Below are 113431 nucleotides of genomic sequence, written 5' to 3' on the forward strand. Positions count from 1 at the left end.
CCTGCGGACATCAGCATCAACGGCGCCAAGTACTACCAGAACAACTTCATGATCGACGGCGTGTCGATCAACAACGACCTGGACCCCGGCGCCCATGACTACAGCGCCGTACGCCAGTTCGACGCCGCGCCCAGCCGCTCCCACGGCATTGCCCTGGACGCCGACCTGCTCAAGGAGGTGCACGTCTATGACAGCAACGTGCCAGCCGAGTACGGCGGCTTCAACGGCGGCGTGGTGGACGCCATTACCCGCCAGCCGACGCAGGAATTGCACGGCAAGCTTTCGGCGTCCATGACTCGCTCCGCGTGGACGCGCTACCACATCAGCGACGAAGACCAGGACAGTTTCGCCAACAGCTCGGACGAGCAGTACCAGCCCGACTTCGACAAGACCACCGTGCGCGGCACCCTGGAAGGCCACCTGACCGACGACTTCGGCGTGCTGCTGAATTTCTCGCAGAAGCGCTCCACCATCGGCCTCAATGCCTACGCCGACGGCTACCAGAGCACCACCCAAGGCAACCAGAAAGACCAGACCCGGCGGCAGGACAACTACCTGATCAAGACCCACTGGAACATCAACGAACGCCTGACCCTGGACAGCTCGTTCACCTACGCCCCCGAAGACAACACCTACTTCGTCGCCAACCGCAATGACTCTGCCTGGACCACCCACAACGGCGGCTGGCAAGGCACATTCAAGGGTGTGTACGACGGCGATGCCGCCACCTGGACCAACAAACTGGCGGTGACCGACCTGACCAGCTCGCGCGAGTCGCAGGCCAACAACATCGCCTGGTGGTACTGGTCCGAAGCCAAGAACTGGGGCAACCCCACCAGCAGCAACGCACGCAGCATCGAAGGCTCGTTTGGCGACCTCAATCAGCGCCAGCAAAGCCTGAGCTGGTCGACCAAGGCCGACTGGTTCCCCTTGCAGGTGCTGGGCCTTGAGCACAACTTCACCACTGGCATCGAGCTGTCCCACACCCACGCACAATGGGAGCGCCCCGAGGAGGTCAATGCCATCACCAACTTCCGCCGCGACGACGGCACCACCTGCAGCAGCGGCGACAGCACCTGCTCGGTCAGCCCGCTGCTCAACGGCAGTACCCGCCAGTATGCGAGCACCTGGCTGGTGTACCAGGCCGGCACGATCGAAGTGGACGAAAACAAATACGCCTTCTACCTGCAGGACAAAGTGCAGTTGGGCAAGCTGGGCCTGCGCCCCGGCCTGCGCCTGGAGGGCGACGACTACATGGAAAAGAAAACCATCGCCCCGCGCTTCGCCGGTGACTATGACGTGTTCGGCGACCGCAGCACCGTGGTGGTCTTCGGCGCCAACCGCTACTACGGGCGCAACCTGTTCAAATACCGCCTGGCCGACGGCCGCAACGCCTTGATCACCACCAACACCCGCAGCAGTTACACCGGCGCCTGGACCAGCACGGTGCAGAAGAACACCAACAAGTTCTCGACCCTGGACATACCCTACGACGACGAGTTGATGCTGGGCCTGGACCAGCGCTGGCTGGCCGCCGACTGGCGCCTGAAATACGTGCGCCGCATGGGCAAGGACAAGGTGGTGCGGGCCAGCGCCAAGACCCAGGACCTGCCCGCCGACAGCAATTTCGCGACGACCTGGTACACCTACACCAACGAGGGTTCCAGCGTCAGCGACAACGTCAGCCTGACGGTGACGCCGGTGGAGGAAATCAAGTTCGCCGACACCAGCACCAGCCTGCAATTGGCCTTCGACTGGTCGCGCACCCAAGACGCCTACGGCGATTACGATTCGGTGGTTTCCGCCAGCCAGTATGTCGATGCCGACGTGATCTACGACGGCACGCGCATGAAGTACAGCGAACTGCCCGCGGCGAATTTCAACCGGCCGTGGACCGCGCGCCTGACCGCCGTTACCGAGCTGCCGCGCTGGCACCTCACCCTCAGCAACTTCCTGCGCTACCGCGGGCCCTATGACCAGATCACCAGCACCGGCGACACCGTCGACATCGACGGCGAAAGCCTGAGCGTCTACGGCAAGAGCCGAGTCGCCGGCGCGCCCACCTGGGACATGCGCGTGCACTGGGAGGTACCCACCGGCCCGCAGCAGGCGGTGTTCGCCTCGGTGGACGTGACCAATGTCATGGACAAGGTCAACGGCATCGTCAGCAGTTCGGGCAGTACCTCCTATGAGACCGGCCGCCAGTTCTGGCTTGAAGTCGGCTACCGCTTCTAACCGTATCGCCCTACTACACGAGATAACCTGATGAAATTATGGATGACGGGCCTGCTGGGCCCGGTGCTGCTGTGCGCCTGCACATCGTTGCCCACCGCCGGGAAGCCGGTAGCCTGGGACCCTGCCGTGGTGCAGGGCACCCTGGCCAACGGCTTGCAATACCGCCTGGTGCGCGCCACCGATGACCCCGGCCGCCTGGACCTGCGCCTGACCGTCAAGGCCGGCTCCGTGGATGAAAGCGAACAGCAGATCGGCGTCGCCCACCTGGTGGAGCACCTGGTGTTCTACAGCCACGGCCAACAGCCCGGCACTGTGCGTGAACGCATGCAGGCGCTGGGCTGGGAACAGGGCAAGCACTTCAACGCCCAGACCAACTACGACCGTACCCAGTACCTGCTCAGCCCCAGCCGTGGCGTGGCGCAGTTGGACCAGGGCCTGCAGGCACTGAGCGACCTGGTGTTCGCCGCCGACTACCGCGCCACCGACCTGGACCACGAGCGCGCCATCGTCGTCGAGGAGTGGCGCGGCGGCCTGGGCGTGGCCCAGCGCATGAACCAGCAACGCACCGCCTCGCAACGGGTGGGCTCGCGCTACCCGGCCCACCGTACCATCGGCAACGAAGCAGCCATTGCGCAGGCCCCGCTGCTGCAATTGCAGGCCTTCCAGCAACGTTGGTACCAACCACAGAATATGGTGCTGAACGTGGTCGGTGACATCGATCCGGCCGCCGTGCTGGCGCAGGTGCAGCGTAGCCTGGGCGCCCAACCGGGCAAGGCCCTGCCGCCCCGCGACAACCGCGACCTGCCGCTGGACAACCGCCTGAAGATCTTCCAGTTGCAGGACAGCCAGAGCGGCAGCAGCCAGGTGGCGCTGTTGTTCCGCCTGCACGAAAGCGCCAGCCGCCAGCCAGGCACTGAAGGCCTGCGCCAGCGCCTGATCGATCGCCTGACCCTGGCCGCGCTGGTGGCCCAGTTGCAGCGCCAGCCCAAGGCCGACGGCGTGCGCAGCCTGACGGCGCAGAAAACCACCATCGGCGATTACTCCACCGTGCTGGGTATCGCTGCAGGCGTCGAGCCGGGCCAGCATCGCCAGGCCTGGACGCAATTGCTGGAAGAAATCGAACGGGCGCGTCGTCATGGCCTGCAACGCTCGGACGTCAACGCCGAGCGCGAACAGGTGCGCGCCATCGCCCAGCGCATGCTCGCAGCACCCGACAGCCGCAGCTTCCAGCAGTGGGTCAACGACCTCAACGATGTTGCGATCACCGACAAGCGCGTGCAAAGCAAACACGCCATCGCCACCGCTTACCTGCAAGTGCTGGACAGCATCAGCCTCGACGATGTCAACCAGCGCCTGCGCCTGTGGACCGACACCCCGGACCAGGTGATGCAACTCAGCGCCCGGGGCCTCACGGCCGTGCAGATTCCTACCGTCAGCGAGATTGAGCAGCAGCGCGCGGTGTTGCGTCAGCAGCCGATTGCCGCTGCACAGCCACAAGCCAGCGCGGCCGTGGTTGCGCCCCTGCCGGAACTGCCGGCGCCTGCGGCCCCTGGGCATGTCACCCAGCGCCACTCGTTCCCCAACGAACACGTCGAACACTGGAACCTGAGCAACGGCGACCGCCTGGTGTGGCTGCGTCGCAATGGTGCCGCGGGCCAATTCCAGCTCAAGGCACAGTCGTCAGCCGGCTACGCCCTGAAAGACATTGCCCCATGGCGCGCGCAGATGGCCCTGCAATTGGCCCAGGAAAGCGGGCCGGACGGCTGGGACGCTTCGGTGCTCAAGCGCTGGCGCCAGGCCCATGCTGTGCCATTGTCCACGGAGCAACTGCCGCAACGCCTGACGATGAGCCTGAGCGCCAAACCCGATGCGCTGCCCCAACTGCTGCAAAGCTACCGCCTGAGCCAGGCGGCAACCCGGATCGCCCCCCAGCTCTTCAACGCTGCGACGACTGAATTGGCCGGCCGCCTGCCCCAGCAAGCCAACGACGCCGCTGCCGCGCGGCTGAGCGAGCTGCGCCACGGGCCTCAACCGACTGTGACGCCCCAAGCATTGGAGGCCTTGCAGGTCGAGGACCTGAACGCCGACTGGCAGCGCCTGGCACAGGCTCCCGTGACGTACTACTTGATGGCCGACGTGGAGCCTGCCCAGCTTGAGCCATTGGTGAACCGCGAACTGGCGTCGATCCCTCGCGGCCCCGCGTTGCTTGGCCAACCCGCCCTGCAACGTCCGGGGCAACGCACGGCCACCCTGGACATTGCCCTGGAACCCCGCGCCCGCGTTACCGCCGAGCGCTACAGCGCCCTGCCCTGGGCACCCGCCGACGCGGTCGGCATCGCCCTGCTGCGCGACCTGGCCAACCAGCAGCTCAAGACCGCCCTGCGCACCCGCGCCGCCGGCATCTACCGCCTGGACTTCACCGCCGAGCTCAACCCCGATACCCAGCGCATCGAAAGCCGCCTGGGCTTCACGTGCGACCCGGCACGGGTGGAGGAACTGTGGCAATTGGCGACCCAGACCCTGGCCCAGTTGCCGCGCAACCTGGACGTGGCGCAGCTGCAACGCCTGCGCCAACAGCTGGTGCTCAAGGAACGCCTGCGCCGCGACGACCCCGACACTCAACTGCGCCGCCTGATATTGAGCGAGCAGCGCTGGGGCGACCCGCGCTACCTGGGCCAGCAAAGCAGCCTCGTCGCGCCCCTGGACATCAAGCGCCTGCAGCAACTGGCGCAGCGCCTGGCCGCCGATGACAACAGCGTCCGCCTGCACGTACTGCCCGCCGCGCAAACGGCGGTGCAGCCATGAACGTGCTGCGCACCTTCGTCCGCCTGGCCAGCCCGTTCTGGCGCAGCCGCCAGCAATGGCTGGCCTGGGTGATGCTGGCCAGCCTGATCGGCATGGGCCTGCTGCTGGTGCAGATCAATGTGTGGATCAACGCCTGGAGCAAGACGTTCTACGACACCCTGGGCCAGTTCGACACCGCCGCGCTGTACGCCCTGATGACCCGGTACATCGGCTACCTGGCCTGCTACGTGGCGGTCACCGTGTACCTGGACTGGCTGCGCAAGGCCCTGGAAATCCGCTGGCGCCGGGCCATGACCGAACACACGTTGACCGCCTGGTTCCAGCACCAGGCCTTCTACCGCCTGGGCCTGGACCAAGGCCCCGACAACCCTGACCAGCGCATCGCCGAGGATATCGACCTGCTGGTGACGCGCAGCATCACGCTGCTGGTGTCGTTCGTGGCCAACCTGGCGCAGGTCGGCGCGTTCGTGCTGATCCTCTGGCAGTTGTCCGGCGTGCAGGAGTTCGAGCTTGGCGGGCATACCCTCACCGTGCACGGCTACCTGGTGTGGATCGCCGTGGCCTACACCGCCATGGGTACCCTGGTCACCCACTTCATCGGCGCCCCGCTGAAAGGGCTGGACTATGACCAGCAACGTCGCGAAGCCGATTTTCGTTCGGCGCTGATGCACAACCGCGAACATGCCGAACAGATCGCGCTGTACCGCGGTGAAGGCGCCGAGCAGCACTACCTGCGCGCGCGGTTCCAGGCGATTGCCGACAACTGGCGGCGGCTGATGGACCGGCAATGCCGGCTGGGGCTGTTCACCGTCAGCTACGACCGCGTCAGTCTGATCATCCCGGTATTCGCGGCGCTGCCCGCGTTTCTGGCGAAGACCATCACCCTGGGCGGCCTGATGCAGATCCGCAGTGCATTCAGCGCCGTGCAGGGCTCCCTGAGCTGGTTTATCAAGATGTACTGGCGCCTGGCGGAATGGAGCGCCACGGTGGAGCGGCTGGGGCAGTTTCAGCAGGCCATGGACAAGCATCGGGCACACACGGCGGCTGTGGTCGGGGCTACCCTGCGGCTGGAAGGGCTGCGCGTGCTGTACCCCGATGGGCAGCCAATGACAGCGCCGGTCACCGCATGCATCGCGCCAGGGGAATGGGTGCGGCTGGCGGGGGCCAGTGGCGTGGGCAAATCCAGTTTGTTGCGCACCCTGCATGGGTTGTGGCCGCATTTCGAGGGGCGCTGGCAGGTGCCACCAGGGCGTTCGCTGGTATTGCCACAGACGCCGTATCTGCCGGTACTGCCCTTACGCGAGTTGCTGGCCTACCCCGATGTCGAGGTGCCAGGGGATGAAGTATTGCGCCAGGCGTTGGTGGCGGTTGGGTTGCCGGTACTCGCCGAGGACCTGGCGCAGTGCGCGCAGTGGGCACGGCAGCTGTCTGCTGGCGAGCAACAGCGCTTGTCGTTGGCGCGGGCGTTGGTGCACCGGCCGGACACGTTGTACCTGGATGAGGCTACCAGCCACCTCGACGAGGCCTCGGCGGTGCGCTTGATGGGGGTAGTGCGCGAGGCGCTGCCCCGCTGCCGGGTTATTGGGATTACCCATCAGGGATGTTTGATGGCGGTGTTTGATCGCGCCATCAACCTGCATGGCACGCACCAACGGGCCCAGGCCCAACCCGCCTGAAAAGCGACAACCCGTAGCCGCTGCCGAAGGCTGCGCTGGCCCCCTGCCTCGCTGGAGATTTTCAGGGTTCACCCAGGCCAGCGCAGCCTGCGGCATCGGCTACAAGCGCTTGCCGGCCGGCTATTTTGTAGGACATTTCCCAAATACCCCCCGCCGCATTGCTCCTCACACCCGCCATCGCTAACCTCTACGCCCTGGCCATGCACCGCATCGGCACCGCGCGCGAACTGATGCAAAGCCTGAGCAGCCTGACCCTGAGCAACAGTGATGATCAGGATTTGAAGGCGGTGGTGAATACGGCGAATTTGTTGCTGGAGGAAGGGTGTGCGGTGGTGGAGGCGCGGGGGGCGTTTTTGCGGGGTGGTGCGCGTGATGGCAACCAGGTGCTAGCCGATGTTTTTTGATTGTTCTTGAGATCGAGCGCCGCCCGCGCGGCGCTTCGCGGCCGCAGGCCGCTCCTACCGTTTGTTTCGGGCCAATTATGGCAGTGATATCTCCCGGGACCGCTTTGTGCTTTCGCTGTAGATCTGTGTGAGTGCCAACAAGGCGGTCCCGGGAGATCCCGCAGACAAAACTGGCCCGAAACAAACGGTAGGAGCGGACCGTGTCCGCGAAGCGCCGCGCGGGCGGCGCGCGATTTTCGCGGCGCTGCAAAACCCAAGACAAGCACCCACCACGCTGCAAATCTCCAGCGCCCACACCGCCCAGCGCAGCCTGGCGGCAGCGGCTACGGTTCTGCGGCGCCCAGCAGTTGATCGGCGAATGCCTGCGCCGCCCACCCCGGCACCTCGTTGCGGCGGGTGATCACGCCGTAATCATCCAGCACCAACGGGAACGGCAGGTTCAAGCGCGTCAGCCTCCCCGCGCGGATGTCCGGTTCGACCATGGATTCGGCCAGCATCGCCAGCATGGGCGCGGTCTGCAGCAGTTGCAGGGTGGTCTGCATGGAGATGGTCTCCACGGTGTTGCCCGGCGAGGCCATGCCGGCTTCGGCGAAGGCGCGCTCCAGGCGCGCACGCATGGGCGTGCCGGCGGGGTAGACGATCCACGGCCAGTTGCCCAGCTCGGCCAGCGGCAGGTCGCTGTTGCCGGCCAGCGGGTGTTGGCTGCCGGCCACCAGGCACAGCGGCTCGGGGGCCAGGGCGCGAAAGTCGAAGAGCTGGCGGTGGCGGTCTAGGGTGAAACGTGCGATCACCAGGTCCAGCTGCTTGTGCTCCAGCAGGCTCAGCAGGTTGGCGCTGGTGCCCTCCAGCACGTCCAGGGTCAGCAGCGGCCAGCGCTGCTTGATGCCGACGATGGCCTGGGGCAACGCCTGGGAGGTGGGGGCAAAGATGGTGCCGATTTTCAGCAGGCCGTGGCCGCCTTCACGCAGGTCATTGACCTGGCCGACGAAATGGCGGGCGTCGTTCAGGGCGATTTGCGCGTAGCGCGCCACGTGCACGCCCAGGTCGGTGGGCACCAGGCTGCGCGGCAGGCGCTGGAACAGGTCGAAGCCGAGCATTTTCTCCGCCTCGCGCAGCATCTTGCTCACGGCCGGCTGGCTGATGCTCATCTGCTCTGCCGTGGCGTGCATGTTGCGCGTGCGCGCCAGGGTGTCGATCAACACCAGGTGACGAAAGCGCAGCCAGTTGCACAGTTGGTTGAAGGAAACATCCGCCATGCGATAACCCCCGGTTATTGAACCTTGAGGATATCTCATTGGCGCTTATCGGCAAGCCGTTCTAGGGTATTCGGACTGTGCCGGATAACAACAAAAGGACCACGCCCCATGAGTCTTGCCGGAAAACGCGTTCTGATCACCGCCGCCGCCCAGGGCATCGGCCGCGCCTCGGTGCTGGCCTTCCAGGAGGCCGGCGCCCAGGTGATAGCCACCGACCTGCGCATCGACAGCCTGCGCGACCTGCCGGGCATTCAGGCCCTGGCCCTGGACGTCACCGACGCCCAGGCCGTGCAGCAACTGACCGCCCAGGTGGGCACCCTCGATGTGCTGTTCAACTGCGCCGGCTTCGTGCACAGCGGCAACCTGCTGGCCTGCGACGACGAGGCCTGGCAGCGTTCATTCGACCTCAACGTGACCGCCATGTACCGCATGATCCGCGGCGTGCTGCCGGCCATGCTGGCGGCAGGCAGCGGCAGCATCGTCAACATGGCCTCGGTGGCGGGCAGCGTGAAGGCGGTGCCCAACCGCTTCGCCTACTCGGCCAGCAAGGCGGCGGTCATCGGCCTGACCAAGTCCGTGGCCGCCGACTATGTCGTCAAGGGCATCCGCTGCAACGCCATCTGCCCCGGCACCGTCGACTCGCCGTCGCTGCGCCAGCGCATCACCGAGCAGGCCCGCGCCGAAGGGCGCAGCGAGGCCGAGGTGTACCAGGCCTTCGTCGCCCGCCAGCCCATGGGCCGCCTCGGCACCCCCGAGGAAATCGCCCGGCTCGCGGTGTACCTCGGCTCCGATGCCAGCGCCTACACCACCGGCGGCGTGCACGTCATCGACGGCGGCATGAGCAACTAATCCCCCTGACCAGGAACTGACCATGAAACTGCTGCGTTACGGCCCCAAGGGCCAGGAAAAACCCGGCCTGCTGGACGACCAGGGCCAACTGCGTGACCTCAGCGGCCACGTGCAGGACATCGCCGGCGCCACCCTGGAAGCCGCCAGCCTGGCGAAGCTGGCGCAACTGGACGCCCGCAGCCTGCCGGCGGTGCCGGGCAGCCCGCGTATCGGCCCATGCGTGGGCCAGGTGGGCAAGTTCGTCTGCATCGGCCTGAACTACGCCGACCACGCCGCCGAATCCGGCATGGCGGTGCCCAGCGAACCGGTGATTTTCAACAAGTGGACCAGCGCCATCTGCGGGCCCAACGACAACGTGGAAATCCCCCGCGGCTCGAACAAGACCGACTGGGAAGTGGAGCTGGGCGTGGTGATCGGCAAGGCCGGGCGCTACATCAGCGAGGCCAGTGCCATGGACCACGTGGCCGGCTACTGCGTGATCAACGACGTTTCCGAGCGCGAATGGCAGCTGGAGCGCGGCGGCACCTGGGACAAGGGCAAGGGCTTCGACACCTTCGGCCCCATCGGCCCGTGGCTGGTGACCCGCGATGAAATCGCCGACCCGCACCAGCTGGACCTGTGGCTGGAAGTGGACGGCCACCGTTACCAGAACGGCAATACGCGCACGCTGGTGTTCCAGATTCCGGCGCTGATCGCCTACCTGAGTCGCTGCATGTCACTGCAGCCGGGAGACATCATCTCCACCGGCACGCCGCCGGGGGTGGGCCTGGGCATCAAGCCCAACCCGGTGTTCCTGCGGCCAGGGCAGGAGATGCGCCTGGGCATCAGCGGCCTGGGCGAACAATGCCAACGCACCACCCAAGCCGACTAACCCGTAGCAGCGGCCGCAGGCCGCGTCCAGTGCGCCACAGCGGTGGGCCGGACGCAGCCTTCGGCAGCTGCTACGGGGCATTGAATCGATAACAACAAGGAAAACATCATGCGCATTCTGATCACCGGTGGCACCGGTTTCATCGGCAAGCAACTGGCCCAGCGCCTGCTGGACATGGGCACCATCACCCTGCAGGGCCAAGCCGCCAAGCCCATCGAACGCATCGCGCTGTTCGACGCCTTCGAAGGCGAAGGCGTGCCCACGGACCCGCGCGTGGAGGTGATTACCGGCGACGTCAGCGACGCCACCACCCTGGCCCGGGTAACCGATGGCGTGGACCTGGTGTGGCACCTGGCTGCCGTGGTCAGCAGCGCCGCCGAGGCGGATTTCGACCTGGGCATGCAGGTCAACCTGCACGGCCTCATGACCTTGCTGGAGACCCTGCGCCAGCAAGGCCGGCAGCCGCGCGTGGTGTACGCCAGCGGCTTCGCGGTGTTCGGCGGCACGCTGCCGGCGGTGGTCAACGACGACACCGCGCTGACTCCGCAGTCCTCCTACGGCATGCAGAAAGCCGTGGGTGAATTGCTGGTGGCCGACTATGCGCGCAAAGGCTTCATCGACGGCCGCGTGCTGCGCCTGCCGACCATCGCCGTGCGCCCGGGCAAGCCGAACAAGGCCGCCTCGACCTTCTTCAGCTCCATCATCCGCGAGCCGCTGGTGGGCCTGCCCGCCGTGTGCCCGGTGCGCCCCGACACCCAGGTGTACCTGTCGTCGCCGCGCCGCGCGGTGGAAGCGATGCTGCTGGGCATGACCCTGGCCCCCGAGACCCTGGGCAGCCAGCGGGTGATCCCCCTGCCCGGCCTGACCACCACCGTCGCCGACATGGTCAAGGCGCTGGAACGCGTGGCCGGCCCCGAGGCGGTAAAACTGATTCGCTGGGAACCCGACGCCACCATCCAGCGTATCGTCGAAGGCTGGCCCAGCCAGGTTGAAGCCCCCTACGCCAGCGGCCTTGGCTTCAGCGCCGACGCCAGCTTCGACGCCATCGTGCAAGCACACATCGAGGACACCGCACCCCGCTAGCCGACACCGCTTGCACACGCCCCCACAACAATAACAAGGCGAGGCCACGCGACATGAACACACCCGATCCAGCCATCCTGGACATTGAAAAACAGACCATCAGCCGCGTGACCAAGCGCCTGGTGCCCTTCCTCATCCTGCTGTTCGTGGTGGCCTTCCTGGACCGCACCAACGTCGGTTTCGCCGCGTTGAAAATGAACCAGGACATTGGCATCAACCAGACCATCTATGGCCTGGGCGCCGGGATCTTCTTCCTCGGCTACTTCCTGTTCGAGGTGCCCAGCAACATCATGCTGCACCGCTTCGGCGCGCGGGTGTGGATTGCCCGCATCATGGTGACCTGGGGCCTGATCGCCGGCGCCATGGGCCTGCTGCAGACCGCCGGGCACTTCATCACCCTGCGCGTGCTGCTGGGCATCGCCGAGGCCGGGTTCTTCCCCGGGGTGATCTACCTGCTGTCGCTGTGGTTCCCCAGCCGCTACCGGGCGCGGATGATCGCCACCTTCTACCTCGGCGTGCCCATTGCCCAGGTGATCGGCGCACCGCTGTCGGTGGGGCTGATGCAGCTGGGCGACAGCATCGGCGTGGTGGGCTGGCGGCTGATGTACATCGCCGAAGGCGTGCCGGCGATTGTGCTGGGCGTGGTCTGCTACTTCTACCTCACCGACCGCCCCGCCGACGCGCACTGGCTGACGCCGCAACAGCGCCAATGGCTGATGGACACCCTGGAGCGCGAAGAACGCAGCAAGGCGCTGGCGGTGGACGCCGGCCTGAGCAAGGGCCAGATGATTCGCAAGGCCCTGGGCAACCGCCAGGTGTGGCTGCTGGCACTGGTGTATTTCGGCATTACCTCGGGCTCCAACGCCATGAACTTCTTCCTGCCCAGCGTGCTGCAGTCGTTCCGCGCCTCGTTCGGGCTGGACCTGGGGCTGATGCAGAACGGCCTGATCAGCGCCATTCCCTACGCCCTGGCAGCGGTGGCGATGATTCTGTGGAGCCGCCGTTCCGACCGCCTGCAGGAACGCCACTGGCACGCCGGCGGCGCCGCGTTGCTGGCATCGGTGTCGATCGCCTTGGCGCTGCTGATCAACCAACCGTGGATCATCGTCATCGGCTTCGTGCTGCTGGCCATCGGCGTGTACAGCGCCATCAACGTGTTCTGGGCCGTGCCGGGCCAGGTGCTGACCGGGGTGGGTGCCGCTGCCGGCATCGGCCTGATCAACTCCATCGGCAACCTCAGCGGTTTCTCCGGGCCGTACATCACCGGCCTGCTCTACACCACCACCGGCAGCTACACGCCGGGCTTCCTGGTGATCGCCGCCCTGGTGGGCGCGGCCGGCATCGGCATGATGCTGATGCCCCGCCGCCCGGCACCTGCGGCCGACGCCACCCTGATTGGAGACAAGGCATGAGCCACCCCGTAATCGCCTTCATCGGCACCGGCATCATGGGCGCGCCCATGGTGCGCTGCCTGCTGCGCGCAGGCTTGCCGGTGCGCGCCTGGAACCGCTCGCCGGCCAAGGCCGCGGCGCTGACCGCCGACGGCGCCCAAGTGCTGGACAGCGCCGCGGCGGCCGCCCAGGGCGCCGATGTACTGATTTGCATGCTCAGCGACGGGCCGACCTGTACCGACGTGCTGTTTGGCGCCAATGGCGCCGCCCTGGCCCTGCGCCCGGGCGCGCTGGTGGTGGTCATGAGTTCGATACCGGTGGACGACGCCACCGACCACGCCCGCCGCTGCGCCGAGTTGGGCCTTGCGTACCTGGACGCGCCGGTGTCGGGCGGTGAACGCGGCGCCCGCGAGGGCAGCCTGGCGATCATGGCCGGCGGCACGCCGCAGGCGTTCGAACAGGGCCAGGCGGTGCTGGCGGCCATGGGCCGGCCGGTGCTGGTGGGCCCGGCGGGCAGCGGTGAGCTGGCCAAGCTGGTGAACCAGCTGATTGTCGCCAGCACCATCGCCACCGTCGCCGAAGGCCTGCTGCTGGCCGAACGCGGCGGCGCCGACCCGGCCAAGGTGCATGAAGCGCTGATGGGCGGCTTCGTTGATTCGCCCATCTGGCGCCAGCACGGCAAACGCATGATCGACGACGAATTCACCCCTGGCGGCCCGGCCAAATGGCAGCTCAAGGACACCCGCACCGCCCTGGCCCACGCCCACGGCCTGGGCCTGAGCCTGCCGGTGGCGACCCTGGTGGACGGCCTGTTCAGCGCGCTGGTGGACGCCGGCGACGGTGACCTGGACCACGCCAGCCTGATCCGCCAATTGCGCCGCCACAACCAACTGCCTGCCTGACGCCCCGGAGCCTGCCATGAGCCAAACCCCACCCCGCCGCCTGCGCAGCCAACTGTGGTTCGACGACCCCAGCCACGCCGACCTGACCGCGCTGTACACCGAACGCTACATGAACCAGGGCCTGACCCGCGCCGAGCTGCAGTCGGGCCGGCCGATCATCGGCATTGCCCAGACCGGCAGCGACCTGACGCCCTGCAACCGCCACCACATCGAGCTGGCCAAGCGGGTCAAGGACGGCATTCGCGACGCTGGCGGCATACCCATGGAATTCCCCGTGCACCCCATCGCCGAGCAGTCACGCCGGCCCACCGCGGCGCTGGACCGTAACCTCGCCTACCTGGGCCTGGTGGAAGTGCTGCACGGCTACCCGCTCGACGGCGTGGTGCTGACCACCGGCTGCGACAAGACCACCCCGGCGTGCCTGATGGCGGCCGCTACCACCGACCTGCCGTCGATTGTGCTGTCGGGCGGGCCGATGCTCGACGGCTGGCACAAGGGCAAGTTGATTGGTTCGGGCACGGTGCTGTGGCATGCGCGCAACCTGCTGGCCGCCGGGGACATCGACTACGAAGGCTTCATGGAGATGACCACCGCCGCCTCGCCCTCCATCGGCCACTGCAACACCATGGGCACGGCGCTGTCGATGAACGCCCTGGCCGAAGCACTGGGCATGTCGCTGCCCGGCTGCGCGAGCATTCCGGCGCCGTACCGCGAGCGCGGGCAGATGGCCTACGCCACCGGCCTGCGCATCGTCGACCTGGTGCGCGAAGACGTGCGCCCCTCGCACATCATGACCCACGCCGCCTTCGAAAACGCCATCGCCGTGGCCTCGGCCCTGGGCGCCTCCACCAACTGCCCGCCGCACCTGATCGCCATCGCCCGCCACAGCGGCATCGACCTGAGCCTGGACGACTGGCAGCGGGTGGGCGAGGACGTGCCGCTGCTGGTGAATTGCATGCCGGCGGGCGAGTTTCTTGGCGAGGGCTTCCACCGCGCCGGTGGCGTGCCGGCGGTGATGCACGAGCTGGACAAGGTCGGCCGCCTGCACCGTGACTGCCGCAGTGTCAGCGGCCGCAGCATGGGTGAGATCGTCGCGGCGGCGCAGACCGTCGACCGCCAGGTGATACGCAGCTACGAAGAACCGCTCAAGCACCGCGCCGGCTTTATCGTGCTCAGCGGCAACTTCTTCGACAGCGCCATCATGAAGATGTCGGTGGTGGGCGAGGCGTTCCGCAGCACCTACCTGAGCGACCCGCAGCAGCCCAACTGTTTCGACGCCCGTGCCATCGTCTTCGACGGCCCTGAGGACTACCAGGCCCGTATCAATGACCCGGCGCTGGAGGTGGACGAGCGCTGTATCCTGGTGATTCGCGGCTGCGGCACCGTGGGCTACCCCGGCAGCGCCGAGGTGGTGAACATGGCGCCGCCGGCCGAGCTGATCAAGCGCGGCATCGACTCGCTGCCATGCCTGGGCGATGGCCGCCAGAGCGGCACCTCGGCCAGCCCGTCGATTCTCAACATGTCCCCTGAAGCGGCAGTGGGCGGCGGCCTGGCGCTGCTGCGCACCGGCGACACGTTGCGCGTGGACCTCAATACCCGCAGCGTCAACCTGCTGGTGGACGACGCCACCCTGGACCTGCGGCGCCAGGAGGCGCTGCCGGCCATTCCGCCCTCGCAGACGCCATGGCAGGAGCTGTACCGGCAACTGGTGGGGCAACTGTCCACCGGCGGTTGCCTGGAGCCGGCCACGCTGTACTGGCGGGTGATTCCTGAAAACGGCGCGCCGCGCCATTCTCACTGAGTGCAAGGACGGCCTTATGCCACTGACCATTGAAAATTCCCTGCCCCACGACTGGCAACGCGCCACGCTGATTGGCCGCGCGTGGTGCCCCGGCACCATCGCCGGCCCTGCCGTGGTGGTGATTCGCGACGGCCGTGTGCTGGACTGCACCGCCAGCTTCGCCACGGTGAGCGAACTGCTCAACCGCCACGACCCGCTGACCGCCGTGCGCGGCGCCAGCGGCACCGACCTGGGCAGCGTCGAGGCGCTGCTGGGCAATAGCGGCGAGCAGCGCGACGACCGCCGCCCTTCCCTGCTGGCGCCTATCGACCTGCAGGTGATCAAGGCGGCCGGGGTGACCTTCGCCGCCAGCATGATCGAGCGCGTGATCGAGGAAAAGGCTGCCGGCGACGCGCGCCAGGCCGAGCGCATTCGCGCACTGGTGCACGAGGTGATCGGCGACAACCTGCGCGACCTGCAACCCGGCTCGCCGCAGGCCATGCAGCTCAAGCAGGTGTTGATCGAACAGCACATGTGGTCGCAGTACCTGGAGGTGGGCATCGGCCCCGACGCCGAGATTTTTACCAAGGCGCCGGTGCTGGCCGCGGTGGGCAGCGGCAGCGCCATCGGCGTGCACCCCGGCTCGCACTGGAACAACCCCGAGCCTGAAGTAGTGCTGGCGGTGGACAGCCACGGGCGCATTCATGGCGCCACGCTGGGCAATGACGTCAACCTGCGCGACTTCGAAGGGCGCAGCGCCTTGCTGCTGAGCAAGGCCAAGGACAACAACGCCTCGTGCGCGCTGGGGCCGTTCATTCGGCTGTTCGACGAGCATTTCAGCCTCGACGATGTGCGCGGCTGCGAGGTGGGCTTGCGGGTAGAGGGCGAAGACGGCTATGTGCTGCAGGGCCGCAGTTCCATGGCGCAGATCAGCCGCGACCCCGAGGACCTGGCCGGCCAGGCGCTGAACGCCAACCACCAGTACCCCGACGGTTTCGTGCTGTTCCTGGGCACTTTGTTCGCCCCCACCGAGGACCGCGACCAGCCCGGCCAGGGCTTCACCCACAAGGCCGGCGACCGTGTCAGCATCCACAGCCCGGCGCTGGGCGGGTTGCACAACCACGTCACCGGCAGCGACCAGGCGCCGCCGTGGACCTTCGGCGTGGCAGCGTTGATGCGCAACCTGGCCCGCCGCGGGTATTTGTAGGCGCATCTGGCAGCGACTGTCTTTGTGGGAGCTGGCTTGCCAGCGAGTTTTTAGGGCCTCAACAGCTCGCTGGCAAGCCAGCTCCCACAACGACGTCGTAGCAAGCCAGCGCCCACACGGTCCATCACGCCACCGGCAACCGCAGGTTCAACCGCAACCCCGGGTTGAGGTTCTGCGCCCACAACTCCCCACCCTGCAACTGCACCCGGCAGCGGGCGATGGTCAGGCCCAGGCCAAAACCGTCGCCGCCCGGGCGGCTGGCGCTGAGGCGGGTGAAGGGTTCGAAGATGCCCTCCAGCGCGCCCTCGGCCACGCCGGGGCCCTGGTCATCGATCCACAGGTGCCAGTGGTCCGCCTCGCGCCGGCCGCCCAGGCGCACCTGGCCGTGGCTGGGGGAATGGCGGATGGCGTTGCGCAGGATATTTTCCATGGCCTGGGCCAGGCCGTTGAGGTGGCAGCGCACCCAGCAGGCGTCGCCCAGGGTGTTGGGCAACTGCTCGGGCTGCCAGCCGGACTCGAAGCAGGCATCCTCGCGCAGCATCTCCCACAAGGTACCGACGTCCACGGCGTCCAGCGCCAGTTGCGGGCGTTCGGTGTCCAGCCACACCAGCTCCAGGGTGTCGTCGACCAGTTGGCGCATGCCCTGCACCTCGCGCGCCAGGCGCTGGCGCAGGGCGTCGGCGTCGGCGTCGCTTTCCACCGCCACCTGCAGGCGGCTCAGCGGCGTGCGCAGTTCGTGGGACATGTCGCGCAGCAGCCGCCGTTGCAGCGCCACGGTGCGTTGCAGGCGGTCGGCCATGTGATGAAAAGCGCGGCCCAGGTCGCCCAGCTCGTCGCCACGGCGGCTGATGGCCGGGTCCAGCCGCGCACCCAGCTGGCCTTCACGCAAGGCATTGGCGTAGGCATGCAGGTGCGCCAGCGGGCCGATCAGCAGCCGGTACAGCAAGGCGCCCAACAGCAGCGCCAGGGCGCCGGGCACCAGCCAGTGGGCCACCACCTGCCAACCCACTGAGGTGGTGGGCACGAACCGCTCGGGCAGGCGCATCACCAGCTGGCCGCTGCCGGGGTCGACCGGGAAGGCAATCTTGATGATCGGCCGCTCGCGGGCGCGGTCGCTCATGGCCCAGTCCAGCTCGCGGGCAAAGCCCAGGCGGTGGCGCTCCACCCCGGTCAGGCGGCGCTCGCCCAGCGGCTGCAAGTCGGGGCCCAGCAGCACCGCCCAGCCCGGCTCGCGGGCGTTGAACTGCAGCAGCCAGCGGTCGATATCCGCAGGCCCGCCGTGGCGCCACACCGCTTCCGCCTCGGCGGCGTAGCCCTGCAGGGTGTGCTGGGCGGTGGCCGACAGCCGATAGCCCTCGCGCTCGAAATGCATGCCCCATGAACGGCTGACGCAGATGATCAGCAAAATCAGCACCAGCAGCAGCCCGCTCAGGCTCCAGAACAGCGAATGACGGCCGGGCAGTTTCATGGCTGGCTCCTCAGCACATAGCCCTTGCCCCACACCGTCTCCACCCGCCCCTCGAAGCCGATGGCCGCCAGTTTGCGACGCACGTGGCTGACGTGCAGGTCCAGCACCCGGTCCTGCAGCGAGTACGGGCGGTGCAGCACACGCTGGTAGAGGAAGGTCTTGCTCAGCACTTCCTCAGGGTTGGCCAGCAGGGTTTCCATCAGGCGGAACTCCACCGGCGTCAGCCCGGCGCGGGCCTGGCCCAGCACCAGGTCCTGGCTGCCGTCGTCGCAGCGGCGCAGGGCGCCGCTGTCGTGGCACACCGGCGGCGTGCGCTCGTAGGCCACGCGGCGCAGCACGGCGTCGATGCGCACGTCCATCTCACCCATGCTGAACGGCTTGGGCAGGTAGTCGTCGGCGCCCTGGCTGAAGCCGACGATGCGGTCCTGCTCGGCGCCCAGGGCCGACATCAGGATCACCGGCACGCGGTTCTGCCGCCGCAGCTGGCCCAGCAGGCTCAAGCCGTCGCGGCTGGGCAGCATGATGTCCATCAGGATCAGGTCGTAGCCGCGCCAGGTGCCCAGGTCGTCGCCACGCGGCACGTCGTTGCACACCGTCACGTCAAAACCGCGCTTGCGCAGGTGCTGCCCCAGGTGGGCGGCGAGCAGGAGGTCGTCTTCCACGGCGAGAATTCGCGGCGCGGCAACAGGCGGGCAGGTACTGGGAATCACGGGGCAAGCTCTCGGCGGACTACGGGGCAACTCGGATGCAAATTATAATTGTTATCAAATATAACCGAACCACCTTTACGAAATTTACAAACCCGCCGCTCAGGTAAATTTTGTAAATACGATTTACTCTCAATTACGACAACCTATCATCGCCCCCCGTCTGGACGACTGCCCCGCCCTGCGACATGGAATGCCGCGGCCGGGGCCTTAATCACTCAAGGGGAGTTATCGTCGTGCTTTTTCATGCCTCATTCAGTCGTCTCACGCTGGCCATCCTGGCGGCATCCGCATCGCCTGCCCTGCTGGCCGCCAACACCACCAGCGCGGCCGATGACACCGCCATCACGCTGGACAACACCCTGGTCACCGCCGAGAAAGAGCTGAAGCAGGCGCCGGGTGTATCAGTGATCACCGCCGACGATATCCAGAAAGCCCCGCCGGTAAACGACCTGTCCGACATCATCCGCAAGATGCCCGGCGTCAACCTCACCGGCAACAGCGCCAGCGGCGTGCGCGGCAACAACCGCCAGATCGACATTCGCGGCATGGGCCCGGAGAACACCCTGATATTGATCGACGGCTTGCCCGTGGAGTCGCGCAACTCGGTGCGCTACGGCCGCACCGGCGACCGTGACACCCGTGGCGACACCAACTGGGTGCCAGCCGATGAAGTGCAGCGCATCGAAGTGCTGCGCGGCCCGGCTGCCGCGCGCTACGGCAACGGCGCGGCAGGCGGCGTGGTGAACATCATCACCAAGCAGCCCACCCAGGAAACCCACGGCAACTTCAGCGTTTACACCGACATGCCCAAGGACAAGGACGAAGGCGCCACCAAACGTGCCACCTTCGGCCTCAGCGGCCCGCTGACCGACAACCTGACCTACCGGGTGTACGGCAACCTGAGCAAGACCGACCGCGACAGCAGCGACATCAACGTGGGCCACGAAGCCGAGGGCGAAGCCGCCGCGTCGGGTGCCGAGGGCGTGCGCAACAAGGACATCAATGGCCGCCTGAGCTGGAAACTGGACGACCGCCAGAGCATCGACTTCGACGCCAGCTACAGCCGCCAGGGCAACATTTACGCCGGCGACAACCAGTACAACCAGAGCCTGACCAGCAAGAAGGCCGCCAGCGCCGCGCCATGGGTGGGCCGCGAAACCAACGTGATGTACCGCAACAACTTCGCCATCACCCATAACGGCGACTGGGACTTCGGCACCAGCAAGTTCTTCCTGCAGTACGAACACACCCGCAACCGCCGCCTCGACGAAGGCCTGACCGGCGGCGTGGAAGGCACCATCGACTCCACCGATTTCTCCACCAGCGACTTGAAAAGCTATCTGGCCCACGGCGAGTTCAACCTGCCGCTGGCCACCCGCCTCCCCCAGGTGCTGACCTTGGGCGGCGAGTTCAACCGCCAGGAACTCGATGACCCGGCCTCCACCAGCCAGGCGCTGTCCTCGGGCAGCTACTACAACGGCAGCACCAGCGCCGACAGCATCGCCGGGCTGGCCTCGGGCACGCGCAGCAGCAAGGCGGCCGCCAACATCGGCTCGCTGTTTGCCGAGGACAACATCGAGCCATGGGAAGGCGCCACCCTGACCCCGGGCGTGCGCATGGACGACCACACCAACTTCGGCGTGAACTGGTCGCCCAGCCTGAACATGTCGCAGAAGCTCAACCAGGACTTCACCCTGAAGGCCGGTATTGCCCGCGCGTTCAAGGCGCCCAACCTGTACCAGCTGGACCCCAACTACCTGCTGCTGAGCTCTGGCAACGGCTGCCCCATCGGCAGCACCGGCAGCTGCTATATCCAGGGCAACGACGACCTCAAGGCCGAAACCAGCGTCAACAAGGAAATCGGCCTGCAGTTCAAGCGCGACGGCTGGGTGGCGGGCCTGACCTTCTTCCGCAACGACTACCACAACAAGGTGGTGGCCGGCACCGACGTGCTGGGCTACTCCTCGGGCGGCAACATGATCCTCAAGTGGGAGAACGCCAAGAAGGCCGTGACCCAGGGCCTGGAAGCCAACTTGACCGTACCGCTGGCCGACAACCTGACCTGGACCACCAACGGCACCTACATGCAGGAAAACAAGGACCTGGACACCGGCAACGTGCTGTCGATGATTCCCAAGTACACAGTCAACTCGATGCTGGACTGGCAGGTAAACGACAAGTTCTCCACCCAGCTGAGCATCACCAGCTTCGGCCGCCAGAAGCCACCAACCGTGGGCACCACCAAGGTCGATGCCGCCGGCGTGAACACCGATGAGGTGGGTGCCTACAGCCTGGTGAACATCAACTTCGGCTACCAGCTGACCAAGAACGTGCGCCTTGGTGCCGGCGTGAACAACCTCTTCGACAAAAAGCTGTACCGCGAAGGCAACTCCAACAGCGCCGGCGCCGCTACCTACAACCAGCACGGCCAGGCCGTCTACGCCAGCGTGGCCACTTCGTTCTGATGCTGTACAAATGTACCAAAGTGTAAAAATCAGAATGCGAATCATTGCTTATTGATATGATCACTGCCCCGCGGGCCTCCGCGGGGCATGCCCACATTCAACATGGAGTCTTCGATGAAACATCGCAACCGCGCGCTGTCCCCTGCCAGCCAACTGTGCAAGCTGGCCACGCTGATCGGCCTGATGAGCCTGGGCATGCAAGCCGCCATGGCGCAGTCGGCGTTCGACACCCCGGACCCGGACTACCAGGGCCAGATCATGGCCATGCCGGCCGAAGGCGGCGCCATTACCGCTGGCAGCGACGTGCAGCTGATGGGCCGTGGCTTCAAGCCGGGCCAGCACATCACCCTGACCCGCGGCACCACCGTGCTCAACGCCGAGGCCTACGTGGCGGACGCCCAGGGCGGCTTCAAGGGCGCGCTGAAAGTGCCGGCCGATGCCGCCGTGGGCCAGCAGCCAATCGTGGTCACCGTGAGCAACCCGGCCGCCGCCGCCGTGCTGCCGCTGAAAATTTCCCCGGTGGTGCCGCTGTCGGGCACCGAGCGTTTCAAGCAGACCAGCGCCAAGCTGGTGCCGGGCCTGTACCAGTCGGCCGTCAGCGCCAAGAGCGGTGCGGTGTTCGTGACCGCCGCCGTGGGCCGCCCGCCGGTAAAGGAATCGCAGCTGCTCAAGCTCAACCCCACCACCCTGGCGGTTGAAGCCCGTGTCACCCCAGCTGCCGCCCCGGGCCGCGAGCCAGGCAATGTGTACGCCGTGTACGGCGTGGGCGTGGACGACCGCAACGGCAACGTGTGGGTCACCAACACCCGCCAGAACAGCGTGGCCGTGTACCGCCAGTCCGACCTCAGCCTGGTCAAGCAGTTCGCGCCCGACACCGTCGCCCACGCCCGTGACGTGGTGCTGGACACCGGCCTGGACAAGGCCTTCGCCGGCGCCACCGGCACCTCGAACATCGTCATGTTCGACGCCGGCAAGCAGACCGTCGAGCGCACCATCGAAATCAAGTCGGCCCAGCGTGGCGAGCGCGGCGCGGCCTTCTCGGTGGCCAGCCTGCACCTGGACGCGCAGAACCACAAACTCTACACCGTGAGCCTGAGCACCAACGAAGCGGCGGTGATCGACGCCAAGACCGGCAACGTGGAAAAAGTGTTCCCCATCGAAGGCGTGAAAATGGCCATGGGCGTGGCCTACGACGCCAAGACCAACCGCCTGTTCGTGGCTGCGCAGAACAGCGACAACCTGGCCATCGTCGACGTCGCCAGCGGCAAGACCCTGCACCTGGTACCCACCGGCGCCGGCCCGCTGAACGTCACCTTCGACCCGGTCAAGCGCCTGGCCTACGTCAGCAACCGCGGCGCCGGCACCGTCACCGTGGTCGACCCGGACGGCAAGCTGGTAGCCAACCTGGACGACGGCACCTTCCCCAACCACGTCGCCACTGATGCGCAGGGCAATGTATTTGCGGTGAACAAGTCCAAGGGGCCGGATGACAAGGATGGTGATCGGATTACCCGAATCACTCAGATCCGCTAAGCCTCGAGGCAATCCACAATGGGACCGGGGGGCGGCCATCCGGCTTGGCCGGGAAGCGCCGCCCGCGCGGCGCATCGCCGTCCCGCAGCCCCTACATTTGTTGCAACGTGCCATGGCCTGTGGGATCGGCGTTGCCAGTCGAGTTGGGTGAGAGCCTAGGGTCTCATGCGGCGGCGGGTTTTCGCGTGGGAGCTGGCTTGCCAGCGAGCTTTTCAGGCCGCAACAGCTCGCTGGCAAGCCAGCTCCCACAGTATTTCACGCACGCTCCACACATTTCATATATAGCCTAAGGATGCTCCGATCAACTTGCCGCATATCCGCAGTTAGTCGAAACCCACTCGGCCCAACAGCGTTATCCGCTGAAAATCGAACGATGCCTTCTACAGGGAGGGCGTTTTCGCCCGCTCTTCTGTGTTAAGACCGTAACTCCCCCACATCCATCAGCTGATTTTCGAGCCATCCACAGATTCGACCGGACGAACAGCGTGCTGAGCTGAGCTGTGTTTTTCATCAGTCCACGAATGCGTACTTTCACGCAGCCAAACTAACGCTTGATTACCCGAAAGGGATGCTCAACCTTGGCCCTTGGCCTTGCTGAGCACGCTGCGTTTACTGAACGTGGAATACGTGCTGCGCCGCGCGGCGATTTGCCAGATGACTTCACGACTCCCCTGCTCCTCACGCTTCTCGACACCGGTGTATCCAGCTTCTGCATATATCCGTTTTCTTCGCCATTCAACAACTCGGCGATCTGCGTGACATCGGCTACTTTCGGTTGAAAATACCAAGATCACCACCTTTGCTGAGACGCTTCTAGGGCGTCGAAGCGCTAGTTGAAAGCGATTATGGGAGTCTAGCGGACATAACCTTAGGGATGTCGACCTACCAATTCTTGTAGTTGAATACTTCGGCAGAGCTCTATAAAAAGGTGCCTACTCTTTCAGGGCGCACCACGTTATCGCATTGATTCTGATGAGTGCGCCAACACCAAAAAGAGTAACGCCGACAATGGCATTCACTATGCTTTAGGAGACTCATATGAATCAAACAACTAACGAATCGTTCACCCTCGAAGCTTCCGCCATCGAAGCATTTGCTGACATTTTGAATGATGAAGGCCAGATGCGTGCCGGCTTTGTTATTCACGAATCCAATAATGCGATCACCGCTGACTTGGAAGAAATCAGCAAGTAATGAAGAAGCGTGCTATTCGCCCGCTCGGATAGCACGCACTTTATGCGTCCACACCCCCAATAGGCTAAACCATGTTTCGCATGACCTCAAGCTTGCGCAAGGCATCATTGTCCGAGACTTTGACACATGCCAGAATATTGGCGCAGCAGTTTGGAATCACCCGTGTTACGAATACAACTTGGCTGGATAAAATTGGCATTCCGGTCTTCGCCAGTATTCGCCCTGATGCCGTTGAAGGCTCGTTATGCGTCAGCGCGGGAAAAGGCATGCGGGCGCAGGAAGCGCAGGTAGGTGCCTACATGGAGGCAATTGAGTTTGCCATTGCAGAATATCGAAATAGAAATATTGAGGTGTTCCTGTCCACCCCACGCAAGGTCGCAGGTCAAAAAGGTTTTAATTACGACTTCGTAGACTTTTGCCCGATCCTAGGCGCGCCTATCGATCCCGATGGATTATTAATGTGTGTCCATGCACAGGATATTGTCAGCGGAAAAGTCTTTGCCGTACCTGCCGAGCTGATTTTTTCGCCGTTCAACGAAAACCAGGGGCAGCGTATTTTCGGCACCAGTACCAACGGGCTCAGTTCTGGAAACACGGTGGATGAGGCGAGCGTTCATGGTATCGCGGAAATCGTCGAGCGCGATGTCCAGGCCTTCAACTTTATGAAGGATACCTCCCGCTTGGTTCGACGTGATCGCGCAATCGAGACGCTCGACCCTCTGTTCCACTGTATCGAGCAGGCTGGCCTGAGCGCGGCGCTCAGGTATACGCCAAGCGTGATTGGGCTGCCTTACTTTCAAGGATTCATCCTAGAGCCGACAGACGATGCTCCTATCGCGATTTCGTGCGGCTCGGGTTTGCACCTGTGTCGAGACATTGCGGCCGTTAGAGGGCTGGCAGAAGCGGCGCAATCACGGCTGTCTTACATTCATGGCGGTAGGGACGATCTGATTGAGCGGTTCAAGTACTTCAGTTCCGACAGTCGCGAAGCTGAACTTGACGCTGTTGCCCGTTTGCGTCGGCATGTAAACGACACCCGCGAACCGATAATTTACTCGTCGATTGAGGATGCCAACCCGGAAATCCACAACATCGAGTCAGCATTGGAATGCTTACTGCAGCGTTTAAGAGCCCAAGGTTTCAGTCAGATATTGCGAGTGGTACTGAGTAAACACGATTCGCCGCTGGCAGTGGTCAAGATCGTCATACCAGGCATGGAATCATTCCAGCCAGCACTTAAGCGTGCAGGCCCTCGCCTGTCCCGCTATATCGCACAGTAGCGGCAGGAAAAAATATGAAGTTGCATTTATTTGTAGGGCCAACGGCCTCAGGCATGGAACAGACCTTGGCCGAACTAAATAAAGTGGTGGTACATCCACCCGCCAAACGCGGCGACATCCAGACGCTGGTGACTCAGCATAGGGTTGCTGGCAACATCGCTATTGTGGATGGCACTTTCCACAGCTTCCCTTCTGTCGGTCACATTGAAATCCGCAAGGCTATTCAGGACGGCTGGAAAATTTGGGGTTTGGCATCTATGGGCGCCATCAGAGCAAGCGAAATGCGCCTGCTGGGCATGCAAGGTCATGGAGTTGTTTACAGGCAGTATTGCGATGACCCCGAGTTCGACGACGACGAGGTGACGCTGGTTCACGAGGCTGACGCCCCCTATCGCGCGATGTCCGAGCCATTGATTCATATTCGCGGTTTTGTTAGCTCATTAGAGGCTCAGCAGCAAATATCGGTGGTTAATGCACGGTCGATTATCAGGGATCTGAAGGAGCGTTGGTACGTAGAACGGACCTTGCCCAGGCTGAAAAAACTGTTGCAGGCCACTGGCGAAATGACGATGCAGGAGATTGATCAAGCACTGTCCGGTTTCAAGGATTTTCGCGTCAAGGGTCATGATCTGAGGAACTTCTTGGCATCTCGTTGCTGGTGCTCGAAATACGGGGATTGAACTACGTATGAATCCTGAAAAATTTTTCGAAATGATTGGAGGCGTGCCTTTTATCGATGATGGAGTACGCTCCAGAACCTTGCTGGCCGCAGCCGCCTGCAGCCGTCGTAACTCGGCGCCAGATGCACATGACGCATTGACCGATTATCTGGACCCGGAAAATGCACGTGCACTGTTCAAGCGTCTGGCAAGCAGCCAGGTTGATGAGCTCGAGTCCACACAGTGTTCAGCGGTGGAACTCCAAGAAATTGCGCACGCCACCACCAAAATTGGTGAGGCCTGCGAAAGATGGCGCGGTTTTTTTACCATCCCCATTCGCTACCGAAAGTTGTTCCAGCCCATGAGCAGCTCGACCAGCGCATTGATACCCCAAACTATTTATTTAGGCTCACGTGCCTTTTGCTCACCAGTTCCGCTGCAGGAGACGCTGGTGCATGAGCACGCGCACATCTGGTTGAACTTCGTGATGGAGGTTTACGACCTGCAAACACGCGAGGCGCCAAGGGACTATGTGCTGCCATCGGGTACTCGCGGCAAAACCTTAAGAGGCGTCATGGCCGCAGCGCATTTCGCGGCGGCCGCCTTGAAATATTATCGTGGCCAGCATAATCCCCCTCCATCGAGAGAACGTCAGGCTTACTTGTACGAGTATCTGGCTGGTTGCCTGGAGATTGCGGCCCAGCGGCCTTGTTTCACCCCGATGGGGCGTTTGGTGTTTTCCTCACTGAATGACTTCTATCAGAACCTCTCAGTGCACCAGAAGGAAACTCAAGCATGACTAAAATCATCATCGCCAGTCAATTCTCGGATCTTACCAATGGCCGTAAATCCTGGACACTAAAGTGCTCGAATGTTCAGCAACTGTTGGATGGCCTATCTGCGGACGAACCGCTGTTATTCAGTGCTATTGTGCAAGGTGAATTCCGACTGAAACCTTTTGTCAGCCTGGTCATCGATGACATTCCTTATTCTGACGAAGAGCGTTGGCAGGATATTCCCCTTACGGCTCATTCCACCGCACTGATCATCAGCGCGGTCGCGGGAGGCTGATATGAATGAGGATCTGTTCAGCCATGACGAAAGGGCCCACTACGCCAGGCAGTTTCTTGTAAGTGATTTTGGCCCCGACGGACAGGCCCAACTTAAAGCTGGCAGGGTACTCGTAGTAGGGGCGGGAGGCTTAGGTTGCCCCGCACTGATGTACTTGGCCGCTGCGGGAGTTGGCAATATCGGTGTCGTGGATGATGACACCGTAGACGTCAGTAACTTGCATCGCCAGTTACTGTACGCGATTAACGATATCGGTCAACCCAAAGGTGCCGTCGCACGGCAAAAACTGCTCGCAAATAATCCGCATGTCATTATAGAGCACTTTAACCAGCGAATCGATGAGCGCAATGTCCTGAATTACGTGCAAGGCTACGACGTAATCCTGGATGCGACTGACAATTTCTCTGCCAAATACCTACTGAATGATGCGTGCCATCTCGCAGGCAAACCGCTGATTTATGCTTCGATCACCCAGTTCGAAGGGCAAATCGCAGTATTCAATCTACTTGAAAAGAGTGGACGACGCTCTACTAACCTGCGCGACATTTTTCCCGCGCCTCCCCCAACGGACCTTTCTCAAAACTGCGGCGAGGCCGGTGTGCTCGGCGTTTTACCTGGTATTGTAGGATCGATTCAAGCGCTCGAAGCCATCAAGATTCTCGCCGGTCTTGGAGAGCCCTTGGTCAACCGGATGATGCTGTTTGATGCCCTGGCCATGGGGGTGCGAAGTGTCACGATACGCCACCGGCCCAATAACCCTCTCAGTGGAGTTCAACCATCCATCCTCCACCCTGAGCCGATAGAGGCGCAGCGCACTTTAACTCTTGGCGAACAGTATTGCATTTCGCCCCAGGCGCTAGAGGACCGCTTGCGCAACGGTGAGCCGTTGCAATTGATTGACGTACGGGAAACTGAAGAACATCTGGCGGTCTCGCTGGGCGGAGTCAACATTCCATTACGCGAACTGTCCCGAGATCTGCCCCGAATGGTGGCTACCTCAGACACTGTGGTGTACTGCAAAAGTGGCGTACGTAGCTTGAAAGCGCTACACGCGATCAACGCCTTCTTAGGCAACGGGCGTTGCCGGACGCTCACCGGCGGCTTGGATGCCTACGTCAGGGCCGGTTGCCAAGAGCGGTTGACTACTTGCCAGGGCCTCCAATGAATAGGTCATCGCTTAAAGGGCTGGGGCGCGACTTTTACCTAATGCAGGTCGCAGCGTTTTTAAACGCCGTAGGGGCACGTTGCGGACAGCTCGCAATTGCCTGGTGGGTTCTGGGCAAGATCAATGACCCTCTGCTTTTTTCCACCCTCATTGCGGCTGCAACCTTGGCGGATGTACTTTCCCGAGCGGCATTTGGCTGGCTGGGCGATCAGTACAATCGTCAAAAGTTGTTGGTTGGCTGTTATGCAACCAGCGCACTAGCAACATTAGTGCTGGCCGGCCTGAGCTTGATGGATATTTACCAGCCTTTATTGATTGGCGCATGCCTGATCGTTTCCGGCATTAGTATCGGTATTCGGGATCCGATCCAGATGAGCCTGACGCCGGCTTTGGTCCCTACCGAACGGGTCAGCGATGCCGTGCGCTTGCGCAGTATTATCGGCTCATCGTCCGCCCTCATGGGGCCTCTTGCCGCTGGTATCCTGCTGGGTCCCTTGGGAGTATTGGGTACCCTCTGGCTCAATGCACTGGCTGTAGTAACTGCGCTAGTGTTGATTGTCATTATCAGGGCACCGGCCGCCACCCATGCACCTGGCCGACGGCAGGCAGCCTATCTAGCTACTTGGTATAAACGTACAAACGAAGGGTTCACAGCCCTATATCGGGTGAAGCCCGAATGGAATCTGAGTCTATTAGCCTTCGTTGTCAACTTTTCACTGTATCCGCTATTCGCGGTGTTATTCCCTGTTTTGATCAATCGTCATTTCCCCGCCGACTTATGGTTAATCGCAGTCACTGAGGGAGCATTTGCAGTGGGGCTTCTGGTCGGCAGCCTATTGTTCGTCAAGCGTGCGAACCATCGCTGGGGAAGGCCGAACGTAGTATTCACTGGATTCCTGCTGATAGGGCTGACCATGGTCGGTTGTGGAATCTTCAGTCACTTCTTCCATACCCACCCTTGGTGGTTTGCCAGCGTAACGGTGCCGCTGCTGTTTGTTGGCGGTGTGGGGCTGGTCATGGTCACAGTCAACACATCCACGGTGCGCATGTTGGCAACTCCTGATAACTACCGAAATCGGATTGGCTCGGCGACGTCGTTCATTTCCGGCATGGTAATCCCATTTGGAGCCATGGTTGGAGGGGCGTTTTCCGGGGCCTTGGGCGTGAGCTATGCCATGGTGATCCTCGGCCTACTCATTGTACTGGTGGCAGTGCCTTGCATGTACAACGCTGCGCTGAAGCAGGTTTTAGCTCTGAGTGATGAGCAGATAAAGAACGCCTATAAAGAATTTTATCCTGATGCTTTCCCGGATTGAAGGTGATAAACAATGACAACACCGACCACTGAATGCTTCACCGAAAAAAATACGCCAGTTGTTCCCGCTTCTTTTTGGAACAAATTTGTCGACCTCTCAAACAACAGGTTGCGACCTTTAGTAATTGAAAGCGACGCGCTTACCGGGCCATTGCTGACCTTACAGGACGTTTTCCAACTAGCAAGGAAAATTGTTGAATCAGGCGACCTAACCGTCAACGCGGATGGCAAAATGCTGGACCAGCCAGCGGTACCTGCCTTTCCTGAGCAATTCGAAGGATTCGAACAGTTTGTCAGGGAGTTCGCTACGGCAAACGATGCGGAAGCGATAACCTTCACACGGGACTATTGCTTGAAATACTCCAGTATTGTGGCGGCCAAACTTCGAGCCTTCACCCATGGGTACATTCAGCGTTACGGAATGCCATACCCCGGAGCCAACGCTGTGTTCATTGGCGGCAGGTACCGATCTACGTGGATTGGCTTGCACAATGACTCCTGCGACACCTTTCTGTTTCCGCTATATGGCCGAAAACGCATGATGATCTGGCCACCGGCCTACTTCGATAGTATGAAACTGGAACAGAAGTCCGCGCTTAACGGTATCTGCTTTGGGCACATTGATATCAGCCAATATGAGGATGATGCAATTGCTTACGAAGTAGCCGCTGGTGAGATTCTCTTTATTCCCGCCGGTTGGTGGCATTACAACAAAATGGAGTATTTGGAGACGACCTTGACCTTGTCTGTGGGAATGTTCAGCCATGGGACTACACAACGGTTCTGCGAAAACCCGATTAAAGCTACGGTAGCTAACAAGGCAGTTAACGCTTCACTAGGGGCTATCAAGCAACTCCCGAGCATGGTCTTCAAGTCGCTTGCCGAGGTTGCACTGCCTGTGCAGGCAGAAAAATTTATCGACACGATTCGCGATAACAGCAAAATCCAGATGCTGCTCAAATTGTCTGCCAACGGCATCATCCGTGATCGTGTCCTAGAACGCTTCGACACGTTGTATTGGCCGGACCTGACGGTCGGTGCGAGGCTCGACAGCCCGATCTTTCTGCTCGCCTTGGGCGAGGAAGAGGGACTGTTGTTCGCCGGCGGGGCGATGCTGCGCGTAAAGCAATTCCAGAAGGTTTGTCACTTGATCAATTTGTTACTGCGGGCCGACCCCCTTTCGATGGTGCAGGTACTGCAGGGGCAATCAGGCGACGACGAGATCCTCAATGTTATGCGTTGGCTATACGCTCAGGCTGCCATCGATTTGATTGCCTGAATACTTCACATCTCACAGCGATCCACAAACCTTAGACCCTAAGCACTGTATCGAGCAGGTGCTTCGAAATAAGTCATCCCTGTAAAAAATCAGGGTCGTGGGCGCTGACGATCGTTTTACGTAGCTCACGGAAACTGCCCTGCGCGCCCTCCTTTTGGGCTTAATGATTTTGTGGAGTTGACCGCAACATTGACGCACCGGTTAACCTGGCGACCAACAGGCTGGCGTTACGAGCCGTGGGATGAGGCAGGGCCGTGAGATGGGTGGAGCCCACTCCTCTTCACCACTCTCACTCTGCTATTGCGACCATCATTCACCCCCTAATTAAGGCGCCAACTACAGAATCACGCACCGCCCAGACTCATCGCTGGCAGGTCAGATCACCCCTAAAGCAGCAGCATAGGCCGCTGCCAGAATTCTGTTACCGGAGCCAAACTTCCGCTGAATACCTTTAATGTGGAAATTAACCGTATCTTCTGAAATCCCAAGAATTTTCGAAATAGTTTGAGAGCACTTTCCATCTCCAATCCACCGAAGAACCTCAAGCTCACGCTTAGTTAAAAAGACCTGTGAGGGCTTCACAACATCAGTCAGCATGAGGTTTTCCTCGATCAACTCTAGGATGCAACGCAATTTCAACTTCAACAGCAAGGCCTCCGTTGCAGCGACAGGCCCGCTTTGGCGCGCCACTCCCATCACATGCACGGTTTGATCCCTACCCCGTAACATTAAGGTTGCCCCAACGTTTAGATTCCACTCCCTCGCTTCACAAAAAAGCTGCGACCTCATCATTTCCTCATGTTCAGACCATAATACAAATCCCACTTCCCTCGCCTTTATCACCGACAGATCTATAGCACCATAATTGTTATGCCTATAGTGCGTAAGCCATTCGTCAGGATAGCTTCCATTAATGCACGTATCAGACTGATTAAAAGGAATGGATGGACGGTATAGATATGCAAAACAGTCAAAGCCCAATGCTCGAATTTCTGCGTCAACATTTCGAAATAGATCAGCAGAAGTAAGGCAGCCCGCGAAACGAGCATTGACACCACACCACCAATCCGCAAGGGCAGCATCGAATTTTATTGGATTCATTGTTTTTCTCCCAAAATCCCCAAGCAAAAACTACGCAAGGGAGAGATCGACAGCAATCGAATCCAATTAATAATTGTGTTTCAAATCCTAACAGGTTCGCTATAATTTTATGGCGAATATTTATCCACCACGATTAAAGATAACCTTCCACAACGCCGACCTCCTTGAAACATGCAAGTTTCTTCATTGAACGCTAATAGCCCGGCAACCTCCCGCGGGACTACGGCAGCTAGGGATTCTACGAAAAAGTCTCCAAGTGTGACGAAATACGCCTGACAACCTGACCCGAGCCCACCGTGAGCCAGATGAGCTTTTCCGGTTTTGGATATGCCGGGAAGTGCAAGTAGACACGCCGCGAACGTTTCTGCCCTGCGTAGGCCTGCTGAGGCTGATCGAGCCGTTCTACGCCAAGACCGGCAACGTGGAAAAAGTGTTCCCCATCGAAGGCGTGAAAATGGCCATGGGCGTGGCCTACGTCAGCAACCGCGGCGCCGGCACCGTCACCGTGGTCGACCCGGACGGCAAGCTGGTAGCCAACCTGGACGACGGCACCTTCCCCAACCACGTGGCCACTGATGCGCAGGGCAATGTGTTTGCGGTGAACAAGTCCAAGGGGCCGGATGATCAGGATGGTGATCGCATCACGCGCATCACCCAGGTGCGCTGATAGCCCCCTGACGCGGCCTGCGGCCGCTGCTACGGGTTGACCTGTAGCAGCGGCCGCATGGCCGCGTCACAGGCGACGCGAAGCCTGAACAGCCGGCTGATGGCTGCCCAGCCAGGCGCCCACTGCCACCACCAAAATCGCCCCCGCCGCACTCGCCGGCCAATGCAGCCACGTCACTTCGACCAACCCCGGCACCAACTGCGCGCTGTCCCCCGCCATGCCCCCTGCGATCCAGCCGATCAACCCCGCGCCCGCCTGCACCAGCCATGGCCAGCGGTGCATCGCCGCCAGCACGAAGCGGCTGCCCAGGACGATGATGGGAATGCTGACCAGCACCCCCGCCGCCACCAGGTAGACATTGCCCTGCCCTGCCCCGGCTACCGCCAGCACGTTGTCCAGGGACATCACCACGTCGGCGACGATGATGGTCTTGATGGCGCCCCACAGGCGCGTGCCACCATCGATTTCCTCGGCGTCATCTTCACGGTTGGCGGCCAGCTTGATGCCGATCCACAACAGCAGCAGCGCCCCCGCCAGCTTCAACCACGGCACCGCCAATAGCTGCATGGCGAAGCACAGCATCACCACCCGCACGCCAATGGCCCCGGCCATGCCGCCGTAGATGGCCTTGCGCTGCAACGCCTTGGGCAGGCGCCGGCAGGCCATGGCGATAACCACGGCATTGTCGCCGCCCAGCAGCAGGTCGATGGCGATGATCTGCGCCAGGGCGGTCCACAGGAAGGGTTCGGTTATCCAGTTCACGCGCGCACCTCAATGAACGAACAGCGGGAAGATGCCGGTCAGCAGCGACACCGCCAGCAGAATCAGGCAGCTCACCAGTGACCAGCGCAGGGTGTAGCGCTGGCTTTCGGCGTAATCGAGCTTGAGCATGCTGACCACAAGGTAGGTGGAGGCCACCAGTGGGCTGAGGATGTGCACCGGCTGGCCGATAAGCGAGGCGCGGGCCATCTCGATGGCGCTGATGCCATGGGCCTGGGCGGTCTGCGCGAGGATGGGCATGATGCCGAAATAGAACACGTCATTGGACACCAGCCAGGTCACCGGGATGCTCACCAGCGCGGTGATCACCGCCATGAACGGCCCGAACGCTTCCGGTATCACCTTCAGCAGGCCCTGGGCCACCGAGTCGGCCATGCCGGTGCCGGTCAGCACGCCGGTGAACACGCCGGCGGCGAAGATCAGGCTGGACACCGCCAGAATCGGCGGCGCATGCAGCTCCAGCTGCGCCTGCTGGTCCTTGAGCCGGGGGAAGTTGACCACCAGCGCCAGGCACGCGGCAATCATGAACAGGTAGCTCAGCGGCAGCAGCTCCAGGCACAGCGCCAGGATCAGCAGCACAGTCAGGCACCAGTTGAAGACGAAGCGCCAGCCGCTGTCGCCCCGGTGTTCCTTGTGGTCGGCAAAATGCCCATTGAGGTCGATGGCACCGCCCAGGCGCGCCCGCTCGCGGCGGCCGAACAGCCAGGCCAGGGCAAAGGTCCACAGCATGCACGCCAGCAGGCCCGGCAGCATGGGCACGAACATCTCGCCCACGTCCACGTGCAGCGCTGTGGCCGCCCGCGCGGTCGGCCCGCCCCACGGCACCATGTTGCCCAGCCCCGCCACTTGCAGCAGCAGGCAGCAGACCATCGGCAGCGACAGGCCCAGGCGTTTGTAGATGGGCAGGAACGCCGACAGCACGATCATGTAGATGGTGGCGCCGTCACCGTCCAGGGCGACGATGAACGCCAGCGCCACAGTGCCGACGAAGATTTTCACCGGGTCGCCACGCACCGCGTTGACGATGCGCGTCACCAGTGGGTCGAACATGCCCGCCTCGGTCATGGTCAGGAAGAACAGCATGGCGAACACCATCATCACGCCGTTGGGCGCGACCATGCGCACGCCATCGAGGATGAATTTGCCGACCTCGGCGTGGAAGCCGCCAACCAGCGCGAACACCGTGGGAATCAGGATCAGCGCGGTCAACGCTGAAAGCTTCTTGGTCATGAGCAAGAAGATGAAGCAGGCCAACATGATAAAACTGAGCATCATGAGCATGGCGTTTTCCTGTTTTTTATAGTTGTACAGGCGTGCCGCGAACGGCATCACCGCAACCGATGATGCCGACATTCTAGCCAGTCAGACGGGCAGGCCCTTGCTGCGCAGCAATGAATCGAAGCGCTCCGGGTCGGCAGTGCCGGCGCGGTTGGTCTCGCGAATACCTGCCTCGCGGTCCAGGTGCGCCAGGGTCTTGGGCAGCAGCGCTGCAGCGTCCTGGGCAGGGATGGCGATGACGCCGTCGGCGTCGCCCAGCACCAGGTCGCCGGGCAGCACGCACAGGCCGGCGCAGGCGATGGGCACGTTGATCTCGCCCGGGCCGTCCTTGCTCGGGCCGCGGTGGGTGTGGCCGGCAGCGAACACCGGGACGATGCCCTCGGCCAGTTCTTCCAGGTCACGCACGGCGCCGTCGATGACGATGCCGCCCAGCTTCACCCGCAGCGCGGTGGTGCGCACCAGGCCACCGATCACCGCCTGGCTGACGTCGCCGCCGCCGTCGATGACCAGCACGTCGCCGGGCTGCACCATCATCAGCGCCTTGTGCACCATCAGGTTGTCACCGGGGCGCACGCGCACGGTGAAGGCCGGGCCGCAGAGCTTCAGCGACAGGTCGCCGTGGTAGGCGCGCAGGCCCCGGGCGCCGATGCTGCGGCCCATGCAATCACCGGCCACGGCCACGGGAATCTCGCGGAAGGCCTGCACCAGGTCTGCCGGCAGGCTGGCGACGCGTGGGTTGATGCGGTAGCCCGCAGGCCATTGTTGAGCGGTCATGGCAGTACTCCAGAGCAGTGTTGAAGAACCTGTGGGTTGACGCAGGCGCTGGCCGCAGGCGGCGTGCCGTCGAGAAAGCCCAGCACGTTGCGCGCCGCGCCCACGGCCATGGCGGCCAGCGCCGCCGGGGTGGAACCACCGACGTGCGGGGTCAGCACCACATTGTCCAGGCGCAGCAGCGGGCTGTTGGCCGGCAGCGGCTCCACGGCCATGGTGTCGAGGCCGGCGGCGTACAGTTGGCCGCTGGCCAGCGCCTGCACCAGCGCGGCTTCGTCCACCACTTCGCCACGGGCGGTGTTGATCAGCAACGCGCCTTCGGGCAGCTGCGCCAGCTGCTCGGCGCCGATCAGGTTGCGCGTCTGCGCGGTGAGCGGCACGTGCAGGCTGAGCACCTGGCTGCGGCCGAGCAACACGCCCAGGTCGTCGATGCGTTCTGCGCCGTCCAGCGCGGCGCCGGCGGGCAGCAGCGGGTCGTGCACCAGCACCTGCATGCCGATGGCCTGGCAGGCCCGGGCCACGCGCCGCGCCACCTGGCCAAAGCCCACCAGGCCCAGGCTGCGGCCGCTCAGCTCCAGCCCGTCCTGGGCGCGGGACCAGCGGCCTTGGCGAATTTCGCGGTCCATCCAACTGACCCGGCGGGCGGCGGCGAACATCAGGCCCAGGGTCATTTCGGTGACCGACTGCGCGTTGGCGCCGGGCGTCACGTACACCGGGATGCCCCGCCCAGTGGCGGCGGCCACGGCGATATTGCTGACGCCGACGCCGTGCTTGGAGATGACTTTCAGGGTGGGACAGGCGTCGATGGCGGCGGCGGTCAGGTCCAGGGTGCGGGAGATGATCGCGTCCACCGGCTCGCGGGCGAGGATGCGTTCAATGTCGGCGGGGCCTTGCTCGGGTGTCACGTACAGCACCCGGCAACCCTGGGCCCGCAGCAGCTCCAGGCCAGCGGGCGCCAGGCGTGGGGCGGTCACGAGAATGGTATGAGGCATGGGCAGGATCTCTGGCTTGTTATTGTTCGCTGCCGAAAGTATCCCTGCCGGTATCCTTAATTTCTATTAGCGTATTTTCAAGAAATCATTCTTCGCAGGAATGATTTATCTGCAGGATTTCAATGAAGCGCCGCGTGGCCGGCGACAGGTAGCCGTCAGCGCGGTGCAGCACGCCGAAGCGCCGGGCCATGGTGGTCAACGGGTTGGGAATTTCCACCAGGCCGCCGCCGTGGCGGCTGTCGGCCAGGTTGCGGCGCGAGAGGAAACTCAGCAGCCCGGTCTCGGTGATCAGGTTGGGCACCGCGGCGATGGAGCTGGTGGCAATGGCCACCCGCGGCGCCGGCAGCCCTTGGGCCTGGAATGCCTGGTCCAGCCACTGCCGCGTGGCCACCGACGGCGCCGACAGAATCCAGCGGTACTCGCACAGCGCCGCCAGCGGCACCTGGCGCCCGGCCAGCGGGTGGTGGGCGCTGGCGGCCACCACCACTTCGTCGCTGGCGATGGCCAACTCCACCAGGTCATCGTTGCGGGTGCCCAAGGGCCCCACTACAAGGTCCAGCAGACCCTTGCGCAACGAGTCGTGGAGCACGTCGTTCATGCCAATTTGCAAATCCAGCACCACCGCCGGCGCCTCGGCCTGCAACAGGCGGCAGGCGCGCGGCATCAGGTACTCGGCGGTGGTGGCTGCCGCGCCGACGCGGATAGTGCCGGCCAGGCCCTTGCCCAGCGACGAGGTCTGCCGGTGGGTTTCATCGAGCATGCGCTCGATCAGCAGCGAGCGGTCACGCAGCAATTGGCCGGCATCGGTGAGGCGGATGCCGCGGCCGATGCGTTCGAACAGCTCGGCGTCGTAGGCGCTTTCCAGGCGGTCGATGCACTTGGACAGCGCCGACTGGGAAATATGCAGCGCCTCGGACGCCCGCCCCAGGTGGCCCAGTTCGGCGACCTTGATGAAGTACACCAGGTCGCGAATCTGCAGGTTGATGCTCATCGAGGCGGCGCTCCCGGCAATCCTTGTGGGTGAGTGCGGGAGGATACCTTATGCACCGCCCGCTCGGCCCTGTAGAGTGGCGCCAAGCCCCTGCCGAGGATTCGCCATGCCGCCCCACCCGCCCTTTTCCGGCGCCAAGATTGCCCTGCTGTGCGACGGCCAGATACTCACCTACCAGCGCGACGACAAGCCTGGCATCCCCTGGCCGGGCCTGTGGGATTTGCCCGGGGGTGGCCGTGAAGACGAAGAGACGCCTGTGCAATGCGCCGCCCGCGAAACATGGGAAGAGTTCGGGCTGAACCTGGACGAGCGCTGGGTCGTCTGGACCCGGGTCTACCCCGGCCAGGGCATGCACGGGTTGGACACCTGGTTCTTCGTCGCCCAGGTGCCGGCGGGCACGTTCGAGCAGGTGGTGTTCGGCGATGAAGGCCAGCGCTGGGAAGTGTCCAGCGTGGAAGCGTTCCTGGCCCGCGCCGACGGCATCGACCGCCTGCAGGCGCGGTTGCGCGAGTACCTCGTGGCCGCTGCCGCCAGGCCGTCTCCTTGATACCACCGTGCCAGGGACGCAGCCTGGCGGCCGCTGCTACGGGTTATTCGTCGAAAAACACCAACGCGCGCAATTCAATACTGCGCCGAGGCGGCGCGTCAGCAGGCGTGGTGGGGTCATCAAAGGCGGTATGCGCCCCTGCCCTCGCCACGCCGTCGGCGCGTGAATCGTAGATCTTCAACAGCAGTGCCTCCTGCGGCCGCAGGTGCGGGTAGTAATACCAGCGATGCGCCGGGTTCGGCCGCACGGAAAACGTCTCGCCGACCTTGTCCGGGTACACCAGGTCACTGGCCAGAAAATCCGCCGCATCGATGCTGCCCGCGTCGCACAGCGCCAGCGGCGTGGTCCACACCGGCTCGCCGATAGGCCGCCACAGGTTGATGATCGCGAAACGCTTGCGCAAACGCTGCTCGGCTTCGGCCGCCGGCAGGTGGTCATGCACCCGGCGCAGGGCGGCGCGCTCGGTCTGGTCGTTGTGCACGTAGCGCACCGGCTCGCGCAGCCCGGCCACCTCGCGTCCCGGCTCGTCGATGCGAATGGTGTGGTCGAAGATCAACGTCTTCACCGCGCCCGTGTGCTCGCGAATCAGCGCATCCGCCTCGGCGTAATACGCCTCCACCACCTGCAATTCATCCTCCAGGTTGGCCACCGCGCTGGCATGGTCCACCCGCTCGAAACCCTGCACGTCCAGGGTAGCCGGCACCGCCAGCAGTCGCGCGTTGTGAATCTCCACCCGGGTGGGCTGCAACGTCCCGCGCCGACGTGGCAGGCCATCCGGCGGGTCGAAGGTGTAATTGACCGGGCGAATACCGTTATCCAGCAAATAGTTCAGTTCACCGATCACGAATGGCGGGGCGAGGTGCTGTTGAAAGTTACCCATGGGAGTTACTCCTTCGGTGCATCGCCAGCCGGCTTGGAAGGGCTGCGGCCGCTGACGGCGATGGCTGGGGCATGGGGTGGCTCCGTAGGGGAGACAGGGTTTTACTGTACGCACCTGAAGGGGGTGAGGATTAGAATTTCGGATGCTAACGATATGTTGGCTTGCGACCCAGAAATCAGCCGCGACCTTGGACCCTCTCTTGATTAGCCAACGCACCTAAACCGGTATATCCAAGGGGCTCGCGCGGCCAGCAGAAATCGGCGTTTCAAAATTGAGTACAGGGTTGCGCCACCTGTTTTCGGGCGAAGGTCTGGCTCTCTTGGTAAACTTGCACCCCATCACGGGCTAGACGGATCTGTGCGGTGTAACTGGCCGTACCGTCGGCCCTCATACGCTTTCTAATCGTAGCCATGGCAACTGGTACACGTCTGATTTCAACTGGTACATCGTACCAGTGACCTTGAAAAAACGTCCGAAATCACCGGAAAACTGGTACAAAACACGTAGAGTAAAATGATTCAAAATGTAGCTGCACCCCACGTAAACAAAGGCGCCGAGCCTTCCCGGCGGTTTTCTGTTGCGCCCATGATGGACTGGACAGATCGTCACTGCCGCTTCTTCCTGCGCCTGCTCTCCGCCAACGCCCTGCTCTACACCGAGATGGTCACCACTGGCGCCCTGCTCAACGGCGACGCCGCGCGGTTCCTGCGGCACGACGACACCGAGCACCCGTTGGCTCTGCAACTGGGGGGCAGCACGCCGGCAGACCTGGCGGCGTGCGCGCGCATGGCGCAGGAGGCCGGGTATGACGAGGTGAACCTGAACGTGGGTTGCCCAAGCGACCGCGTGCAGAACAACATGATCGGCGCCTGCCTGATGGGGCACCCGGCGCTGGTGGCCGATTGCGTGAAGGCGATGCGCGATGCGGTGTCGATTCCGGTGACGGTGAAGCACCGCATCGGTATCAATGGCCGTGACAGTTATGCCGAGCTGTGCGATTTCGTCGGCCAAGTGCGTGAGGCCGGGTGCCGCAGTTTTACCGTGCATGCGCGCATCGCGATTCTGGAGGGCCTGTCGCCCAAGGAGAACCGTGATATTCCACCGCTGCGCTATGACGTGGCAGCGCAGTTGAAGGCTGATTTCGCTGACCTGGAAATTGTGCTGAACGGCGGTATCAAGACCATGGCCGAGTGCCAGGCGCACCTGGGCACATTTGACGGGGTGATGCTGGGCCGCGAGGCATACCACAACCCATACCTGCTGGCGACGGTGGACCAGGAGCTGTTCGGCAGCACCGCGCCGGTGATTACCCGTGCCGAGGCCCTGGCGAAGATGCGCCCGTACATTGCCCGGCATATTGAGGAAGGTGGCGCGATGCACCACGTGACCCGGCATATCCTGGGGCTGGGCCAGGGCTTCCCGGGGGCGCGCAAGTTCCGCCAGTTGTTGTCGGTGGATATTCACAAGACCAAGGATTCGCTGGGGTTGCTGGACCAGGCGGGTATGTTGCTCGAAGGTCGCTGATGCCCTGTAGCAGCGGCCGCCAGGCCGCGTCATGGACGTTGCGCACGTGACGCAGCCTTCGGCAGCTGCTACGGGGAACCGTTGCGGCCATTTGGGGCTCTAAACGGCAGACTTCTTCCACCCGACGGCCGCAGCGCTTGAGCGCTTGGCGGCGGTCGGGTAATGTCACTCAATCGCACAGGACAGAGCACGCTCATGACTTCCAAGCTGGAACAACTCAAGCAATTTACCACTGTGGTTGCCGACACCGGCGACATCGATGCGATCAGCCGCCTCAAGCCAGTCGACGCCACCACCAACCCGTCGCTGCTGCTCAAGGCCGCGTCGATGCCGGGCTACGCCGACCTGCTGAACGATGCGGTGCGTGACGTGAAGGGCGATATCGGCCTGGCCTGCGACCGTTTTGCGGTGTCGGTGGGTAGCGGTATCCTCAAGGTGATCCCTGGCCGCATTTCCACTGAAGTGGATGCGCGCCTGTCGTTCGACGAGCCGGCCCTGCTGGGCAAGGCCCACCAGCTGATCGACCTGTACGACAAGGCCGGCGTTGGCCGCGACCGCGTGCTGATCAAACTGGCGTCCACCTGGGAAGGCATTCGCGCCGCCGAGAAGCTGGAAAAGGAAGGCATCCAGACCAACCTGACCCTGCTGTTCTCCTTCGCCCAGGCCGCCGCCTGCGCCGACGCCGGGGTGTTCCTGATCTCGCCGTTCGTGGGCCGCATCTACGACTGGTACAAGAAGTCCACCGGCCAGGAATACACCGGTGCCGAAGACCCGGGCGTACAGTCGGTTACCCGCATCTACAACTATTACAAGGCCAACGGCTACGATACCGTGGTCATGGGCGCCAGCTTCCGCAACATCAGCCAGATCGAAGAACTGGCCGGTTGCGACCGCCTGACCATCAGCCCCGAGCTGCTGCAGAAGCTCTCGGATGACACCGGCACCCTGGCGCACAAGCTCAAGCCAGGCAATGGCGGCGAAGCCAAGCACCCGCTGACCGAAGCGCAATTCCGCTGGGAGTCCAACGAGGACGCCATGGCCACCGAGAAGCTGGCCGAAGGCATTCGCCAGTTCGCCCGTGACCAGGAAAAACTGGAAGCGCTGCTGAAAGCCAAGATCTGATCGCGGCGCAGCAACGAAAAAAGGGCGGCTCCCATGGGAGCCGCCCTTTTTTGTACCCGGCGGGTATCAGCTGCGTTCGAGCGCGCTGACCAGGTCGTGGAAGGCTTCGCGGTTGGAGTCATTCAGGCCCATGAGGATCTTGTGCGCTTCCAGCACCTTGGTGCGCACGATGTCTTCCGACTGGTCCTGGGACGGCAGGTCGGTAAGGCACTCGGGGCACGGAATAGGCCGGCCAACGATGTTGAACACCTGGTCGAAGCCCATGGATTGCAGCAGGCGCGTGATGTCATCGTGGGTGGTGACCACGGTGGGCAACAGGCCGACTTTTTGCCGTGACAGGATCGACAGCTTGGCCAACAGGCCCAGCGTGGTGCTGTCGATGCTGCGCGTCTCGGTGAGATCGATGACGATCGCCGAGAAGTTCAGGGCAGTGAAAATCTTTTCAATAGTCGCATCCAGCGCCGAACACAGGGTCAGGCGCACTTCACCAACAAATTTCAGCACGAAAGTGCCATTTTGTTCAGCGAACTGGATTCTACCAGTACTCATTCTAGGTTCCTGCTAAGCACCATCAGGGCGATATCATCCGGCATCTCCCCAAGCGTGGCCAATCCAAACTTCTGCCGCAGGCCATCCAGGCCGCCGCCGACTTCCTTGACGATTTCCGGCAAGGCAGCCTCTTTATCTTTGAGTGTTTCGCCGGGCAAAAGGTCCAGAATGCCATCAGAGAACAAGGTCAGGCTGAAGCTCTCCGGTAATTCCAGCACGTGGTCAGTGTAGGTGGCTTCGTTGAACAGCCCCACCGGCAAACCCCGCCCTTCCAGGTAACGCACCTGGCCCTGGCTGAAGAACACCGGCAGCGGCAGGTGCCCGCCAATGCTGTAGGTCAGCAGCCCCGTGTCTTCGTCGATCACCCCGCCCACCATGGTCACATGCTTGCCCAGCTTGCAGTTGATCAGGCCGCGGTTGATATGGCCCAGCACTTCCGACGGCTTGAACTCCGGCAGGGTGCCATTGCGCTTGAATTCGAACATCAGGCGCGTGGTCATGAATTTCAACAGCACGGTCACGAAGGCCGAGGAGGCACCATGCCCGGAAACGTCAGCCAGATAGAATGCCACTCTACGCTCATCAACGCGAAAACAGTCGACGAAATCACCTGAAAGGTACAAAGAGGGGATTATCTGGTGCTCGAACTTGAAACCGTCGACCACCCAGGGGCTCTCGGGCAGCATGTTCATCTGCACCTGGCGCCCGGCGTTCTGGTCCTCCTGCAACAGGTGCAGGCTGGCTTCGAGTTCACGGTTGGCGGTTTCGAGCTTTTCGCGATAACGCTGGTTTTCCTGCAGCAGCCAGGCACGGTCGAGCGCCCGGCGAACCGAGTGTTCGAGCACCGCCAGGTCTTCGAGTGGCTTGATCAGGTAGTCGGACGCACCCAGGCGCAACGCCTCGACGGCGTCGTTCATGACCCCCGCACCGGACAGCACGATGACCGGCATGTCCGGCGCGCGCTCGGTGACCTGGCGGATAAGCTCAAGGCCGCCAACCTGCGGCATGCGCAAGTCACAGATCACGAGATCGGGCTTTTCCTGCTCGAATACCTGAAGTCCCTGCAGGCCGTTGCAAGCCTGCAGGACGCTGAAACCACTGTCTTCCAGGTAGGCGGCGAGACTCGCGCGCACTACGTCGTCATCATCGATTATCAGCAGCGTGGCACTGGTTTTCTGCATGTGGGCAAACGGCGCCAGAAATTGGTTGGCGTAAGGTACTCGGCCGGGCCTGAGCTCGCTTACTGGATTCACTTCTAGCCTCTCTTGACAGCCGTTGCAAGGCCAAGTGCCTGCGACGGTGATTCAGAGGTGCCCTCTAAGGCGCAGACGGTACTCCCATCCGCCGGGTGTTTCAAGCGTGTGCCGATGGTCGCTTGACGTCTTTACAGCGCAAATCACCGGGGGTTATAAAAACCTATCCGCAAGCAACCTAATGGAAGGATGCAGCCCATGACCCAACCCGACCGCGACTTCGCCGAAAAACGCGATTTCATCCGCATGACGGTCAACGCCAAGGTGTTTCTCATCGTCGACGGCCAGCGCGTGCTGGGCGTGTGCCGCGACCTTTCCAGCACCGGCATGCAGATAGAGGCGCGCAGTGCGCTGCAGGTGGGCGCGGTGGTGGGCGTGCACCTGCCCTCCGAGCACGCGGCGCTGCGCGACCTGGACGCCCAGGCAGAGGTGGTGCGGGCCGAAGAGCTGGGCGCCGGGCTGCAGACCCTGGGCCTGACCATCTTGCAGATGAGCTGACCGCGCCCGGATGAAAAAAGGCGACCCGAGGGTCGCCTTTTTTCGTGCACCGGCGAATCAGAAGTCGTCGACGACGTGACCGTCCTTGACCTTGAATTCGCGCATTTGCAAGTAGGCATTGCGGATGAAGATGTACTTGTCGCCGTTGATCATCTTCTCGGCCTGCAGCAACTGGGCGCGAGTGTCGACGATGCCGGCGGCGAACAGGCTGTTGCGCAGCGACATGTCATCCATGTAGCGGTACGGCTGGGTGAAGCTGTCCGGGTACTTGGCAATGCCGTCACGCACGGTGCTCGGGCCCAGCAGCGGTATCATCACGTACGGGCCGCTTGGCACGCCCCACTTGCCCAGGGTGATGCCGAAGTCCTGGTCGTTGCGCTGCAGGCCCATGCGGGTGCCCACGTCGACGAAGCCGGCAACGCCCAGGGTGGTGTTGAGCAGCAGGCGCGCAGTATCGACGCCCGCGGCGTGCGGGTTGGCCTGCAGCACATCGTTGGCGAAGTTGCCGACGTCACCGATGTTGTTGAAGAAGTTGTGCACGCCGTCCTGCATGAACTGCGGGGTGACCCACTGATAGCCCTGGGCGATCGGTTTGAGCGCGTAGGTGTCGAGGGTATCGTTGAAGCGGAAGATGACCCGGTTAACCCCTTCCCATGGGTCTTCCTCGGCGGCCTGGGCCATTACTGGCGCCATGACAACGCCTGCGATCAGGCAGGCCTTGGCCAGACGATCGATCACACCCGTACCGATCAAGCGCATAGACGTTACTCCTTGGATTCGATTCGGCAGCCCGAAGGGCACCGTGCAAAGTGGCTCAGTATAAAGCTTCTGCGCCTGAATCGGCAGTTTAGTCGCATAGCCGTTACTGACAGACCAGGGCGGTCACCAGGGGTTCATCCAACTGTAACGCAAGGTCCGTAGCCTTTGGCGGTCCATACAGGGAAGCCGACATGCCCGACACCGCACCCTGCGTCCCCACCTTCACCGCGCTGCTGTTCGGCCTCAGCGGTTGCCTGGTGGATTTCGGCGCACGCACCGAACCTGACGCCGGCCCCACCCCGGGCGCCCTGCAAGCCTTGAAATTATTGCGCCACCAGGGCGTGCCCTGCGCCTGGCTGGACGAACTGGACGACACCCTCGCCCTGCCCCTGGCCGCGCCACTGCCGCGCTGGGTGAAGGCCATCGGCGTACCCGACGGCAACCCATGGCCAGCCCCCGACGCCTGCTGGCAGGCACTGATGCAGCTGAACGTCTCGCGGCTGGACGGCTGCGTGCTGGTCAGCGGCAACCCGCGCCTGCTGCAATCGGGCCTCAACGCCGGGCTGTGGACCGTGGGCCTGGCCTCGTGCGGGCCACTGTGCGGGCTGTCGGCCGAACAATGGGAGGAACTGGAGCCGCGCGAGCGCGACCTGCTGCGCGGCAAGGCCACGCTGAAGCTGTTTGCCCTGGGGGTGCACTCGGTGATCGACCACCTGGAGGAGCTGGAGGCGTGCCTTGCCGACATCGCCCTGCGCCGCTACAAGGGTGAAAAACCCTGATACGAGTGCATTGATCAGGATCATGCAGGGAACGCGGCAGTGGATTAATCTAAAGGTCAGTCATGGACCTTTGGCAGCGCGCCGCGGTCAATGGCTGTGCCTATCATTGAAGGGAGATCGCCATGCCTGCCCGCGAACTGCAAGAGCAATTGAACACATTGCGCGAGCAATTGGAGCAGAACCCGCCGCTGTCGCAAGACGAGCGTGACCACCTGCAGCAGTTGATGGCGCAGATCGACGCCGAACTGAAACTTGAAGCCGCCACCAACAACCCCAACCTCGCCGACGGCGTGAACCTTGCCGTGGAGCGCTTCGAAGTGGAGCACCCGGGGCTGGCCGGAACGCTGCGCAACATTGTCCAGACCCTGGGTGGCATGGGTATCTGACCCGGGAAAATATTTCCTTCGTGGGAGCGGGCTCTGCCCGCGAATGAGACGCCGCGGTTTCACAGAGAATACGTGGCGCTCCTTTCGCGGGCAGAGCCCGCTCCCACAACCCATTTCCCCAGGCAGTCTACTGACGCACCAACCGCCCGTTCGCCAGGGTAACTGCCGAGGTGCTGCGGTACGGGTTGATGTCCAGCCCGCCGCGGCGCACGTAGCGCGCGTATACCGTCAGCTCCTGCGGGTTCAGCAGGCGCTGCAAGTCCATGAAAATCCGCTCCACGCACTGCTCGTGGAAGTCCGAATGCTGGCGGAAGCTCACCAGGTACGCCAGGAAGCTGGCGTGTTCCAGGGCCGGGCCGCGGTAGTGCACGGCCACGCTGCCCCAATCGGGCTGGCTGGTGACCGGGCAGTTGGATTTCAGCAAATGGCTGTGCAGGCTCTCTTCCACCACCCGCGACGGGTCGCAGCGCAGCAGCTCGGGCTGCGGGTGCTCGTAGCTGGAAATGCTGACGTCCAGGTCGTCGATGCACACACCCGGCAGGGCCACCACGCCTTCTGCCTCAACCTCGGCCAGGCGCCGCACGCGCACGCCCACCGGCTTGCCGGCAGCGGCGGACAGGTCCTGGACCAGGCAGGCTTCCAGCGCCTGGACGCTGTCGAACGGCGTCTGGTTCAGGGAGTTGAGGTACAGCTTGAACGACTTCGACTCGATGATGTTCGGCGAGTCGGCCGGAATGCTGAACTCACCGATGGCCACCACCGGCTTGCCCGACGGCTGCAGCCACGACAGCTCGAAGCAGTTCCAGAAGTCGACGCCCTGGTACGGCAGGGTGTCGGCGCTCAGGCCCAGTTCGGCCCATTTGGCCGCGCGGGGGATGGGGAACAACAGGGATGGCGTGTAGGTGGAGATGTATTCGCTGGACTTGCCCAACGGCGAATGTTCGGCTGCGGGATGCATGTTGGAAACCTGGACGTGAGTAAACCCGCCCAGTTTAACTTTTTGTAGCGGTTTTGTGGGAGCTGGCTTGCCAGCGAGTTTTTCAGGGCTTCAAAAAGCTCGCTGGCAAGCCAGCTCCCACAAGGGCTGTTACTCGTAGCGCAGCGCGTAGGCGGGTTCGATCTGCGCGGCGCGCCAGGCCGGGTACACGGTGGCCAGGAAGCTGAGGATCAGGCCCGCACTGCAGATCATGATCACGTCGCCCGCCTGCAGGTCCGATGGCAGATTGCTGATGAAGTACACGTCCGAGGTGAAGATGTGCTGGCCGGTGGTACGCTCCAGCCAGCCCACCACGGCGCTGACGTTGATGGCGGCGATAACCCCCAGCACGCCGCCGATCAGGGTGCCAACCACGCCGATCACCGTGCCCTGGACCATGAATATGCCCATGATCTGCCGCGGCGTGGCGCCAATGGTGCGCAGGATGGCGATGTCGGCGCCCTTGTCGTTCACCACCATGATCAGCGTGGCAATGATGTTGAAGGCAGCCACGGCGACGATCATCAGCAGCAACAGGCCGATCATGGTTTTTTCCATCTTCATGGCGCTGAACAGGCTGCCCTGGGTGTGGGTCCAGTCATCGGCCTTGAAGCCGTTGCCCAGGCCGGCGGCGATGGTCTTCGACACCTGCGGCGCCATGTACAGGTCTTTCAGCTTGAGGCGCACGCTTTGCACCTGGTTGGGCTGCCAGTGCTGGATTTGCGCGGCATCGGCCATGTGGATCAGGGCCATGGAGCCATCCAGCTCGGCGCCCACCTTGAACACGCCCACCACGTTCAGGCGCTGCAGGCGTGGGGTGATGCCACCCGGTTCGTCGCTGAGTTCCGGCACGATGAGGGTGATCTTGTCGCCCACGTTGAGGCCGAAACGGCGTGCGGTAATGTCGCCGATGACCACGCCGAACTCGCCAGGCTTCAGGTCCTGCAGCGCGCCCTTGGTGATGTGGTCGGCAACGATCGAGACCTTGCCTTCCTGCGCCGGGTCCACGCCGCTGACCTGGATCGGCTGCATGTAGCCCTTGTACGAGAGCATGCCGTCCATGTCGGTGAACGGCACCGCGGCCAGCACTTCGGGGTTCTTCAGCGCGGCGGCGGCCACCGGCTGCCAGTCGTCCAGCGGCTTGGCGCCGAGGATGGTGGCGTGCGGCACCATGCCGAGGATGCGCGAACTCATTTCCTTCTGGAAACCGTTCATCACCGACAGCACCACGATCATCGCCAGCACGCCAAGGGCCAGGCCAATCATCGAGGTCATGGAAATGAACGAGATGAAATGGTTGCGGCGCTTGGCCCGGGTATAGCGCGCGCCGACGAAGATGGATAAGGGTCTGAACATACGTCAAGGCACCTGGAAAAAGGGTTGGAGCAACGCCCGGGCGAACCCGGGCGCAAGGGCTTAGATCGGGACCAGACGGCCCTCTTCCAGGCGCAATACACGGTCCATCTGCCGGGCCAGGTTGAGGTCGTGGGTCACCACCAGGAAGGCGGTGCGCAACGACACGCTCAACTCCAGCATCAGGTCCTGGATACCCTGGGCGGTGTGCTGGTCGAGGTTACCGGTGGGCTCGTCGAGCATCACCAGCCCGGGTTTGTTCACCAGCGCACGGGCGATGGCCACGCGCTGGCGCTCGCCGCCCGACAGCTCGGCCGGCTTGTGCGACAGCCGGTGGCCCAGGCCCACGCGCTCGAGCAGCGCGGTAGCACGCTGTTTGGCTTCCGGAATAGGCGTCTTGCCAATCAGCAGCGGCATGCACACGTTCTCCAGTGCGGTGAACTCGGGCAGCAGGTGGTGGAACTGGTAGACAAAGCCCAACGCGCGGTTGCGCAGCAGGCCGCGGGCCTTCTCGTTCAGCGCCGACAATTGCTCGCCGGCCAGCCAGACGCTGCCGGTGCTGGGGGTATCTAGGCCGCCCAGCATGTTCAACAGGGTACTCTTGCCCGAGCCCGACTGGCCAACGATAGCCACGCGCTCGCCGGCAAACAGCTCCAGCTGCAGGTTCGACAACACCACCACCGACTCCGGGCCTTCCTCGTAGGATTTGCCCAGGTTACGGCAACTCAGCACTGCTTTATCACTCATGCCCAACTCACTCATAACGTAGCGCCTCTGCCGGCTGGGTGCGCGCCGCACGCCAGGCCGGGTACAGGGTCGCGAGGAAACTCAGGACCAGTGCCGCACCGCAGACCATGAACACGTCATTGGCCATGAGTTGCGACGGCAGGTAATCGATGAAGTAGACGTCGGGGTTGAGGAACTTGTGCCCGATGACCTTTTCCAGCAGCGCGATGGCGCCGCTGACGTTCACGGCCGCGAGCATGCCCAGGCCCGCACCGATCAAGGTGCCGACGACGCCGATGACGGTGCCCTGCACCATGAAGATGCGCATGATCTGCCCGGGCGTGGAGCCCAGGGTGCGCAGGATGGCGATGTCACCGCGCTTGTCGTTCACCACCATCACCAGGGTGGAAATGATGTTGAACGCCGCCACCGCGACGATCAGCAACAGCAGCAGGCCGATCATGGATTTTTCCATGCCAATGGCCTGGTACAGGTTGCCGTGGGTACGGGTCCAGTCACGCGCGTAGTACTCGTCGCCCAGGCTCTGGGCAATTTCCCATGAGACCCGCGGCGCCTGGAACAGGTCGGCGAACTTCAGCCGCACGCCCTGCACCTGCCCCGGCTGCCAGCGATGCAGGCGCGCCAGGTCGTCGAGGTTGGTCAGGCCCAGGTAGCCGTCGATCTCGCCGGCGCCCACGTGGAAGGTGCCGGTGACGGTGAAGCGCTTCATGCGCGGGAACATGCCGGCCGGGGTGATGCTGACTTCCGGGGTGACGAAGGTGACCTTGTCGCCCACCGTGACGCCCAGCTTGTTCGCCGCGTTGTCGCCCAGCATGATGCCGAACTCGCCGGATTTCAGGTCGTCCAGGCTGCCCTGCTTGATGAACTGGTCAAGGATGGTGACCTTGCGCTCCTCGGCTGGGTCGACGCCGTTGAGCAGCATCTTCTGGACCTTGCCGTTATTGGTCATCAGCCCTTGCATCTGGGTGTAGGGGGCTACCTCCAGAACCGCAGGATTCTGCTTTACTTTAGCGGCAAGGGCCTGCCAGTCATTGATGGGCTTGTTGGACTCGATGGTAGCGTGGGGCACCATGCCAAGCACGCGGGTGCGCATCTCATGATCGAAGCCGTTCATCACCGAGAGCACCACGATCATCACGATCACGCCAAGGGCGAGTCCGATCATCGAGGTCAGGGAAATGAATGACACAAAATGATTGCGACGCTTGGCGCGGGTGTAACGCGCGCCGATGAACACGAAGAGAGGTCTGAACATGTCGGGGCTTGTTCGAATGAAAGAGGAACGTCCTTGTGGCGGGGCTTGACGAGCAGCTTTACACTCAGACCACCGCCGCTACCATGGGTTCGCCATGTCGACATTAGATGAAGAAGATCGCCGCGAATACTACCGTATCGACGATAGGATCGCACTGGAAATTCAACCGCTTTCGGCTGCCGATGCCGCAGGCACGGACTTGTTGCAAGATGCTTCACCGCTGTTCAACCTGCTCAGCGAATTGCACCTCAGCGAATTCGAGTCCCAGCACCTGCTGCGCCAACTCAGCGACAGCGACCGCACCCTGGGCAACTTCCTCAAGGCCCAGAACAAGCGCATCGACCTGCTGAGCCAGGTGGTGGCGCAGACCATCCTGGGGCACATCGGCGAGCCGCAGCCGGTGGTGCTGTCCGAAGGTGGCGTGGAATTCCGCCAGGCCCAGGCCATTGCCCCGGGCACCCGCGTGTCGGTGAAAATGGCGCTGATGCCCCAGGCCCTGGGCTTGCTGCTGCGGGCCAAGGTTACCCATTGCGATGCCAAGCCCGACGGCCAGTTCGAGGTCGGCACCGAGTTCGATGACATCAGTGACGCCCAGCGCCAACTGCTGGCCCGTTACATCCTGCAAAAACAGGCCGCCGAACGGCGCCGCGAACGTGAACAAAACGATCCCTCGGGTGCCTGAGTTTCAGCCCTCCTCCGACTTCTGCATTTTTTGAAGGAACAGACGTGACCCTTATTTATGGCCACCGCGGCGCCAAAGGCGAAGCACCGGAAAACACCCTCACCAGTTTCCAGGAATGCCTCAAGCACGGCGTGCGCCGTTGCGAACTGGACCTGCACCTGTCGCGCGACGGCCAGTTGATGGTCATCCACGACACCACCCTGAAACGCACCACCGACCGCCGCGGCAAGGTGGTGGAACACGACGCCGCCGACCTGGTCACCTACGACGCGCGCAGGGGCGGCCCGGGCTGGGTGCAGCCCTGCCCTATCCCGCGCCTGGAAGACCTGTTCAAGGCCTGTGATTTCGAGCACTGGCAGCTGGAAGTGAAGAGTGCCTCGCGCACCCGCGCCGCCACCACGGTGCTGGCAATTCGCGAACTGGCTCAGGAATACGGGCTGCTGGACAAGGTGACCATCACCTCAAGCTCCCGCGAAGTGCTGCGCGCCGCCGCCGAACTGACCCCGGACCTGGCGCGCGGCCTGGTGGCCGAATACGCCTGGCTCGACCCGCTGAAGGTCGCCCAGAACTATGGTTGCAATCTGTTGGCGCTGAACTGGACCCACTGCACCCCCGAGCGCCTGATCAAGGCCCAGCGCCAGGGGTTGCATGTGTCGGTGTGGACGGTCAACGAGCCGGCGCTGATGCGCAGGCTCGCCGACTTCGGCGTTGACAGCCTGATTACAGACTTTCCCGGTTTGGCCACTGCCACGCTCGGGAATCGCTGAAATCGGTATCCCCGGCCGGCTCAGGCCACCGGCCGGAGCCGCTCAAAAAAGCCGGTTCAGGCCGTCGTAGGCCGCTACCCGATAGGCTTCGGCCATGGTCGGGTAGTTGAAGGTGGTGTTGACGAAATACTTCAGGGTATTGAGCTCGCCCGGCTGGTTCATGATGGCCTGGCCAATGTGCACGATTTCCGAAGCCTGGTCACCGAAGCAGTGCACGCCGAGGATTTCCAGGGTTTCGCGGTGGAACAGGATCTTCAGCATACCCACCGGCTCGCCGGAGATCTGCGCGCGGGCCATGCCGCGGAAGAACGCCTTGCCCACCTCGTATGGCACCTTGGCCTGGGTCAGCTCGGCCTCGGTCTTGCCGATGGAGCTGATCTCGGGAATGGTGTAGATGCCGGTCGGCACGTCGTTCACGTAGCGCCAGCTGCCATTGTCCACCAGGCTGCCCGCGGCCGAACGGCCCTGGTCATAGGCGGCACTGGCCAGGCTTGGCCAGCCGATCACGTCGCCCGCGCCATAAATGGTCGGCACGCTGGTGCGGTAGGCTTCGTCGACCGTGATCTGGCCACGGCCATTGACCTTGATGCCGATGTTTTCCAGGCCCAGCTTGTCGGTGTTGCCGGTACGGCCGTTGCACCACAGCAAGGCGTCGGCCTTGATTTTCTTGCCGGACTTCAAGTGCAGCACCACGCCATTTTCCAGGCCTTCGACGCGGTCGTATTCCTCGTTATGGCGAACCATGACGTTGTTGTTGCTGAAGTGGTAACTCAGGCCCTGGGAGATTTCCGAATCCAGGAAGCTCAGCAACTGCTCGCGGTTGTCCACCAGTTCCACCAGCACGCCCAGGCCACTGAAGATCGACGCGTATTCGCAGCCGATGACCCCGGCGCCGTAGATGATCAGCTTGCGCGGGGTGTGGGTGAGGCTGAGGATGGTGTCGCTGTCGTAGATACGCGAGTGGTGGAAATCGATGTCGGCCGGGCGGTATGGACGCGAGCCGGTGGCGATGATGATCTGCTTGGCCACCAGTTTTTCCTGGGCGCCGTTGGCACAGATCACTTCGATGGTCTGCTCGTCGGAGAAGCTGCCGGTGCCGAAGAACACGTCGACACGGTTACGCGAGTAATAGGTGGTGCGCGAGGCCACTTGCTTGGCGATCACCTGTTCGGCACTTTTCAGCACGTCGGGGAACGAGAACCAGCGCGGCTCGCCAATGGCCCGGAACATGGGGTTGGTGTTGAACTGGATGATCTGCTTGACCGAGTGACGCAAGGCCTTGGACGGGATGGTGCCCAGGTGGGTGCAGTTGCCGCCGACCTGGCGGCGGCTGTCGACCATCGCCACCTTGCGCCCCGCCTTGGCGGCGTTCATTGCCGCGCCTTCACCCGCGGGCCCGGAACCCAGCACCACTACATCATAGTTGTAGACAGCCATGCGTACTCCTTCAGAACAGGCCGAGGCACCACTCTGGTACCTCCGGCTCAACATGCCGCCAGTGCGGCATCGAAAACTCGGGGATGCAGTCTATAGAAGCGTAAACGCCGCGAACATTAACCCTTGGTCGCGTCAAAGGCTATCACCTGCGCGTCAATGATCAACTTTTCCTGCTGCAGCCATTCGTTCGAATGCAGGCGTCGGCCGGCTGGACAACAGCTGACCCTCGCGCCGCACGAACAACGCGGCGATGTCATGGCCCAGGGCGTAATTCCAGCCCTGCTCGGGCCCCAGGATCATCAACAGCGTCGACAGGCCATCGGCCGACAACGCCGAAGGATGAATGACGGTCACCGACGCCAGGTCGTGGGTGACGGGCGCGCCGGTGCGCGCATCCAGCAGGTGGGAATAGCGCCGCTCTTCGTGCACGAAGTAATGCCGGTGTTCGGCCGAGGTAGACACGCCATAGCCATCCACCCCCAGGGTCTGGCTGGCCTGCTGGTTTTCCACCCCGGGCGTGGGCACGCTGACTTGCCAGGCGCTGCCGTCGGGCTTGCGCCCCGCCGCTTTCAGCTCGCCGGTAGCCTCGGCCAGGTAGCTGCCGATGCCCAGCGCCTGCAGGCGCGCGCCGATGCGCTCCACCGCATAGCCGGCAGCCACGCTGTTGAGGTCCACCTGCACCGCCGCGTCCTTGCACAGCTGGTTGCCGCTGATACTCAAATGGCGGTAACCCACGCGCTGGCGGGTCAGGGCCAGCACGGCCGGGCGCGGCACCTGCTGCAGGTGGCTTTGCGGGCCGAAGCCCCAGAGGTTCATCAGCGGCCCCACGGTCTGGTCGTAGGCACCGTCGCTGGCACTGGACAGTGACTGCCCGTACTGCACCAGCTCCAGCACCGCCGGCGGCATTACCCGGCAACTGTCGGCGGGCAGCGCATTGAAGCGCACCAGCTCCGAGTCGTCGCGGTACAGCGACAGCTGCTGGTCGAGCTCGCCGAGCACGCGTTCCACCTCGGCCTGTACCTGGCGCGGCCGTGGCGTGTGCGCCGTAGGCACATACTGAATGTTGTAACGGCTGCCCATGGTGGGCCCACTGAAGGACTCCACCGGGTCGCCACCGCTGCAACCCGCCAGCGTGGCCAGCAGGTTGAGCAGAAGAAAAGGACGGGCAAGGCGCATGGGCAGGCGAATTTTGACTTAACCTTGAGGCAGACATTCGAGGAAGACGCCATTATGCGCCACAAGCCGCTGTTGCTTCTGCTCTTCTTCTGCGCCCTGGCCTGGGGCAACAGCGCCGACCGCCTCACCGAGGCCAATTTCGCCACGCAGTGGGGCCAGGCGCCGACATTGCAGCGCAAAAGCCAGGCATTGCTCAATTACCTATTCGTCGATGTCTACGCCGCCGCCTTCTACAGCGAGGCCGACGTCAGCCCGCAACAGGCGGTGGACGGCCTGCGCGACCAGCGCCTGGAGCTGTTCTACTTCCACAACATCGACCGCGCCGACGTGATCAAGGCTGCCACCCGCACCCTGCTGCGCCAGGCCAACCCCGGCCAGCTGCGCGCAGCCCAGCCGGAAATAAACCGCCTGCACCAAAGCTTCACCGACATCCATGCCGGTGACCGATATGCCCTTACCTATGAAGGCGTATCCGGGCTGACCCTGGAGCGTAACGGCCAGGTGATTTTTGCCAGCAAAGACAAGGACTTGGCACGCCTATACCTGAACATCTGGCTGGCCCCCAGGGGCCTTTCTGACAATTTGCGCGAGGCACTTTTGCAGCCTCGGGCGTCTTGAGTGATCGGCTGAAACGTTACACCTCCCAAGCAGAATCCCCGCCAGGACCTACACTTATACATCTTGTTACAAATTATTTTCCGCCGACCGGCCAAAATCCGGCAAAAGCCTGTGCTTGACGGCCGCAACAACCTCCACACAGCAGTGAGTGCATCCCCATGGCCTCGACTACCGGTAAGGGCAAGGCGATATTTCGCGTTGTCAGCGGCAACTTCCTCGAAATGTTCGACTTCATGGTGTATGGCTTCTACGCCACTGCCATCGCCAAGACCTTCTTCCCTTCCGACAACGCCTTCGCCTCGCTGATGCTGTCGTTGGCGACCTTCGGCGCCGGCTTCCTGATGCGCCCCCTGGGGGCAATTTTCCTTGGCGCCTACATCGACCGCCATGGCCGCCGCCAAGGGTTGATCGTGACCCTGGCGATGATGGCCATGGGCACCGTACTGATCGCCTGCGTGCCCGGCTACGCCACCCTCGGCGTGGCGGCGCCTTTGCTGGTGCTGCTGGGCCGCCTGCTGCAGGGCTTCTCGGCGGGCGTGGAGCTGGGCGGCGTGTCGGTGTACCTGGCGGAAATAGCCACGCCCGGCCGCAAGGGCTTCTTCGTCAGCTGGCAGTCAGCCAGCCAACAGGCCGCCGTGGTGTTCGCCGGGCTGTTGGGCGTGGGCCTGAACCATTGGCTGAGCCCCGAACAGATGGGCGACTGGGGCTGGCGCGTGCCTTTCCTGATCGGCTGCATGATCGTGCCGGCCATCTTCATGATCCGCCGCTCACTGGAAGAAACCCCGGAATTCCAGGCGCGCAAGCACCGCCCCAGCCTCAGGGAGATCGTGCGTTCCATCGGCCAGAACTTCGGCCTGGTACTGGCCGGCATGGCGCTGGTGGTAATGACCACGGTGTCGTTCTACCTGATCACCGCCTACACCCCCACCTTCGGCAAGGCCGAACTGCACCTGTCCGACTTCGACGCGCTGCTGGTGACGGTGCTGATCGGCCTGTCGAACTTCTTCTGGCTACCGGTGATGGGTGCGGTGTCCGACCGCATCGGCCGCAAGCCGCTGCTGCTGGCGGCGACCATACTGGCGATTCTCACGGCCTACCCCACCCTCAACTGGATGGTGCAGGCGCCCAGCTTTGAGCGGTTGCTGACGGTGGAGCTGTGGTTGTCGTTCCTGTACGGCAGCTACAACGGCGCCATGGTGGTGGCGCTGACCGAGATCATGCCGGTGGAGGTGCGGACCACCGGGTTTTCGCTGGCCTACAGCCTGGCCACCGCCACGTTCGGCGGGTTTACCCCGGCAGCCTGCACCTACCTGATCCATGTGCTGGACAACAAGGCGGCACCGGGGATCTGGTTGAGTGGTGCCGCGGTTTTGGGGTTGGTGGCGACGTTGGTGTTGTTTCATGGGAATAGGCATGCGGTGCGGACGGCTGAGGCAGCGAGGGCATGACCTCTGCAGCAAATGCGGCCGGACAAACAAGGCGCCCCCGGGAGATGCCACTGGAATGGCACGCTGAAAACAAACAGTAGGACCGGGCCGTGCCCGGGAAGCGCCGCGCGGGCGGCGCACGGTTTCATGAGCGCCGAATAAGCATCGGCTGGCACTTCGCGGCCATGACGCGATATCAACCCGGGGACTTTTGAACCCAGTGCGATCGACCTACCGGAGGATCGCAAAGCCCTTGAATGCATGTCGTGAAATAGTGGTGAGGTCAATAAGCGCCAGCCGCTGTTCCCCCTGCGCCTACAAAATCGCGCGCCGCCCGCGCGGCGCTTCGCGGCCACAGGCCGCTCCTACCATCTGTTTTCAGCGTGCCATTCCAGTACCATCTCCCGGGACCGTTTTATTTGGCCGGCGTTGGATTGGTGTGGCCCTGCTGTGATTTCTCGGGATTTCGAGATGCCCCCCAAAAAAAAGCCCCAGCATCACTGCCGGGGCTTTTTCATTTGAAGCTGAAGCTAGCGCTTAGCGTGGGAACGCAGCCGGGTTCACACCCGCCATGTCTTCCATCACCCGCACTACCTGGCAGCTGTAACCGAATTCGTTGTCGTACCAAACGTACAGCACAACGCGGTTGTCATTGGCGATAGTCGCCTCGGCATCAACCACACCGGCGTGGCGCGAGCCCACGAAGTCGGTGGACACCACTTCCTGGGAGTTCACGAAGTCGATCTGCTTGTGCAGGTCCGAGTGCATGGCCATCTGGCGCAGGTACTCGTTGATCTCTTCGCGAGTGGTGGCCTTTTCCAGGTTCAGGTTCAGGATGGCCATCGAGACGTTCGGCGTCGGTACGCGAATGGCGTTGCCGGTCAGCTTGCCGGCCAGCTCAGGCAGCGCCTTGGCAGCAGCGGTGGCAGCGCCGGTCTCGGTGATTACCATGTTCAGCGCGGCGCTGCGGCCACGGCGCGACCCCTTGTGGAAGTTGTCGATCAGGTTCTGGTCGTTGGTGTACGAGTGAACGGTTTCGACGTGGCCATTGACGATGCCGAACTTGTCGTTGACGGCCTTGAGCACCGGCACGATGGCGTTGGTGGTGCAGGACGCCGCGGAAACGATCTTGTCGTCAGCGGTGATTTCGCCATGGTTGATGCCGTGGACGATGTTCTTCAGCTTGCCCTTGCCCGGTGCGGTCAGCACCACGCGGTCGACACCCGGGCAGGCCAGGTGCTGGCCCAGGCCGTCGGCGTCACGCCATACGCCGGTGTTGTCCACCAGCAGCGCGTCGCTGATGCCGTACTGGGTGTAGTCGACTTCGGACGGGTTCTTCGCGTAGATAACCTGGATCAGGTTGCCATTGGCGGTGATGGTGCTGTTGGCTTCGTCGATGGTGATGGTGCCGTCGAACGGGCCGTGCACCGAGTCGCGACGCAGCAGGCTGGCGCGCTTGACCAGGTCGTTTTCGGCGCCCTTGCGCACGACGATGGCCCGCAGGCGCAGGCCGTCGCCGCCACCGGTCTTCTCGATCAGGATGCGTGCCAGCAGGCGGCCGATGCGACCGAAACCGTACAGCACGACGTCCTTGCCCTTGCGTGGGGAAGCGTTCTGCTGACCGACGATGTCGGCCATTTCCTCACGGACGAACTGCTCGGCCGTGCGGCCGTTGCCCTGTTCCTTGAACTTGTTGGCCAGGCGGCCCAGGTCCACCGAGGCGGCGCCCAGTTTCAGCTCGCTCATGGCCTTGAGCAGGGGGAACGTCTCGTGGACAGACAATTCGATTTCGTCGGCCTGGCGGTGACGCGCAAAGCGGTGGGCCTTGAGGATCTGAATGACGGAACGGTTGATCAGGCTGCGGCCATAGATCGAGCTCACCACGTTGTTATTGCGGTAGAGCTGACCGATCAGCGGAATCATCGCCTCGGCGAGCGCTTCACGATCGATCCATTCACCAAGACACTGGTCGGGCTTCTGAGTCACGGGAACCTTCCACATGTAGGGACAGAAAAAAGGGGCTACATTATGACTTCGAGCGCACGCTGGAGCAATGAGCGCCTGTCGACACAGGCTCATAGACCGGGCTTTTGCGCCAAGGTTTCGTTTTCGAGCGGTCGAAACTGACAGCCCGGCCAAGGGCCGGTACAATCGTTGTCTTTGTCGCAACGCCTGGAGCCTGACCGCCCGTGCCTGTCCTGCGTCTACCGCTACTGTCCTCCACCGCGGGGAAACACACCTGGGGCAACCTGCCAGGGGCCGCCCTGAGCCTGGCCATTGCCGAAGCCGCCAGCGCCGCCAAGCGCTTTACCCTGCTGCTGACCGCCGACAGCCAAAGTGCCGACCGGCTGGAGCAGGAGCTGCGCTTCTTCGCCCCGGACCTGCCCGTGCTGCATTTCCCCGACTGGGAAACGCTGCCCTACGACCTGTTCTCGCCCCACCAGGACATCATTTCCCAGCGAATCGCCAGCCTGTACCGGCTGCCGGAGCTGGATCATGGTGTTTTGGTAGTGCCTGTCACCACTGCCCTACACAGGCTGGCGCCGACGCAATTCCTGCTCGGCAGCAGCCTGGTACTGGACGTGGGCCAGAAGCTGGACGTGGAGCAGATGCGCACGCGCCTGGAGGCCAGCGGCTACCGCTACGTGGACACGGTGTACGAGCACGGCGAGTTCACCGTGCGCGGCGCGCTGATCGACCTGTTCCCCATGGGCAGCAAGCTGCCGTACCGCATCGACCTGTTCGATGACGAAATCGAGACCCTGCGCACCTTCGACCCGGAAACCCAGCGTTCCATCGACAAGGTGGACTCGGTGCGCCTGCTGCCGGCCCGCGAGTTCCCGCTGCAGAAGGAAGCCGTGACGCGCTTCAAGGCGCGCTTCCGCGAGCGTTTCGATGTCGACTTCCGCCGCACGCCGATCTTTCAGGACCTGAGCAGCGGCATCACCCCGGCCGGCATTGAGTACTACCTGCCGCTGTTCTTCGAAGACACCTCGACGCTGTTCGACTACCTGCCCCAGGACACCCAGGTGTTCTCGCTGCCAGGCATCGAGCAGGCGGCGGAAAACTTCTGGAACGACGTGCGCAACCGCTACGAGGAACGCAAGATCGACAAGCAGCGCCCGCTGCTGCCGCCGGCCGAGCTGTTCCTGCCGGTGGAAGACTGTTTCGCCCGCCTCAAGGGCTGGCCGCGCGTGGTGGTCAGCCAGGCCGACATCGAGCCTGGCGCGGGCCGCGACCGCTTCCCGGCGCAGGTACTGCCCAACCTTGCCATCGAGGCGAAAGCCAACCAGCCGCTGGCGGCGCTGTCGAACTTCCTCGACCAGTTTCCTGGCCGCGTGCTGTTCACGGCCGAATCGGCCGGCCGCCGCGAAGTGCTGCTGGAGCTGCTGGACCGCCTCAAGCTGAAACCGAAAACCGTCGATGGCTGGGCCGACTTTGCCGGCGGCAAGGACCGCCTGGCCATCACCATCGCGCCGCTGGACGAAGGCCTGGTGCTGGACGACCCGGCCCTGGCGCTGGTGGCCGAGAGCCCGCTGTTCGGGCAGCGCGTGATGCAGCGCCGCCGCCGGGAAAAACGCACCGACGGCAACAACGACGCGGTCATCAAGAACCTTGCCGAGCTGCGCGAAGGCGCGCCGGTGGTGCACATCGACCACGGTGTGGGCCGCTACCTGGGCCTGGCGACCCTGGAAATCGAAAACCAGGTGGCCGAATTCCTCACCCTGGAATACGCCGAGAACGCCAAGCTGTACGTGCCGGTGGCCAACCTGCACCTGATTGCCCGCTACACCGGCAGCGATGACGCCCTGGCGCCGCTGCACCGGCTGGGCTCGGAAACCTGGCAGAAAGCCAAGCGCAAGGCCGCCGAACAGGTGCGCGACGTGGCCGCCGAGCTGCTCGATATCTACGCCCGCCGTGCCGCGCGCAAGGGCTATGCGTTCGCCGACCCGTCGCTGGACTACGCCACCTTCAGCGCCGGCTTCCCCTTCGAGGAAACCCCGGACCAGCAGACCGCCATCGAAGCGGTGCGCGACGACATGCTCGCGCCCAAGCCCATGGACCGCCTGGTGTGCGGCGACGTCGGCTTCGGCAAGACCGAGGTGGCCATGCGTGCGGCGTTCATCGCCGTGCACGGCGGCCGCCAGGTGGCCATCCTGGTGCCCACCACCCTGCTCGCCCAGCAGCACTACAACAGCTTCCGCGACCGTTTCGCCGACTGGCCGGTGCGTGTCGAGGTGATGAGCCGCTTCAAGTCCGCCAAGGAAGTCAGCGCCGCCGTGGAAGAGCTGGCCGAAGGCAAGATCGATATCGTCATCGGCACCCACAAGCTGCTGCAGGACGACGTCAAGATCAAGAACCTGGGCCTGGTGATCATCGACGAGGAACACCGTTTCGGCGTGCGCCAGAAAGAGCAGCTCAAGGCTCTGCGCAGCGAAGTCGACATCCTCACCCTGACCGCCACGCCCATCCCGCGCACGCTGAACATGGCGGTGTCGGGCATGCGCGACCTGTCCATCATTGCCACCCCGCCCGCGCGGCGGCTGTCGGTGCGCACCTTCGTCATGGAGCAGAACAAGAGCACCGTGAAAGAAGCGCTGCTGCGTGAACTGCTGCGCGGCGGCCAGGTGTACTACCTGCACAACGACGTGAAGACCATCGAGAAGTGCGCCGCCGACCTCGCCGAACTGGTGCCGGAGGCGCGCATCGGCATCGGCCACGGGCAGATGCGCGAGCGCGAACTCGAACAGGTGATGAGCGACTTCTACCACAAGCGCTTCAACGTGCTGATTGCCTCGACCATCATCGAGACCGGCATCGACGTGCCCAGCGCCAACACCATCATCATCGAGCGCGCCGACAAATTCGGCCTGGCCCAGCTGCACCAGCTGCGTGGCCGCGTAGGCCGCAGCCACCACCAAGCCTACGCCTACCTGCTGACGCCGCCCCGGCAACAGATCACCCCGGACGCCGAGAAGCGCCTGGAGGCCATCGCCAACACCCAGGACCTGGGCGCAGGCTTCGTGCTGGCCACCAACGACCTGGAAATCCGCGGCGCCGGCGAGCTGCTGGGCGAAGGCCAGAGCGGCCAGATCCAGGCCGTGGGCTTCACCCTGTACATGGAAATGCTGGAACGTGCGGTGAAGGCCATCCGCAAGGGCGAGCAGCCCAACCTCGACCAGCCGCTGGGCGGTGGCCCGGAAATCAACCTGCGCCTGCCGGCACTGATTCCCGAGGACTACCTGCCCGACGTGCATGCGCGGCTGATCCTGTACAAGCGCATCGCCTCGGCGGTGGACGAGGATGGCCTCAAGGACCTGCAGGTGGAGATGATCGACCGCTTCGGCCTGCTGCCCGAACCGACCAAGAACCTGGTGCGCCTGACCCTGCTCAAGCTGCAGGCGGAAACCCTGGGCATCAAGAAGGTCGACGCCGGGCCGCAGGGCGGCCGCATCGAGTTCGCCGCCGAGACGCCGGTGGACCCGCTGGTGCTGATCAAGCTGATCCAGGGCCAACCCAACCGCTACAAATTCGAAGGCGCCACGCTGTTCAAGTTCATGGTGCCGATGGAGCGTGCCGAAGAGCGCTTCAACACCCTGGAGGCGCTGTTCGAGCGCCTGACGCCGAAGTCCGCATGAGTACCGCTGTTTTGAACAAGGTGTCTGCCAGCTAAATGTCCGAACACCTGACCACCCTCGAACCCCGGCCACGCTTGTGGCTGGGCAGCGTCGAGTTCAGCGCGTTTGAACCGCGCAACGGCCGCATGCAGCGGCATATCCAGCACCGCGCCGCGCTGGCGTTCGGCTATGCCGGTCACTATGTGTCCAGCAGCCGCATGCCTCACGAACCGGCCGTCTCCCGCCAACCCCTGAGCGAAAAACTGCTGCGCGAGACCCTGCAGGGCCTGGGCTTCCGCATCGCCACCCGGCAAAGCAAGGCGCTGCCGGAAAGCGCCGGCGACATCTTCGAGCTGCCCAACGACAGCGCCTGGCTGCGCTTTGTGCTCAACGACCTGCCGGTGCTGCGCGACCAGGGCTGGGAAATTGAGTATTCGGACGACTTTGCCTTCGACCTGACGCCGGTGGACGACTGGTACGCGGTGATCGACGAGGCGGGCGACCGCGACTGGTTCGACCTGGAACTGGGCATTGTGGTCAACGGCGAGCGCCTGAGCCTGCTGCCCATCCTGATCAACCTGCTGCGCACCCACCCCGAGCTGCTGAACCCGGCGCAGCTGGCGCGGCGCCGCGACGACGAACAGATTCTGGTGCCGGTGCACAGCCCCCAGGCCAACAGGCCCAAGCTGATCCAGGTGGCCCTGCCCTACGGCCGCCTGAAGCCGGTGCTGGCGACCCTGGGCGACTTCTACCTGCGCGAGCCGGGCGAAACCCGCCTGCGCCTGCCCACGCCCGACGCCACGCGGCTGAACGCGCTCAAGGAGCTGCCGCTGAACTGGGAGGGCGGCGAGCGCCTGCGGGGCTTTGCCGAACGCCTGCGCGATATCCGCACCCAGCCTGCCGTGGCGCCCGCCGACCTCAAGGCCACGCTGCGCCCCTATCAACACGAAGGCCTGAGCTGGATGCAGGCGCTGCGCGAGCTGGAAGTGGGCGGCATCCTCGCCGACGACATGGGCCTGGGCAAGACCCTGCAGACCCTGGCGCACCTGCTGTGCGAAAAGAATGCCGGGCGCCTGGACCGGCCGGCCATGGTGGTGATGCCCACCAGCCTGATCCCCAACTGGCAGGACGAGGCCCAGCGCTTCGCCCCCACCTTGCGCGTGGCGGCCTTGCACGGCGCCGGGCGCAAGAAGCATTTCGATCACCTGTTCGACTACGACGTGCTGCTGACCACCTACGCCTTGCTTCCCAAGGACCTGGAGGCGCTGAGCAAGGTGCCGCTGCACGTGCTGATTCTCGACGAGGCCCAGTACATCAAGACCCCCGGCAGCAAGGCCGCCCAGGCCGCGCGACAGCTGCGTGCGCGCCAGCGCCTGTGCCTGAGCGGCACGCCGCTGGAAAACCACCTGGGCGAGCTGTGGTCGCTGTTCCACTTCCTGTTGCCGGGCTGGCTGGGCGACGCCAAGGCGTTCAACCGCGACTACCGCGTGCCCATCGAGAAACACGGCGACCAAGAGCGCCTGCAGCACCTCAACGCGCGCATCAAGCCGTTCCTGCTGCGCCGCACCAAGGAGCAGGTGGCCACCGAACTGCCGGCCAAGACCGAGATCACCCATTGGGTGGAACTCAACGAGGCGCAGCGCGATGTGTACGAGACCGTGCGCCTGGCCATGGACCGCAAAGTGCGCGAGGAGATCACCCGCAAGGGCGTGGCGCGCAGCCAGATCATCATCCTGGAGGCGCTGCTCAAGCTGCGCCAGGTGTGCTGCGACCTGCGCCTGGTCAACAGCGTCGCCCCTCCCCGCCCCGGCCACAGCTCGGGCAAGCTGGCCAGCCTGATGGAAATGCTTGAAGAGCTGCTGCTGGAGAACCGGCGCATCCTGTTGTTCTCGCAGTTCACCTCGATGCTGGGGCTGATCGAGCAGGAACTGCAGCACCGCGGCATCGAGTACGCGCTGCTGACCGGCTCTACCAAGAACCGTCGCATACCGGTGCAGGACTTCCAGAAAGGCAAGGTGCAGATCTTCCTCATCAGCCTGAAGGCTGGCGGCGTAGGCCTGAACCTGACCGCCGCCGACACGGTGATCCACTACGACCCATGGTGGAACCCGGCCGCCGAGCACCAGGCCACCGACCGTGCGTACCGCATTGGCCAGGAGAAACCGGTGTTCGTCTACAAACTGATCACCCGCGGCACGGTGGAGGAGAAGATCCAGCACCTGCAATCGGAAAAATCGGCGCTGGCCTCGGGCATCCTCGATGGCCGCGAGGCCGGCGACTGGAAGCTGGCCCCCGAAGACATCGACGCGCTGTTCGAACCCCTGCCCGGCCGCAAGCCGCGCAAACCGAAATAAACCGCGTATTTTCGGAAAGTTGCGTCGTGACCGGCCGCCGCCCACCGTAGCAGCGGCCGCAAGGCCGCGTCCGGGGGCGCCGCGTACTTCCAGGGAGATTGCGTTGGGGCCGGACGCAGCCTGCGGCAGCGCCCGATTACGGGCGGGTGGCCGGGGCTGCCAGGACGTGGGCCAGGGTGGCCTTTACCTTACCCATGCCGTCGTGCAGGGCCTGCTCGATCTCGGCCATGGTGATCACCGCCGTCGACTTGCCCGCCGCCGGGTTCACCACCAACGCCAGGCAGGCGTAATCCAGCCCCAACTCGCGCGCCAGGGCCGCTTCGGGCATGCCGGTCATGCCGACGATGTCGCAACCATCGCGCTCCAGCCGCACGATCTCCGCCGCGGTTTCCAGGCGCGGCCCCTGGGTGCAGGCGTACACGCCAAAATCACTGTAGGCCAGGCCCTGCGCAGCCAGGGCAGAGATCAGCCGGGTGCGCAGCGCTTCGGTGTAGGGGTAGCTGAAGTCGATGTGGGTGACCTGCTCCAGGTCATCGGCGAAGAAGGTGTGCTCGCGCCCGCTGGTGTAGTCCACCAACTGGTGCGGCACGCACAAATGCCCGGTGCCCATGGCCGGGTGAATGCCACCCACCGCATTGACGGCCAGGATTGCCTGGGCGCCCGCCTGCTTCAATGCCCAGACGTTGGCGCGGTAGTTGACCTTGTGCGGCGGCACCCGGTGCGGGTGGCCGTGACGGGCCAGGAACAGCACCTCGTGGCCGGCATACTCGCCCTGCAGGATATCGGCCGAGGGCGCGCCGTAGGGCGTGTCCAGGGCCAGGCTGCGGGTGATGGTCAGCCCTTCGAGCTGGGTCAGGCCGGTGCCGCCGATAATCGCGTAGACAGTCATGAATTACCCTCAGTCGATCAGTTGGGCGTCGCGCAGCGCTGCTACGGCAGTCAGCCAGCGTGGGTTCTGGCGGTATTCGACGTTGCTGAACGCCTGGCCACGCATGCCGGCGATGCGCGGCGACGGCTGCACCTGCAGGCGCTGGGCGGCGCTGAGCGCCAGCTCTGCGGCAGCGCGGTCGTTGCACACCAGGCCCATGTCGCAACCGGCGGTCAAGGCCGCCTCGATGCGGCTGGCAGCGTCGCCGACCACGTGGGCGCCCGCCATGGACAGGTCGTCGCTGAAGATCACGCCGTCGAATTGCAGCTCGCCGCGCAGGATGTCCTGCAGCCAGCGGCGCGAGAAGCCGGCAGGCTGGCTGTCGACCTGCGGGTAGATGACGTGGGCCGGCATCACCGCCGCCAGTTGCTTGCTCAGGCGCGCAAACGGCACCAGGTCCAGCGCGCGAATCTGCTCAAGGCTGCGCTCGTCGGTGGGAATGGCCACGTGGGAATCGGCCTCGGCCCAGCCATGGCCAGGGAAGTGCTTGCCGCACGCGGCCATGCCGGCGGCGTTCATGCCCTTGATGAACGCACCGGCCAGGGCGGCGGCGCGCTCGGGGTTGCCCTCGAAGGCGCGGCTGCCCACCACGGCGCTGCGCTGGTGGTCCAGGTCCAGCACCGGGGCGAAGCTCAGGTCCAGGCCCACGGCCAGCACTTCGGTGGCCATGATCCAGCCGCACTGCTCGGCCAGGTACTCGGCATTGGCGTTGTCGGCCAGCGCACGCATGGCTGGCAGGCGCACGAAGCCCTGGCGCAGGCGCTGCACCCGGCCGCCTTCCTGGTCCACGGCCAGAATCAGGTCCGGGCGAATGGCGCGGATGGACGCGGTCAGCTCGCGCACCTGGCGCGCGTGCTCGATGTTGCGGGCGAAGATGATCAGGCCGGCCACTTCGGGCTGGCGCAGCAGGTGGCGGTCTTCGGCGGTCAGCCAGGTGCCGGCGATATCGACCATCAACGAGCCTTGAAGGCGGGAAGTCATGGGGTAGTCCTTGATTCGCGGGTGCATGCGTGCCGCCCCACGCAGCCTGGGGCCACGCGGGGGTCGATCAGCAAGGGGGAAATCACGGCGCCTGGACGACGCCGCAGGTTCAGAATAGGCATGGGCGGCTAGCTTAGCGGAAGCTGCCCGCCGCGCCCACCGTCAATTGTTTCAGGCCTTGGCCAGGGTCGGCGTCGACTTGCTGCGCGGGCGCAATTGCGCGCTGGCCATGGCTTCGTCGGTTACGCCGCTGTCGGCGCGCATGCCGGCGGCGAGGAACGGCACCATCAGGCGCATGACCTGCTCAATGGAGGTGTCGATGCCGAAATTGGTCTCGGCAATGGCGCGCAGGGCCTTGATGCCGGACATGCTGAAGGCGGCGGCGCCAAGCATGAAGTGCACGCGCCAGAACAGCTCCAGCGGCGGAATGCGCGGCGCGGTTTCGTTGACCAGCAGCATGTAGCGGCGGAACACCTTGCCGTACATGTCTTCCAGGTAACGGCGCAGGTGGCCCTGGCTCTGGCTGAAGGCCAGGCCCAGCAGGCGCATGAAGATGGACAGGTCGTCGCCGCTGCGCGGCTGCACCACCATGGCCTGCTCCACCAGGATTTCCAGCAGTTCCTCAAGGTTGGCCTTGTGCTCGGGACGCGCCTGGCGGCGGTCCAGCTCACGCTCGAGGCTTGCACAGAACGGCCCGAGGAAGCGCGAGAAAACGGCCTGGATGAGGGCTTTCTTCGAGCCGAAATGATAATTCACCGCCGCCAGGTTTACCCCGGCCTTGCTGGTGATCAGCCGCAACGAGGTTTCGGCAAAACCTTTTTCCGCGAACAACTGCTCGGCAGCGTCGAGTATGCGTTCAACGGTTTCCGACTGGGCCATGCTAATTCCACCTGACAAACACTTGTTTGAAACATACGTTTCATACCCCTGCCCTGTCAAGCCTGGGCAGGCGTTTTGTGTCTGGTCGGTCACGTATTTAACCACAGCAGGCGGGGGTTTCGCCCGACTCTCGGCGATTCGCCGCGAACCAGCCGCCGGGCGGCATCCAGGCGCCTGGAGGACGAGCGGTGACCACTGCAGGATTGCCAAGCCCTGCATACTGTATATAATCCCAGTCACTGTATAAAAAGACAGAGCGATCGACATGCTGAAACTGACGCCACGCCAAGCCGAGATCCTGGCTTTCATCAAGCGCTGCCTCGACGACAACGGCTTCCCGCCTACCCGTGCGGAAATCGCCCAGGAACTGGGTTTCAAGTCGCCGAACGCCGCTGAAGAACACCTCAAGGCGCTGGCGCGCAAGGGGGCCATCGAAATGACCCCGGGCGCGTCCCGCGGCATTCGCATTCCCGGTTTCGAGGCCAAGGCCGACGAATCCACCCTACCCATCATTGGCCGGGTTGCTGCCGGTGCGCCGATCCTGGCCCAACAGCACATCGAGGAATCCTGCAACATCAACCCCACGTTCTTCCACCCCCGCGCCGACTACCTGCTGCGCGTGCACGGCATGAGCATGAAGGACGTCGGCATCTTCGATGGCGACCTGCTGGCCGTGCACACCTGCCGCGAGGCCCGCAACGGCCAGATCGTGGTGGCGCGCATCGGCGACGAGGTCACCGTGAAGCGCTTCAAGCGCGAAGGCAGCAAGGTCTGGCTGCTGGCGGAGAACCCCGAGTTCGCACCCATCGAAGTCAACCTCAAGGATCAGGACCTGGTCATCGAAGGCTTGAGCGTCGGCGTAATACGCCGATAAAGGAGGCTACATGCAGTTCCCACACTCGATGCAACCGGCCCAACTGTCCCTGTTCGAGGCTTTCATGGCTCAACCGGTGGCGCCGCTGTTCACCCACGCAACCGAAGTGCCCTGGACGGCGCCGCAGCCCGAGGTCTTCAGTGAAGTGTCATTGCGTGGCGCTGCCGGGAACTGCCTGAACCTGCTGGCCCCCATGCTGCGCGAACTCAGCGAGGAGCAAAACGCCCGCTGGCTGACCCTGATCGTGCCGCCAGCCAGCCTGACCCAGGCCTGGCTGCGCGATGCTGGGCTCAACCGCGAGCGCATCCTCATCCTGCAAACCGGCGGCGGCCAGAGCGCCCTGCAGCTGACCTGCGAGGCGCTGCGCCTGGGCCGTAGCCATACGGTAGTCAGCTGGTTGAACCCGCTGGCCGGCAGCGCGCGTCAGCAGTTGATTGCTGCAGCACGGCAGGGCGATGCCCAGAGCCTGAATATTCGCATGGGGTGAAACGCCTGTGGGAGCTGGCTTGCCAGCGAGCTTTTAAAGATCAAAAGCTCGCAGGCAAGCCAGCTCCCACAGACTCAGTCGCGCCAGATCAATGAAGGACGCGCGGCCCTTCGTCTTTTTCCAGTTCGCCTTCCACCATCTTGCCGGCCATCTGCACGCCTACACTGAGCATGGCCTTGGCGACTTCGACGTGCTGTCCTTGCAGGAAAGCCTTGGCATCTTCCGAGAAGTCCAAGGTCACGAGCGAGCCTTCATCCTCGGCGCGGCGCAGTTCAATTCGGCCGTCGGGCAGCTCGACAATTTCAAGAAAGGACGTTGGCATAAAGGGGGGTTCTCCACGTGAGGGCGCTATTGTAGCAGCCACAGACGCAATCAGCACTCACTGAGGCCATCACGGTACCGAATGGCCAGGCTCTTGAGCTGTTGACGCCAGCCTTCCAGCACCTCACGGGTCAACTCCTCCGGCTCCTGCGGGGCATCCAGGTTCACCGCCACGATCAACGGCTGCGTCACGTCGCCCTTCGCCACCTTCGGCGCCTGTGGCGGGCGATGCAGCGCGGCGTGGGCCGCCAGCAGTTCGTATACCCAGGTACCGGGCGATTCGGCCAACTCCACCAGCTCCGCCATTTCCGGAATGGCGATCTGCGCCAACACTTCACGGGTCAGCAGCGCCTCGGCACGCGGTGTGGCGGCCTGTGGCAGGCGGTAGAAGCCGGCGATCTCGTGGCACAGGCCCAGCAGCGCGCCGTAGAGGTGGAACAGCGCCGATTCGCGCTCGGCCTGGATACGGGCCAGGGCGTTCATGGCCTGGCCCTGCTCGGCCTTGCCCATGGCTTCCAGGGAGAGGCCGGCGAAGTAAATTTTCTGATTGGTGCGGGTGTAGAGTTCGTGGGCCATGGCGGGCACCCTCCGGTAACGACGGGATTCGGGCAGACGGACAGTTTCAGGGATGGATGCCCGGCCTCGCAAGATAAATATCGGGGCATGAAAAAACCGCGCCTGGGCGCGGTTTTTTCATTGCTGCTGAATCAAGCCGGCTCTTTCTCTTTTGCCCGCTTGTCTTCCACCTTCCAGCTGTCACCGTCGTAGAACGCGCGCCAGCCGGTCGGCTTGCCGTCGACTTCGGTCTGCACGTACTGCTCCTTGGTCTTGCGGCTGTAGCGGATCACCGATGGGCGGCCATCAGGGTCCTTCTTCGGCGCTTCGCAGAGGAAGTGGTACTTGGGATCGATCTCGTCCTTGTGCGGGATGATCTCGATGACCAGCGGTGCGCGCGTCTCGCGGTTTTTCGGGAACTGGCTGGCAGCCAGGAACAGCCCCGAGGCACCGTCACGCAGCACGTAGGTGTCGTTGACCTTCTCGCACTTGAGCTCCGGCATCTTCACCGCGTCCATTTTCGGCGGCGCCGCCTCGCCGCTTTTCAGCAGCTTGCGGGTGTTCTTGCACTCAGGGTTGGTGCACCCGAAGAACTTGCCGAAACGGCCGGTCTTGAGCTGCATCTCGCTGCCGCACTTGTCGCATTCCAGGCTCGGGCCTTCGTAGCCCTTGATGCGGTAGTTGCCTTCCTCGATCTCGTAGCCCACGCAATCAGGGTTGTTACCGCAGATGTGCAGCTTGCGCTTCTCATCCAGCAGGTAGGCGTCCATGGCGGTGGCGCAGATCGGGCAGCGGTGCTTGCCGCGCAGTACCAGCGACTCGGATTCACCCTCGTCGTCGGCGGCAATCTCGTCGCCCGGCACCAGGTTGATGGTGGCCTTGCAACGCTCTTTCGGTGGCAGGCTGTAGCCCGAGCAACCCAGGAAGACGCCGGTGGAGGCAGTCCGGATCATCATGTGCCGGCCGCACTCGCGGCAGGTAATGTCGGTCGGCGTCGGCTGGTTGGCACGCATGCCGCTTTCCGCCGAACCGGCCACTTCCAGCTTGGTCTTGAAGTCGCCGTAGAACTCGTCCAGCACGTTTTTCCAGTCACGCTCGCCCTGGGCCACGTCGTCGAGGTTCTCTTCCATGCCGGCGGTGAAGCCGTAGTCCATCAGGTTGGAGAAGCTCTCTGACAGGCGCTCGGTGACGATGTCGCCCATCTTCTCGGAGTAGAAGCGGCGGTTGTGCAGGGCCACGTAGCCGCGGTCCTGGATGGTGGAAATGATGGCAGCATAGGTCGACGGACGGCCGATACCGCGTTTTTCCATCTCTTTCACCAGGCTTGCTTCGGAGTAGCGCGCCGGCGGCTTGGTGAAGTGCTGGGTGGGGTCCAGCTCGATCAGCTTGAGCACTTCGCCCTGGTCCATTTCCGGCAGCACGTCGTCATCGCCCGGCTTGGCCATCTGCGGCATTACGCGGGTGTAACCGTCGAACTTGAGGATACGGCCCTTGGCACGCAGCTCGAACTCGCCGGCTGCCACGGTAACGGTGGTGGACAGGTATTGCGCAGGCGGCATCTGGCAGGCCAGGAACTGGCGCCAGATCAGCTCGTACAGGCGCTCGGCGTCACGCTCCATGCCCGCAAGCTTGGTGGGATGGGTGTTGACGTCGGATGGACGAATGGCTTCGTGCGCCTCCTGGGCGCCTTCCTTGCTGCTGTACACCATGGGCGCGGCGGGCAGGTACTGCTTGCCGAATTCGCTCTCGATGTAGCTGCGCGCCATTTCCACCGCATCGGCGGAAAGGTTGGTGGAGTCAGTACGCATGTAGGTGATGTAGCCGGCTTCGTACAGACGCTGGGCCATCATCATGGTCTTCTTCACGCCGAAGCCCAGGCGGTTGCTGGCAGCCTGCTGCAGGGTCGAGGTGATGAACGGTGCCGACGGCTTGCTGCTGGTCGGTTTGTCTTCACGCTTGACGATGCTATAGGTGGACGCCTTGAGCTTTTCCAGCGCAGCCATGGCAGTGGCTTCGTTGAGCGGCTTGAAGGCTTCGCCTTTCTCGCGCGCCACTTCGAAACGCACCTTGGCGTTCTTGGCGGTGCCCAGGTCGGCGTGGATCTCCCAATATTCTTCGGGGTTGAACGCACGAATTTCGCGCTCGCGCTCCACCACCAGCTTCACGGCTACCGATTGCACGCGGCCGGCGGACAGGCCACGGGCGATCTTCGACCACAGCAGCGGCGAGACCATGTAGCCCACCACGCGGTCGAGGAAGCGGCGTGCCTGCTGGGCATTGACGCGGTCGATGTCCAGCTCGCCAGGGGTGGAGAACGCCTCCTGGATGGCTTTCTTGGTGATTTCGTTGAACACCACGCGCTTGTAGCGGCTGTCATCACCACCGATGGCTTCGCGCAGGTGCCAGGCAATGGCTTCCCCCTCGCGGTCCAAGTCGGTTGCGAGATAGATGGTGTCAGCATCCTTGGCGAGCCGGCGCAGCTCCTCGATCACCTTCTCCTTGCCGGGAAGGATCTCGTAGTGGGCTTTCCAGCCGTGCTCCGGGTCGACACCCATGCGCGCCACCAGTTGCTTGCGCGCCTTTTCCTTGGGCGACAAGGCAGGTGCCTCGGCGGCCGCGGCCTTGCCACGCTTCACCGGTTCTTTCGTGGCGCTAGCCGAACCGCTGGTGGGCAGGTCTCGGATATGGCCGATACTCGACTTCACCACGTATTGGTTGCCCAGATACTTGTTGATGGTCTTGGCCTTAGCCGGGGATTCCACAATGACCAGCGATTTGCCCATGGATCAGAAAATTCCTGAATAGCTAGAAATGAAAGCATTGATGCCTTCGAGGCACCGCTATATATAGTGGCGACGAAGTGAGGTCAAGCGCGGATGATCAAGCGATCTCGTCGCCGGGCCGCTCGAACAGGCTCGGTTCGGCCTCGACCAAAGCAAAGCGCGGTACGCGCTCGCCGTCAACTTCGACCGACTCCAGGAACATGCTCAACGGCCGAACCCACAGGCCGAACTCGCCGTACAGCGCCTGGTAGCAGACCACCTCTTCCTCGCTCTCGGAATGGCGCGCAACCCCAAACACGCGGTATTGAGGCCCCTTGTAGTGACGGTAGAGCCCTGGCTGTAACTGCATGTGTGCCTCGCTTGAACTAAATATGCTGAAAAACAAAAACCGGGGCACCTGGCCCCGGTTCGCCGACACACGAACGCTTAGATGCGTTCGAAGACGGTGGTGATGCCCTGACCCAGACCTACACACATGGTGGACACCCCGAGGGTGCCGTTGTTCTGCTTCATGACATTCAACAGGGTGCCCGAAATACGTGCACCAGAGCAACCAAACGGATGGCCCAAGGCAATGGCGCCGCCGTGCAGGTTAACCTTCTCGTTCATCTTGTCGAGCACTTTCAGATCCTTCAGCACTGGCAGGGCCTGTGCGGCGAAGGCTTCGTTGAGCTCGAAGAAGTCGATATCAGCGATGGCAAGGCCAGCACGCTTGAGCGCTTTCTGGGTCGCCGGCACCGGGCCGTAGCCCATGATTGCTGGGTCGACGCCGGCCACCGCCATGGAGCGGATGACCGCCATCGGCTGAATGCCCAGGTCTTGAGCACGTTGGGCCGACATGACGATCATGCAAGAGGCACCGTCGGTGATTTGCGACGAAGTGCCCGCTGTCACCGTGCCACCTTTGGGGTTGAACGCAGGGCGCAGCGCGGCCAGGCTCTCCAGGGTGGTGTCCGGACGAATGGTCTCGTCGTAGTCGAAGACCTTGAGGAAACCGTTCTCGTCATACCCCTGCATCGGGATGATCTCGTCCTTGAACTTGCCTTCCACGGTGGCCTTGTGGGCCAGTTGGTGGGAACGCAGGCCGAAAGCATCCTGGGCTTCGCGGGTGATGCCGTGCATCTTGCCCAGCATCTCGGCGGTCAGGCCCATCATGCCCGACGCCTTGGCGGCGTACAGGGACATGTGCGGGTTGGGATCGACGCCGTGCATCATGCTCACGTGGCCCATGTGTTCCACGCCGCCGACGACGAAGACATCGCCGTTGCCGGTCATGATCGCCTGGGCGGCGGTGTGCAGTGCACTCATGGACGAGCCACACAGGCGGCTGACGGTCTGGCCGGCCGCAGTGTGCGGGATCTGGGTCATCAGCGACGCCATGCGTGCGATGTTCCAGCCCTGCTCCAGGGTCTGGTTGACGCAGCCCCAGATCACGTCCTCGACTTCGCTCGGGTCAACCTTGACGTTGCGCTCAAGCAGTTTGCTGATCAGGTGCGCCGACATGTCTTCGGCGCGGGTGTTGCGGTGCATGCCACCCTTGGAGCGGCCCATTGGCGTGCGACCGAAGTCGACAATCACCACATCTCTCGGATTCAAGCTCATAAATACGTTCTCGCTCTAGTCGTTGGGCGCTTAACCGAAGAAGCTCTGGCCGTTCTTGGCCATCTCGCGCAGCTTCGCGGTGGGGTGGTACAGCGGGCCCAGGTCGGCGTACTGGTCTGCCAGGGCGACGAAATTGGCCACACCCAGCGAATCGATGTAGCGCAGCGCGCCGCCACGGAACGGAGGGAAGCCGATGCCGTAGACCAGGCCCATGTCGGCCTCGGCCGCGGTCTCGACGATGCCGTCTTCCAGGCAACGCACGGTTTCCAGGCACAGCGGAATCATCATCCAGTTGAGGATGTCGTCGTCGCTCAGCTCACGCTGCTCGTAGACGATCGGCTTGAGCACTTCGAGTACCGAGGCGTCAGCGACTTTCTTCGGCTTGCCCTTCTTGTCGGTCTCGTAGGCGTAGAAGCCCTTGCCGTTCTTCTGGCCCAGGCGGTTGGCCTCGTACAGCACGTCGATGGCCGAACGACGGTCATCCTTCATGCGGTCGGGGAAGCCTTCGGCCATCACGTCGCGGCCGTGGTGGCCGGTGTCGATGCCGACCACGTCCATCAGGTAGGCCGGGCCCATGGGCCAGCCGAATTTTTCCATGATCTTGTCGACGCGCACGAAGTCGATGCCGGCGCTGACCAGCTTGGCGAAGCCGCCAAAGTAGGGGAACAGCACGCGGTTCACCAGGAAGCCCGGGCAGTCGTTGACCACGATCGGGTTCTTGCCCATCTTCTTGGCGTAGGCCACGGTGGTGGCAACTGCCACTTCGCTGGACTTCTCGCCACGGATGACTTCCACCAGCGGCATCATGTGCACCGGGTTGAAGAAGTGCATGCCGACGAAGTTTTCCGGGCGCTTGAGGGCTTTCGCCAGCAGGCTGATGGAAATGGTCGAGGTGTTGGACGCCAGGATGGTGTCCGGCTTGACCTGGGCTTCGACTTCAGCCAGCACGGCCTGCTTGACCTTGGGGTTCTCGACCACGGCTTCGACGACGATGTCGACGTGGCCGAAATCACCGTACGACAGGGTCGGGCGAATGGCGTTGAGCGACTCGGCCATCTGCGCAGGGGTCAGGCGGCCTTTCTCGACGCGCTTGCCCAGCAGCTTGGACGCTTCGGCCAGGCCTTGCTCGATACCCTTCTCGTTGATGTCTTTCATCAGGATAGGGGTGCCCTTGACGGCGGACTGGTAGGCAATGCCACCACCCATGATGCCGGCGCCCAGTACGGCGGCCTGCTTCACATCGTGAGCCAGTTCGTCGTAGGCCTTGGCCTTGCGCTTCAGTTCCTGGTCATTCAGGAACAGGCCGACCAGGCTTTGCGCGGCCGAGGTCTTGGCCATTTTCACGAAACCGGCGGCTTCGATTTCCAGGGCCTTCTCGCGGCCGAAGTTGGCGGCTTTCTGGATGGTCTTGATGGCTTCGACCGGGGCCGGGTAGTTCGGGCCGGCCTGGCCTGCGACGAAGCCCTTGGCGGTCTCGAAGGCCATCATCTGCTCGATGGCATTGAGCTTGAGCTTGTCCAGTTTCGGCTGGCGACGGGCCTTGTGGTCGAACTCGCCGCTGATGGCGCGCTTGACCAGGTCCAGGGCAGCTTCCTGCAGTTTCTCGGGGGCCACCACGGCGTCGACGGCGCCGGCTTTCAGGGCGTCATCGGCACGGTTTTCCTTGCCCGAGGCAATCCACTCGATGGCGTTGTCGGCACCAATGATGCGCGGCAGGCGCACGGTGCCGCCGAAGCCTGGGTAGATGCCCAGCTTCACTTCCGGCAGGCCGATCTTGGCGGTGGCGGACATGACGCGGAAGTCCGCGGCCAGGCACATCTCCAGGCCGCCGCCCAGGGCGATGCCGTTGATGGCGGCCACGGTGGGCACGCCCAGGTCTTCGAAGTCGCTGAAAATGCGGTTGGCTTCCAGGTTACCGGCGACCAGTTCGGCCTCGGGCAGCTTGAAGTTGTCGACAAATTCGGTGATGTCCGCGCCGACGATGAATACGTCCTTGCCACTGCTGACAATCACGCCCTTGATGCTGGCATCGGCTTTGATGGTGTCGACCGCCTGCCGCAATTCGGCCAGGGTCAGACGGTTGAATTTGTTGACGGACTCACCCTTGAGGTCGAACTTCAATTCGACGATGCCACTTTCAAGAGCCTTAACCGTGATGGCTTTACCTTCGTAAATCATCAACTGATCTCCACGATATGGAAGCTGAACTGTACACGCCAAACGCTGGTGCGAGGCCGGCAGGCGCCTTGACGCCGGTTGCCGCTCCCTCGCTGCCAGACACACCCGTCAGCGCGATATTCGGGATTCTGTAAGAGCGTTCCTACAAGACAAACGCTCAATTCATACGCCCGTTTGATTTGGGTATGCACACATTCAGGGAAAAACCGGCAATTGTCAAATGCGCTGGAAGGCGGCAAAAACGCGACTTTGCGGTCACGCGTGCGTCATAACAGCGCACGCCGTGGCAAGACTGATGGCGCAACATTCAGCAACAGCATGGCACACGCCCATGACAGCCAGATACACCGGGGCCTGGTGCGAACCAAACGTCGAGGAGAAATAAAAAGAAAGGAATTTTGAAATGCGCGGGCGTAAGATCGCTTCGCGACTACACTTGCGACCAAACACGCGAAAAATGTCTTACCGGCCTGCCTGGCCACCCCCAGCCCGACGCAGATTATCGGGCTTTTTATTGCCTGGAATTCGGGGCCCCGCTCACGCGAGGGCTTTCAACACCTGGTCTATGGCCACCAGCACACTCGCCTCCCCGCGCTCCCCCCAATACAGGGCGATCAACTGTTGACCTGCATCAACCTTGTAGACATTACCCGGCAACGTGGCGAACTGTGCGAGTAGTATCGGGTCTTCACAGGGTTCACGCCATTGGTTGAGCCAGGTACCCGGCTCAGTCTGCCAGTAACAGAAACGCGCCGCCGTGGCCGAGCGCCGTGGTCGGCAGTACTGGGCGCAGGGGCTGGGAGGTTGCTGGGGCAGCCAGTGCGGCCACTCCTGGGGCATCAGCTGCATGGCCAGGCCCAGGCGCCGCGCCTCCATGCGCAGGGCCATCTGGCCACTCTGCTTGCGCGAAGGGCGCAGCCACACCAGGGGGCTTAAAACCAGCGCAAGGATTGACACCACTATCCATACCGTCATATGACTGTGCACCCTGTAAAACTTTTAGAAATGAGTTGGTTAGGACACGCGTAAACAGACCGACTTGAAACAGGCCATACTTGAACTATCGCCACGTCAGGAGAGCTTTCCATGCCCTACCACCATATTCTGGTCGCCGTCGACCTGACCGAAGAGTGCGATCCGGTGATTCACCGGGCCCGCGAGCTGTCTTCCAGCCAGGACGCCAAGCTGTCCCTGGTGCACATAGTCGAGCCCATGGCCATGGCCTTTGGCGGCGACGTGCCCATGGACCTGTCGCAACTGCAGCAGCAGCAGTTCGACCAGGCCAAGGAACGCCTGGAGCGCCTGATCACCAAGTACCCGGAACTGACGAAAGAGAACTGCCACCTGACCTACGGCCAGCCCAAGCAGGAAATCCATGGCCTGGCCAAGGAAAAGGGTTGCGACCTGGTGGTAGTAGGCAGCCATGCCCGCCACGGCCTGGCGCTGTTGCTGGGCTCCACGTCCAATGACGTGTTGCATGGCGCGCCATGCGATGTGCTGGCGGTACGCCTGAAGAAGCCCGAGTAATCGCAGCGCCCCATCGCGGCCAAGGCCGGCTCCTACCGGTAGGAGCCGGCCTTGGCCGCGATGGGGCAACACGGATCAGGCGTCGAGCTCAGCCCAACGCTCCACCATCTCGTCCAGCTTGGCCTGGGCCAGTTCCAGCTCGGCGATCACCTTGGCCGTCTCGGCCGCCGGCTTCTGGTAGAAACCCGAATCCGCCATGGTCGCTTCCAGCGCGGCAATCTTCTGCTCCTGGGCGTCGATCTCACCTGGCAAGGCTTCCAGCTCGCGCTGCAGCTTGTAGCTGAGTTTCTTCTTCGCAGGGGCAGCAGCTTCCACTGCCGGTGCCACGACGGCCGCCGGAGCAGTCACCACGGCGCTGTTCAGCTCGGCCTTGCCCGACTTGTTCTCGGTGACACCCAGCAGCTTCGGCGAACCACCCTGGCGAATCCAGTCCTGGTAGCCGCCCACGTACTCGCGCACCTTCCCTTCACCTTCGAAGACCAGGGTGCTGGTGACCACGTTGTCGAGGAAGGCCCGGTCGTGGCTGACCATCAGCACGGTGCCCTTGAAGCTGGACAGCACTTCTTCCAGCAGCTCCAGGGTTTCCACATCCAGGTCGTTGGTGGGTTCGTCGAGGATCAGCAGGTTGGCCGGCTTGCTGAACAGCTTTGCCAGCAGCAGGCGCGCACGCTCGCCACCCGACAGCGCCTTGACCGGCGTGCGGGCACGCTGCGGGCTGAACAGGAAGTCGCCCAGGTAGCTGAGCACGTGGCGGTTCTGGCCATCGATCTCGATGAAGTCCCGGCCTTCGGCCAGGTTGTCGATCACAGTCTTTTCCAGGTCCAACTGGTGGCGCAACTGGTCGAAGTAGGCCACTTCCAGGCGCGTCCCGGCCTCAACCTTGCCACTGCTGGCTTCCAGGTCGCCCAGCATCAGCTTGAGCAGCGTGGTCTTGCCGGTACCGTTGGCGCCCAGCAGGCCGATACGGTCCTGGCGCTGCAGCACCATGGAGAAGTCCTTGACCAGGAACGGGCCACCCGGGTGAGCGAAGCTGACGTTGTCGACCACCATCACCTGCTTGCCGGATTTCTCAGCGGTATCCAGCTGGATATTCGCCTTGCCCTGACGCTCGCGCCGCTCGCCACGCTCCACGCGCAGCTCCTTCAGGGCGCGCACGCGACCTTCGTTGCGGGTACGGCGGGCCTTGATGCCCTGGCGAATCCACACCTCTTCCTGGGCCAGGCGCTTGTCGAACAGCGCGTTGGCGGTTTCTTCGGCCGCCAGCATCGCTTCCTTGTGCACCAGGAAGCTGGCGTAGTCGCCGTTCCAGTCGATCAGGCCGCCGCGGTCCAGCTCCAGGATGCGCGTGGCCAGGTTCTGCAGGAAGGAACGGTCGTGCGTGATGAAAAGCACGGCGCCGCCGAAACTGCTCAGGGCCTCTTCCAGCCAGGCAATCGCACCGATGTCCAGGTGGTTGGTAGGCTCGTCGAGCAGCAGCAGGTCGGGCTCGGACACCAGCGCCTGGGCCAGCAGCACACGGCGGCGCCAGCCACCGGACAGCTGCGCCAGGGTCTTGTCGGCCGGCAGTTGCAGGCGGCTCAGGGTGCTGTCGACCAATTGCTGCAGGCGCCAGCCATCGCGGGCCTCGAGGTCCGACTGGACGTGCATGAGCTTGGTCAGGTCTTCATCGGTGACGATGTTCTGGCTCAGGTGGTGATATTCCGCCAGCAACGCGCCCACACCATCAAGGCCTTCGGCAACCACGTCGAACACGGTGCGATCGTCGGCCACCGGCAGTTCCTGCGGCAGCTCGCCGATCTTCAGGCCCGGCGCACGCCAGACCTCGCCTTCGTCAGGCTTCTGATCGCCCTTGACCAGGCGCAACATGCTGGACTTGCCAGTGCCGTTGCGACCGATGATGCAGACCCGCTCTCCACGGGCGATCTGCCAGGACACTTTGTCCAACAACGGCATCGCGCCGAAAGCGAGGGACACATCGCTTAATTTGAGCAGGGTCATGTGTTTCTCCAAAAACCGGGCGCGCATTCTACCTGACTTGTGCGCCCAGCACAGTAAATGCCGCCATATGGGCCGGACGGTCTGAATTCATCTTCTGTTACAAGCACAATGCTTTCATCGGCTACCCGCAACCGGCTAAGCTAATGGGAAATCAGTGCAGGCAACGCCGCACTTGTCATGCCTTATCTGCACGGATGTCTCATGCGCGGTCGCCTGTCTAGCCTCTTGTCTTGCCTGCTGCTCTCTGCCACCGCCGTCTCCTGCGCCCATGCAGTGGACCTGACCACCCAACGCCAGTATTACGACGAGGCCAAGCGGGCCCTGGCCAAGGGTGACAGCGGCCCCTACTACCGGTACGCGCCCCTGCTCAGCGATTACCCGCTGGAGCCATACCTGGCCTATGACGAACTGACCGCGCGGCTGAAAACCGCCAGCAACGACGAGATCGAGAAATTCCTCGCCGCCCATGGCGACCTGCCCCAGGCCAACTGGATGAAACTGCGCTGGTTGCGCTGGCTGGCCGAACGTGGCGACTGGGACACCTTTGCAAAATATTATGACGCCAAGCTCAACTTCACCGAGCTTGACTGCCTCAACGGCCAGTACCAGCTGGGCCACAACCTGAAGGCCGAAGGCTACGCCAGCGCGCAGAAACTGTGGCTGACCGGCAAGACCCAGCCCGACGCCTGCGAAGCACTGTTCGGCCTATGGGCCGCCGATGGCCAACTGACCGAAGACAAACGCTGGCAGCGCCTGAAGCTGGCCGCCCACACTCGCAACTACGCGCTGGCCAATGCGCTGGTGCCTACCCTGCCGACCCTGGGCAGCCAGGGCCGCCTGTTGATCAGCGTGGCGCAGAACCCCGAACTGCTCACCGACCCGTCGCGCTTCCAACCTGCTACCGAGGCCATGTCCGACGTGGTCGGCCTGGGCCTTCGCCGGTTGGCAAAGCAGGACCCGGACCGGGCCATGCAGATGCTCGACGGCTACGCCAGCAGCATGCACTTTTCCCGTGACGAAAAGGTGGCTATCGCCCGGGAAATCGGTTTGACCCTGGCGCGCAACTACGACCCGCGCGCCCTCGACCTGATGACCCAGTACGACCCCGAACTGCGCGACAACACCGTCACCGAATGGCGCCTGCGCCTGCTGCTGCGCCTGGGCCGCTGGCAGGACGCCTACGACCTGACCCGCCGCCTGCCCCAGGACCTGGCCGCCACCAGCCGCTGGAAGTACTGGCAGGCACGTAGCCTGGAGTTGGCGCAGCCACAGAACCCGCAAATCCCCTTGCTGTACCGCAACGTGTCCAAGGAGCGTGATTTCTACGGCTTCCTGGCGGCCGACCGCACGCAGGCGCCCTACTCCCTGACCAACCGCCCACTGATGATCAGCCAGACGCTGATGAACAAGGTGCGCAACACCCCGGGCATCCGCCGCGCCATGGAGCTGCTGGACCGCGGCCAGGTGGTGGACGCGCGTCGCGAGTGGTACTACGTGAGCAACCTGTTCAGCCGCGACGAAATGGTCGCCCAGGCCAAGCTGGCCTATGACATGCACTGGTACTTCCCGGCCATCCGCACCATCGCCCAGGCCCAGTACTGGGACGACCTGGACATTCGCTTCCCCATGGCCCACCGCGAGACCCTGGTGCGCGAAGCCAACAACCGTGGCATCCATGCCAGTTGGGCGTTCGCCATCACCCGCCAGGAAAGCGCATTCATGGATGACGCCCGTTCCGGCGTTGGCGCCATGGGCCTGATGCAGTTGATGCCGGGCACGGCCAAGGAAACCGCGCGCAAGTTCAGCATTCCGCTGGCCTCCCCGCAGCAGGCCATCGACCCCGACAAGAACATCCAGCTGGGCGCCGCCTACCTGAGCCAGGTGCACGCCCAGTTCAACGGCAACCGCGTGCTCGCCTCCGCTGCCTACAACGCCGGCCCCGGCCGGGTGAAGCAGTGGCTGCGCGGCGCCAACCACCTGAGCTTCGACGTGTGGGTGGAATCGATCCCGTTCGACGAGACCCGCCAGTACGTGCAGAACGTATTGTCGTACGCAGTGATTTACGGCCAGAAGCTGAACATCCCGCAGCCAATCGCCGACTGGAACGAACGCTTCTTCGACGATCAATAACCCCGTGGCTGCAACTGTCTTCGTGGGAGCTGGCTTGCCAGCGAGCTTTCAGGGCCTCAACAGCTCGCTGGCAAGCCAGCTCCCACAGGCCTTTGGCCGCTGCTACGGGTTATTCGAGGATGGTGACGGGCATGCCGACTTCCAGCTGCCCTACGCCATCATTCACCAGGTTCTGCCCGAACATCACGTCGCCGTCCACCTGGCGGTAGGTCTTGAGCGTCGCCAGCGGTTCGCGGTCTTCACTGCGCACCCCGGTGCTGGGGTCGATGGTGGTGAGGATGCACCGTGAGCACGGCTTCACCACGCGGAACTCCACCTCACCGATACGGATGCGCTTCCAGCCATCTTCGGCGAATGCCTCGCTCCCGGTGACCACCAGGTTGGGGCGGAACCGCAACATTTCCAGTTCACGCCCCACGCGGCCCGACAGGTCATCCAGCGACGCCTGGCCAATCAGCAACAACGGAAAACCATCGGCGAAACCCACGCGGTCACTGTCCAGGCCGTAGCCGGACTGGGTACTGCGCGCACGCTCGACGGGCACCTGCACCAGGCGGGTAGGCTTGCCTATAAAGGAAGACACCCACGCAGCCGCCTCGTCGCCGGCATCGGGCACGCGCAAGGTGTCGCGCCAGATGGTCACGCCGCGCAACGGCGCGTCGTCACCAGGGGTAGCCACGAACAGCGGCGCAAGCCCTGGCGCGGAGAGTTGCAGCCCGGCACCGGCTTGATGCGCGGCGCCCAGCTGACTCATGTGCGCCTCGGCGCGCTGGGTAAGGAAGCGCCCACTGGCCTCGTCCACCAGCATCCAGCGGCGGTCGCCGGCCAAGCCAAGGCTGTCCAGGGCTGATGCCTGCAGAGGCTCGGCGATGGCGGATTTCAGGGGGTAGCGGTAGAGGGCGCTGAGGTGCATGGCGGCTTCCTGCGGTCAATTAGACCGACAGTTTATCACGCCACTTCTTTGTGGGAGCTGGCTTGCCAGCGAGCTGTTGACGCCCTGAAAACTCGCTGGCAAGCCAGCTCCCACAAGATCAGTTATCCAGCATCAGGCGCTGGCGCACTACGTCCACCAGCTTGTCGGGCTGGAATTTGGAAAGGAAGTTATCGCAACCCACCTTTTTCACCATCGACTCGTTGAAGCTGCCCGACAGCGAGGTGTGCAACACCACGTACAAGCCACGCAAACGCGGGTCGTTGCGGATCTCGGTGGTCAGGCGGTAGCCGTCCATCTCCGGCATTTCCGCGTCGGTGAACACCATCAACAGTTTTTCCGTGAGGTTCTCGCCGGCGTCGGCCCAGGCCTTGAGCATGCGCAACGCCTTCAGGCCGTCGCTGGCCACGTGCATCTTCACCCCCAGTTGCGAAAGGGTGTCGCGCAGCTGCGCCAACGCCACGGTAGAGTCATCCACCAGCAGCACTTCGCGGCCACGCGCACGGGCCAACACCGGGTCTTCCAGCTTCTCGCGGGAGACCTTGGCGCTGTAAGGCACGATCTCGGCCAGCACCTTCTCCACGTCGATGATTTCGACCAACTGGTCGTCGACCTTGCTGATGGCCGTCAGGTAGTGCTGGCGGCCGGCACTGGTGGGCGGCGGCAGGATGGCTTCCCAGTTCATGTTGACGATGCGGTCCACGCCTCCCACCAGGAACGCCTGCACCGAGCGGTTGTACTCGGTGACGATGATCGTGCTGTTGGGGCCGGGCTGCAGGGGGCGCATGCCGATGGCCTGCGACAGGTCGATGACCGGCAGCGTCTGGCCGCGCAGGTTCACCACACCACATACGTAAGCGTGGCGCTGGGGCATCAGGGTCAGCTTGGGCAGCTGCAGCACTTCCTGCACCTTGAACACGTTGATGGCGAACAATTGCCGGCCAGCCAGGCGAAACATCAGAATTTCAAGGCGGTTCTCACCCACAAGCTGGGTACGTTGGTCTACTGTGTCGAGAATGCCGGCCATCGATGACTCCTGGGGACGTTGCTAAGGTGATCTGACTAGGGTTATCGGCAGCGTTTGGCTGATCTTGAAGACCGACGAAATACACGCTGGCGAGCATTGATGTCACATTAACATCATGCTTAACTGATCGCATTGCCCCCGCTGAACAATTAGATACAAAACTGCTAAACACCCTCCCCTGTTATCAGGGATTCCCCTATAGGCAATCGGGCGAAACCTGATATTCGCAATATCCAATAGCCATTAATGTGACGCCATTCTCAATGCATGAACGGAGTCAGGCGTTTGTTTGCTCTCTTTTTATCCCCCGATTGCGGCTTTCGGAGCGGCAATGAGGGCCTGATTTCATCTCTCCCGGCTCAGACAATGTGTCTAGCATGTGGCTCGCAGGACACATTGAAAATGACAGCGCAAATGCCAGCCGCCCGTTCACGGATGCAGCTAAGCTTGAGTGGCCAGATACAAAATTCGCACGGACAGCACGCAATGACCTGGTCCGCACGGAGTTGTGGAGATAAACATGCTGAATGACGCTCAGTGGTCATGTGCCCTGCCCGACTTTCTGGTCGACGCCCAGGCCATGCTGAACAAACTGCAGGAATGCCTGAGTCACCTGGAACTGATCCGCAACGATCAGGACGCGGCTGACTGCCTGCTGTACACCCTGGAAAGCCTCAGCCGGCGGGCCCAGGGCTTGTCACTTGAGGAAGTGGCAGCATTTTGCCAGCAGCTGCAGCAGCTGCTTCACCTGGCCAAACCCCGCAATCGTTTGGAGGGGTCCACCCTCAAGGCGCTCAACGAATGCCTGACCCTGCTGGCCTGGCAACTCGAGCTCATCGACCCGCGCACCGGCCAGTTGAGCATGGACAGCGACGAGCAGACCGCCCTGGTGGAAGCGCTGGCGAGCACCATTGACTGCGAGCACGCCCCCGCCCCTGGCAAGCCGAACCTGCACCTGGACCGACGGGCCATGTGAGGCCCTTTGCATCCGCTTTGTCGTCGTTTTCATACACCGCGCACGTGCGCGGTAGAACTGTGCGTTCATGAAATGACCAGCCATTCACCTAGGGCCCCATCAGTTATTCCCCTAGGTACAACCACCCCCTGGTTTCTGTAACTTTGGCATTACACTCGAAGTTACCCGGAGTGCCTGTTTGCCCCATAATTGTGCGTTTTTGTCTATTGACCGAAGTTGATCAAGGCAACTCAGTGGCCGCTCGATGAACGTTGCCACTTGAATGCCGGCAAATGATGGCATTGTGCTTTCCCAGGAAATCCAACCCATAAGCCTTTACATAAACCTGACTGTTCGGACATCCATTCCCGAACAGGCGACCAACTGTTGATGAAGTGATACCATGGCAGACCAATTTCCCCCACGGACCGGATGCCCTGACCACCTGACACTTGAACCGTGTCACGGGGAATCAGGCTATATTTTCTATACAGTTGCATCTTTCACCGATGGCGCTACATCACGGGCATGGAGCCTTGGAGACAGGTTTCAACAACGCCTTAACCGGTTATCAGCAGCGACTATTTCTTGGCTCCGTTCTCTATGTACGCCAGTTTCAGAAAATACACACCGTGGCCAATGGGCGTGCACCAGATGCGCTGGCTGACGGTTTTGCTGTGCCTGTGTTCACTGCTGGGCAATGCGTGGGTATTCGCCACCGGGGGCAACGTGCCGGCGAGCCTGCTGGCCATCAATATCGCGGCCATGCTCAGCGTCTGGCTGCAGCACCGCCACGCGCAGAAGTCCATTGCCTTCAAGCCCCAGGAGCTTGCCGACCGCCTGCTGGAAGTGCAGGAAAACGAACGTCACCGCCTCAGCCGCGAGCTGCACGATGACATCGGCCAATTGCTCACCGCCGCCAAGATGCAGTCCGACTGGCTGCAACGCAGGCTGCCCAACGAGCTGGAAGAAGGCTTCGCGACACTGCGCGACACCATCGACGAAACCCTGACCAAGGTGCGCGACGTCTCGGCCATCCTCAACCCGCGCCAACTCAACAGCCTGGGCCTGGAAGCCAGCCTGCGCGCGCACCTGCTGCGCACCCTGGAAAACACCCAGGTGCACTGGACCCTGGAATGCCATCAGGCCATGACGGGCATTCCCGAGGAAATGGCAGTCGCGGCCTTTCGCATCACCCAGGAGGCGGTGACCAACCTGTTGCGGCATGCCCAGGCCGACAACCTGCTGGTGCGCCTGCAACGCACACCCGAGGGCCTGCACCTGTACATCACCGATGACGGCGTGGGCTTTACCCCGGTCAACGACCCTGCACGCCACGGCCTGCGCGGCATGTGCGGCATGCAGGAGCGGGCGACGCTGATCGGCGGCTGGCTCAAGGTCAGCAGCCAGCCAGGCCAGGGCACCCAACTTGAAGCACTCTTCCCCTGGGCGCCCCGCGCCTTGGAACGAGCCAAACTCGGCAAAGGCCTATGATCTGCAAATTATTGCTGGTGGACGATCATTCCCTGATCAGGGCGGGCGTGCGCGCCCTGGTGTCGGATATTCCCGGTTACGCGGTGGTGGGCGAGGCCAGCGATGGCGCCCAGTTGGTGGACATGGTGCAACGGCTGGACCCGGACATCGTCCTGCTCGACCTGTCGATGCGCGACACCGGTGGGCTGGAGGCCCTGGGCCGGCTGCAAGCCACGCGGGCGCGCAGCAAGGTGTTGATCCTGTCGATGCACACCGACCCGGAAATGATCATGCAGGCGCTGGAAATGGGCGCCCATGGCTACCTGCTCAAGGACACCACCGCCGTGGAGCTGGAACAGGCGCTGGACGCCCTGCGCGGCAACGAGCGCTATTTGAGCCCGGCGATTGCCCACACGGTGATCAACCAGGCGCTGATCCGCGTGCAGACCAGCCGCCCCGAGCAGGCCGACAACCACAACCTCACACCGCGCCAGCTGGAAATCCTGCGTTTGATAGTGCGGGGTAAATCCACTCGGGAAATTGCCGCAGGCCTGGGCCTGAGCGTCAAGACCGTGGAAACCCACCGCTCGCAGATCATGAAACGCCTGCAGATATTCGACGTGGCCGGCCTGGTGCTGTTTGCCGTGCGCGAACGCATCATCAGCCTCGACGATTGACGCAGGGCGCACTCAGGGCCTGAACCACTCGTATTATTGCGACAACAGCGGTGAATTCGCCGGCAGGTGCACTTTCAAGGCGCCCGGCCGGGCACTGAAGCGCAGGCTGTCGCCGCTCAGCGGTTCACCGTCGAGGTTGATGTCCAGGCCCTCGGCGCTATGGATCTCTACCCAGGGCAGGCGTGCCCGGACGAACATGTTGTCCACCCCCAGGCCACCGGCCAGCAGGTCCTTGAGCGTGGAAAATACCTCGGTGGGCGCCGGCAGGATACTCACGTCCAGCAGCCCGTCGTCGGCCAGCGCCTCAGGGCACAGTACATGGCCACCACCGGCCTGGCGACCGTTGCCGATGCCCAGCGCCAACAACTGCCCTTCCCACTCGAACCCAGGCCCACGCAGGCAGCCATAGGCCGGGCGCAACTCGGCAAAGCGCGACAGCCCGGTGAACAGGTACGCGGCGCCGCCCAGCACCTTTTTCAGGTCATCCGAGGTGTTGGCGGTCACCTGGCTGCCGAACCCGCCGGTGGCCATGTTCAGGAACACCTGCCCGCCTACCTCGCCCAGATCCACCGGCCGCGCCGGGGCATCCAGCAGCGCCAGCGCCCCGGCGCAGTCCAGCGGCACCCCGGCAGCGCGGGCAAAATCGTTGGCGGTGCCCAGCGGCATCAGCACCAGGCTGGCATCGGTGTCGGCCTGGGCAATGGCCTCGGCCACGTCACGCAGGGTGCCGTCACCGCCACCGGCGATGATATGCGGGTACCCCGCAGCCAGCGCTTCGCCCACCAGGCGCTGGGCATCCCCGCCTTCCCAGGTCAGGCGCACGGCCAGTTCGCAACCCGCCGCCCGCTGGGCTTCCACTGCCCGCCGCACCTCTTCGTTCAGGGCCTGCTTGCCATGCAGAATCAAAAATGCCTTGCGCGCTGCCATGCTGCCTCCTTTTCGGGAACGCCCCGAAGCCCATTTCGACCACACCCTTGTCAAAAAAAGCCATACAGATGTTTGGTGATTGAATTTTTTTTTGGCGCTTTGCGCTTTTTAGATTCGCAAGGCTGTGTTTCATGGACTTTACTCAGGTTTCAAAGTGCTACGTGGGCCTATTGCCTTTATCGAGCCTGCGATTGTAGATTTAACCCCATAACGGAAAAATGACGCGCAAACCCCCGCCAAAAACAAAACGACAAAAAATTGCCACCAAGGATGGGATTCAGCGACAAACAGTCATACCTGCAATGGACAATGGATCTGCCGCAATTCTTGTTGTCGGCCTTGGATCACCAATGGTCTGGAGGGAAGGGATTTATGCGCTTGCAACCCGTGGACAGTCTGCTGCTGACTCGCCCCAGTATGGTCGAGTATTTCCTGTTCGCTATTCGTCTGGTCCACGGCCTCACCGCCATTGTCCCTGGCTTGCTGATTCTGTTGATTGATTCGAACATCAAGCCCGGCGCCGTGAAGGACGACCTGGCCGTACTGGTGTTCTTCGGTTTCCTCAGCGTGCTGATCTTCCAGGCGCTGGGCGTGTACGCCGAATCGATCTTCAGCAACCGCCTGCGCTTCCAGACTACTTTCTATGCCTGGGCATCGGCCTTCTGCCTGCTGCTGTTCATGCACCGCGCCCTGTCGCTGTTCGATTTCATCAGCAACCTGCAACTGGCGATCTGGTTCATCGGCACCTTCATTCTGTTCGGCATCGAACGGATGATCATCCTTACCCTGTTCCAGCAGTTGATGGTGCGCGGGGTGTTCCTGCAGAACGCGGTGATTCTGGGCGCCACCGAAAACGGCCAGCGCCTGGCCGAATACCTGCTGCAGCACCAGGACATCCGCTCCGGCGTGGTCGGTTTCATTGATGACCGTATCGCCCGCCTGCCCAAGACCCTGGTCAACCTGCCGCTGCTGGGCAACAGCCAGGACCTGGAACAGCTGATCCGCGAGGAGAAGGTCACCCAGGTGCTGGTGGCCATTCCCTGGTCGGCGGAAAACCGCATGGACTACATCATCCGCGAGCTGCGCCGCTTGCCGGTGAACGTGCTGCTGGTGCCGGACATGGTCGCGTTCCGGCACTCGCACAACCGCATCACCGAGGTCGCCAACCTGCCGATGTTCAACGCATCCGAGGTGCCGCTGCGCGGCTGGTCGCCGTTCTTCAAGCGCCTGGAAGACATGCTCATCTCCAGCCTGGCGCTGGTGGCGCTGTCGCCGATCATGTTGCTGGTGGCCCTGGCCATCAAGCTCGACTCGCCTGGTTCGGTGCTCTTCAAGCAGAAGCGCTACGGCTACAACAACCGCCTGATCGAAGTGTACAAGTTCCGCTCGATGCACCAGCACCAGGCTGACGCCAACGCCGACAAGCAGACGGTGCGTGGCGATTCGCGCATTACCCGGGTGGGCCGCTTTATCCGCAAGACCAGCCTTGATGAGCTGCCGCAGCTGTTCAACGTGTTCGGCGGCAGCATGTCCATGGTCGGCCCGCGGCCGCACGCCACGGCCACCAAGGCGGCCGGCATCCTGTTCGAGGAAGCGGTGAAGGAATACACCTCGCGCCACCGGGTCAAGCCGGGCATTACCGGCCTGGCGCAGATCAACGGCTACCGGGGCGAGACAGACACGCTGGAAAAGATCGAGAAACGCGTGGAATTCGACCTTGAATACATCGAGAACTGGTCCGTTTGGTTCGACCTTTACATCCTGTTCCGCACTGTTCCGGCAGTGCTCCTGACGCGCGAGGTTTATTGAAATGGGCACGCTCATTCCCTGCATTATCGCCGGCGGTGCTGGCACTCGGCTGTGGCCCGTTTCGCGCGAAGCGATGCCCAAGCCCTTCATGCGCCTGCCGGACGGCGAAAGCCTGCTGCAGAAAACCTTCCTGCGCGCCGCCGGCCTGCCCGGCGTGGAGCGCCTGCTGACGGTGACCAACCGCGAGGTATTCTTCCGCACCCTGGACGACTACCGGCTGCTGAACAAGGGCGGCGCGGGGCTGGACTTCATTCTTGAACCGTTCGGTCGCAATACCGCCCCGGCCATTGCCGCCGCCGCCCTGCACACCGCACGCCTGTACGGCGAGGACGCGCAACTGCTGGTGCTGCCGGCCGACCACCTGATCACCGACCTCGCTGCGTTCAGCAAGGCCGTGGAGGCTGCCCGCAGCCTGGCCGACCAGGGCTGGCTGGTGACTTTCGGTATTGTCCCCAGCCGCGCCGAGACCGGCTTTGGCTACATCGAGAAGGGCCAGGCCCTGAACGAAGGCGGTTTCCAGGTGGCACGTTTCGTCGAGAAGCCCAACGCCGTCACTGCCGAGGAATACCTCAAGGGCGGCCTGCACCTGTGGAACGCCGGCATGTTCTGCATGCGTGTCGACGCCATCCTGCGCGAATTCCAGGCCCACGCCCCGGATGTGCTGGAAGCGGTCAACACCTGCCTTGCCGCCAGCCACCGCAAGGACGGCAACCGCGAGATCCAGCTGGAACTCGACAGCAGCGCGTTCGCCAATGCCCCGGACATTTCCGTGGACTACGCGATCATGGAGCGTTCGCAAAAGGTCGCGGTCATTCCCTGCGAGCTGGGCTGGAGCGACATCGGCTCGTGGGAGGCCGTGCGCGAGCTGAGTCCGGCCGACACCAACGGCAACCAGTGCAACGGCGAGACCGTGCTGCACGACGTGCACAACTGCTACATCGATTCGCCCAAGCGCCTGGTGGGCGGCGTGGGCCTGGACAACCTGATCGTCATCGACACCCCGGATGCGCTGCTGATCGCCGATGCCGCACGCAGCCAGGACGTCAAGTTCATTGCCCAGGAACTCAAGCGCCAGGGCCATGACGCCTACCGCCTGCACCGCACCGTCACCCGCCCCTGGGGCACCTACACGGTGCTGGAGGAAGGCAAGCGCTTCAAGATCAAGCGCATCGTGGTGCGCCCCAATGCCTCGCTGTCGCTGCAGATGCACCACCACCGCAGCGAGCACTGGATCGTGGTGAGCGGCATGGCGCGGGTCACCAATGGCGAGCGCGAATTCCTGCTCGACACCAACGAATCGACGTTCATCAAGCCCGGCCACACCCACCGCCTGGTCAACCCCGGGGTCATTGACCTGGTGATGATCGAAGTACAGAGCGGCGAGTACCTGGGCGAAGACGACATTGTGCGCTTCACCGACATCTACGGCCGCGTGCCTGAACCACCCAAGGCCTGACCCCCAACCCCACACGTCGTGACCGATCCGGATTCGCCAGGGAGCTGTATTTCATGCACCACAGGAAGACTGACCAATGAAAAAAGTGTTGCTCATTTTAAGTATTGTCATGCTCGGCGCATGCAGCAATCAGGCGAAAGTTTCATTGCCCAGTAACGATGTGCTGAAAGCAGCTCACCAGGCCGGCGACGCCCTGGCCGGCAAACCGCTGCCCGCGCAGCGCATTCGCCCAGGCGACATTCTGCGGATCGTGCGCAACACCGGGGAGGCACCCTCGATTTCGGCGTTCACGGCCAACACCATCTATGAGCTGACGCTGTTCACGGTGCAGAACGACGGCACCTTCGCCTACCCCTACGTGGGGCAGATCAAGGCCTCCGGCCTGTCCACCGAAGAGCTGACCAAGGTGCTGGAGGGCAAGCTTGAACACGTCTACCGCGAAACCTCGCTGACCATCAACTTCAACGCAACGCCCAGCAACACGGTGTTCGTCGGCGGTTCGGTGCGCAACCCGGTCACGCTGTCAGTGAACGTCGCCACCACCCTGGAGCAGGCCATCGTCGGCGCCGGCGGCGTGCTGTCGGTAGCCGACAGTGGCAACGTTGCCCTGATACGCCAGGAGCCGGACGGCAAGTACAAGACCTATTTCTTCGATTACGCCCAGTCCCTCTACGCCAACAACGACCGCCCACCGGTGCTGTTGCAGCGCGGTGATGTGGTGTTCGTGCCCAAGTCCCATGTGGGCAACGGCATCGAGTGGGTCGACCTGTACCTGAACCAGCTGCTTCCGTTCTCCAAGTCCATCGGCCTTGGCGTGACGTATGACCTGCGCGACAACTCCAACTAATCACGGACCAGGACAACAGACATGATCAATATCCGTTCCTTCCGCGATTTGCTGCGCCTGTTTTTCATCTTCAAGCGTGAAGTGAAAATCACTGTAGCGGTCACCTTCGTGGTCATCCTGCTGGGCGCCTTCCTGCTGCCCAACCGCTATGAGTCCACTGCGCTGCTGCTGGTAAAACCAGGCCGCGACAGCACCCTGCCCATCGAGATGAGCGACCGCCAGACCGCCGTGATCCCGCTGCAGCGTGACCCGGTGGCCGACGAGGAGCGCATGCTCACCGGCCGCCCGATCACCCGCCTGGTAGCCGAGCAGTACCTGGACGACCAGTCCCGCCAGCCGCACCAGGAAGGCGTGGTCGCCAGCATCAAGTACGCCGTGAAAGGCGCCGTGCAGAGCCTGGCCGACATTGGCCGTGGGTTCCTGCAGGCCTTGGGCCTGGTAGAGAAACAGACGCCGGTCGAGCGCCTGGCCACCCAGCTTGAGAAGAACTTCACCGTGACCCACGCCACCGGTTCCTCGGTGATGGAAGTCAGCTTCACCTGGAGCGACCCGCAAGTGGCGCAGACCGTGGTGAAGAACTGGATCGAGAAGTACCAGGAAGAACGCACGCGCACCTTGGGCCGCAAAAGCCTTTATTCCTTCTATGAAGGCGAGAGCAAGGCTACCCAGCAGCGCATCCTGGACACCAAGAAACGCATCCAGACCCTGCTCGACCAACTGGGTGCAGTAAGCATCACCGAGCGCCTGAACGATGTGTCGCGCAACCTCAACGACCTCAAGGGCGAACGCCTGAACACCCTGCGCTCCATCGCCTCCACCCAGGCCGGGCTGGACGTGCTGAAGCAGCAAATGAACGGCATTCCCAAGGAAATCAGCATTGCCCGCGAGATTGCCCGCAACCCGGACCGCGAAGACCTGAGCCAGCGCATCAACACCAAGCAGATCGAGAAACAGGAACTGCTGCGCACCTTCAAGGACGATGCACCGCCGGTACGTGCGATCAACACCGCCATCAGCAACCTGCAAGCCTTGATGAACGGCGAGACCGCCACCGTGCAGCGCTCGCAGAACATGGCGCCCAACCCCATCTACACCCGCCTGCAGAACAGCTACGCCGACCAGGCTGCCAGCCTCAGCCGCCTGAAGTCGCAGGCCGCGCAGCAGGAAACACAGCTGGCGAAACTGGAAACCGACCGTACCCAGGCCGTGGGCCTGGAACCGGAGCTGTCGCAACTGCAGCTGGAACTGGACGCTGCCGAGAAGAGCTTCGCGCTGTACAGCGACAGCCTGGAAAAAGCCCGCATCGACCGTGAGCTGGACGCCAGCCAGATCAGCAACATCGCGGTCATCGAACAGGCCACCCTGAACCCCAGCCGCGTGTTCCCGAAAAGCCTGCTGATGCTGCTGTTCGCCATCCCGATCAGCCTGGCCGTGGGCCTGCTGGCGCTGTACTTCTTCTACCTGCTGGACCAGCGCATTCACGACGGCGACAAGATCGAGGAGCGTTTCGGCATCAAGGTGTGGACCAGCCTGCAGGACATCAGCGCCCAGGACGCCCAACGCGTCAGCGCCTTCACTGCCAGCATGTACCGCCTGTACGGCCTGTTGCCGCTCAAGCAGGTGGCGGGCAGCGGCCTGAGCATCGGCCTGACCTCGGCCCGCAAGGGCGAAGGCGTGAGCTTCGTCATCGAGCACCTGCGCAAGCTGCTGGAAGACCGCGGCCACAACGTGCGCGTCAACGGTGAGACCCCGGCGCAACCGGGCGAGATCGTGCTGCTGGACGCCGGCGGCTTCTTCTCCAACCAGGAAGCCTTCGTGACCCTGCGCGAAGCCGACCTGATCGCCCTGATCGTGGAAGCCGAGAAGACCACCGTGCCGGTGCTGGAGAATGCCGTGACCATCCTCAACACCGCGTTCAAGCACGTGGACGGCATCATCATCAACCGTCGTCGCTTCGAGATTCCAGCCAAGGTGCTGAACTTCATGACGCGCATCCGGAGCCATGCCTGATGCACATTGCCCTGCTGGCCCCCCTGCCACCGGAACAGAACGGCATCGCCGACTACGCCGGGCACCTCAAGCACGCCCTGGAGCAACAGGGCGTGACCGTCAGCACGCCGCTGGCGGGCCTGGGCAACGACGTGCAACGCACCCAGGAAGCGTTGCAGGCGTTCGACTGGCAAGGCATTGACCTGGTGCATGCCGAGATCGGTGGCGGCCGCCTGGCTGAATTCAACGGCTTGCGGGTGCTGCGCGAGCGCTTCCCGCGCCTGCCGCTGACCGCCACCGTGCACGACCCGGAGCGCCTGGTGTGGCGCCGTGAACACCTGCCCTGGCCGCTGTCGATGGTGGCGGGCATGCCCAACCCGCTGCCGCAGGTGGCCACGGTGCTGGCCGACCCCTTGTGCCTGCGCGAGGAGCGCCTGCTGGCGCGCAGCCTGACCCGCCTGGTGACCCTGACCCAGTCGGGCAGCCAGTGCCTGAAACAGCGCATGGGCCTCAAGCCCGAGCAGATGGTGGTGATCCCCCACGGCAACCTGGTCATCGCGCCTGCGCCGCTGCCACCGCTGGAACCCCTGCGCCTGCTGTATTTCGGTTTCATCTACCGCGGCAAGGGCATCGAGGACCTGCTGGACGCCCTGGCCCTGACCTTCAGCCAGCAACCGGCGCTGCGCGAGCGCATCCGCCTGACCCTGGCCGGCGGCAGCGAGCCGGAAATGGCCTTCGGGCCTTCGGGCAGCTACCTCGACCAGCTGCGCCAGCGCATCAGCCAGTTGCAGCTCAGCGACAACATCGAATGGGGCCTGGACCTGCCGGCTGCGGACATCCCGGCGGTGATCCAGGCGCACCACGTGATGGTGCTGCCCTACCGCGAGTCCAGCAAGCTCAAGCTGCTGGGCAACCTGCGCGGCACCAGCGGCGCGCTGTCGTGGGCGGTGGCCTGCGGCCGTGGCGCCATTACTTCCGACGCCCGTTCGTTCGCCGAGGAAGTGGCGCACGACAACGGCGTCATCTACCCCCAGGGCAACGTACCCGCCCTGGCCGCGGAATTGAGTCACCTGTGCGCTGCTCCTGAATTGGCCATTCGCTGGGCCGAGCACGCCAGCCTGATCGGCAGCCAACGTACCTGGCCACTCACGGCCGGGCGTTTCGTGCAAATGTTCGAGCAAGCCTGTGGAGGCCGCTGATCATGTGGAAGAAGCCAATCGTATGGATACCTGTGCTGCTGTGCGCCGCCGTGGCGTTCAGTACCCTGCCCTGGAGCGACAAGGCCGAGGCAGACGTCTCCCTCAAGGGTCCGCGAGCGGTCACATGGAGTGACTTCCTGGGCGTGAACGCGCAGTTCGAGTATTTCGACCCCGCGGTCTACCAGAAACAGATGGCCGCCCTGGACGCCCTCGGGCTGACCTGGGTGCGCCTGACCATCCACTGGCCGATCATCGAGCCCACCCAGGGCAATCTTTCGCTTACCGCCCTGGACGGCGCCATGACCGCCATGGCCCAGCACAAGTACAACATTCTGGCTTACCTTGTGGGCTCGGCCAGCTTCGACAGCAGCGCCCCCGCCGGCGCGGCCAGCACCGACCAGTACCCGCCCACCGACTACAGTGTGTTCGCTGACCGCATGACCATGCTTGCCAAGCGTTACCCGCAGGTAAACACCTGGCAGGTGTGGAACGAGCCGAACATCGTCTGGCTGCCCAAGGAAGACCCCAGCGCCTACGGCAACCTGCTGTTCACCACCGCCACTGCCATTCGCAAGGCCGTGCCGGACAAGCCCATCGCCACCGCCGGCATGGCCTATTACAGCCAGATGCACAGCACCGACGGCCTGATGCTGGCCGACCTGCTGACCCAGGGCCTGGCCTCGAAAGACATCATCGCCGCCTACCACCCCTACTCCGAATACCCCGAGGGCGATGACACCACCGCCAAGGACTTCATCCAGCGGGGCAATTACCTCAACAGCGCGCTGCACGCCAAGGGCGTGACCCAGGTGTGGGCCACCGAATGGGGCTGGTCCAGCTACGCGGGGCCGGTGGAAATGCAGGCGGTGATCGGCGTCGACGGCCAGGCCGACTACACCCTGCGCCGCCTGGCGCTGATGAGTGCGATGGATTACCAGCGCATCTTCCTGTTCAACCTCAACGACCTGGACGCCCGCGCTTCGGCCCGCGACCAGTACTACGGCCTGGTGGACCTGGACGGCAACCCCAAGCCCGTCTACACGGCCCTGAAGAACTTCCTCGGGATAACCGGCGCGCGCCTGGAACCGGCGGATGCACCGGCCTACACCAATGGCCCCGGCGACCTGTTCAACGTGGCCTGGACCCGTGCCGACGGCCGCCACCTGTGGCTGCTGTGGAGTGCCTCGGGCAGCTCGGTTACCCTGCCTTCAGTGACCGCCGCCACGCTGTTCGACCCGCTCAAGGGCACCAGCACCACCCTGGCCAACGACCAGGGCATCAGTGTTCCGCTCAAGACCAGCCTGCAAATGCTGGTCTGGTAACAAGGACGATTGAATGCGCATTCTCTGGACACTGCCCTATTTGCCCTGGCCTACCACCAGCGGCGGCAAGACCCGCCAATACCACCTGCTGCGCAGCCTGGCCGCCCGTGGGCACCGCATCACCCTGCTGGTGCAGTCCAAGACCGAAGTCGACCAGGCCACCCGCAACGCGCTGGAGCCGTTCCTGGAGCAGCTGATCGTGTTGCCGCGCCGCCCGCTGCGCAGCCTCAAGACTTTGCTGGCGGTGCTGGCCGCGCCCTACCCGATGCTGGCCAGCATCAACGGCCTGGCCCCGCAGCTGTCGCGCTATTTCGACCAATTGCTGGCCACGCCCTGGGACGTGGTGCAAATCGAGCACAGCTACAGCTTCCAGCCTTACGAGGCCGCCCTCAAGCGCCACCAACAGCCGTTCCTGCTGACCGAACACAACATCGAGTCGGCTCTCGGCGCGGCCAGTTACGACCGCCTGCCGGGCTGGATGAAGCCGTTCACCGCCTTCGACCAGTGGCGCTACCGGCGCTGGGAAAAGCGCGTGTTCAGCCAGGCCGCGCAGCTGGTTGCCGTGACCGAGGCCGACGCGCAGCAGATGCAGGTGCTGTTCCAGCGCCAGGCATCGGTAGTGGTCAACGGCGTCGACTGCCCGCATTACGCCACGGTGCAGCCGGACTTCAACAGCCAGCGCCTGCTGTTCATCGGCAACTACGAATACAGCCCCAACCTGGACGCGGTGGAGTGGGCGCTGGATGAAATCATGCCCAAGGTATGGGCGCTGAACCCGGATGTGCGCCTGTCGGTGTGCGGCTTTGCCCTGCCCGCCCAATGGCGCCAACGCTGGCCCGACCCAAGGGTGGAGTTCCAGGGGTTCGTGCCCGACCTGCGTGCCCTGCAGGAACAGACTGCAGTGTTTTTCGCCCCCCTGCGCCAAGGTGGCGGCTCGAAGCTGAAAGTGCTGGAAGCCATGGCCGCCGGCCTGCCGGTGGTTACCACCGGCCAGGGTGTGTCCGGCCTTGCGGTCAGCCATGGCGAGGAATACCTGGGCAGCGAAACCGCCGAAGGCCTGGCCCGGCTGCTGGCCGACGCCGTGCGTGAGCCGGCGCGCCTGCAACAGCTTTCCGATGCCGCGCGCCGCTACGTGCGCGGCCACCACGACTGGGCGGTCGCCGCCGCCCAGCTGGAACACGTTTACTCTCGCCTTTTGCAACCTATGGAAGACACCAGCGTATGCGCATAGGACTGGATTATCGCCCGGCCACCAGTTACCCCAACAGCGGCATCGGCCGCCAGACCCTGGCATTGGAACAGGCCCTGCGGGCCAACCCGGACGTGCAGTTACAGTTGTTCAGCGTAGCCCCCGAAGACCACCCCATTCGGCGCAAGGCCCACTGCCCGCGCTGGGGCACACCGCTGAGCGGGCTGCACCGCTTGCCCCAGCGGCTGAAGTTCGAGGCCGTGTTCCTGCCCGGCTCCCTGCGTGAAGCCGGCATCGAGACCTACATCGCCAACTTCAACATGGGCCTGCCGCTGGCGCGCAAGCCCGAAGGCATGAAATACATCCTGCAGCTGCACGACCTGTTCCAGCTGACCCTGACCAACGCCCACGGCTCGCAGTTGAAAGCGCGCGTGTACGGCTACACCGACAAACTGTCGATTGGCTGGTCGGTGAAGGTCGCCGACCGCATCTGGGTGCCGTCGCAGTACACCGCCGACGAGGTGACGAAACTGTTCCCCCAGGCCCGCGACAAGGTGCGCGTGCTGCCCAACCTGGTGCTGCCGTACACCGACGCACTGGCCGACATCACTGACCTGCAGCTGCCGCCACGCTACTGGCTGGCCGTGGGCACGCGTGAGCCGCGCAAGAACATCCCCTGGTTCGTCGATGCCTGGCAACAGGCCCGCCAACAGAACCCGGACGTGCCGGAGCTGGTACTGGTGGGCGCCCGCGAACACCTGCCCGTGGCCCAACAACACCTGCACGGCATGCACTTTGTCAGCGGCATCAGCGACGCCCAGTTGCACGCGCTGTACGCCGGTGCCGCGCGGTTATGGCAGCCTTCCTATGCCGAAGGCTTCGGCCTGCCGGTGATCGAGGCGCTGGCCCAGGGCACGCCGGTGGCCGTGGCCAACGGCTCGGCGCTGGATGAAATCACCCCGCCCGACAGCCCGCGGTTCTCGCCTACCGACACGAGTGCGCTGGTGGAACTGATGAAAAGCCTGGCCCAGGAGCAACCGGTCGACAGCGCCGCGCTGAAGGCCTGGGCCGACGGCTACGGCGAGCAGGCGTACAACAAACGCTTTGACCAATTGCTCGAGGAGCTGCGCTGATGCCATTGGCCTTTCCGCTCGCCCTGATCGTCAGCATTACCTTCGGCGTGCTGGCCTGGCTGCTGCCCGCGCCGAAAGTGCTGGCGGTGATGATCGGCATCGCCGCCATCCTCACCATCATCCGCAAGCCCTTGTGGGGCCTGCTGCTGTTTGCGGTGGTGGCGACGTTCCTGCCGTATACCACGGTCAACGTCGGTATTCGTACCACGGTGTCGGAGGCATTGATCATGCTGGTGTGGGCCAGTGTCATGGCCCAGCACCTGTTCGGCCAGATGCACCGGGCACCGAAAATGCTGCACACCGAGCGCATGGTGGTGGCGTTCATGCTGTTCACCGCCCTGCCCTTCGTGGTTGGCCAGATTGTCATTGATGCTGCCGGCAACGGCCCGGTGAACTGGGTGCGCTGGCTGTTCAACCTGTCGACGCTGTTCCTGGTGCCGCGCCTGCTGGACACCCGGGAAAAACGCGAGCAACTGGTCATCGGCCTGCTGCTGGGCACCCTGTTCCTGTTGCTGCTGGCGATTCCGGTGTACCTCAAGGACAGCACCCCCGCCACCCTCACCGACATCCTCGGCAAGCTGGGCTATGGCTCGGTCGAGCAACTGAGTGAAGGCCTGGCCGGCCTCAGCAGCCGTATGGCCTCGGCCTGGACCCACCCCAACATCACCGGCGGCGCCATGGCCCTGCTGGTGCCGCTGGCCGCCTGCTTCGGCCTTACCCGGCGTGGCTGGCCGCGCGCCCTGGGCATCGCGGTGACCCTGCTGGGCATGTTCGGCCTGCTGTTGACCGGTTCACGTGGCGCCCTGGTAAGCCTGGTGCTGGTGCTGATGTGGCTGGCGCGCAAACGCCTGCCCTACACCGGCCGCGCGCTGATGGTGGGGCTGGTGGGCGCGGCCCTGCTGCTGATGTTCTACCCGCCGTTGCAGGACCGCGTGCTGGACCTATTCTCCAGCAACGACGCCAGTACCTCGGTGCGTTTCGACGAATACTCGAACTTCCCCCGGGCCATGGCCATGTACCCGCTGGGCATCGGCTTCAAGGTTGACCCGCCCGTGCCCGGCACCACCCTGTGGGGTATCTCCAACCTGTACCTCAACTACATCTACAAAGTGGGCGTGATCGGCCTGGTGATGTTCCTGGTGGTGATCCGCAGTTGGTGGAAGGCCAGCGGCCCGACCACCAGGACCCTGGTGCTGACCCACGACAACGCGATCTGGCTGGGTACCCTGGTAGGCCTGCTGGCCGCCCTGGTCAGCGGCCTGTTCGACCACTATTTCAGTTTTACCATGGTGCTGGTCGCACTGTTCTGGCTGTTGTTGGGTCTCAACCTGCATGAAGCCCAGCGGCTGCGCGCCGCACCTGCCATTGCTCCCGTCCCTGTTGGAAGTCGCCTATGAGACATCGTTTGCTTCACTCCCATAATCTGCGGCAGGCACTGCCCGAGTACGCCACCAAGCTGGGTGTCAGCCTGGAAGAACTGGAAAGTGCTTATGAATGGATGCTGGCCAACGAGGTCATTTTCGAACAACCGCTGAAGGGCAACATCCTCACCTTCATCAGCTACGTAAACATTGAACCGCGTATCGAGAACCCGCTGGCACGGCGCTTCTATGCCGTGCTGGGGCGGGAAATGAAAGGCGCGCTGATTCCCCTGTACGGCAAGAACTGGGCGACCCTGCGCGACCGCATGCTGCGCACCTGGGAGCAGGCCTACAACATCCTCATCTGCAAGATCCCCAGCCATACCGTGCGCCTGGCCTGGTTGCGCCTGGGGGGCGCGAAGATCGGCAAGGGCTCCTCGGTGTGGCGCAACACCGAAGTGCTGGGCGTCGACAGCCTGCGCATCGGCGACGACAGCACCGTGGGCTGGCATTGCCAGCTCGATGCCCGTGGCGGCCTGATCATCGGCAACCACGTGACCATCGCCTCGCACGTGCTGATCATCGCCGGCGGCCACGACACCCAGGCGCCGGAGTTCTGGGCCGTGGGCGGGCCGGTGTACATCGATGACTACGCCTGGATCGCCAGCCGCGCGCTGCTGTCGTTCGGCGCCCACGTTGGCGAGGGCGCCATCGTTGGCGGCAACTGCGTGGTCAGCAAGCCCGTGGCGCCCTACACCATCGTTGGCGGGCCGAACGCCGAGGTGAAGGGCGAGCGCTGCCGCAACCTCAATTACAAGGTGGGCGGCAAAGGCCTGTTCACCCTGTTCCACTGAGATAACCCATGTTCGGATCGACGCTGTGGCTGACCCTGGCGACGCTGACTGGCCTGGCCGCAGGCTTTGCCCGCGAATGGCTGCTGGTGGCTTCCTGGGGCGCGGGCGGGCAGAGTGACGCCTTCCTGGTTTCGCTGTTCCTGCCCGAAGCCTTGCGCATGGCGCTGGCCGCCGGCCTGTTGAGCGCTGCCGCGCTGCCGCTGTTCCAGCAGCGCGACAGTGACGGCCAGCGCGCCTGGCTGGGCGCGCTGGTGCCACGCATGCTGCTGCTGGGCCTGCTGCTGGCCGTAGTGCTGAGCCTGGCCGCACCGCTGTTGGTACGGGCCATTGGCCCGGGGCTGGACAGCGAAGGCTATGTGCGCGCCGCCGGCTCCCTGCACTGGCTGGCCTGGTGCGCGCCGGGCTTCCTGCTGCATGCGCTGTTCTGCGTGCCGCTGCAGGCGCGTTCACGCTTCGTGCTGGCGGGCCTGGGCTCGCTGCTGTTCAACCTGCCGCCGGTGCTGTACCTGGCTATCCTGCGTCACGACGCCACCACCACCGGCATGGCCTGCGCCTGCGTGCTGGGCAGTTGGCTGATGCCGGCGGTGCTGGCGCCCTCGCTGCTGCGCAATGGCTGGCGGCCGTGGCAGCGTGAACAGGCACCGGGGGCGGTAAAGGAACTGCTGCAACGCGTCGGTCCGCTGCTGAGCAGCAACCTCGCCAGCCAAGGCCTGGCCCTGCTGGAACGCATGGTGGCGTCGCTGCTGGGCGAGGGCTCGGTGACCTGGATCAACTTGGCACGCAAGCTGATCAACCTGCCGCTGATTGCCCTGATGAGCCTCAACCAGGTGCTGCTGGGCTTGATGAGCGGCAGCGCCGGCGAGCAACGCCTGACACTGCTGCGCAAGGGCTTGAGCAGCGCCACCCTGCTGACCGTGCCGGCCGTCACCGGCCTGATCGGTGCCTCGGCGGCGCTGGTGGCGCTGCTGCTACCCAACCAGTCTGCGGGCAGCCCGCTGCCCGAACTGCTGGCCTGGTTCTGCGCGCCGCTGATGTTCGGCGCCTGGAACGCCCTGCTGGCACGGTATGCCTACGCGGCAGGCGATACACGCATGCCGCTGAACTGCGAACTGATCGGCAGCCTGCTCAACGCGGTGCTACTGGGCGTGCTGCCGTGGGCCTTCGGCCTGATCGGCATTGCCATGGCGGCGCTGTGCGGCGTGCTGTTGACTGGCGTGCTGCTGATGCGCCGCCAGGCCCTGCTGGGGCAATTGCCGTGGCGTAGCCACTGGTTGCTGGGCGCAGTGGCGATGTTGCTGGCAGCGCTGCTGGTGCATCCGCTGCCAGGCATGTGGGTGCAACTGGGCGTGAGCTGCGTGTGCGGGCTGATGCTGCTGGTGGGGCTGGGGATGTGGCTGCGGCCCTGGGCGCGCGCCTGAAGCACCCACGGCGCGCCCTGTAGCACCGGCCGCAGGCCGGGGGGCGCCGTGCTCAGGCGTAAGGGCTGTCCCAATACCGCTTGTGCATGCCCAGGCGTTTCTTCCATTTCACCGGCAAGCGTTCCTCCTGCTGGCTGAACTTGTACGCCAGCAGCTTCAGCCCATTGCGCAGGAACGAGCCTGGCCACAGCCAGAACCGGCGCAACCCCAGGTACTTGAGCTCTGACTTCACATAGCGCAAGCCCTCGCCCCCTGCCCCGCCGAACTGCTCGCGAATCCATGGCTCGCGGGCCTGGAACACGCCAATGTCGAAGTAGCGGCGGAACTCCTCGGCCAGGGTGTAGTTGTGCGAATGACGGCAGCAGGCGTCGCCCGCGTAGGCGGTTTTCCAGCCAGCGACCAGCATGCGCGCGGCCACGTACATGTCCTCGGAAAGAATGACGTGCAACGGAAAACCGCCCACCTGCATGAGTGCCTTGCGGCGGTAGGCGGCAAACGAGTTGGACATGAAGCAGGTCTTGATGCCCAGGCGGTCGACGTCAGCCATGCTCTTGAGCTGCGAGGTGGCCGGGTAATTGAACTGCCGCGCATGCGCCGACAACAGGTTGGCGTCCTTGTGCGCCAGCTGCCGCCCGCACACCGCGCCCACGCTGTCGTCGGCGAACGGCGCGACGATACGCGCCAGCGCCTGGGGGTCTTCCAGGTAGGCGTCCTGGGTCATGAACACGTACACGTCGTAGTCGGGAAACTGCTCGACCATGCGCTGGCGGGTGCCACCGTGGTTGAACTCGCGGCTGGGGATCAACAGGAAATGGTCGGCGCATTCGCGCCCAAGTTCGGTGGTGCCGTCGCTGGAGGAGGAATCGACGATCAGGGTATCGAAATCAATCGTCTGGCTACCCAGCGAATCCAACAGACGTTGCAGATCCCTTTGACCATTGTAGGTTGGGACCACGCACGCTACTTTCAAAGTCGTCATGGCCATATCCCCACGTGATTGCCAAGTCCATTTGTAGCGGCCATTGGCGGTGCAGGGCTAGGCCTGCCGACAACGACACCCGATGTGCGGTACAGCGTGTTGAAGATTAGCGCACACGGGGCCGAGGCCGGTAACAATTAATTCAGGCCAGCACTTCGCTCAGGGGAATGAAGCGCACCATGTCGCCTTCGACCAGGGTGCGGCCTTCCAGCACTTCCACCAGGCCCTCGGCCCACGCAGCGCTGCGCAGCACCCCGGAGCTCTGGTTCGGGTAGATGACCGCGCGGCCGTTCTCCAGGCGCCCGCGCAGGTACTCGCGGCGGTTGCCGGGCTTGGCCCAGGTAAAGCCCACGGGCACGTCGAAGGCCAGCGGCGCGACGTCGGCCACGCCCATGCGCCGCAACAGGTACGGCCGCGCCAGCAGCGCGAAGGTCACCAGGGTGGAGGCCGGGTTGCCCGGCAGGCCAATCACCGGCACGCCACGGAAATGCCCGAAGGTCAGCGGCTTGCCGGGCTTGATCGCCAGTTTCCACAGCGCCAGCTCGCCCTCTTCGCGCAGGGCCACGCCGAGGAAATCCGCCTCGCCTACCGACACACCGCCGGTGGACAGGATGAGTTCAGCCTGGCCCAGCTCGGCCAGGCGCGCGCGGGTGCGGGCCAGGTCATCGGGCAGGATGCCGGCGTCGATCACCTCGCAACCCAGCCGCTGCAGCCAGCTCACCAGCAGCCGGCGGTTGCTGTTGTAGATCTGCCCGGGCGCCAGCGGCTGGCCCGGGTCTACCAACTCGTCACCGGTGGACAGCACGGCCACGCGAACGCGCCGTACCACGTCCAGCTGGGCATGGCCCAGGGACGCGGCCAGGCCCAGTTCGATCGGGCCCAGGCGCGTGCCGGCCGGCAGCACCTGTTCGCCCACGCGGGTTTCCTGGCCTTGGGGGCGAATGTTCTGGTTCAAGCTGAGCGCTTCGGTGAAGCGCACGCGGCCGTCGTCCAGCACGTCGGCGTTCTCCTGCATTTCCACGCAGTCGGCGCCCGCCGGTACCGGCGCGCCGGTGAAAATGCGCGCGCAGGTGCCCGCGGCCAGCGGCGTCGGCATCTGCCCGGCCTGAATGCGCTGGCTCACCGGCAACGGCTCGCCGTTCCAGTCGGCCAGGCGCAGGGCGTAACCGTCCATGGCGCTGTTGGCCCAGGGGGGCAGGTCCAGGGTCGAGATCAGGTCGGTGGCCAGCACCCGGCCATCGGCGTCGGCCAGGGCCACGCGCTCGGTTTCGCGCAGCGGCGCCTGGTCAGCCATGCCCAGCAGGCGCTCCAGCGCCTGCTCCAGCGGCATCAGCGGCTTCGCCGCGCCCAACTCAGCCACGGGACTGGCAGGGCTCGGCCTGCTTGAGGTGAGGGACGAAGTTGCACGGGCGGTGGCGCACGTCCAACTGCTCGGCGAGGATGCCGTCCCAGCCGGTGCGCACAGCGTTGGTGGAGCCCGGCAGGCAGCACACCAGGGTGCCGTTGGCCAAGCCTGCCAGGGCGCGCGACTGCACGGTGGAGGTGCCGATGTCCGGCACGCTGATCTGGCGGAACAGTTCGCCAAAACCGTCCACCTGTTTGTCCAGCAGGCAGGCCACCGCTTCAGGGGTGCTGTCGCGGCCGGTGAAGCCGGTGCCGCCGGTAATCAGCACTACCTGCACCACGTCTTCGGCGATCCAGTGGGCGACTTTCGCGCGAATCTTGTACAGGTCGTCCTTGAGCAGCACGCGCTCGGCCAGCAGGTGGCCGGCGGCGGTCAGGCGGTCGACGAACATTTGCCCGGAGGTGTCGGTTTCCAGGGTACGGGTGTCACTGACAGTCAGCACCGCAATATTGAGCGGCACAAAAGGTACATCAGCCTTGGCTTTCATCAGGGCTCGTCCGGTTGTGTGTAGGAATAGGCAGTGTTATATCACAGCAGCCCTCATCTGAAGACCGAGACCTGCGATGCCCGACACTGCCCTGCCCGCCTGTTCCGTCCTGTTGCTGGCCGGTGGCCGCGGCCAGCGCATGGGCGGCCGCGACAAGGGCCTGCTGCCCTGGCGCGGCCAGCCGCTGATCGCCCACCTGCACGCCCGGGTACGCGGCCTGGGCGACGACCTGATCATTTCCTGCAACCGCAACCAGGCCATTTACGCCGCCTACGCCGACCGCCTGGTGGGCGACGACAGCGTCGACTTCCCCGGCCCCCTGGCAGGTATTCGCGCAGGCCTTGCCGCCGCACGGCACAGCCACCTGCTGGTGCTGCCCTGCGATGTGCCGGGCATCGACAGCACCTTGCTGCACGCCATGCTGCAACAGGCGTTCGCACACCCGCTGCAACCATTGATGGTGCGCCAGGGCGAGCACTGGGAGCCGCTGCTGTGCGTGATCCCGGTGGCCCACACGGCGGCGTTCGAGCAAGCCTGGCAGGCCGGCGAGCGCAGCCCGCGCCAGGTCATGCTGGCGTTGCACGCCCAGGCGTTGCAATGCCCGGCCGCCGACCCACGGCTGGCCAACCTCAATACCCCGCAGTTGCTGGGCGACGCCTGACGGCGTCAAAAAAATGGAACTCGCCTCGGGTACAACCGTCTCAAACCTTGTACATGGAACAATCGTCCCCCTTTGGAGAAACAGACAATGACTAAACGGACCCTTCCCGCTCTGCTCCTGGCAATGGGCCTGGCCACCCTGGCGGGTTGCTCCTCGCCCACGGTCATCACCCTCAACGACGGGCGCGAGATCCAGGCGGTGGACACGCCAAAATACGACGAAGACTCGGGCTTCTACGAAATCAAGCAACTGGACGGCAAGGAAACCCGCATCAACAAGGACCAGGTGCGCACCGTCAAAGAGCTGTGACGGCCTGACCCCAAGGGCACGCCCGGCCGGCGTGCCCCAGCTTGCCGAGCGCAGGTTTTGGAATAGAATCAGCTATATCGGGGTGTAGCGCAGCCAGGTAGCGCGTCTCGTTCGGGACGAGAAGGCCGCAGGTTCGAATCCTGTCTCCCCGACCAGTCTTGTGAAGAAGCCCGCCTTGTGCGGGCTTTTTTGTTTCACCATCGAACGCGGGCTAGCGACACCGCGATGTCAGGCAATGGCACGTTGCAATAGATGTAGGAGCCGGCCTTGGCCGCGATGCGCCGCGCAGGCGGCGCTCGATCTCAAGCCCCCCCAGACATGCACCGCTGCGCCCCACCGCGAACTGTAGCCGCTGCCGAAGGATGCGCTGGGCCTATGTCCGTTGGAGATCGTCCGACATCACACTGGCCAGCGCAGCCTGACGGCAGCAGGTACGGGATTGCTATGGATCTCACATTTCCCTCACCAGCAATTTCGCGAGTTCTTGTAGGAAACGTCTCCTCACTCCTCCGGGCTATTGCATCAGCCCCTATTGTCTCCGCGTCCCGTCTGCTGCGGGATGAGGTTTGACAGTCTCCGAGAGCATCATCGCGGGTGCGGTGGCGATATCGCCTCGGAAATCTGCTACTGGTGACTACCTACTAACAACAGTGATCGAAACCAACCATTGCCTACTAGCGCATTGTTGAAGGCGCGTAAATCTTGGGACGCGGATGCTGGATTGCCACTCAGGGATCTTACGTCTGCTCGCCTGAGGACTGCATTCCTCCTGCGCAGCCGTCATGGCCAAATGGGTCCGTCAGAGATGAAATTGATATCTCATCAGGTTGGTCACGACACCACTAAGATGCCTGGCTATTACACCGTTAGGTTCGACGCAAAAGGATTCATTTCATCCGTACAGACTAACGACGTCGTACCAGAGCCATTGACCGAGCACACCGTCACCTCAACTCGTTGCCCTGTGCATGCCGGAGCAGAACACGCTGGCCAGTATCGTGCATATATTCGAGGTGAAGATCCTTGCAACCCACAATGAGTGACAGCAATGGCCTACCGTCTCGCCGGTTGGTGGCCAGCAGCTGCCATTCATGAAGATCTATCGATGATGGAGTCGGGGTGTTTTGCGGGTGGGTGTGCCACTCACCAACGTACCGGATCAAACCGCCGCTGTCCTTCCAGCGTTCTTTGGCTATACGTTGATGCCAAAAAGGTTGCCTTTCAAACAGGTAGCGATAGCGCCGATCCCAAACGCTGGGCTCGGTAGCCTCAATGAGCTCAAGATGCTCACCTCGCACATGCCCTAGGAAAATTCCGCCTGCCTCATTCGAGTTTGCACCGTCCTGGATGTACCGATTGAACACTTCAAGCGGCTGTCGGGCCAAGTGGACCAGATGTCCCGAATCGGGCGCCGACCAGTTGCTCACAAACCGCATGCAGGACATCCCTTGTGGGCCAGCACCGTACAATCGCGCGTTTCTAGTTCGTGAGCCTGATCGATTAGGCGAGTGGAGAGCGATGGCCAAGGTTTACTTGATACCCAGGCAAGCGCTGTGTCAAAGGCCAAAGCAGCGGCCTGTATGGAGGCAGATGCGGGAAACGGCACATACAGCCCCTCGCAACCTTGACCCGCAAATATAGGCACTACACCACCGGCAATTGGGAGAAGCGCACCTTCTCGATTCGAATCGGTAAGACATTTGTAGCAGCCTTCCTTCTTGCTCGTTTTAAGCAACGCACGAATCGCAACACCAGGCCCCTCAATCCAAGTATGCAGTGTGGGACAAGAAACGGCCCCGGCCAACCAGTGCCCGAATGCCTCTTCCCCAGTGGCGTCGATCAGAAGGTCGAACCCATCAACTTGATTTCACGAGCATCAAAATTGATCGCGCGCACTGCACATGAAGGCATCACCGCCTTGAGCTCTTGGGCTAGCGCGTCAGCTTTTTGCTTGAAAAGGTAGTTAAACCCAAGGCGATGACGCCCAAGATTTTGAGGCTTCAGCCGATCGCTATCAACGAGAACCACCTCGCCACCAGCTATGCCAGCCCCGGCCTTGACCAGCATCTCGGCCAAAAATCCGCCGATAGTTCCGCAGCCGATCAATCCGATTCGCTGACCAGCCAAAGTCGTCTGCCCAGGGAGATTGCGCTCGCTGACGTATCGGTCATCCACTCTTATCATGTGGAGAAGTTCGACTGGACACTCAAACATGGGAAGCCGCGGGTACGCCGAAGGCGAATTCGCAGGGCAATCCTTCTGAAGGTCATAAGCCAGAAAACCATAGCTAAAGCCGGTCGGCAGTGATTCGATCACAATCACTGCAGCATCCATCCTTGCCGGTAGGCATGCGTGACCTTGTCGCGCACCTTGCGTTTGCAAGCGTCATCAAGCACACGCTGCCATTCGAGGATCTCACCGACTGTGCACGGAGGCCAAGACGTTTGAAGCGGTCTAGGTGCCGCAGTGGTGGTAATCAGGTGCACACGCGTGCTAAACCGATCGGCCTTTCGCTCATCGCGTGAAAACTTGAGTTGGCTTCTCTCGACATTGTCGGTCAGCACATACTGTTTATTGTCTGAGAGCCGAAGCATCTCCAACGGCCCGGATGAGCGGCGAACGACATCATGAAAGCACCAGGTGCCCTGCCAATAAACAAAAAACTCCTCCTGCAGATCCTCTACCATGTTCCCGGCCAACACTTGATCGAGCACATGTGCAGCTTGCAGCAAGCAGGTACGTGTTTGCTGGACAGGGTCGTAGATGTCCATCACCTCGGTACCTTGGGCGATGTAACAAAGGTAGCCCTCTGGCCCCAGATGTGGCACCACCGCTGGAAGGTGATCGGGAATTTCATCCAGCCAAACTTGCGGGGGCCGCTCGAACGATCGATCAAGCCATACCTCGCATCCTACATGGGTCTGAGCCGTAGTCAGCGCCCCGCTCATTTTTAGCCACCCTGGCTGATCCTGGAGTTCACTCTTGGTAACCCCCCCAGGCGGCCATGTGAATAAGCACTTCAGCCATAGTGCTCATGAATTCAACCTGCCTTTGTACGTTTTACTAGTCCCCAATATTTTCCTTGGCAGCGATGTAAACCAGCCATCAGCTCCCAGCAAAATCGCTAAAAACTTCATTGAACCGATGATTTTCAATGAGTTAAATAATCCTGAAAGTAGTGAAATAGGCCTAAAGGAGACACCTTTGTCAACCAAGCCTGGGAAGGGCCCGTTTGCCCCTCAAGATGTAAACCAAACCGTCTTTTTGGAGGCAGCGGGAGTCAAATCTGGGATCCTACCTGCCGCAAAAATGTAAACCAAACGGGCTAAGTCCGTGATGTATAGCGTCTTTTTCGCCCTGTCTGGATGGATTAAATATGGCAGCGGAGCGCTTCCTTGAGGTGAAGCCTCGCGCCTCCAAGCAGACGAACGGTCTTCTGCAGCCATGCAACGCCCCATAGCCCATCATTCACATGACTGTCGAAACTAGGTCGCCTCGCCTCCTGTCGAATCCCGCCATTCTGAAAGATTGAATCAGGACTGCAAACCCGCTGTTTTCAACCGCACAAAGCGCAGCATCCCGGCGCGCTGCAGCCATACGGTTCAGCGCTCGCATCGGTATGATGTCAGCGCCGTTGTCTAAAACGATCTGCTGCATGGTGTTCAGCCGCACCTGCCGCCGACTTACGAATGCCGACACAGCCTCTCCAATCAAGTCTTCAGGATTTCCCATGAGTTCGCACGAGCTGGTCAAGGATCTGGAAAAGAAACTAGGGACATACGAGCACGCTCATCAACACAAGCCTGATTCGATCCTCGATGTTCACTCGCCCCTAGCCGAGCTAATCTTAAAAGCAGAGATCTATCCTCCTCTGCTTACAAGAGAGGTAGTCAGGCAATTACTGGAAGATCAGGAGCCCTGGCCAGTTGGAGAAAGTGGGGCATACTGCCTGGCCTACCCAGCCAACCTTGGCGAGCTGGAAACATCTCGGGCTGTCAGTTTTCCCAGCGGTACACTCTCGATGCTCAGGCCGGTAGAACTGAACGCGGATATGCCAAGCAAGCTGCGCCACCAACTAGGTGCCCTACAGTTCTTATATGGCATCCGCACCCAAGCAGACGGGCTACTTCGGCCTCAGTTGACATTGACACTGGACGACGTCGACGAGCAAGCCCAAAGCGAGCTGGCACCGTATCTTGAGCGCAAGGGCATTCACTTCCAAGTATCCATCGGAGCTGAAGACATTTTCGGGGTAGGTACCTACCTGTGGGAGCGACTCCGCTTAACGAAACCGACAGTCCAGGCGGCGTTCTCCGAGTACGTTGTGAGGATGAAGCTCGCGTCCCATCGCAGTTATATTTTCGACATTGACCTGACTGAGGATCAGGAAGAACGATCATTCGTTCAGGCCGCCTTCGACTTCCTAGAGTCGAATCAGGGCCTGCGGGAGGACTGGCGAGCGTGCGCGGAGGACGTTGCGTTGGCGGCAAACGGATTGAATTCCGTTATTCATATACAGGCGGCATCGAACATCAAGGGAGGTATGCCCGCCGCCCCCCGAAGCTACGCCTACGAACTCGATCTGGGTCAGTTGAACGGTGTGGTCAACTCGCTGATGAGCCGCCCACATGACACGTTCCTCCAGGCCAGCGAATGGTGGAGAATTACGTCTAATTATGGTTACGACTGGCGGCGGGACATCTGTGAACATGTGGTGTGGCTCATCATTCGACGGGAAAGGAATGTCTATTCTCGCGCGCACAGTTTTCCACTGACGAAAAGGCTGATTGAGCTTTCCAGCAGTGCTCCGCGCTTGATCGGCATCCTCCGGCAAAACACCTCCTATCCGCCATTGATTTGTTTTTTGCTCTCTAATCATTTGACGAGCCACGTAGGACTCATCGACCTCTATCGCCAACTACAGGGACATAGGCCGCCGATTTCCCAGAAAACGAATTACGAAAAGCTCTGGAATGACCTCATCTGGATGCAGGCGCTGGAGATTTTTTCGAACTCGTTTCCACCGCACATGGATGGGCGAGATCTACGGCAGGTCATCCACAACCTATGTGAGATGGTGGAATGGTTTGTGGGGCACGAGCTCGGATACAACTCCAAGGGTAAGTCACTCAACGACACGCGCCTTCCCAGCCTCCGGAAGGCGATAGGGTCCATCAGCGTTGATCCTCAAGGTTATTCGAGAGTGGGATGGTTCTCAGAGAATATTGATGGCTTTGTGGAGGTGATCGAGGCCAGGCTAACCCATTTCAAAAGTGACCTTGGGAGTATGCCTTTGGGAGCATGGCTCTTCTTGTTCTGGTGCATGGACGACATCGCTTCGACGCATAAAGGAGATGATCAATCCAGACGGTTATCGGCCATCTCAGGGACGCTAATCAGCAGCCATCTGCAAATGCTTGCGGATCGCGCGCACAATGATACTCACCACGGGGATGACCTTATCGTCTTCGATGAATTGGAATGGAGCTTGGTACATGCAAACGCCCCGTTATTAGCGAAGACGAAATTGGTTCACGCGCTGGATGAAATAGGACTCAGCACTATCGACCCGAACTCGAAGAATCGGGCGAGTCAGGTTTCGGCGGTACGCATACACTTGCGGCTGCTGCTGGTGCTTCATGACAGAGAATCTGGACAGGTTCAGAAGGCAGTACTCGTCGACCATCTGTTGGATGTGACTGATCGATTTGGTTTCAGCCAGGCCGGTTTGGCAGGCGCTTTTGACAGCTACGTCGATGAGTCGGAGTACAGCCCTATTCGGCTTTGGCCAACAATCTGTAATGTCGCTAACTCCTTCAGCGAAATTCAATTTGACCGCCTCCTCAAAATCTTGGGACGGCCAGAGACACCGTTCACGTGCCTGTTCCAATTGCTGGAACGAACGCTCGCGTCTCATCGTAAAGACAAGGTAAGACTAGAGATTTCGGCACGAAACGTTACTGGTGAAGATCCGAACTGGATGCCTGAGGTCTTCAACATGATCCACCTCGCGATTAATAACGGGGCGCCGGAGGTTGCGCATTACTACCTAGACTTCGCAGGGCTAAGTGTTGGGTCAGCCGATGGATGGATCCGAGACGGCAATGGAAATCCAATCATGCTGGTCGAAGCATTCCGCTTAGGCAAGTTTAATAAAGGGACGGTTACGGAACACCTCAATAAACTCGCGAATTATAATTCGGCAGGCATTAGCCCTATCATGGTGATCGCCTACGTGGCGCATCCAGAGTTTTCTGATCAGTGTGACCAGTACGCGTCGTTCGTCCGCAGCATCAGTGCTTACAACGGGTTCGATAACACACCAGGCAAGCCGCTCAGAAGAATGCTTAACATCGAGTATCGTTCTGCGACGGTTAGGTATTACGAGGAAACCCGGGTGATGAACGACAACGATGTGACGATTTATCACCAGTTGTTGGACATGAGACCTTAACCCTTGGTCTAGGCCCCCAAGGCCGGTATTTAACCACGAGCAAGTCCTGATGCCCTGATAGACGATACGCATTGGTGACCGCCAATGACCGACCGCCGCAGCGTCTGAGTTCCCCGTCGCTGCGGCTAACACCTCTGTCCACTGCTCTCTCGCTCTTCTTGCGTCTTGAGAAAGGTGGTTACATGGAACAGGGGTTAGCCTTAGCCAGGCACGACACCGGTGGTGTCGAATCATTCGGTTGCTTGAGCTGGACTGGACGTTTGTCATCACTAGGCACAGAAAATCAGCCTGCATTTTGGCTCGCGTCTCTGAACCTGCACCGTGAGCCTTGGGTAACCCCCAAGGCCCAAAAGATAAGCAAATCTAAACCTCCTCACGATTTTGCATGAGAATTTTGCGTTCCCCCATTTGCCTAATCATCTCGTTAAACTTTTTTCGGGCTTGAATCGCTTCTACGGTAGCCTGCATCTCCAAATCTACAAGATTGGCAACCGGATCAATAATATACGTCTGCGCTTCTCTGTATCTCAAGATTGCCGGCAGAATCAGATAGGCCGGATAGAAGCGAAGCGTGCCATTCCCAGCTTTCTGTATCATACCCACCCATCGAGTCTGCTCAGCGTTAGGCTCTACATTTGTAACAACTCCACCGCTCACCCCATTCATTTCATCATGAGTGTATTCACGCTCAAACCTGAGGTAGGGGTTTCCGTTCTCCATTGTGCAGAAACCAGGATAGGTAAAACGATGAAGATTAGTGGCGAAGTCATGCTCGCCATTTTCAGCAGGTATCACCTGATTTTCCTCGATGGGATACCCTGCCGCCAGGAGTATCAAACCTTCCTGAAACTCATCTCGTCTCAGGTAATCAAAACTACCTGGAGTATCAAAATCCAAGAAGTTCTCGGGGTATCCCCCTGGTATTGGATGCCCCAATTCTACAAGCACAATATCCTCATCATCAATCCAAGGAATATCGCTCTCGATCAAAGACCCAATTTCCCAACCTCGAATTGGATACAGGAGTTTGCTCAGGTCATCCCACTGACTTTTCGCTAACGCATTTGTAAAAAATGGAGACTCATTTTGAGGCTCCGAGTAATGAGCCTTTATAACATGCTGCGCAGTCAGAAGAAAAAATTTCTCCTCATATTTTATCAACAGCCCAGTACCGCCAAAATTATAAAGCACGTCCGCAAAGAAAAAACCCCGTTGATCAAGTTCCTCATTGCAGTGCGTAAATATAAGCCGCCTAGACGCCTGGATTAGATTGCCTTGTACAGCCCGGGATATAAAGCCATCAAGTTCCGGCCATGTTATTGACATCTCTCTACTCTCTCAATCTAAGCTAGCAACATAAATCTGAATTGCAGTGACACACTGACTCATCTCAGCGCGGACATAATACCCTTTGTAACGCCCAATCAATCGTTGTTCCAAA

97 protein-coding genes, 1 tRNA gene and 4 pseudogenes (2 of these 102 cut by a window edge) are annotated in these 113431 nt (G+C 62.8%); 57 read left to right on the plus strand and 45 right to left on the minus strand.

What is annotated here, in order from left to right:
- The 4 genes from AC0SZ7_RS19510 to AC0SZ7_RS19525 form a co-directional block, all read left to right on the plus strand.
- Positions 1–2235: the 3' portion of a TonB-dependent receptor plug domain-containing protein gene (locus tag AC0SZ7_RS19510; RefSeq protein WP_475505924.1), read on the plus strand. The gene continues 567 nt to the left of window position 1, outside the view; only the last 2235 of its 2802 coding nucleotides appear in the window; its start codon lies beyond the left edge, outside the window; it ends in the stop codon at positions 2233–2235.
- A gap of 30 nt (positions 2236–2265) precedes the next feature.
- Positions 2266–5040 carry a M16 family metallopeptidase gene (locus tag AC0SZ7_RS19515; RefSeq protein WP_475505925.1) on the plus strand — a complete coding sequence of 925 codons (2775 nt, stop codon included), beginning with the start codon at positions 2266–2268 and terminating at the stop codon, positions 5038–5040.
- Positions 5037–6716, plus strand: coding sequence for an ABC transporter ATP-binding protein/permease (locus AC0SZ7_RS19520; RefSeq protein WP_475505926.1), 1680 nt, complete (start codon positions 5037–5039; stop codon positions 6714–6716). The genes AC0SZ7_RS19515 and AC0SZ7_RS19520 overlap by 4 nt, the downstream gene beginning before the upstream one ends.
- A gap of 200 nt (positions 6717–6916) precedes the next feature.
- Positions 6917–7120: a hypothetical protein gene (locus AC0SZ7_RS19525; protein ID WP_475505927.1), complete on the plus strand. Its 204-nt coding sequence runs from the start codon at positions 6917–6919 to the stop codon at positions 7118–7120.
- A 323-nt stretch (positions 7121–7443) separates the two neighbouring features.
- Here the strand turns inward: AC0SZ7_RS19525 and AC0SZ7_RS19530 are convergent, their stop codons facing one another.
- Entirely contained in the window at positions 7444–8376 is a 933-nt protein-coding gene (locus AC0SZ7_RS19530) for a LysR family transcriptional regulator (RefSeq protein WP_416423472.1), read from the minus strand.
- A 108-nt stretch (positions 8377–8484) separates the two neighbouring features.
- Here AC0SZ7_RS19530 and AC0SZ7_RS19535 point away from each other — a divergent pair, with 108 nt between their 5' ends.
- The 7 genes from AC0SZ7_RS19535 (at position 8485) to AC0SZ7_RS19565 (ending at position 16459) form a co-directional block, all read left to right on the plus strand.
- Entirely contained in the window at positions 8485–9225 is a 741-nt protein-coding gene (locus tag AC0SZ7_RS19535) for an SDR family oxidoreductase (protein WP_475505928.1), read from the plus strand.
- 22 nt (positions 9226–9247) lie between these two features.
- The gene (locus AC0SZ7_RS19540) at positions 9248–10096 is read left to right on the plus strand and encodes an ureidoglycolate lyase (protein ID WP_475505929.1); all 849 of its coding nucleotides are present in this window, start codon (positions 9248–9250) and stop codon (positions 10094–10096) included.
- Between the two features lie 108 nt (positions 10097–10204).
- Positions 10205–11179 carry a D-erythronate dehydrogenase gene (gene denD, locus AC0SZ7_RS19545; RefSeq protein WP_475505930.1) on the plus strand — a complete coding sequence of 325 codons (975 nt, stop codon included), beginning with the start codon at positions 10205–10207 and terminating at the stop codon, positions 11177–11179.
- 53 nt (positions 11180–11232) lie between these two features.
- Positions 11233–12591, plus strand: a complete 1359-nt coding sequence (locus AC0SZ7_RS19550) for an MFS transporter (RefSeq protein ID WP_475505931.1) — start codon at positions 11233–11235, stop codon at positions 12589–12591.
- On the plus strand, positions 12588–13472 hold the full coding sequence (locus AC0SZ7_RS19555; RefSeq protein ID WP_475505932.1) for an NAD(P)-dependent oxidoreductase: 885 nt from the start codon (positions 12588–12590) through the stop codon (positions 13470–13472). The genes AC0SZ7_RS19550 and AC0SZ7_RS19555 overlap by 4 nt, the downstream gene beginning before the upstream one ends.
- A gap of 16 nt (positions 13473–13488) precedes the next feature.
- Positions 13489–15273 carry an IlvD/Edd family dehydratase gene (locus tag AC0SZ7_RS19560; protein WP_475505933.1) on the plus strand — a complete coding sequence of 595 codons (1785 nt, stop codon included), beginning with the start codon at positions 13489–13491 and terminating at the stop codon, positions 15271–15273.
- Between the two features lie 16 nt (positions 15274–15289).
- Positions 15290–16459 (plus strand): fumarylacetoacetate hydrolase family protein, encoded by a 1170-nt coding sequence (locus AC0SZ7_RS19565; RefSeq protein WP_475505934.1) that lies wholly within the window; start codon positions 15290–15292, stop codon positions 16457–16459.
- Between the two features lie 124 nt (positions 16460–16583).
- On the opposite strand, the gene AC0SZ7_RS19570 is transcribed toward AC0SZ7_RS19565, so the two are convergent.
- Positions 16584–17927, minus strand: coding sequence for a HAMP domain-containing sensor histidine kinase (locus tag AC0SZ7_RS19570; protein WP_475505935.1), 1344 nt, complete (start codon positions 17925–17927; stop codon positions 16584–16586).
- A complete protein-coding gene (locus AC0SZ7_RS19575; RefSeq protein WP_475505936.1) occupies positions 17924–18637 on the minus strand; it encodes a response regulator transcription factor in 714 nt (237 codons plus the stop codon). The genes AC0SZ7_RS19570 and AC0SZ7_RS19575 overlap by 4 nt, the downstream gene beginning before the upstream one ends.
- Positions 18638–18912: 275 nt before the next feature.
- Between AC0SZ7_RS19575 and AC0SZ7_RS19580 the strand changes: the two genes are divergently transcribed.
- Together AC0SZ7_RS19580 and AC0SZ7_RS19585 are read left to right on the plus strand one after the other, a co-directional pair.
- On the plus strand, positions 18913–21102 hold the full coding sequence (locus AC0SZ7_RS19580; protein WP_475506057.1) for a TonB-dependent siderophore receptor: 2190 nt from the start codon (positions 18913–18915) through the stop codon (positions 21100–21102).
- Positions 21103–21216: 114 nt separating this feature from the next.
- Positions 21217–22635: a YncE family protein gene (locus AC0SZ7_RS19585; RefSeq protein WP_475505937.1), complete on the plus strand. Its 1419-nt coding sequence runs from the start codon at positions 21217–21219 to the stop codon at positions 22633–22635.
- 448 nt (positions 22636–23083) lie between these two features.
- Here AC0SZ7_RS19585 and AC0SZ7_RS19590 read toward each other — a convergent pair.
- Positions 23084–23404, minus strand: a pseudogene (locus tag AC0SZ7_RS19590) (transposase); the annotation flags it as partial.
- A 269-nt stretch (positions 23405–23673) separates the two neighbouring features.
- Between AC0SZ7_RS19590 and AC0SZ7_RS19595 the strand changes: the two are divergent.
- The 8 genes from AC0SZ7_RS19595 (at position 23674) to AC0SZ7_RS19630 (ending at position 30598) form a co-directional block, all read left to right on the plus strand.
- Positions 23674–23829 (plus strand): hypothetical protein, encoded by a 156-nt coding sequence (locus tag AC0SZ7_RS19595; RefSeq protein ID WP_475505938.1) that lies wholly within the window; start codon positions 23674–23676, stop codon positions 23827–23829.
- A 71-nt stretch (positions 23830–23900) separates the two neighbouring features.
- Entirely contained in the window at positions 23901–25109 is a 1209-nt protein-coding gene (locus tag AC0SZ7_RS19600; protein WP_475505939.1) for a YcaO-like family protein, read from the plus strand.
- 14 nt (positions 25110–25123) lie between these two features.
- The gene (locus AC0SZ7_RS19605) at positions 25124–25789 is read left to right on the plus strand and encodes a TfuA-like protein (RefSeq protein ID WP_475505940.1); all 666 of its coding nucleotides are present in this window, start codon (positions 25124–25126) and stop codon (positions 25787–25789) included.
- 7 nt (positions 25790–25796) lie between these two features.
- Complete coding sequence (locus AC0SZ7_RS19610) at positions 25797–26567, plus strand: aKG-HExxH-type peptide beta-hydroxylase (RefSeq protein ID WP_475505941.1); 771 nt, start codon at positions 25797–25799, stop codon at positions 26565–26567.
- The gene (locus tag AC0SZ7_RS19615; RefSeq protein WP_475505942.1) at positions 26564–26839 is read left to right on the plus strand and encodes a hypothetical protein; all 276 of its coding nucleotides are present in this window, start codon (positions 26564–26566) and stop codon (positions 26837–26839) included. The genes AC0SZ7_RS19610 and AC0SZ7_RS19615 overlap by 4 nt, the downstream gene beginning before the upstream one ends.
- 1 nt (position 26840) lies before the next feature.
- Complete coding sequence (moeB, locus tag AC0SZ7_RS19620; RefSeq protein WP_475505943.1) at positions 26841–28004, plus strand: molybdopterin-synthase adenylyltransferase MoeB; 1164 nt, start codon at positions 26841–26843, stop codon at positions 28002–28004.
- Positions 28001–29320 carry an MFS transporter gene (locus AC0SZ7_RS19625; RefSeq protein ID WP_475505944.1) on the plus strand — a complete coding sequence of 440 codons (1320 nt, stop codon included), beginning with the start codon at positions 28001–28003 and terminating at the stop codon, positions 29318–29320. Before moeB ends, AC0SZ7_RS19625 begins: the two co-directional genes overlap by 4 nt.
- 12 nt (positions 29321–29332) lie before the next feature.
- Complete coding sequence (locus AC0SZ7_RS19630; RefSeq protein WP_475505945.1) at positions 29333–30598, plus strand: cupin-like domain-containing protein; 1266 nt, start codon at positions 29333–29335, stop codon at positions 30596–30598.
- A 375-nt stretch (positions 30599–30973) separates the two neighbouring features.
- On the opposite strand, the gene AC0SZ7_RS19635 is transcribed toward AC0SZ7_RS19630, so the two are convergent.
- Complete coding sequence (locus AC0SZ7_RS19635) at positions 30974–31699, minus strand: autoinducer binding domain-containing protein (RefSeq protein WP_475505946.1); 726 nt, start codon at positions 31697–31699, stop codon at positions 30974–30976.
- Between the two features lie 337 nt (positions 31700–32036).
- On the opposite strand from AC0SZ7_RS19635, the gene AC0SZ7_RS19640 reads away from it, so the two are divergent.
- Positions 32037–32366 (plus strand): YncE family protein, encoded by a 330-nt coding sequence (locus tag AC0SZ7_RS19640; RefSeq protein ID WP_475505947.1) that lies wholly within the window; start codon positions 32037–32039, stop codon positions 32364–32366.
- Positions 32367–32432: 66 nt separating this feature from the next.
- Here AC0SZ7_RS19640 and AC0SZ7_RS19645 read toward each other — a convergent pair whose 3' ends face one another.
- From AC0SZ7_RS19645 to AC0SZ7_RS19665, 5 genes are all read right to left on the minus strand, one after another.
- The gene (locus AC0SZ7_RS19645) at positions 32433–33128 is read right to left on the minus strand and encodes a TerC family protein (protein ID WP_475505948.1); all 696 of its coding nucleotides are present in this window, start codon (positions 33126–33128) and stop codon (positions 32433–32435) included.
- Positions 33129–33137: 9 nt separating this feature from the next.
- Positions 33138–34427 carry a CitMHS family transporter gene (locus AC0SZ7_RS19650; RefSeq protein WP_475505949.1) on the minus strand — a complete coding sequence of 430 codons (1290 nt, stop codon included), beginning with the start codon at positions 34425–34427 and terminating at the stop codon, positions 33138–33140.
- Between the two features lie 81 nt (positions 34428–34508).
- Positions 34509–35198, minus strand: coding sequence for an RraA family protein (locus AC0SZ7_RS19655; protein WP_475505950.1), 690 nt, complete (start codon positions 35196–35198; stop codon positions 34509–34511).
- On the minus strand, positions 35195–36187 hold the full coding sequence (locus tag AC0SZ7_RS19660) for a hydroxyacid dehydrogenase (protein ID WP_475505951.1): 993 nt from the start codon (positions 36185–36187) through the stop codon (positions 35195–35197). The genes AC0SZ7_RS19655 and AC0SZ7_RS19660 overlap by 4 nt, the downstream gene beginning before the upstream one ends.
- 85 nt (positions 36188–36272) lie before the next feature.
- Positions 36273–37178: a LysR family transcriptional regulator gene (locus AC0SZ7_RS19665; RefSeq protein WP_475505952.1), complete on the minus strand. Its 906-nt coding sequence runs from the start codon at positions 37176–37178 to the stop codon at positions 36273–36275.
- 106 nt (positions 37179–37284) lie between these two features.
- On the opposite strand from AC0SZ7_RS19665, the gene AC0SZ7_RS19670 reads away from it, so the two are divergent.
- Positions 37285–37725 (plus strand): NUDIX hydrolase, encoded by a 441-nt coding sequence (locus AC0SZ7_RS19670; RefSeq protein WP_475505953.1) that lies wholly within the window; start codon positions 37285–37287, stop codon positions 37723–37725.
- A gap of 43 nt (positions 37726–37768) precedes the next feature.
- On the opposite strand, the gene AC0SZ7_RS19675 is transcribed toward AC0SZ7_RS19670, so the two are convergent.
- Together AC0SZ7_RS19675 and AC0SZ7_RS19680 are read right to left on the minus strand one after the other, a co-directional pair.
- Positions 37769–38605, minus strand: a complete 837-nt coding sequence (locus AC0SZ7_RS19675) for a CmcJ/NvfI family oxidoreductase (RefSeq protein WP_475505954.1) — start codon at positions 38603–38605, stop codon at positions 37769–37771.
- Between the two features lie 283 nt (positions 38606–38888).
- Positions 38889–39017 (minus strand): annotated as a pseudogene (locus AC0SZ7_RS19680) (site-specific integrase); the annotation flags it as partial.
- Between the two features lie 101 nt (positions 39018–39118).
- Here AC0SZ7_RS19680 and dusA point away from each other — a divergent pair.
- Together dusA and tal are read left to right on the plus strand one after the other, a co-directional pair.
- Positions 39119–40129 carry a tRNA dihydrouridine(20/20a) synthase DusA gene (gene dusA, locus AC0SZ7_RS19685; protein ID WP_475505955.1) on the plus strand — a complete coding sequence of 337 codons (1011 nt, stop codon included), beginning with the start codon at positions 39119–39121 and terminating at the stop codon, positions 40127–40129.
- A 195-nt stretch (positions 40130–40324) separates the two neighbouring features.
- Positions 40325–41251 carry a transaldolase gene (gene tal, locus AC0SZ7_RS19690; protein WP_475505956.1) on the plus strand — a complete coding sequence of 309 codons (927 nt, stop codon included), beginning with the start codon at positions 40325–40327 and terminating at the stop codon, positions 41249–41251.
- Between the two features lie 66 nt (positions 41252–41317).
- Here the strand turns inward: tal and rssC are convergent, their stop codons facing one another.
- On the minus strand, positions 41318–41800 hold the full coding sequence (rssC, locus tag AC0SZ7_RS19695) for an anti-sigma factor antagonist RssC (protein WP_475505957.1): 483 nt from the start codon (positions 41798–41800) through the stop codon (positions 41318–41320).
- Positions 41797–42981 carry a two-component system response regulator RssB gene (gene rssB, locus AC0SZ7_RS19700; protein WP_475505958.1) on the minus strand — a complete coding sequence of 395 codons (1185 nt, stop codon included), beginning with the start codon at positions 42979–42981 and terminating at the stop codon, positions 41797–41799. The genes rssC and rssB overlap by 4 nt, the downstream gene beginning before the upstream one ends.
- Before the next feature lie 270 nt (positions 42982–43251).
- Here rssB and AC0SZ7_RS19705 point away from each other — a divergent pair, with 270 nt between their 5' ends.
- The gene (locus AC0SZ7_RS19705; RefSeq protein ID WP_475505959.1) at positions 43252–43551 is read left to right on the plus strand and encodes a PilZ domain-containing protein; all 300 of its coding nucleotides are present in this window, start codon (positions 43252–43254) and stop codon (positions 43549–43551) included.
- Between the two features lie 57 nt (positions 43552–43608).
- On the opposite strand, the gene AC0SZ7_RS19710 is transcribed toward AC0SZ7_RS19705, so the two are convergent.
- The gene (locus AC0SZ7_RS19710; RefSeq protein WP_475505960.1) at positions 43609–44310 is read right to left on the minus strand and encodes an MlaA family lipoprotein; all 702 of its coding nucleotides are present in this window, start codon (positions 44308–44310) and stop codon (positions 43609–43611) included.
- A gap of 191 nt (positions 44311–44501) precedes the next feature.
- On the opposite strand from AC0SZ7_RS19710, the gene AC0SZ7_RS19715 reads away from it, so the two are divergent.
- Together AC0SZ7_RS19715 and AC0SZ7_RS19720 are read left to right on the plus strand one after the other, a co-directional pair.
- Positions 44502–45089, plus strand: coding sequence for a phosphonoacetaldehyde phosphonohydrolase-related protein (locus tag AC0SZ7_RS19715; RefSeq protein WP_475505961.1), 588 nt, complete (start codon positions 44502–44504; stop codon positions 45087–45089).
- 122 nt (positions 45090–45211) lie between these two features.
- Positions 45212–45475, plus strand: a complete 264-nt coding sequence (locus tag AC0SZ7_RS19720; protein WP_475505962.1) for a DUF4404 family protein — start codon at positions 45212–45214, stop codon at positions 45473–45475.
- A gap of 127 nt (positions 45476–45602) precedes the next feature.
- Here the strand turns inward: AC0SZ7_RS19720 and queF are convergent, their stop codons facing one another.
- From queF to AC0SZ7_RS19740, 4 genes are all read right to left on the minus strand, one after another.
- On the minus strand, positions 45603–46433 hold the full coding sequence (gene queF, locus AC0SZ7_RS19725) for an NADPH-dependent 7-cyano-7-deazaguanine reductase QueF (protein WP_475505963.1): 831 nt from the start codon (positions 46431–46433) through the stop codon (positions 45603–45605).
- Positions 46434–46562: 129 nt separating this feature from the next.
- Positions 46563–47807 carry a lipoprotein-releasing ABC transporter permease subunit gene (locus tag AC0SZ7_RS19730; RefSeq protein WP_475505964.1) on the minus strand — a complete coding sequence of 415 codons (1245 nt, stop codon included), beginning with the start codon at positions 47805–47807 and terminating at the stop codon, positions 46563–46565.
- A 60-nt stretch (positions 47808–47867) separates the two neighbouring features.
- A complete protein-coding gene (gene lolD, locus AC0SZ7_RS19735; protein ID WP_416423443.1) occupies positions 47868–48551 on the minus strand; it encodes a lipoprotein-releasing ABC transporter ATP-binding protein LolD in 684 nt (227 codons plus the stop codon).
- A 7-nt stretch (positions 48552–48558) separates the two neighbouring features.
- The gene (locus tag AC0SZ7_RS19740; RefSeq protein ID WP_475505965.1) at positions 48559–49806 is read right to left on the minus strand and encodes a lipoprotein-releasing ABC transporter permease subunit; all 1248 of its coding nucleotides are present in this window, start codon (positions 49804–49806) and stop codon (positions 48559–48561) included.
- Positions 49807–49900: 94 nt separating this feature from the next.
- Between AC0SZ7_RS19740 and AC0SZ7_RS19745 the strand changes: the two genes are divergently transcribed.
- On the plus strand, positions 49901–50488 hold the full coding sequence (locus tag AC0SZ7_RS19745) for a PilZ domain-containing protein (protein ID WP_475505966.1): 588 nt from the start codon (positions 49901–49903) through the stop codon (positions 50486–50488).
- A 44-nt stretch (positions 50489–50532) separates the two neighbouring features.
- Positions 50533–51255 (plus strand): glycerophosphodiester phosphodiesterase, encoded by a 723-nt coding sequence (locus AC0SZ7_RS19750; RefSeq protein ID WP_475505967.1) that lies wholly within the window; start codon positions 50533–50535, stop codon positions 51253–51255.
- A gap of 42 nt (positions 51256–51297) precedes the next feature.
- Here the strand turns inward: AC0SZ7_RS19750 and sthA are convergent, their stop codons facing one another.
- Positions 51298–52692: a Si-specific NAD(P)(+) transhydrogenase gene (sthA, locus tag AC0SZ7_RS19755; protein ID WP_475505968.1), complete on the minus strand. Its 1395-nt coding sequence runs from the start codon at positions 52690–52692 to the stop codon at positions 51298–51300.
- Between the two features lie 153 nt (positions 52693–52845).
- On the minus strand, positions 52846–53868 hold the full coding sequence (locus tag AC0SZ7_RS19760; RefSeq protein ID WP_475505969.1) for an FAD:protein FMN transferase: 1023 nt from the start codon (positions 53866–53868) through the stop codon (positions 52846–52848).
- A gap of 54 nt (positions 53869–53922) precedes the next feature.
- On the opposite strand from AC0SZ7_RS19760, the gene AC0SZ7_RS19765 reads away from it, so the two are divergent.
- Both AC0SZ7_RS19765 and tcuC read left to right on the plus strand, forming a co-directional pair.
- The gene (locus tag AC0SZ7_RS19765) at positions 53923–54486 is read left to right on the plus strand and encodes a chalcone isomerase family protein (protein WP_475505970.1); all 564 of its coding nucleotides are present in this window, start codon (positions 53923–53925) and stop codon (positions 54484–54486) included.
- A 158-nt stretch (positions 54487–54644) separates the two neighbouring features.
- Positions 54645–55934 (plus strand): tricarballylate/proton symporter TcuC, encoded by a 1290-nt coding sequence (gene tcuC / locus AC0SZ7_RS19770; RefSeq protein WP_475505971.1) that lies wholly within the window; start codon positions 54645–54647, stop codon positions 55932–55934.
- 516 nt (positions 55935–56450) lie between these two features.
- On the opposite strand, the gene AC0SZ7_RS19775 is transcribed toward tcuC, so the two are convergent.
- Complete coding sequence (locus AC0SZ7_RS19775; RefSeq protein WP_475505972.1) at positions 56451–57914, minus strand: glyceraldehyde-3-phosphate dehydrogenase; 1464 nt, start codon at positions 57912–57914, stop codon at positions 56451–56453.
- A gap of 188 nt (positions 57915–58102) precedes the next feature.
- Here AC0SZ7_RS19775 and mfd point away from each other — a divergent pair, with 188 nt between their 5' ends.
- Entirely contained in the window at positions 58103–61552 is a 3450-nt protein-coding gene (gene mfd / locus AC0SZ7_RS19780) for a transcription-repair coupling factor (RefSeq protein WP_475505973.1), read from the plus strand.
- A gap of 35 nt (positions 61553–61587) precedes the next feature.
- Positions 61588–63885: a DEAD/DEAH box helicase gene (locus AC0SZ7_RS19785; RefSeq protein WP_475505974.1), complete on the plus strand. Its 2298-nt coding sequence runs from the start codon at positions 61588–61590 to the stop codon at positions 63883–63885.
- 136 nt (positions 63886–64021) lie between these two features.
- Here AC0SZ7_RS19785 and AC0SZ7_RS19790 read toward each other — a convergent pair whose 3' ends face one another.
- The 4 genes and pseudogenes from AC0SZ7_RS19790 to AC0SZ7_RS19805 form a co-directional block, all read right to left on the minus strand.
- Positions 64022–64774: an S-methyl-5'-thioinosine phosphorylase gene (locus AC0SZ7_RS19790; RefSeq protein WP_475505975.1), complete on the minus strand. Its 753-nt coding sequence runs from the start codon at positions 64772–64774 to the stop codon at positions 64022–64024.
- Between the two features lie 9 nt (positions 64775–64783).
- Positions 64784–65794 (minus strand): beta-N-acetylhexosaminidase, encoded by a 1011-nt coding sequence (nagZ, locus tag AC0SZ7_RS19795; RefSeq protein WP_475505976.1) that lies wholly within the window; start codon positions 65792–65794, stop codon positions 64784–64786.
- 133 nt (positions 65795–65927) lie between these two features.
- A pseudogene (locus tag AC0SZ7_RS19800) lies at positions 65928–66032 on the minus strand (hypothetical protein); the annotation flags it as partial.
- A 38-nt stretch (positions 66033–66070) separates the two neighbouring features.
- Positions 66071–66982 (minus strand): annotated as a pseudogene (locus tag AC0SZ7_RS19805) (TetR/AcrR family transcriptional regulator); the annotation flags it as partial.
- On the opposite strand from AC0SZ7_RS19805, the gene lexA reads away from it, so the two are divergent.
- Entirely contained in the window at positions 66939–67547 is a 609-nt protein-coding gene (gene lexA / locus AC0SZ7_RS19810; protein WP_027978423.1) for a transcriptional repressor LexA, read from the plus strand. The pseudogene AC0SZ7_RS19805 and the gene lexA overlap by 44 nt on opposite strands.
- A 10-nt stretch (positions 67548–67557) precedes the next feature.
- Entirely contained in the window at positions 67558–68034 is a 477-nt protein-coding gene (gene sulA / locus AC0SZ7_RS19815) for an SOS-induced cell division inhibitor SulA (RefSeq protein WP_475505977.1), read from the plus strand.
- An 88-nt stretch (positions 68035–68122) separates the two neighbouring features.
- Here the strand turns inward: sulA and AC0SZ7_RS19820 are convergent, their stop codons facing one another.
- The 7 genes from AC0SZ7_RS19820 to AC0SZ7_RS19850 all read right to left on the minus strand — a co-directional run bounded on the left by AC0SZ7_RS19820 (position 68123) and on the right by AC0SZ7_RS19850 (position 76448).
- Positions 68123–68356: a hypothetical protein gene (locus AC0SZ7_RS19820; RefSeq protein WP_475505978.1), complete on the minus strand. Its 234-nt coding sequence runs from the start codon at positions 68354–68356 to the stop codon at positions 68123–68125.
- A 50-nt stretch (positions 68357–68406) separates the two neighbouring features.
- Positions 68407–68931 carry a DUF6586 family protein gene (locus AC0SZ7_RS19825; RefSeq protein WP_475505979.1) on the minus strand — a complete coding sequence of 175 codons (525 nt, stop codon included), beginning with the start codon at positions 68929–68931 and terminating at the stop codon, positions 68407–68409.
- Between the two features lie 131 nt (positions 68932–69062).
- A complete protein-coding gene (gene topA, locus AC0SZ7_RS19830; RefSeq protein ID WP_475505980.1) occupies positions 69063–71693 on the minus strand; it encodes a type I DNA topoisomerase in 2631 nt (876 codons plus the stop codon).
- A 97-nt stretch (positions 71694–71790) separates the two neighbouring features.
- Positions 71791–72042, minus strand: coding sequence for a DUF1653 domain-containing protein (locus tag AC0SZ7_RS19835; RefSeq protein WP_475505981.1), 252 nt, complete (start codon positions 72040–72042; stop codon positions 71791–71793).
- Between the two features lie 77 nt (positions 72043–72119).
- Positions 72120–73295 (minus strand): acetyl-CoA C-acyltransferase FadA, encoded by a 1176-nt coding sequence (gene fadA / locus AC0SZ7_RS19840; protein WP_475505982.1) that lies wholly within the window; start codon positions 73293–73295, stop codon positions 72120–72122.
- A 30-nt stretch (positions 73296–73325) separates the two neighbouring features.
- Positions 73326–75473: a fatty acid oxidation complex subunit alpha FadB gene (fadB, locus tag AC0SZ7_RS19845; RefSeq protein ID WP_475505983.1), complete on the minus strand. Its 2148-nt coding sequence runs from the start codon at positions 75471–75473 to the stop codon at positions 73326–73328.
- Between the two features lie 537 nt (positions 75474–76010).
- Entirely contained in the window at positions 76011–76448 is a 438-nt protein-coding gene (locus AC0SZ7_RS19850) for a hypothetical protein (protein WP_475505984.1), read from the minus strand.
- 111 nt (positions 76449–76559) lie between these two features.
- Here AC0SZ7_RS19850 and AC0SZ7_RS19855 point away from each other — a divergent pair, with 111 nt between their 5' ends.
- The gene (locus AC0SZ7_RS19855) at positions 76560–77000 is read left to right on the plus strand and encodes a universal stress protein (protein WP_475505985.1); all 441 of its coding nucleotides are present in this window, start codon (positions 76560–76562) and stop codon (positions 76998–77000) included.
- A gap of 75 nt (positions 77001–77075) precedes the next feature.
- On the opposite strand, the gene AC0SZ7_RS19860 is transcribed toward AC0SZ7_RS19855, so the two are convergent.
- Entirely contained in the window at positions 77076–78998 is a 1923-nt protein-coding gene (locus tag AC0SZ7_RS19860; RefSeq protein ID WP_475505986.1) for an ATP-binding cassette domain-containing protein, read from the minus strand.
- Positions 78999–79199: 201 nt separating this feature from the next.
- Between AC0SZ7_RS19860 and AC0SZ7_RS19865 the strand changes: the two genes are divergently transcribed.
- Positions 79200–81128, plus strand: coding sequence for a transglycosylase SLT domain-containing protein (locus tag AC0SZ7_RS19865; protein WP_475505987.1), 1929 nt, complete (start codon positions 79200–79202; stop codon positions 81126–81128).
- A gap of 109 nt (positions 81129–81237) precedes the next feature.
- Here the strand turns inward: AC0SZ7_RS19865 and AC0SZ7_RS19870 are convergent, their stop codons facing one another.
- Both AC0SZ7_RS19870 and AC0SZ7_RS19875 read right to left on the minus strand, forming a co-directional pair.
- Positions 81238–82041, minus strand: a complete 804-nt coding sequence (locus tag AC0SZ7_RS19870; protein ID WP_475505988.1) for an MOSC domain-containing protein — start codon at positions 82039–82041, stop codon at positions 81238–81240.
- Between the two features lie 118 nt (positions 82042–82159).
- A complete protein-coding gene (locus AC0SZ7_RS19875) occupies positions 82160–83086 on the minus strand; it encodes a chemotaxis protein CheV (protein ID WP_475505989.1) in 927 nt (308 codons plus the stop codon).
- A gap of 520 nt (positions 83087–83606) precedes the next feature.
- Between AC0SZ7_RS19875 and AC0SZ7_RS19880 the strand changes: the two genes are divergently transcribed.
- From AC0SZ7_RS19880 to AC0SZ7_RS19890, 3 genes are all read left to right on the plus strand, one after another.
- Positions 83607–84062, plus strand: coding sequence for a hypothetical protein (locus tag AC0SZ7_RS19880; RefSeq protein ID WP_475505990.1), 456 nt, complete (start codon positions 83607–83609; stop codon positions 84060–84062).
- A 582-nt stretch (positions 84063–84644) separates the two neighbouring features.
- On the plus strand, positions 84645–85535 hold the full coding sequence (locus AC0SZ7_RS19885) for a sensor histidine kinase (protein WP_475505991.1): 891 nt from the start codon (positions 84645–84647) through the stop codon (positions 85533–85535).
- Positions 85532–86191, plus strand: a complete 660-nt coding sequence (locus AC0SZ7_RS19890; protein ID WP_475505992.1) for a response regulator — start codon at positions 85532–85534, stop codon at positions 86189–86191. Before AC0SZ7_RS19885 ends, AC0SZ7_RS19890 begins: the two co-directional genes overlap by 4 nt.
- 33 nt (positions 86192–86224) lie before the next feature.
- Here AC0SZ7_RS19890 and yegS read toward each other — a convergent pair whose 3' ends face one another.
- Positions 86225–87118, minus strand: a complete 894-nt coding sequence (gene yegS, locus AC0SZ7_RS19895) for a lipid kinase YegS (protein ID WP_475505993.1) — start codon at positions 87116–87118, stop codon at positions 86225–86227.
- A gap of 372 nt (positions 87119–87490) precedes the next feature.
- On the opposite strand from yegS, the gene AC0SZ7_RS19900 reads away from it, so the two are divergent.
- From AC0SZ7_RS19900 to AC0SZ7_RS19950, 11 genes are all read left to right on the plus strand, one after another.
- The gene (locus AC0SZ7_RS19900; RefSeq protein ID WP_475505994.1) at positions 87491–88927 is read left to right on the plus strand and encodes an undecaprenyl-phosphate glucose phosphotransferase; all 1437 of its coding nucleotides are present in this window, start codon (positions 87491–87493) and stop codon (positions 88925–88927) included.
- 1 nt (position 88928) lies between these two features.
- On the plus strand, positions 88929–90383 hold the full coding sequence (locus tag AC0SZ7_RS19905; RefSeq protein WP_475505995.1) for a mannose-1-phosphate guanylyltransferase/mannose-6-phosphate isomerase: 1455 nt from the start codon (positions 88929–88931) through the stop codon (positions 90381–90383).
- A 76-nt stretch (positions 90384–90459) separates the two neighbouring features.
- Complete coding sequence (locus AC0SZ7_RS19910) at positions 90460–91230, plus strand: polysaccharide biosynthesis/export family protein (RefSeq protein ID WP_475505996.1); 771 nt, start codon at positions 90460–90462, stop codon at positions 91228–91230.
- 21 nt (positions 91231–91251) lie between these two features.
- Positions 91252–93240 (plus strand): lipopolysaccharide biosynthesis protein, encoded by a 1989-nt coding sequence (locus tag AC0SZ7_RS19915; RefSeq protein WP_475505997.1) that lies wholly within the window; start codon positions 91252–91254, stop codon positions 93238–93240.
- A complete protein-coding gene (locus AC0SZ7_RS19920; RefSeq protein ID WP_475505998.1) occupies positions 93240–94418 on the plus strand; it encodes a glycosyltransferase in 1179 nt (392 codons plus the stop codon). The genes AC0SZ7_RS19915 and AC0SZ7_RS19920 overlap by 1 nt, the downstream gene beginning before the upstream one ends.
- 2 nt (positions 94419–94420) lie before the next feature.
- Positions 94421–95740, plus strand: a complete 1320-nt coding sequence (locus AC0SZ7_RS19925) for a cellulase family glycosylhydrolase (RefSeq protein WP_475505999.1) — start codon at positions 94421–94423, stop codon at positions 95738–95740.
- A gap of 13 nt (positions 95741–95753) precedes the next feature.
- Entirely contained in the window at positions 95754–96971 is a 1218-nt protein-coding gene (locus AC0SZ7_RS19930; protein ID WP_475506000.1) for a glycosyltransferase family 4 protein, read from the plus strand.
- Positions 96962–98062 carry a glycosyltransferase family 4 protein gene (locus AC0SZ7_RS19935; RefSeq protein ID WP_475506001.1) on the plus strand — a complete coding sequence of 367 codons (1101 nt, stop codon included), beginning with the start codon at positions 96962–96964 and terminating at the stop codon, positions 98060–98062. The genes AC0SZ7_RS19930 and AC0SZ7_RS19935 overlap by 10 nt, the downstream gene beginning before the upstream one ends.
- Complete coding sequence (locus AC0SZ7_RS19940) at positions 98062–99459, plus strand: O-antigen ligase family protein (RefSeq protein WP_475506002.1); 1398 nt, start codon at positions 98062–98064, stop codon at positions 99457–99459. Before AC0SZ7_RS19935 ends, AC0SZ7_RS19940 begins: the two co-directional genes overlap by 1 nt.
- Complete coding sequence (locus tag AC0SZ7_RS19945; protein ID WP_475506003.1) at positions 99456–100277, plus strand: acyltransferase; 822 nt, start codon at positions 99456–99458, stop codon at positions 100275–100277. Before AC0SZ7_RS19940 ends, AC0SZ7_RS19945 begins: the two co-directional genes overlap by 4 nt.
- An 8-nt stretch (positions 100278–100285) precedes the next feature.
- Positions 100286–101695: a lipid II flippase MurJ gene (locus AC0SZ7_RS19950; protein ID WP_475506004.1), complete on the plus strand. Its 1410-nt coding sequence runs from the start codon at positions 100286–100288 to the stop codon at positions 101693–101695.
- Positions 101696–101747: 52 nt separating this feature from the next.
- Here the strand turns inward: AC0SZ7_RS19950 and AC0SZ7_RS19955 are convergent, their stop codons facing one another.
- From AC0SZ7_RS19955 to moaB, 3 genes are all read right to left on the minus strand, one after another.
- Positions 101748–102674: a glycosyltransferase family 2 protein gene (locus AC0SZ7_RS19955; RefSeq protein ID WP_475506005.1), complete on the minus strand. Its 927-nt coding sequence runs from the start codon at positions 102672–102674 to the stop codon at positions 101748–101750.
- Positions 102675–102816: 142 nt separating this feature from the next.
- Positions 102817–104004 (minus strand): molybdopterin molybdotransferase MoeA, encoded by a 1188-nt coding sequence (locus AC0SZ7_RS19960; RefSeq protein ID WP_475506058.1) that lies wholly within the window; start codon positions 104002–104004, stop codon positions 102817–102819.
- Positions 104005–104026: 22 nt separating this feature from the next.
- The gene (moaB, locus tag AC0SZ7_RS19965) at positions 104027–104566 is read right to left on the minus strand and encodes a molybdenum cofactor biosynthesis protein B (protein ID WP_027978453.1); all 540 of its coding nucleotides are present in this window, start codon (positions 104564–104566) and stop codon (positions 104027–104029) included.
- Between the two features lie 76 nt (positions 104567–104642).
- Here moaB and mobA point away from each other — a divergent pair, with 76 nt between their 5' ends.
- The 3 genes from mobA to AC0SZ7_RS19980 all read left to right on the plus strand — a co-directional run bounded on the left by mobA (position 104643) and on the right by AC0SZ7_RS19980 (position 105691).
- Positions 104643–105227, plus strand: coding sequence for a molybdenum cofactor guanylyltransferase MobA (gene mobA / locus AC0SZ7_RS19970; RefSeq protein WP_475506006.1), 585 nt, complete (start codon positions 104643–104645; stop codon positions 105225–105227).
- Between the two features lie 87 nt (positions 105228–105314).
- Entirely contained in the window at positions 105315–105536 is a 222-nt protein-coding gene (locus AC0SZ7_RS19975) for a YgdI/YgdR family lipoprotein (RefSeq protein ID WP_475506007.1), read from the plus strand.
- Between the two features lie 78 nt (positions 105537–105614).
- Positions 105615–105691, plus strand: a tRNA-Pro gene (locus AC0SZ7_RS19980).
- 789 nt (positions 105692–106480) lie between these two features.
- On the opposite strand, the gene AC0SZ7_RS19985 is transcribed toward AC0SZ7_RS19980, so the two are convergent.
- The 3 genes from AC0SZ7_RS19985 to AC0SZ7_RS19995 all read right to left on the minus strand — a co-directional run bounded on the left by AC0SZ7_RS19985 (position 106481) and on the right by AC0SZ7_RS19995 (position 108484).
- Positions 106481–106972, minus strand: coding sequence for a Mov34/MPN/PAD-1 family protein (locus AC0SZ7_RS19985; protein ID WP_475506008.1), 492 nt, complete (start codon positions 106970–106972; stop codon positions 106481–106483).
- A 403-nt stretch (positions 106973–107375) separates the two neighbouring features.
- On the minus strand, positions 107376–107858 hold the full coding sequence (locus AC0SZ7_RS19990; RefSeq protein ID WP_475506009.1) for a ThiF family adenylyltransferase: 483 nt from the start codon (positions 107856–107858) through the stop codon (positions 107376–107378).
- Entirely contained in the window at positions 107855–108484 is a 630-nt protein-coding gene (locus AC0SZ7_RS19995) for an E2/UBC family protein (protein WP_475506010.1), read from the minus strand. The genes AC0SZ7_RS19990 and AC0SZ7_RS19995 overlap by 4 nt, the downstream gene beginning before the upstream one ends.
- Positions 108485–108542: 58 nt before the next feature.
- Between AC0SZ7_RS19995 and AC0SZ7_RS20000 the strand changes: the two genes are divergently transcribed.
- Together AC0SZ7_RS20000 and AC0SZ7_RS20005 are read left to right on the plus strand one after the other, a co-directional pair.
- A complete protein-coding gene (locus AC0SZ7_RS20000) occupies positions 108543–108851 on the plus strand; it encodes a hypothetical protein (protein ID WP_475506011.1) in 309 nt (102 codons plus the stop codon).
- A 415-nt stretch (positions 108852–109266) separates the two neighbouring features.
- Positions 109267–111990 carry a hypothetical protein gene (locus AC0SZ7_RS20005; RefSeq protein ID WP_475506012.1) on the plus strand — a complete coding sequence of 908 codons (2724 nt, stop codon included), beginning with the start codon at positions 109267–109269 and terminating at the stop codon, positions 111988–111990.
- Between the two features lie 363 nt (positions 111991–112353).
- Here AC0SZ7_RS20005 and AC0SZ7_RS20010 read toward each other — a convergent pair whose 3' ends face one another.
- Complete coding sequence (locus tag AC0SZ7_RS20010; RefSeq protein ID WP_475506013.1) at positions 112354–113316, minus strand: hypothetical protein; 963 nt, start codon at positions 113314–113316, stop codon at positions 112354–112356.
- A gap of 12 nt (positions 113317–113328) precedes the next feature.
- Positions 113329–113431: the 3' portion of a hypothetical protein gene (locus tag AC0SZ7_RS20015; RefSeq protein WP_475506014.1), read on the minus strand. It continues 149 nt past the right edge of the window; 103 of the gene's 252 nt are visible here — the last part of the coding sequence; its start codon lies beyond the right edge, outside the window; the stop codon is at positions 113329–113331.

The sequence above is a fragment of the Pseudomonas sp. JC1203 genome, assembly GCF_056175065.1.

What these genes read in the sequence shown, in the direction of transcription:
- AC0SZ7_RS19515 (WP_475505925.1), top strand. Translation starts at nt 2,266, where the DNA reads ATGAAATTATGGATGACGGGCCTGCTGGGCCCGGTGCTGCTGTGCGCC.
- AC0SZ7_RS19520 (WP_475505926.1), top strand. Translation starts at nt 5,037, where the DNA reads ATGAACGTGCTGCGCACCTTCGTCCGCCTGGCCAGCCCGTTCTGGCGC.
- AC0SZ7_RS19525 (WP_475505927.1), top strand. Translation starts at nt 6,917, where the DNA reads ATGCACCGCATCGGCACCGCGCGCGAACTGATGCAAAGCCTGAGCAGC.
- AC0SZ7_RS19530 (WP_416423472.1), bottom strand. Translation starts at nt 8,376, where the DNA reads ATGGCGGATGTTTCCTTCAACCAACTGTGCAACTGGCTGCGCTTTCGT.
- AC0SZ7_RS19535 (WP_475505928.1), top strand. Translation starts at nt 8,485, where the DNA reads ATGAGTCTTGCCGGAAAACGCGTTCTGATCACCGCCGCCGCCCAGGGC.
- AC0SZ7_RS19540 (WP_475505929.1), top strand. Translation starts at nt 9,248, where the DNA reads ATGAAACTGCTGCGTTACGGCCCCAAGGGCCAGGAAAAACCCGGCCTG.
- denD (WP_475505930.1), top strand. Translation starts at nt 10,205, where the DNA reads ATGCGCATTCTGATCACCGGTGGCACCGGTTTCATCGGCAAGCAACTG.
- AC0SZ7_RS19550 (WP_475505931.1), top strand. Translation starts at nt 11,233, where the DNA reads ATGAACACACCCGATCCAGCCATCCTGGACATTGAAAAACAGACCATC.
- AC0SZ7_RS19555 (WP_475505932.1), top strand. Translation starts at nt 12,588, where the DNA reads ATGAGCCACCCCGTAATCGCCTTCATCGGCACCGGCATCATGGGCGCG.
- AC0SZ7_RS19560 (WP_475505933.1), top strand. Translation starts at nt 13,489, where the DNA reads ATGAGCCAAACCCCACCCCGCCGCCTGCGCAGCCAACTGTGGTTCGAC.
- AC0SZ7_RS19565 (WP_475505934.1), top strand. Translation starts at nt 15,290, where the DNA reads ATGCCACTGACCATTGAAAATTCCCTGCCCCACGACTGGCAACGCGCC.
- AC0SZ7_RS19570 (WP_475505935.1), bottom strand. Translation starts at nt 17,927, where the DNA reads ATGAAACTGCCCGGCCGTCATTCGCTGTTCTGGAGCCTGAGCGGGCTG.
- AC0SZ7_RS19585 (WP_475505937.1), top strand. Translation starts at nt 21,217, where the DNA reads ATGAAACATCGCAACCGCGCGCTGTCCCCTGCCAGCCAACTGTGCAAG.
- AC0SZ7_RS19595 (WP_475505938.1), top strand. Translation starts at nt 23,674, where the DNA reads ATGAATCAAACAACTAACGAATCGTTCACCCTCGAAGCTTCCGCCATC.
- AC0SZ7_RS19600 (WP_475505939.1), top strand. Translation starts at nt 23,901, where the DNA reads ATGTTTCGCATGACCTCAAGCTTGCGCAAGGCATCATTGTCCGAGACT.
- AC0SZ7_RS19605 (WP_475505940.1), top strand. Translation starts at nt 25,124, where the DNA reads ATGAAGTTGCATTTATTTGTAGGGCCAACGGCCTCAGGCATGGAACAG.
- AC0SZ7_RS19610 (WP_475505941.1), top strand. Translation starts at nt 25,797, where the DNA reads ATGAATCCTGAAAAATTTTTCGAAATGATTGGAGGCGTGCCTTTTATC.
- AC0SZ7_RS19615 (WP_475505942.1), top strand. Translation starts at nt 26,564, where the DNA reads ATGACTAAAATCATCATCGCCAGTCAATTCTCGGATCTTACCAATGGC.
- moeB (WP_475505943.1), top strand. Translation starts at nt 26,841, where the DNA reads ATGAATGAGGATCTGTTCAGCCATGACGAAAGGGCCCACTACGCCAGG.
- AC0SZ7_RS19625 (WP_475505944.1), top strand. Translation starts at nt 28,001, where the DNA reads ATGAATAGGTCATCGCTTAAAGGGCTGGGGCGCGACTTTTACCTAATG.
- AC0SZ7_RS19630 (WP_475505945.1), top strand. Translation starts at nt 29,333, where the DNA reads ATGACAACACCGACCACTGAATGCTTCACCGAAAAAAATACGCCAGTT.
- AC0SZ7_RS19635 (WP_475505946.1), bottom strand. Translation starts at nt 31,699, where the DNA reads ATGAATCCAATAAAATTCGATGCTGCCCTTGCGGATTGGTGGTGTGGT.
- AC0SZ7_RS19650 (WP_475505949.1), bottom strand. Translation starts at nt 34,427, where the DNA reads ATGCTCATGATGCTCAGTTTTATCATGTTGGCCTGCTTCATCTTCTTG.
- AC0SZ7_RS19655 (WP_475505950.1), bottom strand. Translation starts at nt 35,198, where the DNA reads ATGACCGCTCAACAATGGCCTGCGGGCTACCGCATCAACCCACGCGTC.
- AC0SZ7_RS19660 (WP_475505951.1), bottom strand. Translation starts at nt 36,187, where the DNA reads ATGCCTCATACCATTCTCGTGACCGCCCCACGCCTGGCGCCCGCTGGC.
- AC0SZ7_RS19665 (WP_475505952.1), bottom strand. Translation starts at nt 37,178, where the DNA reads ATGAGCATCAACCTGCAGATTCGCGACCTGGTGTACTTCATCAAGGTC.
- AC0SZ7_RS19670 (WP_475505953.1), top strand. Translation starts at nt 37,285, where the DNA reads ATGCCGCCCCACCCGCCCTTTTCCGGCGCCAAGATTGCCCTGCTGTGC.
- AC0SZ7_RS19675 (WP_475505954.1), bottom strand. Translation starts at nt 38,605, where the DNA reads ATGGGTAACTTTCAACAGCACCTCGCCCCGCCATTCGTGATCGGTGAA.
- dusA (WP_475505955.1), top strand. Translation starts at nt 39,119, where the DNA reads ATGATTCAAAATGTAGCTGCACCCCACGTAAACAAAGGCGCCGAGCCT.
- tal (WP_475505956.1), top strand. Translation starts at nt 40,325, where the DNA reads ATGACTTCCAAGCTGGAACAACTCAAGCAATTTACCACTGTGGTTGCC.
- rssC (WP_475505957.1), bottom strand. Translation starts at nt 41,800, where the DNA reads ATGAGTACTGGTAGAATCCAGTTCGCTGAACAAAATGGCACTTTCGTG.
- rssB (WP_475505958.1), bottom strand. Translation starts at nt 42,981, where the DNA reads ATGCAGAAAACCAGTGCCACGCTGCTGATAATCGATGATGACGACGTA.
- AC0SZ7_RS19705 (WP_475505959.1), top strand. Translation starts at nt 43,252, where the DNA reads ATGACCCAACCCGACCGCGACTTCGCCGAAAAACGCGATTTCATCCGC.
- AC0SZ7_RS19710 (WP_475505960.1), bottom strand. Translation starts at nt 44,310, where the DNA reads ATGCGCTTGATCGGTACGGGTGTGATCGATCGTCTGGCCAAGGCCTGC.
- AC0SZ7_RS19715 (WP_475505961.1), top strand. Translation starts at nt 44,502, where the DNA reads ATGCCCGACACCGCACCCTGCGTCCCCACCTTCACCGCGCTGCTGTTC.
- AC0SZ7_RS19720 (WP_475505962.1), top strand. Translation starts at nt 45,212, where the DNA reads ATGCCTGCCCGCGAACTGCAAGAGCAATTGAACACATTGCGCGAGCAA.
- queF (WP_475505963.1), bottom strand. Translation starts at nt 46,433, where the DNA reads ATGCATCCCGCAGCCGAACATTCGCCGTTGGGCAAGTCCAGCGAATAC.
- AC0SZ7_RS19730 (WP_475505964.1), bottom strand. Translation starts at nt 47,807, where the DNA reads ATGTTCAGACCCTTATCCATCTTCGTCGGCGCGCGCTATACCCGGGCC.
- lolD (WP_416423443.1), bottom strand. Translation starts at nt 48,551, where the DNA reads ATGAGTGATAAAGCAGTGCTGAGTTGCCGTAACCTGGGCAAATCCTAC.
- AC0SZ7_RS19740 (WP_475505965.1), bottom strand. Translation starts at nt 49,806, where the DNA reads ATGTTCAGACCTCTCTTCGTGTTCATCGGCGCGCGTTACACCCGCGCC.
- AC0SZ7_RS19745 (WP_475505966.1), top strand. Translation starts at nt 49,901, where the DNA reads ATGTCGACATTAGATGAAGAAGATCGCCGCGAATACTACCGTATCGAC.
- sthA (WP_475505968.1), bottom strand. Translation starts at nt 52,692, where the DNA reads ATGGCTGTCTACAACTATGATGTAGTGGTGCTGGGTTCCGGGCCCGCG.
- AC0SZ7_RS19760 (WP_475505969.1), bottom strand. Translation starts at nt 53,868, where the DNA reads ATGCGCCTTGCCCGTCCTTTTCTTCTGCTCAACCTGCTGGCCACGCTG.
- AC0SZ7_RS19765 (WP_475505970.1), top strand. Translation starts at nt 53,923, where the DNA reads ATGCGCCACAAGCCGCTGTTGCTTCTGCTCTTCTTCTGCGCCCTGGCC.
- tcuC (WP_475505971.1), top strand. Translation starts at nt 54,645, where the DNA reads ATGGCCTCGACTACCGGTAAGGGCAAGGCGATATTTCGCGTTGTCAGC.
- AC0SZ7_RS19775 (WP_475505972.1), bottom strand. Translation starts at nt 57,914, where the DNA reads ATGTGGAAGGTTCCCGTGACTCAGAAGCCCGACCAGTGTCTTGGTGAA.
- AC0SZ7_RS19785 (WP_475505974.1), top strand. Translation starts at nt 61,588, where the DNA reads ATGTCCGAACACCTGACCACCCTCGAACCCCGGCCACGCTTGTGGCTG.
- AC0SZ7_RS19790 (WP_475505975.1), bottom strand. Translation starts at nt 64,774, where the DNA reads ATGACTGTCTACGCGATTATCGGCGGCACCGGCCTGACCCAGCTCGAA.
- nagZ (WP_475505976.1), bottom strand. Translation starts at nt 65,794, where the DNA reads ATGACTTCCCGCCTTCAAGGCTCGTTGATGGTCGATATCGCCGGCACC.
- lexA (WP_027978423.1), top strand. Translation starts at nt 66,939, where the DNA reads ATGCTGAAACTGACGCCACGCCAAGCCGAGATCCTGGCTTTCATCAAG.
- sulA (WP_475505977.1), top strand. Translation starts at nt 67,558, where the DNA reads ATGCAGTTCCCACACTCGATGCAACCGGCCCAACTGTCCCTGTTCGAG.
- AC0SZ7_RS19820 (WP_475505978.1), bottom strand. Translation starts at nt 68,356, where the DNA reads ATGCCAACGTCCTTTCTTGAAATTGTCGAGCTGCCCGACGGCCGAATT.
- AC0SZ7_RS19825 (WP_475505979.1), bottom strand. Translation starts at nt 68,931, where the DNA reads ATGGCCCACGAACTCTACACCCGCACCAATCAGAAAATTTACTTCGCC.
- topA (WP_475505980.1), bottom strand. Translation starts at nt 71,693, where the DNA reads ATGGGCAAATCGCTGGTCATTGTGGAATCCCCGGCTAAGGCCAAGACC.
- AC0SZ7_RS19835 (WP_475505981.1), bottom strand. Translation starts at nt 72,042, where the DNA reads ATGCAGTTACAGCCAGGGCTCTACCGTCACTACAAGGGGCCTCAATAC.
- fadA (WP_475505982.1), bottom strand. Translation starts at nt 73,295, where the DNA reads ATGAGCTTGAATCCGAGAGATGTGGTGATTGTCGACTTCGGTCGCACG.
- fadB (WP_475505983.1), bottom strand. Translation starts at nt 75,473, where the DNA reads ATGATTTACGAAGGTAAAGCCATCACGGTTAAGGCTCTTGAAAGTGGC.
- AC0SZ7_RS19850 (WP_475505984.1), bottom strand. Translation starts at nt 76,448, where the DNA reads ATGACGGTATGGATAGTGGTGTCAATCCTTGCGCTGGTTTTAAGCCCC.
- AC0SZ7_RS19855 (WP_475505985.1), top strand. Translation starts at nt 76,560, where the DNA reads ATGCCCTACCACCATATTCTGGTCGCCGTCGACCTGACCGAAGAGTGC.
- AC0SZ7_RS19860 (WP_475505986.1), bottom strand. Translation starts at nt 78,998, where the DNA reads ATGACCCTGCTCAAATTAAGCGATGTGTCCCTCGCTTTCGGCGCGATG.
- AC0SZ7_RS19865 (WP_475505987.1), top strand. Translation starts at nt 79,200, where the DNA reads ATGCGCGGTCGCCTGTCTAGCCTCTTGTCTTGCCTGCTGCTCTCTGCC.
- AC0SZ7_RS19870 (WP_475505988.1), bottom strand. Translation starts at nt 82,041, where the DNA reads ATGCACCTCAGCGCCCTCTACCGCTACCCCCTGAAATCCGCCATCGCC.
- AC0SZ7_RS19875 (WP_475505989.1), bottom strand. Translation starts at nt 83,086, where the DNA reads ATGGCCGGCATTCTCGACACAGTAGACCAACGTACCCAGCTTGTGGGT.
- AC0SZ7_RS19880 (WP_475505990.1), top strand. Translation starts at nt 83,607, where the DNA reads ATGCTGAATGACGCTCAGTGGTCATGTGCCCTGCCCGACTTTCTGGTC.
- AC0SZ7_RS19885 (WP_475505991.1), top strand. Translation starts at nt 84,645, where the DNA reads ATGTACGCCAGTTTCAGAAAATACACACCGTGGCCAATGGGCGTGCAC.
- AC0SZ7_RS19890 (WP_475505992.1), top strand. Translation starts at nt 85,532, where the DNA reads ATGATCTGCAAATTATTGCTGGTGGACGATCATTCCCTGATCAGGGCG.
- yegS (WP_475505993.1), bottom strand. Translation starts at nt 87,118, where the DNA reads ATGGCAGCGCGCAAGGCATTTTTGATTCTGCATGGCAAGCAGGCCCTG.
- AC0SZ7_RS19900 (WP_475505994.1), top strand. Translation starts at nt 87,491, where the DNA reads ATGCGCTTGCAACCCGTGGACAGTCTGCTGCTGACTCGCCCCAGTATG.
- AC0SZ7_RS19905 (WP_475505995.1), top strand. Translation starts at nt 88,929, where the DNA reads ATGGGCACGCTCATTCCCTGCATTATCGCCGGCGGTGCTGGCACTCGG.
- AC0SZ7_RS19910 (WP_475505996.1), top strand. Translation starts at nt 90,460, where the DNA reads ATGAAAAAAGTGTTGCTCATTTTAAGTATTGTCATGCTCGGCGCATGC.
- AC0SZ7_RS19915 (WP_475505997.1), top strand. Translation starts at nt 91,252, where the DNA reads ATGATCAATATCCGTTCCTTCCGCGATTTGCTGCGCCTGTTTTTCATC.
- AC0SZ7_RS19920 (WP_475505998.1), top strand. Translation starts at nt 93,240, where the DNA reads ATGCACATTGCCCTGCTGGCCCCCCTGCCACCGGAACAGAACGGCATC.
- AC0SZ7_RS19925 (WP_475505999.1), top strand. Translation starts at nt 94,421, where the DNA reads ATGTGGAAGAAGCCAATCGTATGGATACCTGTGCTGCTGTGCGCCGCC.
- AC0SZ7_RS19930 (WP_475506000.1), top strand. Translation starts at nt 95,754, where the DNA reads ATGCGCATTCTCTGGACACTGCCCTATTTGCCCTGGCCTACCACCAGC.
- AC0SZ7_RS19935 (WP_475506001.1), top strand. Translation starts at nt 96,962, where the DNA reads ATGCGCATAGGACTGGATTATCGCCCGGCCACCAGTTACCCCAACAGC.
- AC0SZ7_RS19940 (WP_475506002.1), top strand. Translation starts at nt 98,062, where the DNA reads ATGCCATTGGCCTTTCCGCTCGCCCTGATCGTCAGCATTACCTTCGGC.
- AC0SZ7_RS19945 (WP_475506003.1), top strand. Translation starts at nt 99,456, where the DNA reads ATGAGACATCGTTTGCTTCACTCCCATAATCTGCGGCAGGCACTGCCC.
- AC0SZ7_RS19950 (WP_475506004.1), top strand. Translation starts at nt 100,286, where the DNA reads ATGTTCGGATCGACGCTGTGGCTGACCCTGGCGACGCTGACTGGCCTG.
- AC0SZ7_RS19955 (WP_475506005.1), bottom strand. Translation starts at nt 102,674, where the DNA reads ATGACGACTTTGAAAGTAGCGTGCGTGGTCCCAACCTACAATGGTCAA.
- AC0SZ7_RS19960 (WP_475506058.1), bottom strand. Translation starts at nt 104,004, where the DNA reads ATGCCGCTGGAGCAGGCGCTGGAGCGCCTGCTGGGCATGGCTGACCAG.
- moaB (WP_027978453.1), bottom strand. Translation starts at nt 104,566, where the DNA reads ATGAAAGCCAAGGCTGATGTACCTTTTGTGCCGCTCAATATTGCGGTG.
- mobA (WP_475506006.1), top strand. Translation starts at nt 104,643, where the DNA reads ATGCCCGACACTGCCCTGCCCGCCTGTTCCGTCCTGTTGCTGGCCGGT.
- AC0SZ7_RS19975 (WP_475506007.1), top strand. Translation starts at nt 105,315, where the DNA reads ATGACTAAACGGACCCTTCCCGCTCTGCTCCTGGCAATGGGCCTGGCC.
- AC0SZ7_RS19985 (WP_475506008.1), bottom strand. Translation starts at nt 106,972, where the DNA reads ATGCGGTTTGTGAGCAACTGGTCGGCGCCCGATTCGGGACATCTGGTC.
- AC0SZ7_RS19995 (WP_475506010.1), bottom strand. Translation starts at nt 108,484, where the DNA reads ATGAGCGGGGCGCTGACTACGGCTCAGACCCATGTAGGATGCGAGGTA.
- AC0SZ7_RS20005 (WP_475506012.1), top strand. Translation starts at nt 109,267, where the DNA reads ATGAGTTCGCACGAGCTGGTCAAGGATCTGGAAAAGAAACTAGGGACA.
- AC0SZ7_RS20010 (WP_475506013.1), bottom strand. Translation starts at nt 113,316, where the DNA reads ATGTCAATAACATGGCCGGAACTTGATGGCTTTATATCCCGGGCTGTA.